Origin of the sequence: Streptomyces sp. NPDC053541 (assembly GCF_044544705.1) — a bacterium.
Taxonomy (GTDB): domain Bacteria; phylum Actinomycetota; class Actinomycetes; order Streptomycetales; family Streptomycetaceae; genus Streptomyces.
Window position 1 is genome coordinate 719,989 of record NZ_JBITXM010000001.1, and the last position, 108,602, is coordinate 828,590.

The window sequence follows — 108,602 nt, forward strand, 5'->3', positions numbered from 1 at the left end:
ACCGACGCCACCGCCAGCGGGGTCAGCAGCGCGGGGCGCACCGTGGTGACGGCCGCCGGCAGGGTCGCCTTCGTCGCCAGCGTGGTGGCGTCGAGCCGGTGCGCGAAAACCGGCACGTCCTGCGCGTGCGGAACGTCCACGCAGTAGGCGTCCGCGCCGAGGACCTTGAGCTCCTCGCAGGTCCGGGCGTCGTCGTCGACCTGGCCGTACGTCTCTCCGGTCTTGGCGTCGTAGGCCACGATGCCGCCGTCGCTGAGGGCGTAGACCAGGCCCTTGGCGTAGGCGACCGGCTCGAAGTCCCGGAAGTCCGAGCGGGGGATCTCGGCGTTCGTCAGCCCCTTCGACCACAGCTTCCGGCCGTCCGCGAGCGCGTACGCCGTCATCCAGGTCTGGCTGGTGGCGTCGTCGCCCGGTGCCTGGGCGGCGACGAAGACGATGCCGTCGCCGACGATCGGGCGGCTGCCCTCGCCCTGCTGGGCCCAGGCCTCCTTCTCCCAGCGCACGGCGCCGCTGCGGGCGTCCCGCACCTGGACCCGCGGGCCGGTGGCGAGCACCGCCAGGCCGTCGTGGACGATCGGGCGGGCCGTGTCGCCGGCGATGAAGATGCCGCCGGTGGGGCCGACGAAGCTGAGGTGGTGGCGCGGGTCCTCGACCAGGTCCGCCTTCCACAGCCGCCTGCCGTTCGCCGGGTCCAGCGCCTCGTAGCGGCCGTCCGTCGTCCGGCACACCAGCGCCTTCTCGTTGCCGGAGCAGCCGAAGGCCGGCGCCGACAGCTTCGTCCGCCACGGCTTCCAGCCGGCCGGGCGCTGCGCCGCGTTCTGCGGGACCACGCCGGAGCCGTCCGCCAGGCCCCGGTCGTCCACGCCCGGGACCCGTGGCCCGGACGCGGCGGTCGGACCGGCCTTCGCCGGCCCCTCCGAGCCGGGGGCGTCCGGCCACAGCAGGAAGGCACCGATCCCGCCGCCCAGTAACGCGAGGGCGGCCACCGCGGCGACGAGGCCGCGCTGACGCCGCTTCGGCGCGGGAACCGCCGCCGGGGGCGCGAGCGTCGGCGCCTCGTGCGTCCCGGGCACGGCGGCCGGGGCCGGCGCCGCGGGCTGTTCGAGCAGCGGGCCGCCCGCGGCGACGAGCTGGGCCAGCTCCCGCCCGTACTCGCCGATGTGCTCCCGCACGGCCTCCGGCCAGGCCGGCGCGCGCCCCTGGATGCCGCCGAGCAGTTCCACCAGCGCCTCGGGCGCCGGCCGCGCGGCCGGGTCCCGGGACAGACAGGCGGCCACCACCCCGCGCAGCTCGTCCGGCACCCGCTCCAGGTCCGCCTCCGCCTGCGCGACGCGGTAGAGGACGGCGGCGACCGGACCGTCGCCGAACGGGTCCTCGCCGGTCGCCGCGTAGCAGAGCAGCGAGCCCAGGCAGAAGACGTCCGAGGCGCCGGTCACGTGCCGGGCGCCCGCCACGTGCTCGGGCGACATGAAGGAGGGCGTGCCGATCATCAGACCGGTTCCGGTCATGGTGGTCGCCCCGCTCGCCCGCGCGATGCCGAAGTCGATCAGGCGCGGGCCGTCGACGGCGAGCATCACGTTGCCCGGCTTGAGGTCCCGGTGCAGCACCCCGGCGGCGTGCAGATCGGCCAGCGCGCGGGCGACCCGCGCGCCGAGCGCCCGCACCGCCGGGACCGGCAGCGGGCCGCCGCGCCGCACGGCCTGCGCGAGGCTCGGGCCGGGCACGTAGGCGGTGGCGAGCCACGGGGTGGCGGCGTCGGCGTCCCCGCCGACCGGCGCGGCGGCGTAGGCGCTGCGCACCAGGCCGGCCACCCGGATCTCGCGGCGGAAGCGCTCGCGGAAGGCGGGCTCGCCGGCGACGTCGCCGCGCACGGTCTTCAGGGCGACGTAGCCGCCCTCGGGAGCGTCGGGGCGGGTGTCCCGCGCCAGGAAGACCTCGCCCATGCCGCCGGCGCCCAGTCGCGCGAGCAGCTCGTACGGTCCGATCCGCCGTGGCGTCCCCGCACGCAACGGTCCCAGCATCCGCCCCTCCCCCTCCTGCGGCCGACGCCCCGATCATCGCACGGGGCACGACGGAGGGCCGGACCCCTGCGCGGGATCCGGCCCTCCGTACGGGAAGAGCCCGGCTCAGCCGGTGTACGGCTTGGCGCTGAGGATCTTCACCATGGCCATCTTGCCGTTCGGCAGCTCGTACTCGGCGTCGTCGCCGGCCTTCTTGCCGTTGACGCCGAGGCCCAGCGGCGACTGCGGGGAGTAGGTCTCGATGTCACCGCTCGCGTACTCGCGGGAGGCGAGCAGGAAGGTCATCGTGTCGTCCTCGTCGCCGTCGAAGGCGATGGTCACGACCATGCCCGGCTCGACGACGCCGTCGTCCGCCGGGGCCTCGCCGACCTTGGCGTTCTGCAGGAGCTGCGTGAGCTGGCGGACCCGGAGCTCCTGCTTGCCCTGCTCCTCCTTGGCCGCGTGGTACCCGCCGTTCTCCCGCAGGTCGCCCTCCTCGCGCGCCGCGGCGATCTTCGCGGCGATCTCGGTACGCGCGGGACCAGACAGGTACGCAAGCTCCTCCTTGAGCTTGTTGTACGCCTCCTGGGTGAGCCAGGTGACGTTCTCGCTGGTCTGGGTCACAGGTGCTCCTCGTAGGTACTGGGAATACAAAAGCTCGCCCTGCGCGGAAAGCTCTGTTTACAGCGTGCGCCTTCCGAGCGGGCGAAACCACGAGCCTAACAATGAGTGGCGAAAAGCGGGAGGACATATTCACGGGCTTTACGTCACCCCAGGTCACCGGGGTGACCTGCGGAGGGCTCTACCCCCGCTCCCTACCCACCGCTACCGCGCCGTACACCCGATGAGCTCGGCGCTGGTGGCGCGGGCCGTGGTGCGGATCGAGTAGACCTTGTCGAGCCGGCCGGTGTTCTCCTCGACGCGGACGTCCTTGCGGCCGACCTCGGCGCCGTCCTCGGAGCGGGAGCGCAGCGTGCACACGCCCTTGGCGTCGGCGTCCTTGCGGATCTCCAGGTGCACCTGGACCTCGCTGTCGCCGGTCACCTCGAACTTGATGATCTCGGCGCTGATCCTGCTCTCGACCACGTAGTGCCAGCCGAACCAGCCCATCAGGGCGAGGAAGAGGGTGCCGAGCACCGCTCCGGCGATCATCAGCTTGCGGTCGGCCCGCGCGTCCGCCGAGCGCCCGTAGCGCCCCTCCGGCAGCCGCTCTCGCACCGCGCCCATGATCGTTCCTCTCGCCGCCGGGGTCCGGAATTTTCCCTCCCCCGATTCCGTCACTATAGAGACCTCCCTAGGCGACGAATGACTGAGGACCGAGTCTTGACTGAGCAGCTGCGACTGATGGCCGTTCACGCCCACCCCGACGACGAGTCGAGCAAGGGCGCGGCGACGATGGCCAAGTATGTGTCCGAGGGGGTGGAGGTCCTGGTGGTGACCTGCACGGGCGGCGAGCGCGGCTCCATCCTCAACCCGAAGCTCCAGGGCGACCCCTACATCGAGGCGAACATCCACGAGGTGCGCCGCAAGGAGATGGACGAGGCCCGCGAGATCCTCGGCGTCCGCCAGGAGTGGCTCGGCTTCGTCGACTCGGGCCTGCCCGAGGGCGACCCGCTGCCCCCGCTCCCCGAGGGCTGCTTCGCCCTGGAGGACGTGGACGCGGCCGCGGGCGAGCTGGTCCGCAAGATCCGCGCGTTCCGCCCGCAGGTCATCACGACCTACGACGAGAACGGCGGATACCCGCACCCGGACCACATCATGACCCACAAGATCTCGATGGTGGCCTTCGACGGCGCGGCCGACACCGAGAAGTACCCGGAGGCCGAGTTCGGCCCGGCCTTCCAGCCGCAGAAGCTCTACTACAACCAGGGCTTCAACCGCCCGCGCACCGAGGCCCTGCACCAGGCGCTGCTCGACCGGGGCCTGGAGTCTCCGTACGGGGACTGGCTGAAGCGCTGGGACGAGTTCTCCCGCAAGGAGCGCACCCTCACCACCTTCGTGCCCTGCGCGGACTTCTTCGAGATCCGCGACAAGGCGCTGATCGCCCACCGCACCCAGATCGACCCCGACGGCGGCTGGTTCCGGGTCCCGATGGAGATCCAGAAGGAGGTCTGGCCGACCGAGGAGTACGAGCTCAGCAAGTCCCTGGTGGACACCTCCCTCCCCGAGAGCGACCTCTTCGCGGGCATCCGGGACAATAGCTAGCTATGAGCGCACACCTGGCCCTGACCGAGCTCGTCCCCTTCGCCGCGAAGGAGCTGGACGAGAACAAGGTGACCCCCGGCGTCCTCGGCTTCGTCGTCTTCGCCGTCCTGGCGCTGGCCGTCTGGGGTCTGATGAAGTCGATGAACCGCCACATGCACAAGATCGACTTCACCGAGGCCCCCGACCCGGCCGCCGCGGGCGCCGCCCCGGCCGGCGAGAGCCCGGCGAAGAAGTAGCGAGCGGCACGACCCAGGGCCCCGGCACCGCCGGGGCCCTGCGGGCGTTGCCGGGGCGCCCCGCGCCCCGCCTTCCCGCCCGCCGGCGTCCGCCCCGGCGGCGCGGTCTCCTCTCGAACAGTCCGGTCCCCGGAGCCCCCGGCCGCCGCCGCCGGCGCGGGGGCGGGGCGCCGCCGCCCGGTGTTCCCAAGGGTCCCCGGCCGGGGCGCCGGACGCCCGAACGGCTGCCCGTCGAGTGCCCGTCCGATGGCGTTCATGTGCCGAATACCGCATCCGGGTGACGCGCCGGAACCAATCCTTCGCGGGCCAGTTGATCAGGGCGCTTCGGTCAACGGAGCAGTTCCGGGCCATCGAGCTCCGGGCCATCGAGCTCAAGAAGGAAGACTCGTGATCAAGAAGGTTCTTGCTACCGCTGCTGTCGCGGCCACCGTCGCCGGCATGTCCGCGACCACGGCGATGGCGGCCGGCAACGACGGCGGCAGCGCCAACATCATCGGCAACACCTCGAAGCAGTCCATCGGCAGCAACTCCACCGGTGGCTACATGAGCCCGAACTTCGGTCTCGTCAACGGTGGTGTCCTGCACTGCTTCGACGTCCAGAAGGTCGAGGCCCAGGTTCCGATCGGCGCCCTCATCGGTGTCCCGATCGCCGTCCAGGACGTTCTCGGCAACCCGATGTCGAACCAGACCTGCACCCAGAACTCCGTGCAGCAGAAGGGCGACGACGCGCTGTCGCACATCCTGGGCGAGGTCCTCTCCCAGAACGGCAACGTCGGCGGCTGATCTCCACGGCCCCGCTGAAGCGGCCCCGTTCCTCGCAGAGCCAGTGCGAGGAGCGGGGCCGCTTCTCCGTCATCCCTGCCCCGTCGGCGCCCGGTCCACCCGTGGCGTACGGGCGGTGTTGCCGCCCGGCACCGGCCGGGCGCGTTTCCCCGCCCGCCGCCGCCCCGGGTGCGCGAGGATGGGGCCATGCCGAACAGACTGGCCCAAGAGACCTCGCCCTATCTCCTCCAGCACGCCGACAACCCGGTCGACTGGTGGCCCTGGTCGGCCGAGGCCTTCGCCGAGGCCCGCCGCCGCGACGTCCCGGTGCTGCTCAGCGTCGGCTACAGCTCGTGCCACTGGTGCCACGTGATGGCCCACGAGTCCTTCGAGGACGAGGCCACCGCCGCCCTGGTCAACGAGCACTTCGTCGCCGTGAAGGTGGACCGCGAGGAGCGGCCCGACGTCGACGCCGTCTACATGGAGGCCGTGCAGGCCGCCACCGGTCAGGGCGGCTGGCCGATGACCGTCTTCCTCACCCCGGACGCCGAGCCCTTCTACTTCGGCACCTACTTCCCGCCCGAGCCCCGGCACGGCATGCCGTCCTTCTCCGAGGTCCTCGACGGCGTCACGCGCGCGTGGAGCGACCGGCGCGAGGAGGTCTCCCAGGTCGCCGCGAAGATCGTCGAGGACCTGTCCGCCCGCTCCCTCGCACACGCCGGCGACGGCGTCCCCGGCGACGAGGAGCTCGCCCAGGCCCTGCTCGGCCTCACCCGCGACTACGACGCCACGGCCGGCGGCTTCGGCGGCGCCCCCAAGTTCCCGCCCTCGATGGTCCTGGAGTTCCTGCTCCGCCACCACGCCCGCACCGGCTCCGAGGGCGCCCTCCAGATGGCCGCCGACACCTGCGAGGCGATGGCCCGCGGCGGCATCTACGACCAGCTCGGCGGCGGCTTCGCCCGCTACGCCGTGGACCGCTCCTGGGTCGTGCCGCACTTCGAGAAGATGCTGTACGACAACGCGCTGCTGTGCCGGGTGTACGCGCACCTGTGGCGGGCCACCGGCAGCGACCTGGCCCGCCGGGTCGCCCTGGAGACCGCCGACTTCATGGTCCGCGAACTGCGCACCCCCGAGGGCGGCTTCGCCTCCGCCCTCGACGCCGACTCCGACGACGGGACCGGCAAGCACGTCGAGGGCGCCTACTACGCCTGGACGCCCGCCCAGCTCGAAGCGGTCCTCGGCGCGGAGGACGCCGCCCTGGCCGCCCGCCACTTCGGCGTCACCGAGGAGGGCACCTTCGAGCACGGCAGCTCCGTGCTCCAGCTCCCGCAGGACGGCGGCGTGGCCGACGCCGACCGCATCGCCTCGATCCGGGCGCGGCTGCTCGCCGCCCGCGAGGAGCGCCCGCGCCCCGGCCGCGACGACAAGATCGTCGCCGCCTGGAACGGACTGGCCGTCGCCGCCCTCGCCGAGACCGGAGCGCTGCTCGACCGCCCCGACCTGGTCGAGCGGGCCACCGAGGCCGCCGACCTGCTCGTGCGGGTGCACCTCGACGACGGCGCCCGCCTCACCCGTACCTCCAAGGACGGGCGCGCGGGCGCCAACGCCGGGGTCCTGGAGGACTACGCCGACGTGGCCGAGGGCTTCCTCGCGCTCGCCTCCGTCACCGGTGAGGGCGTGTGGCTGGAGTTCGCCGGCTTCCTGCTCGACCTCGTCCTCGACCGCTTCACCGCCGAGGGCGGCGCGCTCTACGACACCGCCCACGACGCCGAGCAGCTGATCCGCCGCCCCCAGGACCCCACCGACAACGCCACCCCGTCCGGCTGGACCGCGGCCGCCGGAGCGCTGCTCTCCTACGCCGCCCACACCGGCTCCGAGGCCCACCGGACCGCCGCCGAGCGGGCGCTCGGCGTGGTCAGGGCGCTCGCCCCGCGCGCCCCGCGGTTCATCGGCTGGGGCCTTGCCGTCGCCGAGGCGCTGCGCGACGGGCCCCGGGAGATCGCCGTGGTGGGCGCCCCGGACGACGAGGGCTTCCGGGCCCTGCGCCGGACCGCCCTGCACGCCACGACGCCGGGCGCGGTCCTCGCCGCCGGGCGGCCCGACGGCGAGGAGTTCCCGCTCCTGAAGGACCGGCCCCTGGTCGACGGACTGGCCGCCGCCTACGTGTGCCGGCACTTCGTGTGCGACGCCCCCGCCACCGACCCCGAGCTGCTCGCCCGCAGGCTCGGCCGCTGAGGGATCGGCGTACGGGAGGGCGGCCGCCTCACCTGCAGAGCAGCGAGCCGCCCTTCACCGGCTTGTAGTCGCCGAGACCCCGCGGGACGTCGCTGGTCGGCTCCGGCCGGGCCTTGGGCAGCGCCTTGTCGGCGCGCATCGCCGCGAAGACCTCGTCGGCGTACTCCCCGTCCCAGGCCAGGGTCGACCCCACGCCCTCGATGGTCGGGTTGAAGCCCGCGACGGGCACGACCGCGAACTCGGTACGGGCCGGGGTGAGGTCCTTCAGGCGCCCGGCGAGCGAGACCAGCTCCGGGACGGAGATCCCGCGCTCCGCCGCGCCCTTGCCGCGCAGCACCGAGGCAAAGGACTTCAGCGCGGACGGGCTCCGCAGCAGCCCGTCCCGCAGGTTGCGGTGCAGGTTGGCGACGAAGAGCTGCTGCTTCTGGATGCGCCCGAAGTCCATCTTGCCGTCCGCCCGGCGCGAGCGGACGTACTGCAGGGCCTCGCCGCCGCGCACCTGCTTGGTGCCGGCCTTCAGGTCGAGCCCGGTCACCGGGTCCTTGAGCGCGCTCTTCGTGCAGATCGGGACGCCCTTGTCGAAGACGTCCACGGTGTCCATGAAGCGCCGGAAGTCGATCTCCAGATAGCGGTGCACCTCGACCCCGGTCATCGCCTCCACGGTCTCGATGGTGAAGGCCGGACCGCCCTCGGCCCAGGCGCTGTTGATCTTCGCCGGATGGGCCTCGTGCTCCTCGTGCGTACGCCGGTCGAGGTGTCCCTCCGGGAACTCGGTGAGCGAGTCGCGCGGCAGGCTGACCACGCTCACCCGGTCGTTCTTCGCCGACACGTGCACCAGCATGATCACGTCCGTGCAGGCGCACTCCCGGCTGCCGAGCCGGAACTTCTTCTTCTCGGCCGCGGTCACGGCCTTGCGCCCGTCGACGCCGACCACCAGCAGGTTCAGACCCGTCTTCGGCGAGGGCAGGTCCGAGGGGGCCGCGGCCAGTGCGCCCGTGCCGAGCGCGACCAGGGCCGTGGACAGGAGCAGCACGCGGCCGCGTCCGCGGCGGGGGCGCGGGCCGGAGCCCGGGCGCCCGGGGGAAGGGGGGAATTTCATGGCGGAACGTTAATTCGGACGCACTCGCACACAGGTGCGCGACGCGACACCGGCAGTTCGAATCACTCTCCTGCGGCGGCTGTGCCATGATGCCGGAACATCGGCGAAAGGAGCGAAAATGGCCCCCGATCCAGGGAAATGGGAGCGCATGGCCTTCATTCCGAAGAGCCGTTATGTTCCCGACCCGCCACCGGAGCGGGAACCCTTCCCGCTCTATTCCTCGCTGGCCCGTCAGTGGGAAGAGGCAGGCCGGGCCGTGCCCGGAGTGCCGGACCGGGAGTGGGAACGGCTGACGAGAACACCTATTTGGCCGCGTTGACCATTCGGGTGCGCGGCAATGGAGTGAAGGAGCCCGGTCGGACCATCCGAAGGTTTCCTTTTCGTGGCAGGGTCGTTGAGAACCGTGCAGCGGAAGGCGGAAGTCCCCGGGCTCCCGTAATCACGAAAGCCGTGAATTCTCTTCCGCCGCAGAAAGGATCCAGACGAAATGAAGTGCAAGAAGGCCGCGGTCGCCGTTGCCGGTCTGCTCATGGCCCTGGGTGCCGCCGCCCCCGCGATGGCCGACTCGCACGCCGAGGGCGTGGCCGTCGGCTCGCCGGGCGTCCTGTCCGGCAACGTGGTCCAGGTCCCGATCCACGTCCCGATCAACGTCTGCGGCAACAGCGTGAACGTGATCGGTCTGCTGAACCCGGCCATCGGCAACGTCTGCGTCAACCACTGACGCGACGGGCCCGAAGGCACCGGCCGGCCCCGGGGAGCGCTCGCGCGCACCCCGGGGCCGGTCCTGTGTCGTCCCGGCCTCAGGAGGCCGGGACGGTCACCCGCTCCTCGCCCGTACGCGGCCGGCCGATGCGCCCGGCACCGGCCCGCAGCCGCTGCCGCACCCCCTTCACCAGCCGCCCCGCCGTGTAGCCCGCGCCGAACACGAAGCGCATCGACGGCCCGTACGAGGGCGCGGTGAGCAGCCCGGCGAGGAACAGGCCCGGCCGCGAGGACTCGAAGAGCGCGCCGACCTCCGGCGCCCCGCCCGCGCCCACCCGGCGCAGCTCCCGGCGCAGCCCGGGCGCGAGCACGTCGGCCCGGTCCAGGCTCGGCACGAAGCCGGTCGCCGCGATCACGTGGTCGGTCTCCACGACCCCGGTGGCCCCGTCCGGCCCGGTCACGTCGAGCCGCAGCCGGTCGTCCGCGGTGACCGCCGCACCGCTCACGCGCTGCCCGAGCCGCACGTCCCGCACCGCGGCGAAGCGCTCGCGCAGCCACCAGGCGCCGGCCGGGCCGAGCGCCGAGTCGAAGATCCGCTCACGGGTGGCGGCGGGCAGCCGTCGGAAGATCCCCGGGGTGTCCGCGTACAGCTTGTTCTGCCAGCCGCAGCCGAGCCCGGTGTGCGGCGCCCGCAGCGAGCGCCAGGTGCCGCGGTCGAGGGCCGGCGGCACGGTGTTCCAGTTCAGGCGGTCGGCCCGGGCCAGGATCCGTACCTCCGCGCCCTGCTCGGTGAGGATGGCCGCGGTCTCCAGGGCGGCCTGTCCGGCGCCGATCACGGTGACGTCCCGGCCCGCGAAGCCGTCCAGCTCGCCGTGGTGGCTGGAGTGGGTGACATGGCGCCGGGGCAGCCCGCGCAGCGGCCCGGGCACCTCCATGAAGGGCAGCACGCCGACCGCGAGCGCGACCGTCCGGGCCCGGACCGTCTCGCCGTCCTCGGCGGTCACCGCGTAGCCGCCGTCCCCGTCCGGGGACACGGAGGTGACCAGGCGCTCGTCGAGCGCGGGCACCGCCTGCCGGGCGAACCAGTCGCCGTACGCAGCGAAGAAGCCGACGGGCAGCGGCACCCCGTGCTCGGCGCGCACGCCCCGGGTGGCGGCGTAGGCGTCGAGCCCGTAGGCGCCCCCGGGGTCGGAGAGGTGGGAGGCCCAGGGCTCGGACTTCAGGTACATCGCGGACGGCATGGCGTGCCAGGACTCCATGGTGCGGCCGAAGATCCGCAGGTTCAGGCCGTGCGCCGCCGCGTGCGCGGCCACGGAAAGGCCGTACGGGCCCGCTCCCACAATCACCAGGTCGTACATGCGCGTTCCGCCTTCGAAGTCGTGTGTCGGGTGGTGCCGGTGGTGCCGGTGGTGCCGGTGGTGGTGCCGGTCGGGTTCATCGCTGGGGCATCCGGTCGGTGGGCTCCGCAGCGGAGCGGGGGGAGGGGGACGGTGTGGCCGCGGCGGGGGCACCGGGCTGGGCCGGGACGGCGGCCGTCGCCCGGCGGGCCCGGGCGGCGCCGATCAGCAGCCGACGCAGCGTCAGCAGCCCCTTGCGCACGGCGTGCGCGCACCAGGCCCGCAGCATCGCGAGGGCCGGCCACGGGTCGTCGGCGGCGAACCAGGCCGCCTCGCTCCGGCCGGGCGCCCCGACCGGGACGGCCGGCTCGGGCGCGCCGCGACGGCGCGGGGAGGAGAGGTACGACAGGGCCGCGTAGTTCTCCACGACGAAGCGGCGCCCGTACCCGGGCCGGTGCGCGGGCACCGGCCGGCCGGTGAGGTCCAGGTGCATGGCCCGCACCACGTCGAGCCCGTCCCGGTCGGCGAACAGCCGGAACTGGGCGCCGGGCCGCGGGTTGAAGTCGAGCAGGTGGTAGGCGCCGGTCTCCCGGTCGAGCCGGAAGTCGAGGTCGCACACGCCCCGGTAGCCCAGCGCGGCGAGCAGCTCCCGGGCCGCGGTGTCCACCGCCGGGTTCGCCGTCCACCGGCCGACCGCGGTGAGCCCGGCGCCGTCGGGCCAGGAGCGTTCCTTGCGCCCGGTGGCGCCGGTCGCGCAGCCGCCGGCGGAGTCCACGTACCCGTGGAAGAACCAGTCGAGGTCCCGCCCGGCCGGCAGCAGCTCCTGGAGCAGCAGCCGGCTGCCGGCCTGCGGGGTGCGGGCGTAGAGCTCGCGGACCTCGGCGAGCGAGCCGACGACCGAGGTGCTGCGCAGCCCGGCGCCGGGCGGCAGCAGCCAGGGACGGCTCCACTTGGCGACCACGGGCAGCCCGAGCGACCAGGCCATGGCGGCGGCCTCGTCGGCGCCGGTGGGCAGTTCGGTACGGGGGTGGGGCAGGCCCAGGCTCCGGCAGGTCTCGGCGAGCTGGGCCTTGTCGGCGACCCGGGTGAGCTGCTCGGGCGACTGGTCGGGCAGCAGGAAGCGCCCGGCCAGCTCGGGCCGGCACTCGGCGAGCAGCAGCGCGGTGATGTCGTCGAGCGGCACGAGCAGCGCGCCAGGTGACGCTCCGTCGGCCGACCGCGTACCGCCGCCGGCTGACGGTCCGTCGGCGGCGAGCAGGTCCGCGATGCGGTGCAGGAGGCGGGTGAGCTCGGCGGGGGAGGGCTCGGCGGGGCGGCGGTGCGCGCCGCGGAGGTAGCGGGAGCGGGCGACCGGGCTGGCCGGCGACTCGACCACCGCGTGCACCGCGATGCCCGCCCGCCCCAGGGAACGCACGGCGCCGAGCGTGCCGTGGTGAAAGGGGTTCGGGTCGAGCCGCACAAGGACCGCGGGGACGCGGGTGTCAAAACTCGGCACGGCATTCCTTCGTCTCGGGTGCCCCAATTGGGCGATGAGGAATCCTCGAAAGGACTATTGAGCGGATGGAAGCGGAGTTCTCGGTCGGCGCATTAGGAATACTTTCGGAAGATCTGACTGACGGTCCATCACGCGGCGCGAGAGTAAGGAGAAGCTGCCATGGTCAACCGAAACCGCAGAACTTCGAGGGTGTGGCTGGGGGTGTTCACCGCCGGTCTCCTTGCGTCAGGTTCTGTCGTGCTGTCATCCCCCGCTCACGCTCACTCCGCCGCATCCGTAACGACCCGGGACCCCCAACCGACTCTCTCCAGCGCCATGGGGGCCTTCCTGGAGTCGGGCCCGGTCGGCGTCGCCCGCATCGCCCAGTTGGAACGCTGGCTCGGCGGGCACGAACTCCGTGTCGGGCACACCTACCTCCCCGGTGACCTCTGGTCGAACATCGAGGGTCCGCCCGGCTTCCTCGACTCCTGGGCGGCCTGGCGCAACGAGCGGGCCGACCGGATGTTCGTCCTCAACGTGCCGATGCTGGAACGCAACGAGGCCGGGGTCTCCGACTACGAGGTCCGCCGCCAGCTCCAGCTCGGCGCCGCCGGCTACTACGACGAGCACTTCCGCACCCTCGCCCAGCGCCTGGTCGACCTGCGCGCCACGGACACGGTGATCGTGCTCGGCTGGGAGATGAACGGCACGACGTACACCAGCCGGTGCGCACCGGACCCGACGGCGTGGAAGAAGTACTGGAACCGGATCGTCGGCGCGATGCGCTCGGTGCCGGGCCAGAAGTTCCGCTTCGACTTCAACCCGAGCCGGGGCCGCGACGCCATTCCGTGGACCGAGTGCTATCCCGGTGACGACGTCGTCGACATCATCGGCATGGATTCCTACGACCAGCCGCCGGGCTCGACCTTCGACGACCACGTCAAGGAGCCGTACGGACTCCAGGCGCAGGTCGATTTCGCGGCCGAGCACGGAAAGCAGATCTCCTATCCGGAATGGGGCCTGTTCCGGAACGGAGACAACCCCGCGTACATGCGGCGCATGCTCGAATGGATGAAGCTGCACCAGCCGCTGTACCACACGATCACCGACTACTGCCCGCACGGCGTCTGGCAGTGCGAGGACAATCCGCAGTCCTCGCTGGTGTTCCGGCAGATGCTGTACGGCGTGGAGCAGCCGCAGGTCCCGACGGAGCCGACGGAGCCGACGGAGCCGACGGAGCCGACGGAGCCGACCGACCCGACCGACCCGACCGACCCGACCGACCCGACAGTGCCGATCCCGAAGCCGGAGCCGAAGCCCGAGCCCGAGCCCAAGCCGGAGCCGAAGCCCGAGCCCAAGCCGGAGCCGAAGCCGGAGCCGAAGCCTGAGCCCGAGCCGAAGCCGGAACCGAAGCCTGAGCCCAAGCCCGAGCCGAAGCCGGAACCGAAGCCTGAGCCCAAGCCGGAACCGAAGCCTGAGCCCAAGCCCGACTGCTGGAAGCTGAACCTCGGTTCGTGGGTCGAGAGCTGGATCGGCGGGCCGATCTGCGTCCCGAAGGACACCTCCTGGAAGGAGTCCTGGAAGGACTCCGTGAAGGAGCCCGCCAAGCCGGCGATGCCCGCCCTGCCGGCGATGCCCGCCCTGCCGGCGATGCCCGCCCTGCCGGCGATGCCCGCCAAGCCCGCGCAGCCCGCCCTGCCGGCCCAGCCGGAGAAGCCGGCCGTCGGCTGGCAGAACGGGCTGAAGATCGACTGGAAGGGCGCCCTGAACGGCGTCTGGCCGTTCTGACGCCCGGTGTCACCGGGCGCCCGCGCCCGGCCGCGGCGGCGGAGGAGCTCATCCTCCGCCGCCGTCCGGCGTTCCGGCCGTGCCGCGCAGCCGCCCGACCGCGCGGCCCAGCCACTCCCGCTCGCGCGCCTGCCCGGCCGCCCAGCGGCGCCCGTTCGCGGCGCCCGCGCGCAGCCACAGCAGCGGCGCCGAGCCGGGAGCGGCCATCATCAGGCGCTGGTTGGGCACCGTCTCGGGCCGCCAGTGGTGCTTGTACGGCTCGGTGCCGCGCAGCATGCTCAGCGTGGCCCGGCCGCTCGCGCTGGTCTCGCGGGCCCCGTGGCGCAGCAGCATCGCCGCCACGTCCACCTTGCGGGCCCGCAGCTCGGGGTCGGCCCCGTACAGGTAACCGCCCGCGAGCCGCGGGGACATCAGGGTCAGGTCGGCGCACACCACGTCGCCGCCCAGCCGGAACTCGGTGACCATCGCGTCCCCGCGCTCGACCATCGGCCGCACCGCCCGCGCCAGGTGCTGGGCGAACCGCTCGCTGGTGTGCTCGGCGGTCACCCCGCGGCCCTGCCACTGGAGCCGGTGCAGCCGGAGCAGGCGCTCCAGGGCGCCCGGGACCTCGGCCGCCGGGACGATCCGCTGGTCGATGCCGAGCGCGTCCATCTTCCGCAGCTTGGCCCGCACCCGCTGGGCCTTCCCGGAGGGGATGCGTTCGAGCAGCGCCTCCATGGGGACGGCCGGCAGCTCCAGGCACAGCGAGTCGGGCAGCCGCCGCCGGGGCCCGCGCCAAGCCGCGTACACCCGCTCGGCCGCCGCCCCCGGCCGTACCTCCCGCAGGTCGATCACGGCGCCGCGGGCCGCCCGGGCCAGCGCGCCGGCGAGCGCGGGCGCCGCCTCGGGGCAGGAGTCGTCGAGGAGCACGTCGGTGAAGTCGGTGATGGCGCCGCCGAGCGCGGTCAGCGCGGGCAGCGGGCCGGGCGCCCGCATCAGCGCCGCCGCGCCGGCCGGCGTCCCGTCGGGCCGTCGCACCAGGACGACGCGCAGCGCGCCGGGGCGCCCGTACGACAGCCACCAGGAGTGCAGCCACGCGTACGACTGGAACGGGGTGGCCGTGGCGCACCGCCGGTACAGCGCCGTCCACTCGGGGCCGAGCCGCTCGAACTCGGCGCAGTCGTGGACGATCTCGGTCAGGAAGGAGGCGCCGCGGTTCACACCGCCTCCGGTTCCGGCTGCTGCGCGGCGCCCGCCGGGCCCGGCACCTGGGCCGCGCCTCCCGCGGCGCCCGCCTGCCGGGAGTGCCGTGCCTCGGCGCGCGCCGGGCGCTTGGGGCGGACGAGCAGCACGAGGCCGCCGAACAGTCCGCCCGCGCAGCCGCCGACCAGCGCGGACAGCGGCGCCGACGGCGACACCGGCTGCTGCGGCTTGGTGGCGCGGGAGAACTGGACGACCTTCACGCCCGTGTTCGCGGCCACGTGCCCGCTGTTGAGGACGAGCGCGCGGGCCACGCCGTCGGCCATCGACACCGCCGTCGACGGCTTCTCCGAGCGGGCCGTGATCGAGATCATCGGCGCGTCCGGGGAGGTGGCCGCCTGGACGCTCTGCCGGAGCGTGGCCGCGGAGACGCCCGCCCACACCTGGGCGTCGCCGGTCACCGCGATGTCGGTGGCGACCCGCCCGTACGCCTGCGCGAAGCCGAGCGCGGCCGAGGGGTCGGACTTCTCGCCGGGGACGACGATCACATAGCTGGTCGCCGCGTACTCGGGGGTCTTCAGGGCGCCGTAGCCGCCGCCGAGGACCGCGCCGGCCAGCACGGCGGCCGGCAGCACCATCCAGCGGGCGGGGGTGAGCAGGGAGGATCGTGGCGGGGTTGTGGTCATGACACAGCTCTCACTTCACGGGACGGGGGCCGCGGACGGCCCGCTGGTAGAGGGACAGCAACTGCTCGGCGCTGTGCGCGATGTCGTAGCGGCGGACCGCCTCGGGAGGCGGCAGCCGGTCGCCCCTGGTCCGCAGCGCCTCGTGGAGCGCGCCGACCAGCTCGGGCACCGACCCCCCGACCCGGCGCGCCCCGGGCGCGGCCCCGGCGGGAAGGTCCTCGATCGCCGGGCAGGCCACGTAGCGCACGGGCAGCCCGGCGGCCAGCGCCTCCACCACGGCGAGCCCGAAGGTCTCGTCGGGCGAGGCGGACACGAAGAGGTCCATGGCGGCGAGCAGCGAGGGCAGGTCCGGGCGCGCCCCGGCCCCCGGCGCCCCGTGCCTCGCCGGCCGCTGTGGCGGATCCGCCACCGCCCCCGTCGGCAGCACCCGCCCGGCCGCCCCGCACTCCGCCGCCAGGCGCAGCAGGTTCTCCCGCTCCTCGCCCTCGCCGACGAGCAGCAGGTGGGCCTCCGGGACCGTGGCCACGGCCCGGACCAGCCGGTCGAAGTGCTTGCCGGGGGTGAGCCGGCCGACGCCGCCGACCACGAAGGCGTCGGCGGGCAGCCCGAGGGCCGCCCGGGCGCGGACCCGGGCCGCCGGGTCGTGGGCGAAACGGGCGGTCTCGATGCCGTTCGGCACGACGTGGATGCGGGCCGCCGGGACGCCCCAGTCCGCGAGGCGGCGGGCCACGCTCGGCGAGACCGCGACGGTGGCGGTGCCGAGCCGCTCGGTCGCCAGATACAGCGCGCGGGTGCCGGCGGACAGCGGACGGCCCTCGATCTGGGCCTCGCCCAGCGAGTGCTCGGTCGCCACGACCGGCCGCACCCCGGCGAGCCGCGCCGCCGCCCGCCCGTACACGCAGGCCCGGTAGAGGTGCGTGTGCACCAGGTCGTAACCGCCCTGCCGGATCAGCCGGGTGAGCCGGGGCAGCGCCCCGACGTCCCGGTTGCCGGTCATGCCGAGGTGGGTGACCGGGGTGCCGTCCGCCTCGATGCCGTCGGCGACCGCGCCCGGGTTCGTCAGGGTCACCACCCGGCTGTGCACGGGGAGGTGACGGAGCAGCAGCCGCAGCTGCTGCTCGGCGCCGCCGATGCCGAGGCCGGTGATGACGTGCAGCACCCTCAGGTCCCGGCTCACGACAGCACCGACCGGGCCGGGCCGCTGCGCGCGGGGACCAGGTCGGCGGGACTGCGCCGGCGCAGCGGGTGCAGCACCCGCTTCGCGGTGAGCCGCCAGGAGGTGTCCTCCTCGCCGATGTGCACCCGGGGCAGCGCGTACGTGCCGGACAGCGGGCCCGGGTCGATCGCGCAGGCGTACGCGTACCCCGCCTTGCGGACTGCCCGGCTGACCCGTGCGTCGACCGTCCCGTACGGGTAGCAGAAGCCGTCCACCGGGCCGCCGGTGATGTCCTCGATCAGCTCCCGGCTGTGCCGGGTCTCGGCGGCCAGCGTCGCGTCGTCGGCCTCGGTCAGCGACACGTGGTGCAGCCCGTGCGAGCCGATCTCCATCCCGGCGGCGGCCGCCCGGCGGATGCCGTCCTCGTCGAGCAGCGGCTTGCGCGGCCCTTCCGTGTCCCACGCGTTGACGCCGCCGAGCCGGCCGGGCAGCACGTACACGGTCGCCGTGAAGCCGTGCCGGCGCAGCAGCGGCACCGCCGACTCCAGGAAGTCCGCGTAGCCGTCGTCGAAGGTGAGGCCGACCAGACCGCGCTCCCGGCCCTCCGCGGTCGCCGCGAGCAGCTCGCGCACGGACACCCCGCGCAGCCCCCGGTCGCCGAGCCAGTGCAGCTGGCGGGCGAAGCGCACGGGGGAGACGGTCACCTGGTACGGATCATCGGACGCGTCCGCGATCGAGTGGTACATCGCGACCCACAGGGGAGGCTTCGGCAGCAGACGACGCAGCGCGGCGGGGGCGGGCATGGGGGGTCCTTCGACGGGAGGAGCGGGGCAGGGGCGGGATCTCGGGCGCCTTGGCGGCGCACGCGACGAAGAGCAGGAAGACGCCGATCACCACGAGCGCGGCGACGGCGAGCGAGAGCAGCGGCGGGCCGATCGCCACCGAGCACAGCCAGCCCGCGCCGGTCGCCCACGCGCCGGCCGTGGCCAGCCGCAGCAGGCCCTCGCCGAGCCGGCGCACGTCGACCGGCACCGCCTGCCGGTGCGCGCCGAGCAGCAGCATCACGGCGGTCAGGGTGATGCCGAAGGCGTTGGCCCCGGCGATGCCCGCGGCGCCCCACAGGTGCGCGGCGGCCGTCCCGGTCACGGCGGTCGCGGCGAGCCCGGTGGCCATCGCGGCGGCCGGGTACCAGAGCGGCCGGATGCCGGAGAAGTAGCAGCGGACCAGGGCGCCGACCACCGTCTGGCCGAGCAGCCCGAGCGCGTACACCCGCATCACGGCGGCGGTCGCGGCCGTGTCGCCGCGGTCGAACGCGCCGCGCTCGAAGAGGAGCCCGACGATCTGCGGCGCGGCGGCGATCACCGTGGACGCGCCGACCAGCACGACGACGGCGGCGAGCAGCAGGTCGCGCTCGACCCGGCGGCGCGCCGCCTGCGCGTCGCCGGCGGCCAGCGCCCGGGCGACCACGGGGAAGCTGACCGTGCAGAGCATCAGGGAGAGGATCATCGGCATCTGCGCGACCTTCTGCGCGTAGTTCAGATGCGAGATCGCACCGGGCGGCAGCGGCGAGGCGAGGAAGCGCTCGATGAGGATCTGCGACTGCCGGGTCAGCGCGAAGACGACGACCGGGGCGATCATCCCCAGGACGAGCAGCCGCCCGTCGCCGCCCGCCGGGACGGCCTTCGGCTCGGCCTTGGGCACGGGCCGGGAGCGCAGTTCGCGCAGCAGCGCGGGTGCCTGGACGAGCACCATGAGCACGCCGCCGACCGCCACACCGGCCGCCGCCGACCGCACGCCGAGCGGTTCGCGCAGCACGAGCGTGGTGCCGATGATGCCGATGTTGTACGCGACGTAGATCGCCGCCGGCGGCAGGAACGAGCCGTGCGCACGCAACGCCGCCGAGCAGTAGCCGGCCAGCGCGAAAGACAGCACGCAGGTCGCCGTGAGCCGGGTGCAGTCCACCGCGAGCTGCGGGTCCGGCAGTCCGGGCGCGAGCGCGGCGACCAGCCACGGCGCGAGCAGCACCAGGAGCGCGGAGGCGGCGGCCACCCCGAGGACCAGCCGGGGCAGCGTGGCGCGCACCAGGCTGCGGACCGGGTCGCCGAAGAGGCTGCCGGCGCGGCGGGCCAGCGCCCGCGAGAAGGCCGGCACGAGGATCAGCGCCATCGCGTCCTCGATGAGCAGCGTGGAGGCGAACTCCGGCACCGTCCACGCCACCAGGAAGGCGTCGGTCTCGGCGCCCGCGCCGAAGTACCCGGCGAGGATCTGGTCCCGGACCAGGCCGAGCACCGCCCCCACCGCCGTCAGCGCCGCCGTCACGGCCGCCGCCCGCAGCAGGAACCGCCCCGAGGGCGACCACTTGGCGCGGCGCCGGGCGTGCCGGGCCCGCGCGGCCGGCGCCGGCGGCGGCTCGACCGGCCGGGCGCCGTGGCCGAGCGGCCGGCCGCCCAGCAGCGGCGGCCGGGTCGCCTCGCCCGGCACCGAGGAGCCGGTGATGACCACCGGGCCGCGCCGCACCACCCGGCCGCCGGACAGGACCGGCCCGTCCGTCGCCCCGGCCGGGCCGCCCCACGGGTCCCGCGGCGCGCGGCCGGTGTCCACGGCCGCCGGCTCCACCACCGGGCCCGCGACCGGGCCGCGCGGCTCCACGCCGCACAGCAGGTCGGGCCCGCTGCCGGCCGCCCACGGATCCGCCGGACCCGCGTCCGGGCGCCCCGGCCCGCCGCCCCGCTCGCCGTCCCCGCCCGGCACCACCGCCGGCAGGTCGCACAGCGGGTCGTCCGGCGCGAGCAGCGACCAGGGATCGGCCGGGCCGACCGGGGGAGTGCGGTCGGCCCGGCCGTACGGGAGGCGGAGCTGCAAGGTGGCGTCGGACAGCGGACCGGCCCCCGGCACCCCGTCCGCGTTCGGATCCGGACCGTGGGCGGGAGTGTCGGCCGGGGGCCGGGAGACGGACCGGGAGTCAGGCATCACGCACCTCCGCCAGCGACCACCAGGCCGCCAGGCCGAGGACGACGGACATCAGGACCGTCGACGGGCCGCCGATGTCCGCGTAGAAGAAGTCGATCAGCTGCCAGGACAGCAGCCCGACCGCCACCAGCGCGCAGTCCGCGCCGAGCCGGAGCCGGCGCAGCGCGGCGACGAGCAGCGCCACCCAGCTGCCGGCCAGCGCGAGCAGCCCGATCAGGCCCTGCTCGCTGAGCACGAGCAGGTACATGTTGTGCGGGGAGAGCAGCGGCTGGCGGGCGAAGGCGGCGCCCGCGCCCGCGGTGTCGCTGCCCGAGGACAGCGCGAGCGAGGCGTTCGAGTCGCGGTGGGCCGGGAAGCCCTTCAGGCCGACGCCGGTCAGCGGCTCGGCGCGCCACATGCGGCCGGCCGCCGCCCACATCGTGTACCGGTCGGTGACCGACTGGTCGGGCGCGGCGGTCACCTGGGTGATGCTGGTGACCCGCTCCTTCACCATGTCGGAGCCGATCCCGAAGCCGCCGACCAGGACCACCCCGAGCGCCGCCGCGGCGAGCGCGACCCGGGCGGCCCGGCGCACCCCCGACAGCAGCAGCTGCAGACCGACGGTCAGCACGGTCGCGATCCACGCGCCCCGGCTGAAGGACAGCACGAGCGGCAGGAACAGCAGACCGGCACAGACCAGGGCCGCCGTACGGACCCGGCTGCCCGTCCGGCCCCCCAGCGCGAGCCCGGCGGCGATGACCAGGCCGTACGCCACCACGGTCGCCATGCCCATGACGTCCGTGGCGCCGAAGGTGCCGACCGCCCGGACGTCCGCGCCCTGGTACGAGGCGCCGGTGCCGGTCAGGAACTGCCACACGCCCACCGCGCCCTCGACCAGCGCGAGCGCGACCAGGCCCCAGGCCACCACGGCGAAGTCCCGCCGGTCGCGGACCATCAGCAGCACCGCGCCCGGCACCAGCACGAAGATCTGCAGGTAGCGGGCCACGCCCGGCAGGCTGGCGCCCGGGTCGTGCGAGGTGATCGCGGCCAGGCACACCCCGAACACCGGCAGGCCCAGCACCACCGCCGCCGCCCGGGTCAGCGGCCGGGCACCGCCCCGCACCACCCGCAGCAGACAGATCAGCACCAGCAGCCCCGAGGCCGCGTCGGCGACCGTGCCCGAACCGCCCGTCCCGCCCTGCGCACCGCCGCCGCCCGGCACCAGCAGCAGGGCGATCACCGCGAGGACCGGGGACAGCGCCCCGGCGCGGCGTGCCCACTCCCGTACGTCGGGACGTGTCCCGGGACCTGCCCCCGGGCGCACCTCGCGGCCGGTCTCCGGCACCGGCGCAGTCGCCGTCACGGCCGTGGTCATCCTCAGCTTCCCGTCGGTCGCACGAGCCCGGCCGCCGTGCGCAGCAGGATGCAGACGTCCTGCCAGAGCGACCAGTGATCGATGTAGTGGTTGTCGAAGCGGCAGCGGTCCTCGATCGAGGTGTCCCCGCGCAGCCCGTGCACCTGGGCGAGCCCGGTCAGCCCCACCGGCATCCGGTGCCGGGCCGCGTAACCGGCGTGGACCCGGCTGAACTGGGCCACGAAGTAAGGGCGTTCGGGCCGCGGCCCGACCAGGCTCATGTCCCCGCGCAGCACGTTCCACAACTGCGGCAGCTCGTCCAGCGAGGTCTTCCGCAGGAAGTGCCCGGCCGCGCTCATCCGCCGGTCGTCGGCCACGCTCCACCGGGTCGCCGACTCCGTCTCGTCGGCCGGCTTGAGCGTACGGAACTTCAGCAGCGTGAACAGCCGGCCGTTCTGCCCCACCCGCTCCTGCCGGAACAGCACCCCCGGCCCGTCCGCGATCCGCACCGCCAGCGCGCACACGGCCAGCACCGGCAGCGCCAGCGCGAGCGCCGGACCGGCCAGCGCCACGTCCAGGACCCGCTTCGCGGTCAGCCCGCGCCGCTCGCCCACCGGCACCAGGCGCCGGCAGCCGTAGCCCCACAGGTGGTCGCCCATCGCCCCGCCGGCCGGCTCCTCGCCGACCCGCCAGGTGGTGCAGCCGTACTGCTGGAACAGCGTCACCAGACCCTCGTCCGCGTCCAGCAGCACCGCGTCCCGCACGGTGTTCTGGATGACCGCCCGGTGGATCTCCTCCGCGGTCGTCAGGACCGGCAGGCCCCGCTCGCCGTCCGCCTGCGGCGCGACGATCCCGACCGGCCGGACCCCGTACTCCGGGTGCTGGGCGAGCGCCGCGGCGAACCGCCGCGCCGGGCCCGCCGCGCCGACCACCAGCGCCGAGCGCGGATGCGTCCGGGCCGCCCGGCGGCGCCGCGCGAGCACCAGGCCGCGCAGCACGACCACCGCCGTCAGCTGCGTCCCGTAGGCGGCGCACAGCCGCAGCGGGCCGATCGCCAGGACCGGGGCGTACGCGGCGACCGCGGCCGCCGCCACGCACCAGGCGACCCCGGCGCGGGCGGCCAGCGCCGGCAGGTGGTCGAGGACCCCGACGGGCAGCGCCGCCGGCCGGTGCAGCCCGGCCCGGGCGTCCAGCAGCACGACCAGGGCGACCACCGGCAGCGCCAGCTCCCAGCGGCGGTGCGCCGCGGTCAGCACGCCGACCGCGAGCAGCACGGCCAGCACGTCTGCCGCGACCAGCGGCAGGGCCGCGAACCGGGACCGGGCCGGCCGCCGGGCCGGCAGCGCGAGCCGCCCGGCCGCCGCCCGCGGCGCCGCGAGGGAGGAGAACTGTCCCGCCGCGGGCCACGGGCCCGACGACGGGGGAAGGCTGGTGCTCTCGGTAGTCACTGTGCGATCGGCTCTCTGTGCTCCGTGCACCGCACTCCGGCCACTTCGCGGTAGAGCTCCGCGACGGCCGCGCCGGTGCGCCGCACATCGAATCTGCTGAGTACGTGCTCGCGGGCCGCCCGGCCCAGCGAGTCCCGCAGCTCGGCGCTGCCCAGCAGGCGGCCGAGCGCGGCGGCGAGCGCGGCGGGATCCCCGGACGGGACCAGGCAGTGCTCCGCGTGGCCGGGCGGCAGGCTCTCCCGCGCCCCGTCCACGTCGCCGACCACCACGGGCCGGCCGCACGCCATCGCCTCCAGGGGCGCGAGCGCCATGCCCTCCCAGCGGGACGGCAGGACGACCAGGTCGGCGGCCCGGTACCAGGGCGCGGGGTCGGCCACCGCACCGGTCAGGACCACCGAGGGGTACGGGGCTGCGGCGGCCCGCAGCGCCGCCGCGTCCGGGCCGTCGCCGACCAGGACCAGGCGGGCGTCCGGCACCGCGGCGAGCACCGCGGGCCAGGCGTCCAGCAGGACGTCCTGCCCCTTCTGCCGGCACAGCCGGCCCACGCACACCACCAGTGGCCCGGCGCCCGGGAGTTCGCGCTCCGGGCCCGGGCTCGCGAAGCCGTCCCCGTCGGGCGGCGCGAAACGGGCGGCGTCCACCCCGTTGTGGATCACCGACCAGGCGGCGCGCACCCCGGCGGCCTCGCCTGTACGCCGCTCGGCCGCGCTGACGCACACGATCCGGGCGCTCCAGCGGGCCGCCGCGCGCTCCCAGAACCGGGCGAGCGCGGCGGTCGTCCCCCCGACGGCCTCGAAGGACCAGGCGTGCGGCTGGTACACGGTCGGCACCCGCCCGCGCAGCGCCAGCCGGGCGCACAGGCCGGCCTTCGCGCTGTGCGCGTGCACGAGCGCCGGCCGCACGGTCCGCAGCAGCCGGCCCAGCTCCCGGGTCTCCCTCAGCAGCGCCGGGCCGGGCTCGCGGCCGGCCCGCCAGTCGTACGCCTCGGCGCCCTCCGCCCGTACGGCGGCGGCGAGTTCGGTGCCGGGCGGACAGGCCACCGCGACCCGCAGGCCCGCGGCGAGCTGGCCGCGCACCAGATCGGTGACGACCCGGGCGACCCCGCCGTCACCGGGCTGGACGGCGTGCAGCACGTCCGGCCCGGGGTCAGCCGGCGACGGCCGGCTCCGGGACGCGCGGTTCGAGATCCGCCTGGAGGAAGAGGGCGCCGAGCCAGACGGCGTCCTTCCGGCTTCCGAGGCGGATGTGGAAACGATCGGCCCCATGGCGCAGCGCCCCCCGCAGATCGAAGACGTCGGAGTCGTACCCCAGGGTGTTCTGATGAGCGGGCAGTCGTTCCATCCGACTTGTTCCCGAATCCGTGATGCTGGAGTTCATCACGTCGTCCGCGGAATTCGCGGAATCGGAGACCACGCTGCGCGTGACGCTCTTCGCCCGGCCGGTCTCGACCGCCAGGTAATCGCCGGAAGTCCCCCGGTCGCCGTCGTAACCGACGATTCCGACGCGCCCGTCCGCCCCGCCGGGAATGCGGTGCGCGCCGAGCGCCAGCGGCACCGTGAGCTCCTGGTTGCGCGGCCCGAGGGCCTCGAATCCGTCCCACACGGCCAGCCGGCGCAGCGGCTCGTCGGCCTTCTCGTAGGCGGCGACCAGCGTCCAGCCGCCCCAGCCGCCCACCGCGGAGCGGCCCATGGCGACGTTCACCTGGGCGACCGTCCACAGGCCGGAACGGGCCGAGCGGACCAGCTCGGTGACGTCGGCGGAGGCCTGGAAGGCATCGGCGCCGTCGGCCGTGCGGTGGCCGATCGTGGTGTCGGCGAGCAGCGCCTTGTACTGGCCACCGGGCTCGGCGATCAGCACCCGGCCGTTGTCCGCCGGCGGCTTCTGCTCGCCCGCCAGCAGGTTCCCGCCCCAGTACAGCCGGGCCCAGCTCACCCGGGCGCCGGCGGGCACGCGCAGTTCGGCGCTGCTGGAGTTGTAGGTGTTCGGATCGGCGTCGACGTCGACGTACGCCAGCGAGGCGCCGTCGTTGGACGTCTCGGTGCCGGCGGCACCGGTGGCCGAGGAGTTGGCGGCCCGCACGACCCCACCGTGCTGCACCGCCTCGTACCTCGGCTTGAACGGGAGTCGGGCGGACTCCTCGGCCCGGGGCGCCGCCGGCACCGGGGCGGCCGAGGCGGCCGGGAGCGCGGCGGAGAGCGCCGCGCACGAGAAGGCACACACCAGACCCCGACGTACGGCGTGAACCGCTGAATTCCGCATACAGGTTCTCCGCTTTGATGAGAGAGAGAAGGGAAGACCCGTGGTGACCGGGGGAGGAGGGAGAGAAGTCGGTCGCGCGAAATGGATGAACGCGCGACGGGACCGGAAGCAACGTTCGGGAACGTTATAACCCCCGTGTCGGGCGATAGTAAGCATTAGATGCTCACAAACGCTAACTTCCGTATCCGACCGGCCCGTTCCTCGTTGAGCGTGTTGCGCCTTTCTGGGCCCAGTCACTCGAATGACGCTCCTATGGCCCAAAGATCGGTTGAACGTCACCCGTTCGGGAGAGCAACCGATGAAATCCAGCGGCGTTGTTGATGCAGCCGGGCAATACCGTCCGCGCCGTCCGAGTTGAAAATCGATCGAGGAGACGTTCTCCATGTCCCGTATCGCGAAGGCCGTTGCTCTGTCCGTCGGCGCCGCCGCCACCGTCGCCGGTGCCGCCGGCGTCGCCGCCGCCGACGCCGGTGCCGAGGCCGCCGCCGTGCACTCCCCCGGTGTGCTCTCCGGCAACGTCGTCCAGGCCCCGATCCACATCCCGGTCAACGTCTGCGGCAACACCGTGAACGTCATCGGCGCGCTGAACCCGGCCTTCGGCAACACCTGCGTCAACGCCTGATCCTCCACGCCGGATCACGGTCCTTCCGAGGCCGGCGCACCGCCCCGACCGGGCCGGTGCGCCGGCCTTCCGCCGTTCCCCCACCGCACTGCCTCCTTGTGCCGCCTCGTGCGGTCCTCGTTCGGACGCACCCCCGTGCGCCGTCCGGTGCAACGGCGTACGCCCCGTGGAGGAGCAGGTCAGACGGGTGGATTCACTCGAACGGATTCGTGGCGCTCAGTAGTTCAGCGGTTGCGGAGCGCTATAGCCGCAGGCACGGTGGCAGGGCAGTTGTCCGACGCATAAGGAAAAGGAACACATATGCGTCCCCATGCTTCACCCCGCCTCACCGCCCTGGCGATATCCGCCGCCCTCGCCCTCGGTACGGCGGGACCCGCCGTCGCCGACGAACACCGCCCCTCCCGCCCGGCCACCCACGCCGGCGTCCGGGCACCCCTCCCCGACTCCGCCACCCTCCTCGCCCAGGCCGAGGCCCTCGGTGAGCTCGGTTCCGTGAGCACCCCCGTGACCGAGCTGATCACCGCCGCCCTCAAGGCCGACGACGGGCAACTGCCCGCCGCCGACGCGGCGGCCTTCAAGGCGAAGATCCAGACCGCCGTCGACGAGGCGAAGGGGGCCGCACCGGCCCCGCTCCCCGAGACGCCCGCCGCCGAGACACCGGTCACGCCGCCCGCGGCCTCGGCCGCGACCTCTCCGGTGACCTCGGCGCTGCCGGCCGGCGCCCGCGCCGCGGCCCCCGCCGACCTCGTCGGCGACGCGCTCGCCACGGTCCAGAAGGCGGTCGCCGAGCTGCTCGCCGCGGTCACCTCCGGCAATGCCACCGGGGTCGTCCCGCAGGTCACCGCGACGCTGACCTCGCTGGTCAACCTGGCCGTCTCGACCGTCCTCGGCAGCGGCCTGCCGGCCCCGGACCTGCCGGGCCTGCCCACGCTGCCGGCCCTCCCGGCCGACCTGCCGGTCAAGCCGCCGGTCTCCACCGGTGACCTCCCCGTGAAGCCCCCGGTCTCCACGGACACCCTCCCGGTCAAGCCGCCGGTCTCCGCGGACACCCTCCCGGTGAAGCCGCCGGTCTCGACCGACACCCTGCCGGCCGCGCCGGCGCTGCCGGTCCGCTAGCCGGAGCCGCGCTCGGGAACGGGCCCGCCCAGAACTCCTGGGCGGGCCCGGCCTTTTCGCGCCGGGCGTGCGCCCCCGGTCGTTCCATCACACCGGTTCCCTTCCTTCGGGTGCAGTGTCGAGAAATCCCCGGCCGTGGAGTTTCCGGGCGGCGGGCGTCTCGTTACAGAAAGCGGAACGACGTACGGGAATCCTCAAAGTCCCTGTACGGCAAGCGACTTGCTCACCGATGGAAGGATCCTCTTCATGAAGCCCACCAAGGTTGCCGCGGCCGTCGCCGGTTCTGTGCTGGCCCTGGGTGTCGCCGCGCCCGCGATGGCCGCGGACGGCATCGTGCCCACGAGCCTCGACGGCGGTCTGGGCAGCGCGCTCACCAGCGGCGGGCTGACCACGGACGCGCTCAGCAACACCACGGAGGGTTCGCCGGTCAAGAAGGTCACCGACACCGCGGAGCAGCTGAACCAGGTCGTCAAGCCCGGCACCCAGCTGCTCGGCGGCGTGCCGCTGGGCGCCTCCCCGCTCGGCGTCGGCCAGATCGGCGGCTGACGGCGGCGTACGGCGACCCTGTCGCCGGTGCGGTGAAACGGCCCTGGCCTCCGGCCAGGGCCGCGCCCTTTGCCTCCGTTCGAGGTCCGATTGAATGATTTTCTGACGGTATGTCGTGTTGTGAATCGTTCCGTCGGTTCCGCTCCCTACGCTCGCGTTCGTCCCACGCAGTCGGAGGCGTGGCTTGTGGAGGAAGAGCGGAATGCGCCCCAACATCAGCAGGAAGATCCTCATGACCGCCGCGGCGACCGGCATCCTGTCGCTCGGCGGTGGTATCGGTCTCGCCGTGAACTCCGTGGCCGCGGCGGGAGACCCGTCCACCACGGTCGCGGGCCGGCAAGGGCAGCCGCCGCTGCCGGGCAACGTCTGCGGTGACCGCGCCGGTCTCGGCGACCTGTCCGCCGCCGTCGCCGACATCTGCCGGCAGGCGGTCGCGTCCGCCATGAAGGGCGGCGGTGACGACGACCCCGACGGCTACGGCGAGGGCGGCGAACACCCCACGAAGCCGCCCACCGGGCACCCGACCGGGCACCCGACCGGGCACCCGACCGGGCACCCGACCGGGCACCCCACCACGCCGCCCACCGGCCACCCGGGCTGCGAGGAGGGCGGGTACGGCCACGGCTGCGAGACGACCCCGCCGCCCACCACGACCCCGCCGACGACAACCCCGCCCACCACCACGCCGCCGACGACCACGCCGCCGACGACGACTCCGCCCACGACCACGCCGCCCACCACCACCCCGCCGACCACGACGCCGCCGACGACGACGCCGCCGTGCGAGGAGGGCGAGCACGGCCCGGGCTGTGAGACCACGCCCCCCACCACCACCCCGCCCACCACGACGCCGCCGACGACCACGCCGCCGACGACGACTCCGCCCACGACCACGCCGCCCACCACCACCCCGCCGACCACGACGCCGCCGACCACCACCCCGCCCACCACCACGCCTCCGTGCGAGGAGGGCGAGGAGGGTCCGGGCTGCGAGACCACCCCGCCGCCCACCACCACGCCGCCGACCACCACGCCCCCCTGTGAGGAGGGCGAGCACGGGTACGGCTGCGAGACCGAGCACCCGCACCTGCCCGACACCGGCAGCGACTCGGGCGCCCTCATGGGCGCCGCGGCCATCAGCGCCGCGCTCGTCATCGGCGGCGCCGTGATGTACCTGCGCGGCGGCCGGCTGGTGCGCCGCCGGCACTGACCCGCGCGACCGCGTCAACCGAGGCCCCCGCCCTCACCGGTGGGGGCCTCGTGTTGCTGCACTCAGGCGAATCCCGTCACGTATCGGCCCCGCAACTCGTTTGCAGGACATGAATCTGCGATCTCACGCCGGCCTGGGCCTGCTCGCCGCGGCCCTCGCCTCGGCGGCCCTGGCCCCCACCGCCTCCGCCGACGCCCCCGTGGTCGTTCCGCTGCAGGGCCTGGAGCCGGTGCTCCCGATGGACGCCCCCACGATCGCCACCGGCGTCCCCACGCCCATCCCGGGCGCGCCCACCGGCTTCCACGAGGGCAACGGCGCACTGCCGGACCTCACCCTGCCCCGCCTCCCCGTCGCCGGCACGCTGTCCGAGACCGACATCGCCGCGCCGCTCCCCGAGGTGCTGCGCGGCAGCGAGCCCGGCACCGCCGAGCTCACCAGCCCGCGCTCCGAGATGAACGCGGTCACCCCCGGCGCCACCGTGGGCAACGCGCTGCGCGCCCAGCAGGGCGGTCCGCTCGGGCTGCCCGGGCTCGGGGTCCCCGAGGTCGGCGTGCTCACGCCCGCGCTGAACGGCGCGCTCGACCCCCAGCTCGGCCTCGCCCCCTGACGGGCGCCCGGCGGTTTTGCGCAGGTCTTGTGGAGGGCCCGGCCCCGGCGGGTGAAGACACGATTCTTCCCGCCACCGGAGCGGGGCGCGCTCGTTGCAACAGAAGGCTTGTCGCATGGCCGCGGCCCGCGGAACACCGGTCCGGCCCGTCGTATCCGACGGCGGGCGGACGGCTGTTCCGCGGGCCATCTCTTCCGATTCTGATTTTTCTTCGCTCCCATTCGGCGCAATGCCCGTGACTCGTGCGCGCTTTCGCCGTTGAAGGACGCGTGTGGCCGTGATTCTCGCGGTCGCTTTCCCCGTTCAAGGAGTTCTTGATGTCTCGCATCGCGAAGGCTGCCGCTGTTATCGCCGGCACCGGTGCCGTTGCCCTCAGCGGGGCCGGTCTGGCCGTCGCCGACGCCGGCGCCGAGGCCGTCGCCGCCCACTCGCCCGGTGTCGGCTCCGGCAACGTCGTGCAGGTCCCGGTCCACGTGCCGATCAACCTCTGCGGCAACACCGTCAGCGTCATCGGCCTGATCAACCCGGCCTTCGGCAACCAGTGCGCGAACGTCGACGGTGGTCACGACGGCGGCTACGGCGGCTGATCCCGGCCCCCCGGCAGCACGGAGCGTCCCCCCGGCCCGCACGGGCCGGGGGGACGCTGTCATGCGTAGCGGTAGATCGCGCCGTGGTCGAGCAGCTCCGCGGGCGAGACGCCCCACGGCTCCATCCGCTCGCGCAGCGAGGCGACCTTCTTGTACTGCGGGTCGCCGAGCGGGGGCGGGTCCTTCGGCAGGTAGCCCGCGCCCGGGTTGCGGGCCTGCCAGCGCGACCAGAGCAGGTCCACGTAGGCGTGGTGCAGCCAGAACACCGGGTCGTTGACCGATCCGCCGCCGAGCATCAGGCCGCCGACCCAGCGGTGCACCCGGTTGTGCAGCTGGAAGCGCGCGTTCCCGGTGCCCGAGGCCCAGCCCTCCAGGCGGTTGCGGAAGCCGGTGCGGCTGGTGGAGTTCCAGGGCGCCGCGTCGTACGCGGGCTCGCGCAGCGCCGCCTCCACGTCCGCCGCGGTGGGCAGGGTGATCGGGTCGCCCGGGCGGCCGAAGTCGCGGCTCAGGTACTTCTGTTCGGTCATCCCGTAGCGGACCGTCCAGCGCCCGGTGCCGTACGCGAAGGGGCCGGTGGTCACCTGGTGGTCGCCGGGACGTCCGTTGCCGCCGAGGAAGTCCTCGCCCCATAGCGTGGACGCCGGGGTGTTGTCCCGGGTCCAGTCCCAGTAGGGCACGGTCACCGAGGAGTCGATCCGGCGCAGCGCCCGCTCGAACTCCAGCAGGAACTTGCGGTGCCAGGGCAGGAAGCTGGGACACATGTGGGCGACCCGCAGCTTGCCCTCGCCGTCGGCGACGTAGTGGTCGATGTGGGTGCGGACGAACTCGTCGTACTTTCCGCTCCGCTTGAGCTCCAGGACGGCCGAGACGAAGCGCCGGCGCTCGGCGCTGGTCAGGTCCCGCTGGTTCTTACGCGTGTACGCCACGCGGACTCCCTCCCCGGTGGGCGGTCCCGGCCCCGTGGCCGCCGTGGGCGGCGGCGAAGCGGCTCAGCGGCTCCGGCCCGAGGACGGCCACGGCCGCCCGGGTGGCCGCGAGCGGCGTGGGGCAGGACTCGTAGTGGTCGACCGGGGTGACCCAGCCGCCGTCGGCACAGCGCATCAGGTGCAGCGGCCGGCCGTCGACGAGCACCACGGGCTCGCCGGTCGGGCCGGCGAAGCCCTGGATGCGCCGCCCCGCGTACATCTCGTCGAAGGCGAGCGGGTCCGCCGCGGTGTCCGGGGTCGGTATGGCGGCGATACGGGTGAGCGCGCCGCCGGTGAAGGCGGTGACGGCCAGTGCGAACAAAGAACGCACGGCCACCCGGCGCGGGACGATCATGAGCGATCTCCTGGGGTCGAAAAGGGTGCCCTATGGGCACAACGATGAAAACCCCGGTTCGTTGCGGCGGAAATGCAAGGAGACGCATTGTCGGCCGAATGAGTGAATTCGGCTCCGGCTGACGGGTGGTCGTCCCCTAGCATCCGGATTCATGACCACTTCCAATGTCGAGTCCCGGGCGCACAGCGCTCATTCGATGGGGACGCTGACCGCCGTCTCGTGGACCCTCGGGCCCACCGACGACATGCCTGCCACCCCCTTCCTCATGGTGTATTCGCTCGGCGACGGGCAGCACGGCCCGGAGGCCGTCGAGGCGGAGCTGCGCTCGACCCTGGAGGACATGGGCGTGCCGATCGGCGGCGTCGTCGTCGACGCCGGCCAGGACCGCGGGATCGGCGCCCACCTGCTCGTCGAGGCCGAGCGCGCGGTGCTCACCCTGCCGTTCATGAACGCGCAGTGCATGGTGTCGGCGGAGTGGCAGGCGGCGGCGTACGAGACCGGACACGTCATCGTGAAGATCCCGGTCGTCCCGTGGCCGGTCGCGCAGCCGGGGGTGCCCGTCGCGGAGGACCGCCTCAAGGCCTTCCTGACGGACGACCACGTGGTGCGGAACTCGGGTCTCGTCGCGGTGCCGGTCAGCCGGATCCAGGGCTGAGCGGACAGGGGGCGCGCTGATGGCGACGGTGAACGTACGCGGCGGCACCGGGGTCCCGGGGCAGCGGCTGCGGGAGGAGACCGGGCGGACGGGCGGAGCGGGGAGCGGCGCGAGCCGCGCCTTCGCCTGGATGCTCGTGGTGACCGGGGCGGCCGGTGTGCTGGCCGGCTGGGTCATCACCATCGACAAGATCAAGCTGGCCGAGGACCCGGGCTTCCAGCCGGGGTGCAGCCTGAATCCGGTGGTCTCCTGCGGCAACATCATGAAGAGCGCGCAGGCGGCGGTGTTCGGCTTCCCGAACCCGATGCTGGGCCTCGTCACGTACGCCGTCGTCATGGCCGTGGGCGCCGGGATCCTGGCCGGCGCCCGCTACCGGGGCTGGTTCTGGCTCGGGCTGAACGCCGGGATGCTGTTCGGCGTCGGCTTCTGCACCTGGCTGATGCAGCAGTCGCTGTACGAGATCAACTCGCTGTGCCTGTGGTGCTGTCTGGCCTGGTGCGCCACGATCGTCATGTTCTGGTACACCACCGCGCACAATCTGCGCGAGGGCTTCCTGCCCGCGCCGGCCGCGGTGAAGGGCTTCCTGACGGAGTTCACCTTCGCCCTGCCGGTGGTGCACATCGGGATCATCGGGATGCTGGTCCTGACCCGCTGGTGGGAGTTCTGGACGAGCTGACGTGCGCTCCCTGACGCTCTGGCCGCGAGTGGCGCTGACGGCGCTGCTCGCGGTCGTCCTCGTGTTCCTGCTGCCGTACGAGCGGCTCGCGCCGGGCGGCCGGCGCGAGCCGGACCGGGACCGGCCGGCGGAGCCGCCGCGCCCGGTGACCGTGCCGTCCGGCTTCTTCACCGGCTCGGACGAGGTCGGGGTGCGGCGGATCGCCGGCGTGGAGGAGTGGCTGGGCGGGACGCCGCTGACGGTGGGGCACACCTATCTGCCGGGGGACCGCTGGTCGAACATCGAGGGGCATCCGGCGCTGTTCGAGCCGTGGGCGCGGTGGAAGGCGGAGCGGCCGGGGCGTCTCTTCGTGCTCAACGTGCCGCTGCTCGACCGCAACGAGGAGGGCCTGTCGGACGCCGAGGTGCGGGCGGGGCTGCGGCGCGGGGCGGCCGGCGACTTCGACGCGCACTTCCGGACGCTGGGCGAGCGGCTGGTGTCGCACGGGCTCGCGGACGCGGTCCTGGTGCTCGGCTGGGAGATGAACGGCACCACGTACGCACACCGTTGCGGGCCGGACCCGGCGCGCTGGAAGGCGTACTGGCGGCGGGTGGTGGCGGAGCTGCGGGCGGTGCCGGGGCAGCGCTTCCGCTTCGACTTCACGCCGAGCCGGGGCCTGGACGCGATCGCCTGGCCGCGCTGCTACCCGGGCGACGACGTGGTGGACGTGATCGGGCTCGACGCCTACGACCAGCCGGCCGGGCTGTCCTTCGAGGAGCAGGTGGCGGAGCCGTACGGGCTCGACTTCCACGTGCGCTTCGCGGCGGCGCACGGCAAGCCGGTGTCCTTCCCGGAGTGGGGGCTGTTCCGCAACGGGGACAACCCGGCGTACGTGCGCGGGATGCTGGACTGGTTCGCGCGGCACCGGCCGCTGTACCAGACCTTCACCGACTACTGCCCGCACGGGGTGTGGGGGTGTGCGGACAATCCGGCCTCGGGCGAGGTGGTCAGGGGCGCGTTCGGAGCGGCAGCCCGGCCTTGAGGGTGTCGACGGTCCGGTCGAGCAGGGACACCAGGTCGTCGCCCCGGCCGTGCTCGGCCCAGTGCACGGTGGCCTCGCGCAGGGCGCCGAGGACGGCGGCGGTGAAGACCCGTACCTCCAGGTCGCCGGGGGAGCGGCCGGTGCGCTCGGCGAGGGCGCCGGAGAGCAGCCGGCCGGTGCGGGCGGTGGTCTCGGTGAGCCGGGCCCGCACGGCCGGGATCTCCACCATGAGCCGGGCGCGCAGCCGGGTGGCCTCGGGCTCGGCGGCGAGGGCGGCGGTGACGGCGTCGAGGACGACGGCGCGCAGCGAGTCGAGCGGGTCCTCGCCGGCCGGGCGGGCGCGCAGCCGGGCGATGAGCAGTTCGTCGTGGTCGTCGGTGAGGAGGATGTCCTCGCGGACCGGGAAGTAGCGCGCGACGGTGGAGGGGGAGACCTCGGCGGCCGCGGCGATCGCCTCGGTGGTGGCGGCCTCCCAGCCCTGCTCGGCCGCGATCCGGTAGGTGGCCCGGCGGATCGCGGCGCGGGTCTTCTGTTTCTTGCGCTCGCGCAGCGAGGGGCGCCCGGGGGTTTCCGCCATGCCCGTCATTGTGCCTGGTGACAGGCGTTACGCGTGGCTGTAGGCGACCAGCGAGATGCCGACGTAGTGGACGATGAAGGCCGCGAGGGTGAAGGAGTGGAAGACCTCGTGGAAGCCGAACCAGCGCGGCGAGGGGTTGGGGCGCTTGATGCCGTAGATGACCCCGCCCGCGCTGTAGAGCAGGCCGCCGACGATCACCAGGACGAGGACGGCGATGCCGCCGGCGCGCATGAAGTCGGGCAGGAAGAAGACGGCGGCCCAGCCCATCGCGATGTAGCAGGGGGTGTAGAGCCAGCGCGGGGCGCCGACCCAGAAGACCCGGAAGGCGATGCCGGCGGCGGCCGCCGCCCAGACCGCCCACATCAGCGGCCGGCCGGTGGAGTCCGGGAGCAGCAGCAGGGTCAGCGGGGTGTAGGTGCCGGCGATGATCAGGAAGATGTTGGCGTGGTCGAGGCGGCGCAGCACCGCCTCGCCGCGCGGTCCCCAGTTGCCGCGGTGGTAGAGCGCGCTGATGCCGAAGAGCAGGCAGGCGGTGAGCACGTAGATCCCGCAGGCGATGCGGGCGCGCGGCGAGTCGGAGAGGGCGACCAGGACGAGTCCCGCGACGATCACCGCGGGGAACATTCCGGCGTGCAGCCAGCCTCGGAGTCTCGGCTTGAGCGGGAGCGGCAGCGCCGGGCGCTGCTCCGTTGCGGTGAGGTCCGGCGATGCTGCAGTCATGGCTCCGCATCGTACCTACGCGATCGTAAGTAACGGATATGAGTGGCGATGCTCACGTGTGCGGCCCTCTGGACATATGGGCGGAAGCATCGGATGATCAAATGAGTGCGGTCGGCACCGGATGAGCGCCTACGACGCATCCGGGTCGCAGCCCCCAAGGGGCATACATCTAAAAACCCCTCTTCAAGGAGCAATCGTGGCGCGCGACAACGCGGCTCCCTCCACCGTTCCCACCCAGCACCAGGAGCTCGTCTCCTGGGTCGACTCGATCGCCGAGATCACGCAGCCCGACCGCGTCGTCTGGTGCGACGGGTCCGAGGCCGAGTACGAGCGCCTGTGCGAGGAGCTCGTCGCCAAGGGGACCTTCACGAAGCTCGACCCGGTCAAGCGCCCGAACTCCTACTACGCCGCCTCCGACCCGACGGACGTCGCGCGCGTCGAGGACCGCACCTTCATCTGCTCCGAGAAGGAGGAGGACGCGGGCCCGACCAACCACTGGAAGGCCCCGGCGGAGATGAAGGAGATCTTCGCGGGCGAGAAGGGCATCTTCCGCGGCTCCATGAAGGGCCGCACCATGTACGTCGTGCCCTTCTGCATGGGCCCGGTCGGCTCCCCGCTCTCCGCCATCGGCGTCGAGATCACCGACTCCGCGTACGTCGCCGTCTCCATGCGCACCATGACCCGCATGGGCCAGGCCGTCCTCGACGAGCTCGGCACCGACGGCTTCTTCGTCAAGGCCGTCCACACCCTCGGCGCCCCGCTCGCGGAGGGCGAGGAGGACGTGCCGTGGCCGTGCAACTCCACCAAGTACATCTCGCACTTCCCCGAGACCCGCGAGATCTGGTCCTACGGCTCCGGCTACGGCGGCAACGCCCTGCTCGGCAAGAAGTGCTACGCGCTGCGCATCGCCTCCGTCATGGCCCGTGACGAGGGCTGGCTCGCCGAGCACATGCTCATCCTCAAGCTCACCCCGCCGCAGGGCGAGGCCAAGTACGTCGCCGCCGCCTTCCCGTCGGCCTGCGGCAAGACCAACCTCGCCATGCTGGAGCCGACCGTCCCCGGCTGGACCGTGGAGACCATCGGCGACGACATCGCCTGGATGCGCTTCGGCGAGGACGGCCGCCTCTACGCGATCAACCCCGAGGCCGGCTTCTTCGGCGTCGCGCCCGGCACCGGCGAGCACACCAACGCCAACGCCATGAAGACCCTGTGGGGCAACTCCGTCTTCACCAACGTCGCCCTCACCGACGACGGCGACGTGTGGTGGGAGGGCATGACCGAGGAGGCGCCCGCGCACCTCACGGACTGGAAGGGCAACGACTGGACGCCCCAGTCCGAGACCCCGGCCGCCCACCCCAACGCGCGCTTCACCGTCCCGGCCGGCCAGTGCCCGACGATCGCCCCCGAGTGGGAGGACCCGAAGGGCGTGCCGATCTCGGCGATCCTCTTCGGCGGCCGCCGCGCCTCCGCCGTCCCGCTGGTCACCGAGTCCTTCGACTGGAACCACGGCGTCTTCCTCGGCGCCAACGTGGCCTCCGAGAAGACCGCCGCCGCCGAGGGCAAGGTCGGCGAGCTGCGCCGCGACCCCTTCGCCATGCTGCCCTTCTGCGGCTACAACATGGGCGACTACATGGCCCACTGGGTCAAGGTGGGCGGGACCGCTGCGGCAAAGGGGGACGCCGCGAAGCTCCCGAAGATCTACTACGTCAACTGGTTCCGCAAGAACGACGCCGGCAAGTTCGTCTGGCCCGGCTTCGGCGAGAACAGCCGCGTCCTGAAGTGGATCGTCGAGCGCCTCGACGGCAAGGCCGAGGGCGTCGAGACCCCCATCGGCATCCTGCCGACCAAGGAGGCCCTGGACACCGACGGCCTGGACCTGGCCGAGGAGGACCTGGACTTCCTGCTCACCGTCGACAAGGACGTCTGGCGCGAGGAGGCCGCCCTGGTCCCCGCCCACCTGGAGACCTTCGGCGAGCACACCCCGAAGGAGCTGTGGGACCAGTACAACGCCCTGGTCGAGCGCCTGGGCTGATCCCGTAGAGACTCGTGGCGGGTTGCCCCGATTTCCGCCCTGACCAGCTGGGGTCACGACGGCCCGCCACGACGCATCCGGCCCCCGGAGCCCCCTCACGGCTCCGGGGGCCGGCGCACTTCCCCCGTCCCGTACGGGTCAGCGCCCCCGGTCCTCCAGATAGCGGGTGTGCGTCTCCTGGCGGCGCGCCTCCGCCTCCCGCAGCGCGTCGGCGATCGCCGCCGCCTCCTCGTACAGAGCGCCCAACTGGCGCTCCAGATGCCGCTCCGGCGGCTCCGCGCCCGGCACCACGCGGTTCCACCAGCGGGTGCGGACGAAGGCGTCGACCGCCTCCGGCACGTCCTGCCGCACCGCCCGGGCGAGCACCCGCACGTGCTCCGGGTCGCTCACCCAGCCCGGCTCCAGGAGCGCCCCGACCAGGGTGTCCAGCTCGGTCAGCCGGCCGTGCGCGGCCGGCGGCAGGTCCACCTCGGCGAGGTAGCCGCGCAGCGTCGCCAGGTCCGTCCGCAGCGCGTCCAGCTGCTCGGCCGGCTCCGGGAAGGCCGGGGCGGCCGGGCGGTCCGGCGGCGCGAGCAGCGCCCCCGCCCCGTACAGACCGGCGACCACCACCGGCCACAGCGCGCCCGCCGCGCCGGTCAGGGTCAGCCCGAGCCCGACCAGGCCGCCGGCACAGCCCGCCAGGTTCTTGCGGGACTCCAGATAGCGCAGCGCGCGGTCACTGATAGCCACGGATCTCCTCGAAGGCCCCGTCCAGCGAGCCCCGCTGGGCGTCGAACAGCCGCCCCCCGGTGAGCTGCGCGATGTGGTCGAGCGCGGACCTGTCCGAGTCGCCGAAGAGGATCGGGAAGACCGGGATGCGCTGCTGGGCGGGTCCGAGGCCGCGGTAGAAGCCGTCGAAGGCCCCGGCCGGGTCGCCGTCGGTGTTGGCGCCGTCCGTCATCAGCACGATCGAGGTGAAGGTGTCCTCCGGCGCGGTCCCCAGCTTTCCGTAGGCCGCCTTCAGGCTGGAGTAGATCGCCGTGCCGCCGGAGGCCGACAGGCGGTTCGCGTCCGCCCGGATCGCGTCCAGGGCGGCCTTCGGCGCCGCCGGGTCCACCGTGTGCGTGGTGACCTCGGACTCCTTCACCGAGGAGCCGAACGGCAGCAGCGTCACCTCCTCCCGGTCCCGGAAGTCGCCGGTCAGCTCCACCAGCGCCTTCTTCAGCCGGTCCAGGCGCTCGCCGTCCATCGAGCCCGAGGTGTCGAGCACGTACACCGTCCGCGAGGGGCGGCGCAGCGTGTTGTCGTACGCGTCGAGCAGCCCGTCCGCCACCGGGCGGCTGCCCGGGAACGGCAGCTCCCGGCGCGCCCCGGCCGCGAGCCGCGGGTCCGGCGCCACGCCGGGCACCACCGGGCGGCGCAGGGTCCGCTCGGTGATCAGCCGCTGGGCGCCCGGGGTGCGCAGATGGGCGGCGAGCCGGCGGGCCGCGTCCTTCGCCTCGGGCCGGGCGGCGGTCAGCGAGGTCAGCGGATAGTCGGCGGTCACCACCCCGTCGGCCGGGCGGATCACCGTCAGCTTCTGCGGCATCGACAGCAGCACCGACTCGTAGTTCACCAGCGCGTCCACGTCGGTGCGGCGGGCGTAGGCGGTGGCCAGCCAGCCCGAGGAGCCGGAGGTCAGCTTCTGCCCGGCGAAGAACTCCTTCAGCTTCGGGCTCGCCGCCCTCACGTCGGCGTCGGTGAGCGCCGCCTGCGCGCCGGAGAGGCCGGAGGCGACCGAGACCAGCGCGGAGAAGCCGGAGTTGGAGCGCAGCGGGTCGGTCATGCCGTAGGTCAGCTTCTTCTCGGCGACCGCCCGGTGGATCTGCGCCCAGGTGACCCTCTCCGGGTCCCAGCCGAGCCGGGCCACCGCCTCGGGCCGTATCCCGAGGGCCACCGGGGAGGTCATGACCGGCGTCTCGCCGGTGATCCGGCGGGCCACCTCGGGCCGCAGCCGCAGATAGTCGTTGGAGGACAGCCAGACGGCGTCGTAGCTCCGGTCCGCCTCGCCCGAGGCGATCCGCTCCACCGCGTCCAGGGTGCCGGCGTAGGTGGGCCGCACGGTGACCCCGGTCGCCTTGCGGGCCTCCTCCAGGACCGGGGCCAGGTCGGCGAGTTCGGAGGAGGCGAGGACCCGCAGGGTGCCCGGGCGGTACTCCTGGCCGTCGGGCCCGGAGCCCCGGTCGCCACCGCCGCCCGTGCCGTCGTCGGAGGTGCAGCCGGTGACCGCGAGGGCCAGGGCGAGGGCGAGGGCCGCGAGCCGGCCCGGACGGAATCCTCGGGTACGGGATCTCATCCGCGGCCTCCTTCGAGGACGCCGGACGGGGCGTGGCCGCCCTCGGTGCCCCGGCTGCGCTCCAGGTGGGCGCTCGCGGCCCGCAGTTCGCCGCTCAGCGCGTCCACGGTCTGCGCCATCGACTCGGTCGCGCGCACCTTGTACGTGTCGATCGCGTCGAGCGTGCGGTAGATCTGCTGGAACGCGGTGCGCACGGTCTCCAGGCCCACCGCGGGCTCCGCCGCGAGCCGCTGGATCTCGCCGGACTGGCCGGCGAGCGCCGCCGCGTTGCCCTGGATCAGGGTCTCCGTCGTGCCGCGCAGCGCGTTCACCTGCTCGACCACCTTCTTCTGGTGGTCGAGCGCGGTGGCCAGCATGACCGCGATCCGCAGCGCCGTCACCGTGGTGGTGGCGGCCCGGTCGACGCCCTTGATCAGCTCGTCGTTGTTGCGGCGCACCACGTCCATCGCCAGATAGCCCTGCGCGCACACCGCGAGCTGGGTGAGCAGGTCCTGGTGCTTCTGCCGCACCGGGAACAGCAGGTCGGCGCGGATCGCGTCGGCCTGCGCGGGGTCGGCGGTGGCGGCGATCCGCTGCTCCACGGCCGCGTCGAGGGCCTCGGTGAGCACCGCGTACTCCTGGAGCCGGCCCATGGTCTCCCACAGCCGGGCGCGTTCGGTCTGGAGGGCGGCGTTGTCGCGGCGCAGTTCGTCCTGGCCGCCGCGCAGCGCGTCCAGGATGCGGGTGAGGGTGTCCTGCGAGGAGGCGTAGCGGGCGATGTGGTCGCGCAGCCGGTTGCCGCCGGGGAGCTTGGCGAGCAGGCCGCGCACCCCCTTGCCGGGGGTGTCGCGCGGGTCGAGGTCCTCGACCGTGCGGCGCAGCGCGACGAGGGAGTCGCCGACCCGGGTGGTGGCGTCGCCGCCGGCCGTGCCGAGGGAACGCACGGTGCGGTCCAGCATCCGGTTGGACTGCTGGGCGGCGGTGCGGATCTCGCCGGAGCCGAGCGCGGTGATCTCGCCGATGCGGCCGGTGAACTCGGGGGAGCGGGCGTCGAGTCCGGTGAGCGAGCCGACGTACTCGGCGGCCCGGCGGCCCATCTCGGCGCGCACGGAGTCGTCGAGCGGCACGAGGGTGGCGGCCTGCTCGGCGCGGATCGGCGCGACCGGCTCGGGCGGGGTGAGGACGAGCGGCGGCTCGTCGGGCGGCTGCAGCGGAGTGGTCGGTGTGGTCATGCGGTGCCCCCCTGGTCGCGGGCCCGCAGCGCCATTTCGTGCAGCACCGGCGAGGTGGGCACGGGCGCCTGGCGGACTCCGCTCAGCGTCTGGTTGAGGTAGCCGGTGTGGCCGGCGGTGGCGGCGGTGAACTCGGCGGCGGCGCCCTGCGGGCGGAAGCCGTGCCGGACCGCGAGCTTGCGCAACTCCGGGTCGGTGGAGAGGAGTTCGCCCAGCGTGCGGCCGGCATCGGTGAGCGGGACGAGGGTGTGGTCGCTGTTGACGGTGGTGTCCGGGTAGAGCACCACCAGGTCGCCCAGGTCCTGCCGGGCGATCAGCTGCGAGGCCACCTGCGACTCGTAGACGAGCACCAGCGGGTTGCCGACGCCGCTGACGAAGTCCCGGAAGGGCGCGTCCGAGCTGGACTGCTGGGCGCCCTGGACCTGGGTGAGCTTGCGCAGCAGCGGTGCGGTGCGGTCCACGGCGGCCTTGTCCCCGGCGACCCGGCCGCCGTCGGCGACATAGCTGGCGGCGGCGAGGTAGAGCGCGCCGGAGTTGGAGGCGACGGGGTCGGTCGAGGTGATGAAGAGGGTGCCGCTCAGCTCGGCGTGCCCGGCCGAGCCCTTGAGCTGCTGCCAGGTGCGGTCGGCGCGGGCGGCGGCGAGGTACGGCTCCATCCGCAGGGTGCCGGTGCGGCCGCCGGGGCCGAGCGCGGCGAGCCCGTTGTCCGCGAGCACCTTCGCGGCGGCGCTGTGCGCGACGACCACGAGCGGCGAGTAGAAGGGCCGCAGCGGGGCCGCGGTCACCTTCGCCTTCGCCCGGATGCCGTCGGCCGGCGCCTTGGCGGACGGGAAGGCGAAGTCGTAGCCCTTGAGGGGCAGTTGCTCCATGTCCCAGGACCCGGAGGTCTCGGTCCGCACGGTGAGGCCCTTGGCCGCCAGGGCCTTCACGACCTCGGGGTCGGCGAAGAACTCCGCCTTCTCCGAGCCGATGACTCCTCGCACGGTCTTCGTTGCCGTGCCGCTGTCGTCCTTGTCGCCGCCCGTCAGGAGGGCGGCGGCCACGCCGCCGAGGAGCAGGACGGCGAGGACGATTCCCAGAATGCGTCTCACGCGTGCAGATTGCTCGCGGAAACCCACGTTCCAGGGGGAGTTGGGTGTACGGCGGGTGAAGCGCCGATCCCGGTAGGGAACCGGAGCGCGGGCTACCGGCCGAAGCCCGGTGGCGCCCGCGGGGCGTGGGTGGCGCCCGGGCCGCGCGGGATCGTGGCCGCGCGGCCCGGGGCCGTCAGGGGGTGGCGACCAGCGGGTCGCCGGCCGGCCCGAGGGCCGCGGTGTGGGCGTCCATGCGCTCGGCGGCGAGGATCGCCGCCGCGGTGTCGGCCCGGGAGGCGGCGACGACCAGGGCGCGCCCGGCCAGGGCGTGCGCCTTGCGGTGCAGGGCCTCGGCGGGGGCGCCGCTGAGAGCGGCGTGCCGGGCCGGCGGCGCGCCGCGCAGCCTGGCCACCTGGCGGGCGATGAGCTCGCCCGCCTCCGTCTCGCCCAGCTCGTCGGTGACGGCGAGCAGGGCGGCGAGGTGTCCGGCGAGCTGGATGTCCAGCTCCTCCTCGCGGGAACGGTGCGGGAAGCCGTCGCGGTCGTCGTCGGCCATCCGGTGGACCGACTTGGTGCGGATCGGTTCGTACATGGGGACGGCCTCCTGCGGTAGCTCTGGAGGCATCCTAGCTTGGATTCAATCTAAAGTTGAGCCGAGTCTCGGTAAAGAAGAGGTCAGGACGCGGGTCGGGGCCCTGACCGGCGGCGCGTCAGTACTGGCTGTAACCGTCCAGGAAGTTCCCGATCCGGGTCACCGCGTCCGCGAGGTCCGTGGCGTTCGGCAGGGTCACGATCCGGAAGTGGTCCGGCTCGTGCCAGTTGAAGCCGGTGCCGTGCACCACCATGATCTTCTCGGCCCGCAGCAGGTCCAGGACCATCTGCCGGTCGTCCTTGATCTTGTAGACCGCCGGGTCGAGCCGCGGGAACAGATACAGCGCGCCCTTCGGCTTCACGCACGTCACGCCCGGGATCCGGGTCAGCAGCTCGTACGCCGTGTTCCGCTGTTCGAGCAGCCGCCCGCCCGGCAGGACCAGGTCCTCGATCGACTGCCGGCCCTGGAGCGCCGCCGCCACCGCGTGCTGCGCCGGCATGTTGGCGCACAGGCGCATGTTGGCCAGGATCGTCAGGCCCTCGATGTACGAGGAGGCGTGCGCCTTCGGGCCGCAGACCGCCAGCCAGCCGGAGCGGTAGCCCGCCACCCGGTAGTTCTTGCTCATCCCGTTGAAGGTGAGCACCAGCAGGTCGGGCGCGATGGCCGCGGTCGGCGTGTGGGTGGCGCCGTCGTAGAGGATCTTGTCGTAGATCTCGTCCGAACAGACCACCAGGTTGTGCCGGCGGGCGATCTCCGTCAGGGACCGCAGCATCTCGTCGTCGTAGACCGCGCCCGTCGGATTGTTCGGGTTGATGATCACGATCGCCTTGGTGCGGTCGGTGATCTTCCGCTCGATGTCGGCCAGGTCCGGCATCCAGTCCGCCTGCTCGTCACAGCGGTAGTGCACGGCCGTGCCGCCCGCCAGCGACACCGAGGCCGTCCACAGCGGATAGTCGGGAGCCGGGACCAGCACCTCGTCGCCGTCGTCGAGCAGCGCCTGCATCGCCATCTGGATGAGCTCGGAGACGCCGTTGCCGAGATAGATGTCCTCGACGGAGAGCGGGATGCCCTTGGTCTCGTAGTGGCTCATCACCGCGCGGCGGGCGGACAGCAGGCCCTTCGCGTCGCCGTAGCCGTGCGCCTCGGAGAGGTTGCGCAGCATGTCCTCGAGGATGGCCGGCGGGCACTCGAAGCCGAAGGCGGCCGGGTTTCCGGTGTTGAGCTTGAGGATGCGGTGACCCGCCGCCTCCAGCCGCATCGCCTCTTCGAGCACCGGGCCGCGGATTTCGTAACAGACGTTGGCGAGCTTCGTGGACTGGATCACCTGCATGACGAGAGCTTACGGCGGGCGCCCGGCTCGCGCTTCGTGTTTTGGGACACGTCGGGCGTTCGGTGCGCCTCGGGAGGGGGCCCGCGGCGCGGGCGGCGGCCGGCGCGCACGGACGGGACGGAGCGGGCCCGGCGCGAGCGGACGGGTGGACCGGGCCGGGCGCGAGCGGCCGGGACGGACCGGGCCCGGGCGGTGTGACCCAGGTCGCGTCCGGGGCCCCGGAGATCCCTACAATCACGCCTCGTGACTCCGACTTCTCACGACGCGGTGGGCGCGGAGCCCCCGAGACGGGCCCGCCACGCCTCCAGGCGCCGCCGGCCCGGCCTGCTGTGGATCATCGGCAGCGGCGCCTTCGTCGCGGCAGGGGTCCTGTCGGCGATGGCCGCGCTCGATTCCGGCCCGGGCGGCGAGGCACCGGGCGGACCCGGCCTGGACGACGGGCGTCCCGCGATGCCCGCGCTGATCCAGCCCGACCGGTCCGGCGACGAGGACGACACCCAGGACGGGGACGGCGACGCGGACGGGCGGACCGGGAGCTCCGGCGCGACGCCCGGCGGCTCGGCCTCGCCGTCCGCCTCCACGGCGTCGCCGACCGGCCCGCCGAGCTCCTCGGCGGGCGAGACCGGCACGCCCACCCCGACGGCCTCGGTGGACTCCGGGTACGCGCCCGGGAAGTCGGGCACGGCGCCCGGCAACAAGAAGAAGCAGCGATAGCGCGCGGGGACACGGCGGGCGGCCGTCCCCGGGCCGCACGGTAGGTTTGCCCCCCATGTGGGTTTTCAGCACCGCCGGCTGCCGGTGGCTCGGCGCGGCCGGAGCGCTCGCCGTCACCCTCGGCGGCTGGGCCGCCGGAGCGCTCCCGGTGCGCGGCGGCGCGGGCCTCTGGGAGCGCCACGGCGGCGCCGTCACCACCGCCGGAACCCTGCTCGGCTACCTCGGCCTGACCCTCCTCGTGCTGGCCTGGTGGCAGTACGGGCGGGGGCTGCGCGCCGGGGCGCGCGACCGGGTCGGGGTCACCCTGGCCTGCTGGGCGGCGCCGCTGCTGGTCGCCCCGCCGCTCCACAGCGCCGACGTCTACAGCTATCTCGCCCAGGGCGCGATGGTCCTCGAAGGGCACGACGTGTACGGAGCCGGGCCGTCCGTGCTCCGGCCCGGCGAGCTCGGCTTCGACGCGGCCGCGAGCGTCGGCGGGCACTGGACCGACACCCCCGCCCCGTACGGCCCCTTCTTCCTCGTCCTCGCCCAGGCGGTCGTGAAGCTCACCGGCGGCGCGGTGCTCCCCGGCGTCCTCGGCATGCGGCTGATCGCGCTGCTCGCCCTGCTCCTGATCGTGCGCGCGGTGCGCGGACTCGCGTCCGAGCGGCACCGGGAAGGCGCCGTGTGGCTCGCCGCGCTCAACCCTCTGCTGCTCCTGCACGTCCTCGGCGGACTGCACAACGACGGCCTGATGGCCGGGCTGCTCCTCGCGGGCCTGCTCTGCGCCGTGCGAGCGCGGCGGTGGGCGGTCGGCGGGGTGCTCGCCGGGGCGCTCATCGGACTCGCGGCGACGATCAAGTCACCGGCGGCGCTCGGGCTCCTCTTCGCCGGGATCGTCCTCGCCCGGCGCCGCGGCCCGGCGGCCGGGCTGCTGCCCGGCGCGGTGGCGGTGGGCGTCGCCGCCGGCGCGAGCGTCCTGGCCGGCACCGGCTTCGGCTGGCTGCGCACCCAGAGCGTGGCCGGCACCATCCACACCGCCCTCTCCCTCACCAGCGACCTGGGCCTCGGCCTCGGGCTCCTGGTCTCCGGCGAGCCGGAGCCGGTGAAGGGCGCGGTCCAGAAGCTGGGCCTGCTGGCGGCCGGCGCCGTCGTCGCGGCGGTGGCGTGGCGCGCCTGGAAGGGGCGCCTCGACCCGGTCCTCGGCCTCGGCGTCTCGCTGCTCGCCCTGGTCGCGCTCTCCCCGATGGTCCAGCCCTGGTACGTCCTGTGGGGCACCTGCGCGGTCGCGGCCGTCGCCTGGAACGGGCGCCTCGGGCAGCTCCTCGCCGTGGTCTGCGCGGGGCTCGCCTACGAGACGGCGCCCTCGGGGCACACCCCCTGGTACGGCTTCCTGGCCGGCGGCGCGGTCGTCGCCGCCGGCCTGTGGTGGTCCCGCCGCGAACCGTGGCGCGCGGACGCGCCGGAGCACGGGACCGGCGACCCCGTGGTACTGCCCGCGCAGACGGCGGGGGACCGGGACCGGGACCGGTCCGCCCGCCTCGCGGGCCGCGGGCCGGGGGCCGACTAGGTCGTTCCTTTCGGATCAAGCGGCTGGATCTGGGGCACCTCCCGTGCCCGAGGGGCTACGGGGGAGAGCGGCGTCCGGTGCATGGGGCCCCGCCAGGCCCGTCAGGGCCCGGGGAAAGGATCGCAAGGCGGAGGTGGGCACCTCCCCGGCCGCCGGGCCGAGGGGGCGGAAGCGATGCGGTGGGGGTACGCCCCCTGGGCTTCGCCCGGGGGCACCTCCCGGGCGAACCCAGGGGCCCATCGGCGACCGAGGGCAACGCGGCGAGGCGCGGTGCCGGGGGTCGAGAGCCCGGCAAGATCCGGAAGAGACGGCCTCGCGCGGGCGGGCCGCCGGTCCCGCCCCGGGCGCTGGCCCGCCGCGTCGGGCCAGGTCACGGCGCCGGTGTGGTGGCCGCCCGGCCACGGCGTCCGGCCACGCGCGTCCGGCGTGTGGTTCCGCGCCGGGCCCCGGCGGCGGGCTTCCGGCCTGCGCCGCGTCTGGTTCCGCGCCCGGCCCCGGCGGCCGGCCATCCGGCCCGTGCCGGGTTTCGGCGCCGGGCCCCGGCCTCGGCCTCGGCCCCCTGCCCCGGCGCCGGCCTCCGGGCCGCGTCGGGTTCCCGCCCACCCGCCTCACGACCCCCGGCTGCCGCTCCTCCTGATCGCCCGGCCCGCCAGCTCGTCCGTACGCATGCCGTCCTCGATCACGAAGCGCCCGTTCACCAGCACGTGCGGGATGCCGGTCGGCAGGGTGCGGGGGGTGGTGTAGGTCGAGCCGGCGGCGACCGTCGTCGGGTCGAAGAGGACGAGGTCGGCCACGTAACCCTCGCGGATGCGGCCGCGGTCGGGGAGGCGGAGGCGGGCGGCGGGGCGGGAGGTGAGGTGGGCGACGCACTCCTCCAGGGACAGCACGCCCTCCTCGCGCACGTAGCGCCCGAGGTACTCGGGGAAGGTGCCGTACGCGCGCGGGTGCGGCTTGGCGCCCTGGAGGATGCCGTCGGAGCCGCCGGTGTGGACCCGGTGGCTCATGATCGCGCGGACGTTCTCCTCGTGGCCCACGTGCTGGAGGATCGTCGTGCCCAGCCGGTCCTCCAGGAGCAGCCGGCGGGCGGTCGGCCAGTCCGGGACCGTGCGGCCGACCCACTGCGCCAGGGCCGGGTCCGTCACGCCGGAGACCTCGACGGTGTGCCACTCCACCGGCACCCCGTGGCAGCCGTCCGAACCCAGCTCCTCCAGGTGGTGCCGGATCCGCTCCGCCGTCGCGTCGTCCGCGAGCCGCGCCAGGAGCGCCTCGGGGCCGCCCTCGTGCGCCCAGCTCGGCAGCACGGCGGCCAGCGTCGTGGAGCCCGGGGTGTACGGATAGGTGTCGAGCGAGATGTCCGCGCCGCCGTCGAGCGCCTCGTCCAGGAGCGCGAGCAGCTCGGGTGCGCGCCCCTTGTTCACGCCGAAGTTCATGGTGGCGTGCGCCAGGTGCAGGGCGCAGCCCGCGTCCCGGGCGAGCGCGACCGTCTCCGCGTACGCCTCCAGCGCGCCCGCTCCGTAGGAGCGGTGGTGCGGGCAGTAGTAGCCGCCGTACGAGGCGACCACCCGGCACAGCTCGGTGAGCTCGGCGTCCGGCGCGTACATCCCGGGGGTGTAGGTGAGGCCGGAGGACATGCCGACGGCGCCCTGCTCCAGGCCCTCGGCGACCAGCCGCCGCATCCGGTCCAGCTCCGCGCCGGTGGCCGGGCGGTCCTCCCAGCCCAGGGCGTGCATCCGCACCGTGCCCTGGGGCACCAGGTAGGCGGCGTTCACCGCGATGCCCCGTCCGCCGTGCGCGGTGTCCAGCCGGTCCAGGTACTCGCCGACCGTGCGCCAGTCGAAGTCCACGGACTCGTCGCCGGGACCGCCGCCGTTCCAGCCCGCGATGGTGCGGCGCACCTCGGCCAGCGTGCGGTCGTCGACCGGCGCGTACGACAGGCCGTCCTGGCCCAGCACCTCCAGGGTCACCCCCTGCGCCGCCTTCGCGGAGTGGTCCGGGTCCCGGAGCAGCGCGAGGTCGCTGTGGGCGTGCATGTCGATGAAGCCGGGGGCCAGGACGAGGCCCTCGGCGTCGACGCTCCGGCGGGCGGTCGGGCGCTGGCAGCCGGCCTGCGCGGCCTCCTTGACGATCGAGACGATCCGGCCGCCCCCGATCGCCACGTCGGCGCGGTAGGAGGGCTCGCCGGTGCCGTCGACGACCTCCGCGTCACGGAAGACGAGGTCCATCGGGGCTCCCCTAGAAGAAGGTGCGGATGTAGTCGACGACCGTGCCGTCCGCCTCGACCAGCGGGATGAGCTGCCACTTGTCGAAGGACGTGCACGGGTGGGACAGGCCCATGCCGACCCAGTCGCCGACCTCCAGGTCGGCGCCCTCCTCCGTGCGCAGCCAGGCGTGCTGGTCGGACAGGCCGGTGACGGTGACGCCCTCGGCCGGGCGCACCTCGCCGGTGCGCGCGTCGCGCACCACCTGGGCCTCGGGCAGGTGCAGGTCGTGGGCGGCGTCGCGCTTGCCCGCGTTGGCGAAGGCCTGCTCGGACGTGGGCCGGGACACCACCTGCGCCCACAGCCGGAACGCGGGCTCCAGGGCGCCCTCCTCGGGGACCCGGTTGAAGGGGGTGAGCGTGCGGTAGTGCCCGTCGTCGTGGGAGACGTACGCGCCGGAGCGCAGCAGCTTCAGGACCGGCAGCGACAGGTCGGGGATCTCCGCGAAGACCTCGGCGACCGCGTCGAACCAGGCGCTGCCGCCCGCGCTCACCACGATCTCGCCGGCCTCGGGCGCGAAGCGGCCCGCCTTGTCGAAGTCGGCGGCGAGCGCGACCAGCCGCCGCAGCCAGGCCCGCACCCGCTCGCCGTCCGCCCGCGGCACCTCGCCCTCGTACCCGGCGACGCCGACCAGGCGCAGGGTGCGGGTGGCGGCGACCGCGTCGGCGACCGCCGTGCAGTCCGCCTCGGTACGGGCGCCGGTGCGGGCCCCGTCGCCCGCACCGAGCTCGACCACCACGGCCACGGGGCGGCGCGCCCCGGCGGCGGTCAGGGCCTCGTCCATCAGCTCGACGCCGCGCACGGAGTCGACGTAGCAGACGAACCGGAATCCGGGGTCGGCGTCCAGCTCGGCGGCGAGCCAGCGCAGGGCGACGGGGTCGACCAGCTCGTTGGCGAGGAAGATCCGGCCCACGCCGTGCGCGCGGTAGACCCGGGCCTGGTGGGGGACGGCGGCGGTGATGCCCCAGGCGCCGTGGGCGAGCTGGCGGTCGAACAGCTGCGGGGCCATCGACGTCTTGCCGTGCGGCGCGAAGGCGAGGCCGTGGCGCTCCGCATAGCGCTCCAGGAGGCGCAGGTTGTGCTCGACGGACTCGGCGGAGAGGGCGAGGACGGGCGTGGTGAAGCCGCCGGTGAAGAGGTTGCGGCGCTGGGCGGCCAGCTCGCCGACCGTCAGTCCCTCGGCGTCCGGGGGCAGCGCCTTGAAGCGGTGGTCGACGACCTCGTGGGCCAGGTCCGGCATGGGGTCCTCCTCGTCGAGGGTGTGTGGCGTCGGGCTGCGGCGCCGGGTGACTGCGGCACCGGTGGGGGTGTGCTGCGGTCCACGGGCGCCACGGCGATTCTCGCCACCCGCCAGCGTGTTGCATGATGTGCAACGGTCATTGCGCATATCGCTCGTCGCTGTCTAACATCCGGGCCAGCGCCGGGTCAATGGACCCGTACCCGCCGCAGACCGCCCCGAAGGAGCCCCGCCGTGACCGGAAGCCCGCCGTACGACGGTGCGCCGGACGTCGTCTGCCTCGGCGAGTCCATGGTCACCTTCCTGCCCACCCGGCCCGGACGGCTCGCCGACGTGCCCTCCTTCGAGCGCGCCATCGGCGGCGCCGAGTCCAACGTCGCCTGCGCCCTCGCCGCCGCCGGACACCGCGCCAAGTGGGTCGGCCGGGTCGGCCGGGACGGCTTCGGCACCCATCTGACCGAGGCGATCGGCGGCTGGGGGGTCGACGTCTCCGCCGTCGTCCGCGATCCCGAGCGCCCCACCGGTGTCTACTTCCGCACCGCCACCGACCGCGCCGCCGAGGCGCACGAGGTCGTCTACTACAGGGCCGGCTCCGCCGCCTCCGCGATGGGGCCCGCGACCGTGCCGTACGAGCTCGTCGCGGGCGGCCGGATCCTCCACCTCACCGGCATCACCGCCGCCCTCTCCGCCTCCTGCCTCGCCCTCCTCCACGAGCTCACCGCCCCCCGGGCCGGGCGCCCCCTGGTCTCCTTCGACGTCAACTTCCGGCCCGGCCTGTGGGCCGACCCCGCGGCCGGCGGACGCGTCCTGATGGACCTGGCCCGCCGCGCCGACCTGGTCTTCGTCGGCGCCGACGAGGCGGCCGCCGCCTGGGGCCTCGACGACCCCGGCGCGATCCGCGCCGCCCTCCCGGAACCGGCGGTGCTGGTGGTGAAGCGGGGCGCGGAGGGTGCCACGCTGTACGAGCGGGGGCCGACGGACCGGCCCGCGGCGCCCGCGACGGCGGGCGCGACGGCGAGTGGCGGTGCGGGCGCGGCCGACGGTTCCGGCCCGGCCCAGGGGCCCCGCGCGGCCGACGGTCCTGGCGTGGCCGACGGCTCCGGCCCCGGTACCGGTGCGGCCGAGGGTCCCGGCGTGGCCGACGGCGCCGGCTCCCGTACCCGCCCGGCCGACGGTCCCCGCGTGGCCGACGGCTCCGGCCCCGGTACCGGTGCGGCCGAGGGTCCCGGCGTGGCCGACGGCGGCGGCTCCCGTACCCGCGCGGCCGATGGTCCCGGCGTGGCCGACGGCTCCGGCGCCGGCCTTCGTACCCGCGCGGCCGACGGCCCCGGCTCCCGCCCCCGTACCGGCGCGCCCGACACCGTCACCCACGTTCCCGCGCCCCGCGTCGACGTCGTCGCCCCCGTCGGCGCCGGTGACGCCTTCGCCGCCGGGTTCCTCTCCGGCACCCTCCGCGGGCTCGACGCCACCGGCCGGCTGCGGCACGGGCACCTCATGGCCGCCGCCGCGCTCACCGTCCCCGGCGACCTCGCCGCCCCCGCCCGGCGCGCCCACGCCGACCGGCTGGCCGCCGCCGACGACAGCGCCTGGGAGACACTTCACCTCGGCCCCGGCTGGACGGGGGAGGACCAGGAGGTACGCACGCCATGAGCCAGACCGTCGACCGGGCACTCAGCATCCTGCCGCTGCTCGCCCAGGGGCCCGCCGACCTCGGCCAGGTCGCCGACCGGCTCGGCGTCCACAAGTCCACCGCCCTGCGCCTGTTGCGCACCCTCCACGAGCACGGCCTCGTCTACCGGCAGCAGGACCAGCGCTACCGCCTCGGCGCCCGCCTCTTCGCGCTCGCCCAGGAGGCCGTCGAGAACCTCGACATCCGCGAGATCGCCCACCCCCACCTCGCCGCCCTCAACGAGCGCACCGGACACACCGTCCACCTCGCCGTCCACGAGGAGGGCGAGGTCCTCTACATCGACAAGGTCGAGAGCCGCTACCCCGTCCGCATGTACTCGCGGATCGGCAAGCCGGTCGCCATCACCGTCGCCGCCGTCGCCAAGCTGCTCCTCGCCGACCTCCCCGAGCCCGAGCGCCGCGCCCTCGCCGCCAAGCTCGACTACCCCCTCTACACGCCCCGTTCGACCCCCGACGCGGCCGCCTTCCTCAAGGAGCTGGCGACCGTGCGCGAACAGGGCTGGGCCACCGACCTCGGCGGCCACGAGGAGTCCATCAACTGCGTCGCCGCGCCCATCAGGGGCGCCGACGGCCGGGTCGTGGCCGCCATGTCGGTGTCCGCGCCCAACGTGGTCGTCACCGCCGAGGAACTCCTCACCCTGCTCCCGCTGGTGCGCCGCACCGCCGACGACATCAGCCGCGAGTACTCCGGCACCACACCTCCGAAGGAAGCCAGCGCATGACCGAGAAGACCGCGATCACCCCCGCCACCCACACCGCCCCGCCGGCGAAGTTCTCGCACGGCGTGCGGAAGGGCAACATCCTCCAGGTCGCCGGCCAGGTCGGCTTCCTGCCGGCCGTCGAGGGACAGCCGCCGACGCCGGCAGGACCGACGCTGCGCGAGCAGACCCTCCAGACCTTCGCCAACGTCAAGGCGATCCTGGAGGAGGGCGGCGCGAGCTGGGACGACGTGATGATGATGCGCGTCTACCTCACCGACGTGGACCACTTCGCCGAGATGAACGAGATCTACGACGCCTACTTCGAGGAGCAGGGCCTGAAGGCCCCCGCCGCCGCCCGCACCACCGTCTACGTGGGCCTGCCCGAGGGCCTCCTCATCGAGATCGACGCCCTCGCCGTCCTCGACTGAGTTCGCGAGGCGGCTCGAACGTCCACAGGAACATCGGCCATACTTCCGCCGTGGAGCAGCGCACAGGACCCAGCAGCATTCAGGCGGTGCAAGGCGCCGCGGCGGACCCGGCGTTCGTCCCGGGCATCACGGGCGTCACGGGCATCACCGGCCCCGCGCCGGCGGAGCCGGCCCCGGCGGCCGGGCCGGACGACGAGCCCAGGGACGCGGTGCCTCAGGACGCGGTGCCCGAGGACGCGGTGCCCGAGGACGCCGGGCCCCGGGACGCGGCGACCGGGCCGGACGGGGCCCCGGAGGAGCCGGCCGCCGAGGCCGCCGAAGTCCCGGTCGACGGCCCCGTCTTCGAGGCGGCCGACCGGCGGGCCCGTATCGTCGCCGACGCCGCGGGGATCCGGCTGAGCCTCGACGAGGAGAGCTGCGAGTTCCGCTGGGACGAGATCGGCGCGGTGGAGACCGCGACCGAGGGCTTCGGCAAGCGGTTCGTCGTCACGGTGCACACGCCGGACCGGCGCTGGTGGCCGATCGAGATCGACGCGCCGTCCCGGAGCCGCGTCAAGGAGTGGGAACCCCTCCTCGACGCGGTCCTGGACGCCTACTTCGAGGACGGCGCGTAACCCGTAACCGGGCCCGTCCTCAGGAGCAGTACTGTGCGGCCTTGCCGATCGAGCGGTACATGCAGTCCGCGTTCTCCAGGAGCTGGAGGACGGCGTCCCTGTTGCGGCTGGTCTCCCGCTCGATCACCTCGTCGGGCGGGTAGAAGCCGCCGTTCCAGGACGAGGTCGGGTACATCTCGAAGGTGTACGCGAAGATCTTCTGCGCGCCCCACAGGTAGTCGTCGATCGACCCGTCCGTGATGTACAGGTCGCTGGACTGCTCGGGCGTGTAGCCGTTGCTGGCCGCCATGCTCTGGCCGACCTTGGCGAAGGCGTCGCGGTCGTCCTGCGTCATGCCGGTCGTGGTGTCGGCGTTGGTCCAGCCGAAGGGCCAGAGCACCAGCTCGCTGTAGGTGTGGAAGTCGATGCCGGCCTTGATCTGCTGCTTGCCGCCCACCACGCGGGAGCGCACGAAGTCGGCCACGACCTTCACCTCGGGCGCCGACTCGGGCGCGGTGCCCCGGTAGGTCTCGGAGCTCTTGGAGCCGGAGGAGCCGCCGCAGCAGCCCCACTTGTAGTCCCAGTTGCGGTTGAGGTCCGTACCGACGTACGTGGAACCGGAGTTGGGCTGGCGGTTCTTGCGCCAGCTGCGGTACGAGCCGCCGGCGATGTCGTACTCGCCGCCGTCCGGGTTGAGGTCGGGCACGATCCAGATCTCGCGGTTGTTCACCATGTTGGTGATCCGGCTGTCCGTGCCGTATCCGGCGCCGAGTTCGCGCAGCAGGTAGAGCGCCATCTCGACGGTGAGGTGCTCGCGGGCGTGCTGGTGGTGGGTGAAGAGGACCTCGGGCTCGTTCTCGTCGGTGGCGACGTTGTCGCTGATCTTGATGGCGATGATGTCGCGGCCCTGGTAGCTCTTGCCGATCACCCGCTTGCTCATGAGGGACGGGTGGGCGGCGAGGCGCTGGTCGATCTCGGCGTTCATCTCCGCGTAGTTGTGGTACTTCGCGTCGGCGGAGGGGAAGTCGAGCGGGCCGAGCGCCGAGCCGGCGCTCGTGCCCCGGTCGGGCGGCGCGGGCAGGGCGACCGGCCGGTAGCCGAGGCTCTTGAGGTGGGCCACCTGGCGGGCGTCGGCGCTGACGACGACCGAGCGGGCGTCGACCTCGTCGACGGAGACTCCGGTGGCGGTGAGGGCGGAGCGCTCGGCGGCGGTGGCGGGTCCGGCGATCTCGTACTGCCGGATCACCTCCTCGCCGCCGCGGGCGCCGGGGGTGGCGGCGGTCGGCACCGGGTCGGCCCCGGCGGGAGTCGCGAGGGCGGCGAGGGGCGCCGCGAGCGCGAGCGCGAGGAGGGCCGCGATGCCCGCGGACCTCCGGGTACGAAGTCGCATGCTGTCTCCTGGGTGGGGAGTGTGGGGGAGTGCGACGAGTGGTGACATGGTGGGCGTCTGGCATGAACCGGTCAAGTAGTGGAGTTCGGCCACCTTCTCGTGCCCCCGGGCCCCGGAAACGGCGCGACGCCGCCGTGGGCACGGCGGCGTCGCGGGCGTGTTCCCCCGTACGGGGCGGTGTTACGGCAGGCCGTGGACGTGCGGGCCGACCGCGTTGGACCAGGCGTTGCCGGCCGTGGCGTCCCAGTTGGTCGACCAGGTCATGGCGCCGCGGATGTTCGGGTAGGTCTGAGCGGGCTTGAAGCTGCCGCAGCCGGTGCCCTTGGCGAGGCAGTCGAGCGCGTTCTTCACGATCTGCGGGTCGACGTAGCCGCTGCCCGCGCCCCGCGTCGAGGCGGGCACGCCCAGACCGACCTGGGAGGCGTCGAGGCCGCCCTGGAGCTGGATGCAGGCGAGCGCGGTGAGGAAGTCCACCGAGCCCTGGCTGTAGACCTTGCCGTCGCAGCCGAGCATCGAACCGCTGTTGTAGTACTGCATGTTGACCACCGTGAGGATGTCCTTCACGGCGAGCGCGGTCTTGAAGTACTCGGTGCCGGTGGACTGCATGTCGATGGTCTGCGGCGCCATCGTCAGGACCAGCGACGACCCGGCCTTGGCGGAGAGCTGGCGCAGCGCCTTCGTCAGGTAGGTGGAGTTGATGCCGTGCTCCAGGTCGATGTCGACCCCGTTGAAGCCGTACTCCCGCATGAGGTTGTAGGCGCTGTCCGCGAAGGCGGTCGCGGAGGCGTCGCTGTTGATGGTGACGTTGCCCTTCTCGCCGCCGACGGAGAGGATCACCGACTTGCCGGCGGCCTTCTTGGCCGCGATGTCGGCCTTGAAGTCGGCGGTGGAGGCGTAGCCGACGGCCGGGTCGAGGTTGAAGGTGATCTGGCCGGGCGTGGCCGTCGCGTCGGCGAAGGAGACCGCGATGATGTCGTACTGCGCCTGCACGTCGCGCAGCTTCTGCACGGTCGCGCCGTTGTTGAAGTTCTGCCAGTAGCCGGTCAGCGCGTGCTTGGGCACGGCCGGGCCGGGGCCCGGGTCGGTGACCTTGGCGGTCCGCGCGGTGACGGCGGCCGACTTGGCGGACTCGCCGGCGGCGTTGGTCGCGGAGACCTGGAACTGGTACGCGGTGTCGGCGGCCAGGCCCGTGACGGTGGCCGCGCTGTTGCTCACGGTCGTCGCGAGGGCGCCGTCCTTGTAGACCTTGTACCCGGTCGCGCCGGAGACCGCGCCCCAGCTGAGGGAGACGGAGCTGCTGGTCGTGCCGCCGGCGGTGAGGCCGGCCGGGGCGGCCGGCACGGTGGGCTCGGGGTCGGTGCCGCCGCCCCCGTCGGGACCGAAGACGCTGACGTCGTCGACGGAGTACGCGGCCGTGCCGTACCAGCCGTGCGTGTAGATCTGCACGGAGGTGGTGGTGGCGCCGGTGGTGAAGGTGGTGGTCAGCTGCTTCCAGGAGCCGCTGTCCGGCGTCCAGGTCGACACGTCGGTGGTGCCGGTGCCGCTCGCGCCGAGGTAGGCGTAGCCGCCCTGGACCCAGGCGCTCAGGGTGTACGTGGAGCTCGGCTTCACGGTCACGGTCTGGGTGCACTTGGCGTTGTCCAGGCCGGCCGGGGTGGCGCGCAGGGCGCCCGCCCCGGTGCGTACCGGCGAGGAGACGACGGTGCCGCTGCCGGCCGAACAGGACCAGTTGGTCAGGCCGTTCTCGAATCCGGCGTTCTTGGCGACGTTGACGTCCGCGGCCTGTGCGGTGCCGGCCCCGCCGATGACGACGAGCCCGGCGCTCAGCGCCAGCGCGAGCCCGGCGCGGGTCGCCGCGGCTCTCGTGGTGGTGCGGTCCACGTGGTGCCTCCGGGAGGGGAAGTGGGGGAGGGGAGGTGCGCGGAACAAGTTGGTCCAGACCAATTGGGTTGTCAAGACCTCTGACGCGAACCGCAGTTCAGGGCCGACGCCTTCCGTCGAGAAAGTGACGGAGCTTGCAGGATTGTGTGTTCACCACTCCGGTGGCCTGGATAAAGTGCAGTGGCGGTAACGCTGCGAGCGCAGCTAGTGATCATTGAGGGATCGGGGGAGCCCGACGTGCCGACAGCGATTGCGGTCACCGGCGCCGACCTGGTGCTGCCGCCGACCGATCCGCAGACGCCCCCCGCCGCCGTCCTGCCCGGCCCCGAGACCCGGCCGCTCGACGCCGCCGTGGCCGATCTGCGCGCTCTGACCGAGCGCGACGGTCATGCGATCGTCGTGTGCCCCGAGTGGGCGCCACCCGCGACCGCCCAACGCCTGCACGCCGTACGCTCCCTGCTCGAATCCGACCGGATCGCGATCGTCCGCACCGCGCTCCCGCCGCTCGGCACCGCCGTCCTCGTCCGCCAGCTCCGCCAGCTCTCCGTCTGCGACTTCAGCCCCGGAGTCCTCGCCTCCGCCGCCCGGCTGCTCGCCCACTACGTGTACGCCGGCGCCGTGCTCGGCTCCGTCGCCCGGCTCGACCACGTGCCCGTCGGCCTCGGCTCCCACCTCAAGGGCTGGCTGCCCGGCGCCCACTTCGCCGTCCTCGCCGGACCGGAACCCCGGCTCGTACGCCTCGGCTCCGGAGGCTCCGGCGGATCCGGGGCGGGCCCGGCCGAGACCCTTCCCGGGCCCGCGTTCACCACCGACCTCGTGCTCGCCCGGGGCCAGCTCACCACCGACTGGCCCACCACGGACCTCGCCCCGGCGTGGCGGGTCCGCGCCGTCCAGGAGGCCTCCCTGCCCGAGTCCTCGCCCCGCTGGTGGGGCACGGGCAAGCTCGTCGAGTTCGCCGCCCACCTGCCCGACCTGCCGGTCCTGCACCAACTCGTCTCCTCCGTACGGCGGGAGACCTGCCACTGGTGCCGCATGGAGCTCATCGGCGACCGCTGCGGCTTCTGCGCCGCCCCCCTGCCCACGGCCGACCCCGCCCCCGCCACCCGGTGAACCCTCCCGCTCCCGCCCCGCTCCCGTCCACGATCGAGGTAGTACGGCCATGAACTCCCGCCAGCGCCGCGGCGTGATCCTGCTGCTGCTGTCCGTCCTGTGCGCCCTCGGCGTGTTCGCCGGCGTCCTCACGGTGATCAGCGACGTGAACTCCAAGGTCGGGCCCGAGGCGACCGCCTACCGCGTCAAGGACGACATCGAGCCGTACGCCCCCCTCGGCCCCGGGAACTTCGAGAAGATCACCATGCCCGAGCGCTGGCTCCCGCCCACCGCCGTCACCGATCTCCGCGCGACCCGGGGCAAGATCGCCGTCACCACCCTCAAGGCCGGCTCCCTGCTCCAGGACGACATGATCGTCGACCGGCCCGCCCTCGCCCCCGGCCAGCAGGAACTCGCCATCATGGTCGACGCCGCCACCGGCGTCGCCGGCAAGATCACCCCCGGCGCCTCCGTCAACATCTACGCCACCTTCGCCGGACAGCGCGGCGGCCCGCCGGACCAGTCCCGGCTGATCGTGGCCGGCGCCAAGGTCCTCGCCATCGGCAAGCTCACCCCCATCGAGAACCGCGACGACAAGGCCGGCCGGGCCACCGAGGCCGTGCCGATCACCTTCGCCCTCTCCACCGCCGACACCCAGCGCGTCGCCTACGCCGAGTCCTTCGCCGAACACGTCCGCCTCGCCCTCGTCGCCCCCGGCGGCGGCACCGGCGCGCCCGACCCGCGCGACCGCACGTACACGCTCGACAAGGACAAGTGAGGCCCGCATGACCACGAGGATCCTGCCGGCGGTCGGCGACCCGGACGCGGCCCGCGCCGTCACCACCCTCATCGGCCAGCTGCCCGACGCCGAACCCGCCGGGCCCGTCACCGACTCCACCCAGCTCCTCGACACCCTCGCCCGGCTCGCCGCCGAGTCCCTCGACGAACTGCCCGAGGTCGTCCTCGTCCACGAGCGCATCGGACCCGTCCCCGCCCTCGACCTCATCCGCGAGGTCGCCCTCCGCTTCCCCGCCGTCGGCGTCGTCCTCATCACCGCCGACGCCAGCCCCGTGCTCTTCTCCGCCGCCATGGACTCCGGCGCCCGCGGCCTCGTCACCCTCCCCCTCGGCTACGAGGAGCTCGCCAGCCGCGTCCAGGCCGCCGCCCAGTGGTCCACCGGCGTCCGCCGCCACCTCGGCGCCCCCGGCCCGGACGCCCCCACCGGACCCGGCGGCCGGGTCGTCACCGTCAGCGGCGCCAAGGGCGGCGTCGGCACCACCGTCACCGCCGTCCAGCTCGCCCTCGCCGCCCGCGCCTCCGGTCACACCGTCGCCCTGGTCGACCTCGACCTCCAGGGCGGCGACATCGCCTCCTACCTCGACGTGCAGTTCCGGCGCTCGGTCGCCGACCTCGCCGCCATCAACGACATCTCGCCCCGTGTCCTCCAGGACGCGGTGTACGTCCACGAGACGGGCCTCTCGCTGCTCCTCGCCCCGGGGGAGGGCGAGCGCGGCGAGGACGTCACCGAACGCGCCGCCCGCCAGATCGTCCACGCCCTGCGCGGCCGCCACGAGGTCGTCGTCCTCGACTGCGGCACCCACCTGGACGCGGCCGGCGCGGCGGCCGTGGAGACGGCGGACGTGGCGCTGCTCGTCACCACCCCGGACGTGGTCGCCGTACGGGCCGCCAAGCGGGTCGTACGGATGTGGGACCGGCTCCAGGTCCGCAAGCCCGAGGAGAGCACCGTCCTGGTGAACCGGCACCAGCGCGCGACCGAGATCCAGCCCGCGCTGGTGCAGAAGATCACCGGCACACGCCTCGCGGGCGTCGCCGTGCCGGCCGCGTACAAGGAGCTCGCGGCCGTCGTCGACGCGGGCCGCCTGCACGACCTGGACGCCCGGTCGAGCGTCAAGCAGGCCCTGTGGGCGCTGGCGGGCGAGCTGGGCCTGGTGAAGACGGCGGACTCCGGCACCGGCGGCGGCCTGGTGCCGGCCGGGACGAAGGACCGCGGCGCGCTCGGCCTGCGCCGACGCGGCGGCGGAGGGCGATAGCCGTGCGCGGGCCGTGGCGGGACGGGCGGGGAGGGGGCGACAGCGACCGGGCGGGCGAGGTCCGGCGGACGGGTGAGCTCCGTCGGGCGAGCGAGGTCGCTCGGGCGGGCGAGGCCCGTGGGGAGGGCGACAGCGGCCAGGTGGCGGTCGAGTTCGTCGGCATGCTGCCGCTGATCCTGCTCACGCTCGTGCTGCTGTGGCAGTGCGTCCTGATCGGTTACACGTACACGCTGGCGGGGAACGCGGCGGACGAGGCGGCGCGGGCGGCGGCCGTCGACGGCGACTGCGAGGGGGCCGCGCGCCGGCACCTGGAGGGCGCGTGGGCGGCGCGGGCCGGCGTGCGCTGCGGCGGGCCGTCGGGCGGGATGGTCGCGGTGACCGTCACCCTGCGCGTCCCCGTCCTGTTCCCGGGGGCGATCAGCTTCCCGTGGAACGTGGACGGCGAGGCCGCGGCCGTGTGGGAGGGCGAGGACCGATGAGACGCCGGTGGCGACGCGACCGGGGCCAGGTGGCCGTCGAGTTCCTGGGCTTCCTGCCGATCCTGCTCCTCGTGGGCCTGGTCGGCATCCAGCTCGGCCTCGTCGGGTACGCGGCCCAGCAGGCGGGCACGGGGGCGCGCGCGGCGGCGCGGGCGGCGAGCGTGGACGAGCCCGAGTCCGTACCGGGTCCGGAGGCGGCGGGCAGGGCGGCGATGAGCGACTGGATCGCGGGCCGGAGCCGGGTCTCCGAGAGCGGCGGAGTCGCCACCGTCCGGGTCAGTGTCCCCGGCCTCATCCCCTTCCTGGGCCCGTACGAGGTGACCCGGACCGCCACCATGCCCGTCCCCGATTCCGGCCCGGACTTCGACTCCGCACCCGAGGAGCGCCCATGAGCCTGCGGTCCCGCATCCACACCCCCGAGGAGCACCGGGCCGGCGGCGCCGGACGGGAGGACGGGCACCTGGTCGCCGCGTTCCGGGCCAAGCTCCTGGAGGAGATCGACCTCACCGAGATGTCCGCGCTCGCCGCCGCCGAGCGCCGGACCCGGCTCGAACGCGTCCTCGGCCACATCATCAGTCGCGAGGGCCCGGTCCTCTCCACCGCCGAACGCGCCCAGCTGATCCGCCGGGTCGTCGACGAGGCCCTCGGCCTCGGCGTCCTGGAGCCCCTCCTCGAAGACGCCTCCATCACCGAGATCATGGTCAACGGCCCCGACCAGATCTACGTGGAACGGGCCGGCCGGGTCGAGCTGCTGCCGCTGCGCTTCGCCTCCCACGAGCAGCTGATGCAGACCATCGAGCGGATCGTGTCCACGGTCAACCGGCGGGTGGACGAGTCGAATCCGATGGTCGACGCGCGGCTGCCGTCCGGCGAGCGCGTCAACGTGATCATCCCGCCGCTGTCGCTCACCGGAGCCACCCTCACCATCCGGCGCTTCCCCCGCGCCTACACCCTGCACGAGATGATCGGCCTCGGCTCGCTCGACGAGCAGATGCTGCTCCTGCTGTCCGGACTCGTCCAGGCCAAGTTCAACATCATCGTGTCCGGCGCCACCGGCACCGGCAAGACGACCCTGCTCAACGCCCTGTCCGGGCTCATCCCCGAGGGCGAACGGGTCATCACCATCGAGGACTCCGCCGAACTCCAGCTCCAGCAGTCCCACGTGATCCGCCTGGAGGCCCGCCCGCCCAACATCGAGGGCCGCGGCCAGGTCACCATCCGCGACCTCGTCCGCAACTCCCTGCGCATGCGCCCCGACCGCATCGTCGTCGGCGAGGTCCGCGGCGGCGAGACCCTCGACATGCTCCAGGCCATGTCCACCGGCCACGACGGCTCGCTCGCCACCGTCCACGCCAACTCCGCCGAGGACGCCCTGATGCGCCTCCAGACCCTCGCCTCCATGTCCGAGGTCAAGGTCCCCTTCGAGGCCCTGCGCGACCAGATCAACAGCGCCGTCGACATCCTCGTCCAGCTCACCCGCCACCCCGACGGCACCCGCCGGGTCACCGAGATCGCCGTCCTCGCCTCACACGGCCGCGAGGGCTACCTCCTCGCCACCGTCTGCCGCTTCGACGCCCAGCCGATCGGCGCCGACGGACGGGTGCACGGGCGCTTCTCGTACCACCCGCTGCCGCGCCGGGTCGCCGACCGGCTCTACATGGCGGGCCAGCCCATCCCCCAGGCCTTCGGCGTGGCCGCGACCGACGCGCAGCTCGCCACCCGAGCGGCCACCTAGGCACGCAGGGAAGGAAGAAGAGGACCCCCATGACCCCGACCCCGACCCTGCTGACCATCGGCGCCGCACTGCTGTGCGGCGTCCTGGCCGTGGCCGGCATCCAGCTCTACGCCAGCGGCGCCGCCCAGCGCTCCGCGCTCATCGCCCGCCTCCGGCAGACCGCGGGCGAGGCGGCCGACGGGCCCGGCCGACGCAGGCGCCCCTTCCGGGGCATCGACCGGCGGGTCCGCCGCACCGCGCTCGGCCGCAGGCTGGAACTGCGCATCTCCGCCACCGGACTCGACGTCACCCCGGGCGAGTTCGTGGTCGCCATGACGGTTGCGGTCGCCGTCCTGTGGGCCGTCGGGCAGACCCTGTTGTCGCCCTTCTTCGGGCCGATCTGCGGCTTCCTCGGCGTGTGGGTCGCCCTGGGCTTCCTCAACTGGCAGCGGCAGAAGCGCATCGAGAAGTTCATCAACCAGCTCCCCGAGCTCTCCCGCATCCTCGCCAACGCCACCCAGGCCGGCCTCGCCCTGCGCATGGCGCTGTCCCTGGCCGCCGACGAGATGGAGGCCCCGGCGGGCGACGAGCTGGAGAAGGTCGCCCAGCAGCTCGCCGTCGGCTCCTCCCTCGACGACGCCCTCGGCGAGCTCGCCGCCCGCCTCCCCTCCCGCGAACTCGTCGTCCTCGTCACCACCCTGGTCCTCGCCAACCGGGCCGGCGGCACCGTCGTCTCCTCGCTGCGCAACCTCACCGAGACCCTGGAGGAGCGCAAGGAGACCCGGCGCGAGGTCCGCACCCAGCTGTCGCAGGTGAGCATGACGGCCTACGCGGTCCCGGTCATCGGCGTCGGTTCCCTGCTGCTCATCGACAACATGCAGCCCGGGGCGCTGGACCGGATGACCGGCTCGGGACTGGGGCAGATGGCGGTGGTCCTGGCCTTCGGCCTGTACGTGGTCGGCTTCCTCGTCATCCGCCGGCTCGCGAAGATCGACGTGTAGGGAACAAGGACACAGGGACGCAAGGACACCAGGACGCAAGGACGACACCGTGGACCTCCTCCTCGCCCTCCTCGCCGGGCTCTCCGTCGCCGGCGCGGCCTACGGCATCCGCCTCTACCGGGCCGACGCCAAGCTCCCCGGCGACCTCCAGCTCGCCCTGGAGGTCGGCGCCACCCGCACCGGGGCCGTCGACTCCGTCGTCGACCGCCTCGGCATGCGCTGGTCCCCGGCCGTGCTGCGGCTCATGGGCCCCAAGCGGGTCAACGCCGTGCGCCGCCGGATCGACCTCGCCGGAAACCCCGGCGGCCTCACCATCGACCGGTACGGGGCCCGGCGCGCCGTCTACGGCTTCCTGGGCGTCCTGGGCGGCCTGCTCATGCTGAGCAGGGGCTCGGTCCTGGTCGCGCTGCTGCTGTTCGCCTTCGGCGCCTTCTGGACGGAGGTCGGCATCTGGTCCGCCGTCCGCATCCGCAAGGACCAGATCGAACGCACCCTGCCGGACTTCCTCGACGTCCTCGCCGTCGTCGTCTCGGCGGGCCTCGGCTTCCGCCAGGCGCTGGAGCGGGTCGCCGACCGGTACGAGGGCCCGTGGGCCGACGAACTCCGCATCACCCTGCGTCAGATGGACATGGGCGTGAGCCGGCGCGACGCCTTCGGCGAGCTGCGCCGCCGCAACGACTCGGAGCAGGTCGCCCAGTTCGTCACCGCCCTCCAGCAGGGCGAGGAGCTGGGCGCCCCCATCGTCGACACCCTCATCCAGATCGCCAACGACATGCGCAGGACCGACGCCCAGAACGCCCGCCGCAAGGCGGCGAAGGCGGTGCCCAAGGCGACGATGGTCATCACGACCCTGATGGTCCCGGCCACCATGATCCTGCTCGGCGCGGGCCTCTTCCTGGGCACCGGCACCGACTTCGGCTCGATCACGGGCGAGTGAGACGCGCATGCTGAAGGTCCTGGTGGTGGCCGCCAACCCGGTCGTACGGGCGGGCCTGACCGTCCTCCTGGGCGCGAGCCCGGACATCGAGGTCGTCCCGGAGGGCGCGGGAGTCGACCTCGTCGTGGTCGACGAGGACCGCGACGCCGTGCGGCGTCTGTCGGCCCTCGCACCGGTGCTGCTCCTGACGCACACGCACGCGGCGGCTCCCGTCGCGCGGCTGGTCCACGGGGAGTACGACGCGGCCGAGCTCCTCCGCATGGTGCGTGCGACTGCACATACTGGCGCACGCTCAACTGTCGCGAATATACTGCACTTCAGAAATCCAGCTTCGCGAGTGCAACGCTTCGGTCTGAGTGCGAGGGAGGTGGAGGTCATGGACCTGATCGCGACCGGCCTGACCAACCAGCAGATCGCCGCCGCCTGCTCCATCTCCGAGAAGACCGTCAAGAACCACATCAACCGCATCTTCGCCAAGCTCCACAGCACCACCCGCGGCGAGGCCATCGCCTCCTGGCTCGGCACGAGGACCGCCTCATGAGCCCGACTACCCACGGTGATTGGGCCTACGGACCCTGTGATCCCCCCACCCGAACGGCGTACCCTGCCCGAGTCGCCGGACTCGGAGGGGAACACGATGAACGAGGCGCTCCTGAAGGCCCTGACCCAGGCCAGGATCCACGGCTCGACCTGGCTCGAATCCCGCACACTCGCTCGCCGCGACCGGGGCCAGACGGCGGTCGAGTACCTGGGCATCATCGTGGTGGTGGTGGCGATCGTGGTGGCGATCTCGGGCACGAGCATCGGGCAGAGCATCCGGGATGCCATCTCCCGGAAGATCGCGAGTCTTACAGGGGGCGGCGGCAGCTGACAGGGCTCCGCGGGGACGACTCGGGGCAGGCTTTCCCCGTCTACGTCTCGGTGATCGCCGCACTGCTGTTCCTCGCGTTCGTCTACTTCGCCGTGGCACAGGCGTCGGTCCTCCGTGGCGGGGGTCAGACGGCGGCCGACGCCGCCGCCCTGGCGGCAGCGCAGGACGCCCGGAGGCAACTCCGCGACGGCTGGCGAGAGGTCGTTCTCGACCCGGACGCCTGGGGCGACTTCCTCCGGGGCAGGGGATACGACTCGGGAACGGCCTGCGAACGGGCGGCTCAGTACGCCCGGGACAACGGCGCCACCATGGCACCGTCCGACTGTGCCGACCGAACTGCAGGCGGGGGAGTGGAGTTCCGGGTACGGATCACCACCAGCGGCACCGTGGGCAAGTCCCTGGTGCCGGGCACCGAGGGGCGGCACGCGGAGGCGGAGGCAACGGCGGTCCTGGAGCCGCGCTGCTCCTTCGACCCGCCACCGCCGCCGCCCACCCCTAGTACACCCGCACCGACCGGCTCGGCCACGCCCGAGCCCACGCCCAGCCCCGAACCCGAACCGATCACCGGCCTCGTCTGCGACGGCGCCGAGTGGACGATCGACCCGGAAGACCCGCAGCTGCCCGGTGCGGCTGACCTTTTCACCGTTCGACTTGTCGACTGATGCGCGAAGGACCCGGATTCATGAACGTTCAGCACGCGAGGAAGGCCCGCAGGGGGGCGGCCGTGGCCCTTGCGGCTGGACTGGCTCTCGTCATCACCGGATGCGGGAGCGATGAATCGCCGGCGAAGCAGCAACCTTCGGCGAGCACTGTGTCGCCGAAGGGCAGTGGGCAAGGTGCGAAGCCCGCACCCTCGGCCGAGTCCACCGAAGTTCTCGCGGCTCTGAAGGGACCGGAAGGGCTGGAGCTTGCCATCAACTCCGTCGAGCGCGACGCCGGCGGTTTTCTCACGGTCAGCGGCCGCCTGAACAACACCACGAACGACGTCGTGTCGATCTCCTCCCGACTCAGCGGGGACGAGACGGAGATCATCAAGCACAGCAACTCGCTTGGAGGCGCCACACTCCTCGATGCCGCGGGGAAGAAGCGCTACTACGTCCTGCGCGACACCGATGGCCGACCGCTCACCACCACCGATCTCGACAGTCTGGCCCCCCACAAGGGGATCCCCGTCTTCATGCAATTCCCCGCCCCGCCCGCCACCACCTCCGAGGTCTCCCTTCAGCTCCCCACCTTCACCCCCGCCACCATCAAACTCTCCTGAGGCGCAGTCATGACGACGACGACCACCCCGCGCCGCCTCGCCACCCTGACCGCGACCCTCGTCCTCCTGGCCGGGACGGCCGGTGCCGCTCGGGCCGACGATCCGCCGAACTCCACCAGCAACGGCGGTCCGCCGCCCGTCATCGACGCGAGCTCGCCCGCCCTGATGCTGCCGGACGGGGCCACCCTCGCGCCCGCCAAGGTCCTCGACATCAAGCAGATCGTCGAGGAGGAGGGCGGCGAGCAGCGGCGCGAGGACACCAATGTCGACGTCACCTTCGCCCTTCAGGCGGAGGTGCTCTTCCCCAAGGACAGCGCCAAGCTCAGCCCTTCCGCGACGGCCCGGATCGCCGCCATCGCCGCGGAGGTCAACAAGCAGGGCTCGCGGCGGGTCCGGGTCTTCGGGTTCACCGACGACCTCGGGAGCTACGAGCACGGGCTGAAGCTCTCCAAGGAGCGGGCCGACGCCGTGCAGCTCGAACTGGCGAAGAACCTGGACCCCGGGACCACCTTCGACATCCGCGGCTACAGCGAGGACTACCCGATCGCCGACAACTCCACCGAGGAGGGGCGGAAGAAGAACCGACGGGTCGAGGTCTCCTTCCCGCGCACCTCCGGCTAGCCGGGACCGGGCCGTCCGGTCGCCGTCAGGGACGCGAGCGCGGCCCGGATCGTGGCGGTCATGCGGTCCGGGTGGCCGAAGACCTCGCCCGCCGTGAAGCGCAGGACGCGGCGGACGTCCGGGCAGCTCTGGAGCTCGTTGAAGCGGCGCACGTCCCGCTCGTGCGCGGCGCGGGTGCCGTGGAAGGCGAAGCCCTCGATCTCGACGACCAATCCGGCGGCGCGGAACAGGAAGTCGGGGTGCAGGGGCCGGCCCGCGGCCGTGTGCAGGGTCGGCTGGGTCTCCGGGTGCAGGCCCGCGTCGCGCATCCGCAGCCGGGCGACCGTCTCGGCCGGTGAGCCGGATCCCGCGACGGCGAGCGGGAGCCAGCGGCGGGCCGAGGGGCCGCCGGGGCGGCGGGGCGCGGCGAGTTCGGCGGCCAGTCCCGCCGCGTCGACCAGCGGCGGGCGGTGCAGGCCGGCGACGAGGCGCGGGGACAGCGCCGAGTCCGCGACGACCACGGCCGCCTCGCGGGAGGCGGCGGCCCGTATGAGGTCGCCGACCGTGCGCACCGCGCCCGTCACCCGCAGGCCGCGCCGGGTCGCGCAGTCCGCGTCGGCCAGCCGGGCCGTGGTGTGCACCCGTATCAGCTCGTGGGCCCTCGACCCGCGTCCTCGCCGTGCCGTGAACTCCAGCGGCTCCGGCGCCCCTTCTGCCCCCGCCCGGCCCCCGAGCAGCTCGATGCGGTGCACCGCGGCGGCCGTGCGGTGGCTGCACACCAGCTCCGGCCGCAGCAGCTGGGCCGCCCCGGCCCGCACCCGCCAGTCCACCTCCTTGCCCGGGGCCGCCCACGCGCCCCGCCAGATCCGCTGCCAGCCGTCCCGGCGCAGCCGCCCGTCGAGCCGGCCGCGTGGCCAGCCCGCCGTGAGCGCCCACACCGTGAGCAGCACCCCGCCCCTGGCGAGTCTCATCAACTCGTACATACGAGCAACGATCCACGGAAGAGCGACACTTCGCACCCCCTGTGGAAAACTCCGCGAAAGGCACCGTCAGGAAACCGCAAAGGAGCCGTCCACCGGTCGGACCGGGCACGCCGCACCGGGCATCCTGAGCCGTGAGCGAGCTCGCACGAACTCCGCTCCCGCTCCCCAGCGCTTCCGAAACGGGCAGCCATGACAACCCCCGCCCCGAGCACTCCCGCCCCGAGCACCCCCGCCCCCACCCTGGGCGCGCCCTCCCCGAGCTCCCCGACCCCCGGCGTCCAGTTGGTCCGCGATCTCGTCGACCGCGTCCCCGGCTTCCGCGGCGCCTATGACGCGCACGTCTTCTCCCAGGGCCACGTCCGGCCGCACGTCTTCTTCTGGGACGTCGTCCAGGACACCGTCCGCTCCTACCTCGGCCAGGAGGGCTGCGCCGTCGACTGGCGGCGGACCCTCGACTTCCTGGAAGAGGAGAGCCGGCGCGGCGCCGTCGGAGTCGACGAGGTCATCGTCACCTCCTTCCTCGGCGACCTGCCGCACCCCTGTGAGCCGGGCCACGGGATCGTGGCCGAGCTGGGGCCGGTCATGGCCGCGCGATTCCTGCGTCTGCGCCCCGGCGGCTGATAATCGGGCGCATGTCCCGCGTCCCGTCCCCGTCGACCCCGTCCACCCCCTCCCCGCCGACTCCCACCCCGGCCGTCCCCGCGCCCGCCCCGCCCGCCGAGGAGGCCCCGTCCCTCCTCGACCGGCACCCGCTGCGGTGCGCGCTCGGCGGCTACGTCGCCACCCGCGTCCTCGGGCTTGCCGCGCTCCTGATCGTCGCCGCGGCCACCGGCAAGGACGGGATGCACCGGCTGTCCGGGCGGTGGGACGCCGTCTGGTACGCGCGGATCGCCGAGCACGGCTACGGCCACCAGGTCACCCTGCCCAACGGTGACGTCCACGCCGACCTCGCCTTCTTCCCGCTGTTCCCGGCCCTGGAGCGGGCGGTGTCCGCCGTGCTCCCCGTCGACGTGGCCACCGCCGGACTGCTCGTCTCCTGGTCCGCCTCGCTCGCCGCCGCCTGGGGCATCCACGCGGTCGGCACCCGGGTCGCGGGGCCGCGCGCCGGAGTCGTCCTGGCCGTCCTGTGGGGCGTGTACCCCACCGCCTTCGTGCAGTCGATGGCGTACACGGAGACCCTCTTCACCGCCCTCGCCGCCTGGGCGCTCCTCGCCGTCCTCCGCGACCGCTGGTTCCTCGCCGGCGCGCTGTGCGTCCTCGCCGGGCTGACCCGACCGACGGCCGCCGCGCTGATCGCCGCGATCGGGATCACCGCCGTCGTGATCGTCGTACGCGAACGGCGCCTGCGGGCCCGCGTCCTCGCGGGCACGCTCCTCGCGCCGCTCGGCTGGCTCGGCTACGTCGTCTACGTGGGACTCCGGCAGGGCAGCGCCACCGCCTACTTCGAGGTGCAGGCCGCCTGGGGCAACTCGATCGACGGCGGGGTCGCCCTCGCCCGCTTCATCGCCGGGCTGCCCTGGCCCGCGGCCCTCGGGCTCTGTCTCGCCCTCGCCCTGCTCGGCGGCCTCGTGGTGCTGTGCGTGCGGCAGCGGCAGCCCCTGCCGCTGCTCGTCTACACGATCGGCGTCGTGGTCGTCTCGCTGGTCGGCGCCGCGTACTTCGGCTCCCGGCCGCGCCTGATGATGCCCGCGTTCGGGCTGCTGCTGCCGCCCGCGGCGGCGCTGGCCCGGCTCCGCGCCCGTACCGCCGTGCCCGTCCTCGGCGGGCTCGCGCTCGCCTCCGCCGTGTACGGGGCCTTCACCCTGCTCGGCTCGGGACCACCGTGACCACCGCGCCCCGCCGCAGCCCCCAGGCCGCCATCGTCCCGGCCTCGGCCTCCAGGACGTGCCGGCCGCGCGGCCGGATCATGCCGAGCCGCCCGGGCCGCATCGTGACGACGTCCAGGACCGTGCACGAGCGGTCCAGATAGGCGACGTCGAGGGCGAAGCGCATGCCGAAGGTGTGGATGCTGTTGGTGGGCGTGATGAGCAGGGCGCCGTCGATGCCGTCCCGGCCGAGGAGGCCCCGCCGTCGGGCCCCGAAGGAGGCCGCGATCTCCAGGGGCACCCGTCCGCCCCCGGGCACCTCCAGCCACCCGGCCCCGTCGCGCAAGCCCGGCCCCGCACCCGGCGCCCGGTCCCGCCCCGAGGCCCTTTCCCAAGTCCTTCCCCAAGTCCTCCCCATGCCGCCGACCCTAGCCCTAAGGTCGGCCCGTGGACGCCCTGTCGATCGCCTTCGTGCCGGCCGCCGCCCTCTGGGGTGCGGGGGCCGGGCTGCTCGTGCCGCGGGCCGCGTACCGGCTGTCCGTCGCGCCCGACGAGCCCTGGCGGACGGCCTGTCCGGCCGGGCACCCGTTCGCGGGGCCGGCGCGGGGCTGGCTGGGCGGGCCGGGGCGGGCGGACTGCGCGACCACCAGCGCCCCGCTCACCGCCCCGCTGCTCACCGCCCTGGCCTGCGCCGGGCTCGCCGCGGCCGCCGGCGGCCCCCGGCCCGAGCTCCTCGTGTGGCTGCTGGTCGCGCCGTTCGGCACCCTGCTGGCCCTGGTGGACGCGCGCGTGCACCGGCTGCCGGACCCGCTGACGCTGCCGCTCGCCGTCGCGCTGCCCCTGCTCCTCGCGGTCGCCGCGCTCCTGCCGTACGCCGCCGGGTCCTGGCCGCACGCGCTGCTCGGCGCGCTCGCCCTCGGCGGCGGCTACCTCGGTCTGTTCCTCCTGCACCCCAACGGCATGGGCTTCGGTGACGTGAAGCTCGCCGTCCCGCTGGGCGCGGCCCTCGGCTGGTACGGGTGGGGCGTGCTGTTCGCGGGGGCGTTCGCGGGGTTCGCGCTGGGGGCGCTGTACGGGTTCGGGCTCGTCGTGGTGCGGCGGGCCGGGCGCGGTGCGGCGATCCCGTTCGGGCCGTTCATGATCGCGGGCGCGTTCCTCGGGCTGCTGCTCGGCGCGTTCACCGCCCTGCCCTGAACGGCCCGCCCTAGCATCACGCCATATGCGGCCAATCCGGACCATCGATACGGAATCGACCCCATCCGCCTCCCCGGGAGCGGCGCCCCCCGGCCCCCTCCTCCGCCGGTCCCCCCGGCCCCGGCCGGGAATCCCGCGCCGGCCCGGCCCGGCCTGGCTCTGGACCGCCGGCCTCTGCCTGCTCTACGCCACCGTCGCCGTGCGCCGCCACCAACTCCTGCGCACCACCGGCTACGACCTCGGCATCTTCGAACAGGCCGTCCGCGCCTACGCCGAACTCCGCGCCCCCGTCGTCCCGCTGCGCGGCGAGGGCTTCAACCTGCTCGGCGACCACTTCCACCCGCTGCTCGCCGCCCTCGCCCCGCTCTACCGGCTCTTCCCCTCCGCGCTCACCCTGCTCGTCCTCCAGTCCGCGCTGCTCGCCCTCGCCGTCGTCCCGCTGTTCCGCTGGGCGGTGCGCGCCGTCGGCCCGCGCGGCGCGCACGCCGTCGCCGCCGGGTACGGGCTGAGCTGGGGCGTCGCCTCCGCCGCCGCCTTCGACTTCCACGAGGTCGCGCTCGCCGTACCGCTGCTGGCCTGCTCCCTCGAAGCCCTGGACCGGCGGCGCTGGACGACCGCCGTCGCCTGGGCCGCACCGCTGCTCCTGATCAAGGAGGACCTGGGGCTCACCCTCGCCGCCATCGGCGCGTACATCGCCCTGAAGAACCGCCGTCGAGGCGACCGCGGCGACCGCGGCACCCGCTGCTCCGACGGCGACCGGCGCGCGTTCCGGCTGGGGCTCGCCACCGCCGCCGCCGGACTGCTCGGCTCCGCCCTGGAGATCAAGCTGCTGCTGCCGGCCCTCGGGCCCACCGGCGGCTACGCCCACGGCGGGCAGCTCGCCGCCGCGCACGGCTCGATGCTGTCCGCGCTCGCGCACGCCCCGCTCGACCTGCTGCGCCCCGACGTCAAGCCGACCACCCTGATCCTGGTCTTCGCCCCGTCCGCGCTGCTCGCCCTGCGCTCCCCGCTCGCCCTGATCGCCGTGCCCACCCTGGCCTGGCGGATGGCCTCCGAGAACGTCTTCCACTGGGGCACGGCCTTCCACTACAGCGCGGTGCTCATGCCCGTCGTGTTCGCCGGGCTCCTCGACGTCCTCGGCCGCGAGGACAACCGCCGTACCGTCCGCGCCGCGCTCGCCACCGTCCTCGCCGTGACCGCGGTGCTGATCCCGTCCTTCCCGCTGGCCCAGCTCGCCCAGCGGGCCACCTGGCAGGACACCCCGCACCTCCGGGCCGCCCGCGAGCTGCTCGCGCGGATCCCCGACGGCGCGACCGTCGCCGCCTCCAACCGGCTCGCCCCGCAGCTCACCTCGCGCTGCACCGTGGTCCTCTTCCCGACCTTCCCGGTCGACGGGCGGCTCTACGAGTACCGGCGCGACGCCCTGCCCGCGCCCACCGCCGAATGGATCGTCCACGACCCGGAGGCCCCCGAGGCCTGGCCGTACCGCCGCGGCCACTGGCCCTACCCCCTGGAACAGCAGCGCGCCGAGCTGGCCGCCGCCGAGCGCACCCACGGCTACCGGATCGTCGCGCGTCGTGACGGCATCACCCTGCTGCACCGCGAGGCCCGCCGCTGACCTGCGGTTCGCCCGCCCCGCCGCGTCAACCGGGCGACGCGCGGACCGGGTCCCCCGTGGGAGGTACCGATTACGCCGCCACGCCCGGGCGCAAACCCGCCACACACCCCTGGAGCCCTTGTGCGGCTTGGCCTCCGGCGAATCCGGGGCCCCTCGGTCGGCGCAGCAGGCACACAGCACGACTAATGAAGGGTTATGGTGGAAACCCCCCCTCGGGCCGGTCCGTATCCCCCCCACGGACCGGCCCGTTTTTCTTTCGGCCCGCTTTCCGCCCGGCCTTCGGCTCGGCTGTCAGGCCGTCGCCCAGCAGCTCCGCCCCGCGGACTCAGCCGCGGCCGGCCCAGATGTTCGTGCCGGCGGTGTCGACCGCGAAGGAGTCGATCTCCTTCAGCTCCTCCGCCGACAGCGGAGCGCCCGCCAGGGCCGCCACGTTCTCCTCCAGCTGGGCCACGCTGGACGCGCCGATCAGCGCCGAGGTCATCCGCGGGTCCCGCAGCACCCAGGTCAGCGCCAGCTGCGCCAGCGACTGCCCGCGCCGCTCCGCGATCTCCGCGAGCCCGCGCAGCCGCCGCAGCACCTCGTCCGACAGCAGGTTCGGGTCCAGCGACTTGCCCTGGGTGGCGCGCGAGCCCTCCGGCACGCCCTTCAGGTACTTGTTGGTCAGCAGACCCTGCGCCAGCGGCACGAAGGAGATGCAGCCCATCCCGGCCGCCTCCAGCGTGTCGAGGAGACCGTCCTCCTCCGTCCACCGGTTGATCATCGAGTACGAGGGCTGGTGGATCAGGGCCGGGACGCCCATCTCCCGCAGCAGCCGCGCCGCCTCGGCGGTCTGCTCGCTGGTGTACGAGGACACGCCCACGTACAGCGCCTTGCCCTGCTGCACCGCGGACGCCAGCGCGCCCATGGTCTCCTCCAGCGGGGTGTCCGGGTCGAAGCGGTGCGAGTAGAAGATGTCGACGTAGTCGAGCCCCATCCGCTTCAGGGACGCGTCGAGCGAGGACAGCAGGTACTTGCGGGAGCCCCACTCGCCGTACGGCCCGGGGTGCATCAGATAGCCGGCCTTCGTCGAGACGATCAGCTCGTCCCGGTACGGCGCGAAGTCCTGCGCGAAGATCTTGCCGAAGTTCAGCTCGGCCGAGCCGGGCGGCGGCCCGTAGTTGTTCGCCAGGTCGAAGTGGGTCACGCCCAGGTCGAAGGCGCGGCGCAGGATCGCGCGCTGGGAGTCGAGGGTGCGGTCGTCGCCGAAGTTGTGCCACAGACCGAGCGAGATCGCGGGGAGCTTCAGCCCGCTGCGGCCCGTACGCCGGTACTCCATGGCGTCGTAACGGCCCGCTGCGGCGCGGTACAGGGGGGAATCAGTCACGTATCTCTGCTTATCACGGACTTGTGACAGTCCCGGGCTGGGAGCCGGTTACCCGTCCGCAGTAATGTGGCGGTCCTCGGGGGCCGACACTGCATGGAGGGGTAAAGAACAGTGAACCTGCGCGACCTGGTGTACGGGCTCTACGCACGCCGGGTGGAAGGCCGCCTCGACCACGCCCAGGTGCCCAAGCACATCGGCGTCATCCTCGACGGCAACCGGCGCTGGGCCAAGGCCTCCGGAGGCACCCCCGAGCAGGGACACAAGGCCGGCGCGGACAAGATCCAGGAGCTCCTCGGCTGGTGCGCCGAGACCGACGTCGAGGTCGTCACGCTCTGGATGCTCTCCACCGACAACCTGAACCGCCCCGAGGAACAGCTCCTCCCGCTGCTCGGCATCATCGAGGACGCCGTGCGCGCCCTCGCCGCCGACGGCCGCTGGCGGGTCCACCACGTCGGCACCCTCGACCTGCTGCCCTCCCGCACCCAGTCGGTGCTGAAGGAGGCCGAGCAGGCCACCCTCGACAACACCGGCATACTCGTGAACGTCGCCGTGGGCTACGGCGGCCGCCAGGAGATCGCCGACGCGGTCCGCTCCCTCCTCCTGGACCACGCCGAGCGCGGCACCAGCTTCGAGGAGCTCGCCGAGGTCGTCGACATCGACCTGATCTCCGAGCACCTCTACACCCGCGGCCAGCCCGACCCGGACCTGGTCATCCGCACCAGCGGCGAGCAGCGCCTGTCCGGTTTCATGCTGTGGCAGAGCGCGCACTCGGAGTACTACTTCTGCGAGGTGCACTGGCCGGCCTTCCGCAAGGTCGACTTCCTGCGCGCGCTGCGCGACTACGCGGCCCGGCACCGCCGTTTCGGCAACTGACACCCCCGTCCCGCCCGTCACGGACGGCGCGGACGGCCCCTTCCGCCCCCCGCGGCCCCGCGTGTCACCCCCTGTTCATGAACACGCCGTCATATGCCATGGCATGACGGCACATGTTCGAGGGCATATCCCCAAGTGAAGTGAGCGGCACGGAGACCGCCACCCGGGAGGCCCTTTGCACCAGGACGACCGTGCGGGACACGCACGGACGAAGCGGAGGGCCGGCGCTCGGCCCGCGCATCGTGGCCCGAGCCCGGTCCCATTCCGCCGCGACACCGGCTTCCCCACCCGCGGAGCCGTCGCACCAGGGCCCTACGGGGGTCCTCGAAGGGGGTCTGTCCTTCCGTGGTGACCAGCACTAAGCGCCGCTTGTCCGACAGGCGCACCTATGTCCTCGACACCAGCGTCCTGCTGGCCGACCCCAACGCGATGTCCCGGTTCGAGGAGCACGAAGTGGTGCTCCCGATCGTCGTCGTGACCGAGCTGGAGGCCAAGCGCCACCACCCCGAGCTCGGCTACTTCGCCCGGCAGGCGCTGCGCCTGCTCGACGACTTCCGGGTGCGTTACGGCCGGCTCGACGCCCCCCTCCCCATCGGGGAGCTGGGCGGCACGCTGCGGGTCGAGCTCAACCACTCGGACCCCGGTGTCCTGCCCGCCGGTTACCGGCTGGGCGACAACGACTCGCGGATCCTCGCGGTCGCGCGCAACCTCCAGGCCGAGGGGTACGACGTCACCGTCGTCTCCAAGGACCTGCCGCTGCGGATCAAGGCGTCCTCCGTCGGTCTCCTCGCCGAGGAGTACCGCGCGGAACTCGCCATCACGGACTCCGGCTGGACCGGAATGTCCGAAGTCGCCCTGTCCGCGGACCAGATCGACCTGCTCTACGACCAGGAGACGCTGTACGTGCCGGAGGCCGCCGAGCTTCCCGTGCACACCGGGCTCGTGCTGCAGTCCGAGCGCGGCCGGGCGCTGGGCCGGATCGGCGCCGACGGGTCGGTGCGCCTGGTGCGCGGCGACCGGGAGGCCTTCGGCATCCGCGGTCGCAGCGCCGAGCAGCGGATCGCCCTCGACCTGCTGCTCGACCCCGAGGTCGGCATCGTGTCGATGGGCGGCCGGGCCGGCACCGGCAAGTCGGCCCTCGCCCTGTGCGCGGGCCTGGAGGCGGTCCTGGAGCGCCGTCAGCACCAGAAGGTGATGGTCTTCCGTCCGCTGTACGCGGTGGGCGGGCAGGAGCTCGGCTATCTGCCGGGCACCGAGGCCGAGAAGATGAGCCCGTGGGCGCAGGCCGTCTTCGACACCCTCTCGTCCGTGGCCGGCCGCGAGGTGATCGAGGAGGTGCTGAGCCGCGGCATGCTGGAGGTGCTGCCGCTCACCCACATCCGCGGGCGCTCGCTGCACGACGCGTTCGTCATCGTCGACGAGGCCCAGTCCCTGGAGCGGAACGTCCTGTTGACCGTTCTGTCCCGGATCGGGGCCAATTCCCGGGTGGTGCTGACCCATGACGTCGCCCAGCGCGACAACCTGAGGGTCGGTCGGTACGACGGAGTCGTCGCCGTCGTCGAGAAATTGAAGGGCCATCCGCTCTTCGCCCACGTCACGCTCACCCGCTCCGAGCGCTCGCAGATCGCCGCGCTCGTGACCGAAATGCTGGAGGACGTGCAGATCTGACCCACTTCGTCCCGTGCCCCGCACGGGAGTTGGCGCCGCCCGGCAAAGCGCGAGAGCTTAGCCGGGCGGCGCTCTGCTGTCCGCCGTATCGGCCAAATCCCGTGCGTCCACCCAGGTGTGAGCTTTCACACGCAGCACGGAATTGCCTTGCGGTGTTGCCGTCCGGCAGAGTCTTGCTTCCGTCAGGCCCCGCATACGGCACACGTGCACCCCCAGCGGTGCGGCACCACACAACTCAACACCCGTCCGCCGTATGCCGCCCACAGCACCACGGGCCCGTGTCTTCTGTGACCCAGCAGTACGGAGACCAGCGTCAGGGGCACGATTTCGCCCGCTTGGTCACCTCTGTGGGCGATTGTGGAAGGAAACCGTGTGAGCCGGATCTCGGTCCGGGGATTCGCAGTGGCCTCGGCCACCGCGGTCACCACTGTCGGCGCCGTCGTCGGCGTTGCCTCGGGCAACGCGGCGCAGGCCTCGGACGACAACTTCGAGGCCACCGCGGCCGACACCACGCTGCTCGCGGACATCCCCGCGGGCGAGCAGGCCCAGGTACAGGTCACCTCGCTCTCCGAGCAGGCCGACGTCCAGGCCGCCGCCGCCGACTCCCTCGCGCGCAAGTCCGCCGAGGAAGCCGCCCGCATCCAGGCCGCCAAGGACGCCGAGGCCAAGAAGAAGGCCGCCGACAAGGCCGAGCAGGAGCGCAAGGAGAAGGAAGAGGCCGAGCGCGCCAGCCGCTCCGCCGTCCGCGACGCCACCTCCTTCGCCGCGCAGAGCTCGTACAGCATCGCCGAGGTCAAGGCGATCGCCCGCCAGATGATCCCGGCCGACCAGTTCCAGTGCTTCAGCAACATCGTGGACCACGAGTCCGGCTGGAACTACCGCGCCACCAACCCGTCCTCGGGCGCGTACGGCCTCGTCCAGGCCCTGCCCGGCTCGAAGATGGCCTCCGCCGGCGCCGACTGGCAGACCAACCCCGCCACCCAGATCAAGTGGGGCCTCAGCTACATGAACGGCCGCTACGACAGCCCCTGCGGCGCGTGGTCGTTCTGGCAGGCCAACCGCTGGTACTAGGCCGTCCTCTTCGGGAGCGCCGCGCCGGATCTCCACCGGCCCCCGCTCAACCCCGCGCAGCCCCTCGCCGTCCTTCGGTGAGGGGCTCGCGCGTTGTGTGGGTGTAGGTTCGGGGACCCGGAGGGGGAGAGGGAAGAGCATGTCGAGACTGCCAGGATGGCTGAACCGCATCGGTGCGGGCCTCAGCCGCATGGGCGAACGCCTGGACGAACGCCGCGCACAGGCCGAGCGGGACGACCCCCTGGGCCCGCCCGGCCCCGAATACACCCCCGAACCCGGCCCCGAGCACGCCGCCGCCCCGGCCGCCGCGACCCCGGCCCCCGAGCCGGTCGCCGCACCGGCCACACCGGCCGCCGCCACCGCACCCGCGGCCGGCTCCGTGCCCGCGCCCCCCTCGTACGCCCCCGCCGTCGCCGCCCGCCCCGACCCCGTCGCCGCCATCCCCTGGGGCATGCGCGTCGCCGCAGAGGCGAGCTGGCGCCTCCTCGTCCTGGCCGGCACCGTCTGGGTCCTGATGAAGGTGATCAGCTCCGTACAGCTGGTCGTCCTCGCCTTCGTCGCCGCCCTCCTCATCACCGCCCTGCTCCAGCCCACCGTCGCCCTGCTGCGCCGCAAGGGCCTGCCCCGCGGCCTCGCCACCGCCGTCACCGCCGTCTCCGGCTTCGTCCTCATGGGACTCGTCGGCTGGTTCGTCGTCTGGCAGGTGATGGACAACGTCGACAACCTCTCCGACCGCGTCAAGGACGGCATCGAGGAACTCAAGCGCTGGCTCCTCGACAGCCCCTTCCACGTCACCGAGCAGCAGATCAACGAGATCGCCAAGAACCTCAGCGACACCATCGGCGCCAACGCCGAACAGATCACCTCCGCCGGACTCCAGGGCGTCACCGTCGTCGTCGAGGCCATGACCGGCATCCTGCTCGCCATGTTCTCCACCCTCTTCCTGCTCTACGACGGGAAGAAGGTCTGGGAATGGACCCTCAAGATGGTGCCCGCCCAGGCCCGGCCCGGAGTCGCCGGCGCCGGACCCCGCGCCTGGCGCACCCTCACCGCCTACGTCCGCGGCACCGTCCTCGTCGCCCTCATCGACGCCGTCTTCATCGGCCTCGGCCTGTGGTTCCTGGAAGTGCCGATGGCCGTGCCGCTCGCCGTCTTCATCTTCCTCTTCGCCTTCATCCCGCTCGTCGGCGCCGTGGTCTCCGGCGCCCTCGCCTGCGTCGTCGCCCTCGTCACCAACGGCGTCTTCACCGCCCTCATGGTGCTCGTCGTCGTCCTCGCCGTGCAGCAGATCGAGGGCCACGTGCTCCAGCCCTTCATCCTCGGCCGCGCCGTCCGCGTCCACCCCCTCGCCGTCGTCCTCGCCGTCGCCGCCGGCGGACTCACCGCCGGCATCGGCGGCGCCGTCGTCGCCGTCCCCCTCGTCGCCGTCCTCAACACCGTCGTCGGCTACCTCCGCGCCTACTCCGCCGAACAGACCCTGCGCGCCGCCCCCGAACCGCACGGCGCCACCGCCTACGAGCTCGCGCCCGTCGCCGCCCCCGGAACCGGGACACCGAGGGGAGAGGGATGATCTCCGAACCCGAACTCGTCGGCGGCCCCGCCTTCCCCGAACCGGCCGGCCCCACGGGCCCCGCCATCGCGCCGCCGCCCCCGCCCGGACCCGACGGACCCCCGGCCGCCGCCCGTCGCCGCCGCCCCTGGCTCTGGGCGCTCGGCGGCGCCGTGGCCGCCTCGGCCGTCTGGGGCGCCGGCCTCACCGCGTACCAGCGCACCACCGCGAGCGACGGCCCCGACCTGCGCGGCTACCGCGCCACCGACCCCTGCGCCGCGGGCGCCTTCCACGGCCTCTCCTCCGCCCTCGGCCGCCGCGCCGGGAACACCAACACCGCGGAACTCGACGAACCCGGCCTCTACCGGGCCAACTGCGTCGTGAGCCTCCAGGGCACACCCGTGTCCTACGACGTCGAGGTCACCTACAACCTCCACCGGGCCACCGACCCGCGCCCCGAGTTCGAGGCCCTCATGCACGACCCGCTGATCGGCGGCGGCGACCGCATCGACGGGATCGGCGACCTCGCCTTCCTCAACGACACCGACAGCTCCGCCATGGTCCTCGACGTCGTGGACGGCCAGGCGGAGCTACGGCTCCGGGTCGGCGCGGTCGTCGAGTGGAACGGCGAGGGCGAACAGCCTCCCGAGCCGCCGAAGCTCGACCCGGCGGCCCTGCGCACCTACCTCGTCGAGGACGCCAAGGAGCTGATGACGGCGCTCAGGAAGAAGTGAGCCCGGGAACGGACGGAACGGAGAACGCGAAGGGGCCCGGGGTTCGTACGAACCCCGGGCCCCTCTTCGTCGCGTACGGCGTGCCGTACGGCCCCGGCCCTACTCGGCCAGGACCGCCTCGGCGTCCAGCGTCACGCCGACCGCCTGGACGACCGCGGCGATCTTCACGGCCTCCTGGATGGTCTCCCGGTCGACACCGGCCTTGCGCAGCACCTGCTCGTGCGAGTCCAGGCACTGGCCGCAGCCGTTGATCGCGGACACGGCCAGCGACCACAGCTCGAAGTCGACCTTCTCGACGCCCGGGTTGCCGATGACGTTCATCCGCAGACCGGCGCGCATCGTCCCGTACTCCGGGTCCGACAGCAGGTGCCGGGTCCGGTAGAAGACGTTGTTCATCGCCATGATCGCGGCGGCCGACTTGGCGGCCTGGTACGCCTCGGGCTTCAGGTTGGCCTTGGCCTCCGGCTCCAGCTCGGCGAGCACCTTCGGCGAACGCGAGGCGATGGCGCAGGCGAGCACCGTGCCCCACAGCTGCTGCTGCGGCAGGTCGCTGTTGCCGATCACCGAACCGAGGTTCAGCTTCAGGTCCTTGGCGAAGTCCGGTATGGCGGCCTTCAGCTCATCGAGCGCCATGCTCACTCACCGGCCAGCAGCGCGACCGGGTCGAGGGTGTCCTCGCCCTTGTTCCAGTTGCACGGGCACAGCTCGTCGGTCTGCAGGGCGTCCAGGACCCGCAGGACCTCCTTCGGGTTCCGGCCCACGGAACCGGCGGTCACCATGACGAACTGGATCTCGTTGTTCGGGTCGACCACGAACACGGCGCGCTGCGCGAAGCCGTCGGCGCCCTCGACGCCGCAGTCGCGCATGAGCTCGTGCTTCGAGTCGGCGAGCATCGGGAAGGGCAGGTCACGCAGGTCGGCGTGGTCCTTGCGCCAGGCGTGGTGCACGAACTCGGAGTCACCGGAGACACCGAGGATCTGAGCGTCACGGTCGGCGAACTCGTCGTTCAGCTTGCCGAACGCGGCGATCTCGGTCGGGCAGACGAAGGTGAAGTCCTTCGGCCAGAAGAACACCACGCGCCACTTGCCTTCGTAGGTCTTGTGGTCGATCTGAGCGAACTCCTTGCCGCTCTCCAGCGACACACAGGCGGTCAGGTCGTAGGCGGGGAACTTGTCACCGACAGTGAGCACACGCTCTCCTTACAGGCCGGAAGGATCCCTTTTGAGGCCTTCCGTGAGGGGTTGGACGTATCACAGCATGGCACGGGGTGCATTGATCAGTGAAATAGCTAGAGTGGGTCGTGTTGATCGAAGGCGGTTATCAGTGATTCCAGTCCGGCGGGTGAAGCAGCCCAGCCTTTCCCAGCTCAGGGCGTTCGTGGCGGTGGCCGAGCAGTTGCACTTCCGGGATGCGGCGGCGGCGATCGGGATGAGTCAGCCGGCGCTTTCGGGCGCGGTTTCGGCTCTCGAAGAGGCACTCGGTGTCCAGCTGCTCGAACGGACGACACGGAGAGTGCTGCTCTCGCCGGCCGGGGAGCGGCTGGCGGTGCGGGCACGGGCCGTGCTCGACGCGGTGGGGGAGCTGGTGGAGGAGGCGGAGGCGGCGCAGGCGCCGTTCACCGGGGTGCTGCGGCTCGGGGTGATCCCGACGGTGGCGCCGTATCTGCTGCCGACGGTGCTGCGGCTCGTGCACACCCGCTATCCGGAGCTGGACCTGCAGGTGCACGAGGAGCAGACGGCCTCGCTGCTCGACGGGCTCGCGGCCGGGCGGCTGGACCTGTTGCTCCTTGCGGTGCCGCTGGGGGTGCCGGGGGTGACGGAACTGCCGTTGTTCGACGAGGACTTCGTGCTGGTGACGCCGGAGGGGCATCCGCTGGCCGGGCGGGCGGACATTCCGCGCGAGGCGCTGCGGGAGCTGAAGCTGCTGCTCCTGGACGAGGGGCACTGTCTGCGGGACCAGGCGCTCGACATCTGCCGGGAGGCGGGGCGGGCCGAGGGGGCGCCGGTGACGACGACCGCGGCGGGGCTGTCGACGCTGGTGCAGCTCGTGGCCGGTGGGCTCGGGGTGACGCTGCTGCCGCGGACGGCGGTGAAGGTGGAGACGGCGCGGGACGCGGCGCTGTTCACGGGGGATTTCGCCGATCCGGCGCCCTCGCGGCGGATCGCGCTCGCAATGCGGACGGGCACGGCCCGCCAGTCCGAGTTCACGGAGCTGGCGGACTCGCTGCGGGAGGCGATGCGGGACCTTCCGGTCCGGGTCGTCACCGGGGACGAGACGGGCGCGGCCTAGCCGGTGTGGACCTGGAGGGCGGTGCGGACGGCGGATTCCAGGGCGCCCTCGATCCAGGCGGGGTCCAGTCCGTCTTCGGGCGCCGCTGCGAGGTCTTCTTCACCGGCCACGGCAAGACCCAGTCCTGGACGCGCGATCACTACGCCTACGGAGAGGCGTCCCTCCTCCTGCCCGGCCGGCGCACCGAGCTCTTCCCGGACGTCCCCACCCCCGAGGGCCCGCCGGCGGCGTCACACGGAAGGGCGGTCGAACCGCACGTACGGTGATCACCGGGCCGTACGGTGCTGACGCGCCCCTGTCCTGCGGCCGCCGGCGCCGGCCCGCGGCCGGCCCGCGGGTCACTCCGTGCGCAGTCCGTCGGAGCGCATCAGCCGCCACAGCAGCGGCAGGCTGAGCAGCGTCACCAGCAGGATCAGCGCGCCGCCCACACCCACGACCGGCAGGAACACGCCCCAGTCCTCGACCTGTTTGCCGATCATCCGCAGCAGCACCGTGCCGAGGGCGAGGCCGCCGGCCACCGCGAGGGCGAGGCCGAGGACGATCGGCACGGCGGTCTGCCAGAGCACCGAGAGGCCGAGGGTGGAGCGGCGGGTGCCGAAGGCGACCAGGGAGGACAGCAGCCGCTTGCGTTCGCGCAGTTGTTCCAGGGTGGTGACCAGGAGGGACGCGGAGACGAGCAGCATGGTGAGGGTGGCGCCGACCAGGATGCCGGTGCGGACGCTGGTGTACTGGGCGTCGCGCTCCATGTTCCGCAGGGTCTGCACCCGGGTGAGCGGGTCGAGGGCGGCGACCGTGTTCCGTACGTGTTCCTCGGCGTCCGGCACCGCCGGGTCGAGGCGGATCATCACGTCGGCCACGGGCGCGTCGAGCCGGCCGGCGTCGAGGGCCTTCGGGGTGGCGAGCACGCCGAACTGGTACAGCCCCATCGGGTCGCGGCGGGAGTCGACGGTGCGCGCGGTGTCCGGGATGCGCCAGGTCGGGGTGCGGGCGTCCGCGCCGGGTCGGGGTTCGCGCAGGGCGACGGTGGCGCCGGCCTTGGCGGTCCGGGTGACCCAGGAGTCCTCGGGGCCCTCGGTGCCGTGGGCGAGGGCGATGAAGACGTCGCCGTCGGTGCAGGACGGGAGGGCGGCGAGTTCCCGCAGGGAGGGGCAGTCGCCGACGTGGACGGAGGTGATGGCGCCGGAGTCCTCGCCCTTGGCGGGCGGTGCGGCCCGCCACACGCTGGACTCGATGGTGCCCATGACGCCGGTGACGCCGGTGGTGCGGGACAGGGCGGCGACGGCCCGCCGCGCGTCCTCGCCGGTCCGCGCGTCGACCCGGGTCTGCAGCTGGGCGCGGGCGGTGTCCATGTTGGTGGGCCGCATGAAGTCGCTCTGCATGGCCTGGAACAGCATCTGGAGGGCGATCGCGCCGGCCGCGGCGACGACGATGCCGCTGACGGTGCGGGCGGCGGTGCCGCTGCTCAGCTGGAGCCGGCGGGTGGCGAGCTGCCAGGCCACCGGGCCGCCGCGGAGCCGCTTGACCAGGGCCTCCACCAGCCAGGGCAGCAGGGTGGTGAGGCCGACGAGGGCGAGCGTGGCGCCGATCGCGATGCCCGGGGCGTCGATGCCGGTGCCGGTGATCTCCACGCCGTCGACGCTCGGTACGAGGACGGCGGCGCCGGCGAGGAGCAGGAGCAGCCGCCACAGGAGCCGGCGCGGCCGGGGGGTGGCGGTGCGGACCACGCCGAGGGGTTCGATGGTGACCCCGCGCAGCGCGACCAGGCTGACGACGACGGCGGCGACCGGCACGGCGGCGACGACCACGGCGGCGAGCCAGGGCACCGGGGACACGTCGGCCGGGAAGGCGTTGACGTCCCAGATCCGCACGGTGCCGGCGAACTGCCGGGCCAGGGCGAAGAATCCGGCGCCGGCGGCGAGACCGAGGAGCGCCCCGGCGAGCGACTCGCCGGCCGCGATCCGCCGGACCATGGCGGTGTCGGCGCCGACCAGGCGCAGCGCGGCGAGCCGCCGGTCGCGCTGTTCGCCGCCGAAGCGGACGGCGGTCGCGATGAAGACGAGGACCGGCAGGAGCAGGACGACACAGGCGATGACGACGAGGAGCAGGAGGAACGCGTTCATGGGTTCCTCGGGCACCGACCAGCCGTAGGCGAGGCCGCGGCTGCCGGGGCCGTCGGCCGTGAGGTCGTCGGAGCCGGCCAGGTAGCGCAGTTCGGCGGGGCCGATCAGTCCGGCGTCGCCGACGGTGCCGACGGGCTTGTAGGGCAGCCGCTTCTTGAGGAGCGCGCCCTCGGGGGAGTCGAGGAGTGCGCGCAGCGCGGGGGAGACCAGCATCTCGCCGGGCGCGGGGATGCGGTCGGCGCCGGGCGGAAGGGCCGCCTTCGGGCCCTCGGGCCGCAGCAGCAGGCCGGTGACGCCGTCGCCGCGGTAGAGGGTCTCGGCGTCGGCGTAGAGAAAGGTGTCGGGGCCGGGCCGGGTGATCTCCTGGCTGGCGTCCGGCTGCCGCTGGGACTCCCGGACCTCGCGCTGGAAGAGCATGTTCGGCAGGGAGGCGGCGACCAGGAGCAGGGCCACGCCCAGGCCGATGCCGGTCGCGGTGAGCAGGGTGCGGAGCCGGCCGCCGCGGCCTCCGGTGACGGCGAAGCGGGCGCCGAGCGCCAGGTCGCGCAGCCACGCGGTGAGGCCGGCGCCGCCGCGGCCCGAAGCGCCCGGGGCCGTGCTGCCGGGGCCCGTCGCCCTCGGTGCCGCACCGCCCGTACCCGTGCCGCCCGTACCCGTGCCGCCCGTACCCGTACTCGCAGGCGTGGCCGCACCCGCAGCCGTGTCCGTACCCGTACCGCCCATGTCCGTGCCGCTGGTGTCCGTACGCCCGCTCATGCCGCCCACTCCGTGGTGCGCACGGCGCCGTCGCGGACCACGACCTCGCGGTCGGAGTAGGCGGCGACGCGGGCCTCGTGGGTGACCAGGACGACGGCGGCGCCGGTGTCCCGGGAGGCGTCGGTGAGCAGGGACATCACGCGCTCGCCGTTGAGCGAGTCGAGCGCGCCGGTCGGCTCGTCGGCGAAGATCACCCGCGGGGCGGTGACGAGCGCGCGGGCCACGGCGACCCGCTGGCCCTGGCCGCCGGATATCTCGCCGGGGCGCTTTCCGGCCACGTCGTCGACCTCCAGGCGGGTCAGCCAGTCGCGGGCCCGGCCCTCGGCGGCCCGGCGCCGCTCGCCGTTCAGGCGCAGCGGCAGGGCGACGTTCTCGACGCAGGTCAGCTCGGGCACCAGCTGGCCGAACTGGAAGACGAAGCCGAAGTCGGCCCGGCGCAGGGCGCTGCGCCGGGCGTCGCCCAGCGCGGTGAGCTCGCGCCCGTCGTAGTGGATGGTGCCGGTGTCGGGGCGGACGATGCCGGCCAGGCAGTGCAGCAGGGTCGACTTGCCGGAGCCGGAGGGGCCCATGACGGCGACGACCTCGCCGGCGCGCAGCGAGAAGTCGACGCCGGCGAGCGCCGGGGTGGGGCCGTAGGCCTTGGTGAGCCCGGTCGCCCGGAGCAGGGCGTTCGGCGTGGGGTCCGCCGGGGCCTCGGGGGCGGGGTGCGTCGCGGGGGTCATCGGCGGATCTCCTCGGCGAGCCCGTCCAGGCGGGCGGCGGTCAGTTCCAGCCAGCGCAGGTCGGCCTCCAGGTGGAACAGGGCGTGGTCGCAGATGAGCTGGTCGGCGAGGTCGCCGTCCTTCTTGCGCCGGGTCAGCTCGCGCATCAGCCGCAGGTGCTCGGCGCGCTGGGTGTCGAGGATCGCGTCGGCGCCGCGCCCGGTGAGGAGGGCGAGGACGACCTTGGTGTAGAGCGTGGACTGGAGGTAGGGCTCGGGCCGCTCGGGGGTGGCGAGCCACTGCTCGACGTCGGTGATGCCGGCCTCGGTGATCGCGTACCGCTTGCGCTCGGGGCCGCCGCCGGCCTCGATGCCGTCGACCTCGACGAGGCCGTTCTTCAGGAGGCGGGACATGGTCGAGTAGACCTGCCCGTAGTGCAGGGGCCGGTCGTGGCCGAAGCGCTCGTCGAAGGCCCGCTTGAGGTCGTAGCCGTGGCGCGGGCCGGACTCCAGGAGTCCGAGGAGGGTGTGACCGATGGACATGTCCGTCACTGTACATGGGGTGTATACGCACGATGTATAGCCCCCTGGGCGGACGTCGGCGGACGTCGGCGGACCGTCCCGGATCGCCGGTTCACCCCCCGAACGTCCCGCCGGACGAAGGGCGTTCGCGCGGCTTGTGACCGGTGGCACACAACCATCTCCGCTCCTGGAGCGTCGGTTCCGTCGGGGGTGGGTGCTGATTCTCACGCCCGGAAAAGCCGGATCGATCGCCCTTTGTCGTATTGGGCGGTGTTAGCTTTCTGAGCTGATCCGACGACGGACGACCAGCGGGACGAGCGGAGCGAAGAAGGACATGGGCCGAACAGGCAAGGGCCGGGCGGGGGAGCGCGGGCGCATACGCCGCCTCTTCACCTGGAAGAAGATCCTGGGCACGTTCTTCGTGGGCTGCCTGCTCGCCATGGGCGCCTTCTACGCGGTCTACCTGATGGTCCCGGTCCCCACGGCCAACGCGGACGCGACCCTCCAGAGCAACGTCTACAAGTACTCCAACGGCAAGGTGCTCGCCCGCACCGGCAAGATCAACCGCGAGATCGTGGGACTGGAGAAGGTCCCGCTGGACGTCCAGCGCGCCTTCGTCGCCGCCGAGAACAAGACCTTCTACAAGGACAACGGCGTCGACATCAAGGGCACCGTCCGCGCCGCCTGGAACACCGTCACGGGCAAGGGCAAGCAGGGCGGCTCGACGATCACCCAGCAGTACGTGAAGAACTACTACCTGAGCCAGGACCAGACGGCCACCCGCAAGCTCAAGGAAATGGTCATCGCGCTCAAGGTCGACCAGAACATGGACAAGAGCGAGATCCTGGCCGGCTACATCAACACCAGCTACTACGGCCGCAACGCCTACGGCATCCAGGCCGCCGCCCAGGCCTTCTACGGCGTCGACGCGAGCCGGCTGACCGTCGCCCAGGGCGCCTACCTCGCCTCCGTGCTCCAGGCCCCCAGCCAGTACGACTGGACCTTCGCCGGTCCCGAGGGCCGCAAGCTCGTCCAGTCCCGCTGGAACTACGTCCTCGACAACATGGTCGAGGAGGGCTGGCTCGACGCCGGCAAGCGCGCCGGACTGAAGTTCCCCGTCCCGCAGAAGCCCAAGGCCCCCAAGGGCATGAGCGGCCAGAGCGGCTACATCGTCGAGGCGGCCAACCAGGAGCTGATGCGCCAGGGCGTCAAGGAGGAGGACCTGAAGGCCGGCGGCTGGACGATCACCCTCAACATCGACGAGAAGAAGCAGAAGGCCCTCGTCAAGGCGGTCGACCGGCAGCTGGAGGACAAGCTCGACCGCAAGGGCGACAAGAAGGACGCCACCGTCCAGGCCGGCGCCACCTCCGTCGACCCGCGGACCGGCGCGGTCGTCGCCATGTACGGCGGCGTCGGCGCCACCGAGCACTGGACCAACAACGCCACCCGGCGCGACTACCAGCCGGCCTCCACGTACAAGCCGATCGTGCTCGCCTCCGCCATCGACAACCGCGCGCTGACCCAGGACGGGCGGCGGATCGGCCTCGGCACGATCTACGACGGCACCAGCAAGCGCCCGGTCGTCGGCAGCCCCATCCCCTTCGCCCCGGAGAACGAGGACGACCGGAGCTACGGCCCGGTCACCGTCCAGAAGGCCACCAACAGCTCGATCAACTCGGTCTACGCCCAGATGATCGTGGACGTCGGCTTCGCCAAGGCCAAGCAGACCGGCCTCGCCCTCGGCCTGAAGGACGGCGCCGACTTCGGCGAGGGGCCGTCGATGTCCCTCGGCGTCATGACCGCCTCCACCATGGACATGGCCGGCGCCTACGCCACCCTCGACAACCACGGCGTCAAGGTCACCCCGACCCTGGTGAAGTCCGCCGAGCACAAGGACCGCAAGGCCGAGCCGGTGAAGTCCATCGGCGAGCGGGTCATCAGCCGTGAGGCCGCCGACACCACCACCAAGGCCATGCAGGGCGTCGTCCGGTCCGGCTCCGGCGTCCGCGCCGCCGGTGACTACGAGGCGGCCGGCAAGACCGGCACCTCCGAGAACAACCGCTCGGCCTGGTTCGTCGGCTACACCCCCGAACTCGTCACCGCCGTCGGCCTGTTCGGCGAGGACACCAAGGGCAACCAGGTCACCCTGACCAACACCATCAACGAGGGGCGCGCCAACGGCGGCCGCACCCCGGCCCAGATCTGGGGCGCCTACACCACCACCGCCCTCGGCGGCGGCTCCAGCGCCACCTTCGACCTGGAGACCGACGGCACCTCGGGCGGCGACACCGGCGCCCCCACGCCGACCGCTACCACCGACTCGCCCTCGCCGACCCCCACGGCGAGCGAGGACACCAGCACCCCGACCCAGCCGCCGACCCCGACCGGCACCACGCCGCCGATCCCGCCCACGTCCACCGCGACGACCCCGTCGGAGCCGACGCCGACCCGGACGAAGACCATCGAGCCGACGATCCAGCCGCCGCCGGACACCGACACGGGCATCGTCGACACCCGGCCCGGAGGCCAGTGACACGAGGAGGCCGGACCCCCGCGGGGGTCCGGCCTCCTTCGTTCTCGCGCGTGGCTTCGTTCTCGCGCGTGCCTTCGTCGTCGTACGTACGGGCGTTCTCGCGCGTACGGTACGGCTCCGGGCTCAGCGCGTGGCCAGCTCGAACCACACCACCTTGCCGCCCGACAGCCGGGTCGCGCCCCAGCGCCGGGCCAGCCGGTTCACCAGGAACAGCCCGCGGCCGCCCTCGTCGGTGTCCCGCGCCCGGCGCTGCCGGGGCAGCTGCGGCGAGTCGTCGCCGACCTCGCAGCGCAGCACGTCGGTGCGCAGCAGCCGCAGCGTCACCGGACGCTCCGCGTACCGCACGGCGTTGGTGACCACCTCGCTGATCAGCAGCTCGACGGAGTCGGTCAGCTCCTCCAGGTCCCAGCGGGCGAGCGCGCGCCGGGCCAGCCGGCGGGCCCGGCCGGGGGCCGCGTCCTCCGGTTCCAGGAACCAGTACGCCACGTCGCTCGGCGCGATCCCGTCGAAGCGGGCCGCGAGCAGCGCGATGTCGTCGTCCCGGTCGCCCGGGCCGAGCATGTCGAGCACGTCGTCGCACAGCGCCTCCAGCGGAGGCGAGTGGTCCGGGCCGGTGAGCTGGGCCGTCGCCGCGAGCCGCTCGCGCAGCTGCTCGATGCCGGTCCACACGTCCCGCAGCCGGGACTCCACCAGGCCGTCCGTGTAGAGCAGCAGCGTGGCGCCCGCGGGCGCGTCCAGCTCGACCGCCTCGAAGTCCACCCCGCCCACGCCGATCGGCGCGCCGGGCGGCACCCGGAGCACCTCGGCCCGGCCGCCCAGGTGCAGCAGTATCGGCGGCGGGTGGCCCGCGTTGGCGATGGTGATCCGGTGCGAGACCGGGTCGTACACCGCGTACATGCAGGTGGCCATGCGGTTCTCGCCGAGCCGCTGGGCCTGCTCGTCCAGGTGGTGGAGCACCTCCTGCGGCGGCAGGTCGAGGCCGGCCAGGGTCTGCGCGGTGGTGCGCAGCTGGCCCATGATCGCCGCCGAGGTCATGGAGTGGCCCATGACGTCGCCGACGACGAGCGCGACCCGGCTGCCGGGCAGCGGGATCGCGTCGTACCAGTCGCCGCCCACCCGCGCCGTCTCGGCCGCGGGCAGATAGCGGGAGGCCAGCCGCACGCCGGTGGGCTGGGGCAGCGAGTCGGGCAGCATGGTGCGCTGCAGCTCGTCCGCGATGTAGGCCTCGCGTCCGTAGAGCACGGCCTTGTCGATGCCGAGGGCGGTGTGGGTGGCCAGCTGGGCGGCCACGAGCAGGTCGTTCGGCTCGAAGCCGGCCCGCTCGGGGCGCCGCAGGAACACCGCCGCGCCGATCACCCGGCGCCGCCCCCGCAGCGGCGCGAGTATGGCCCGGTGCCCCGGCGGCAGCGGGTGCTCGGGGCCGAGCAGCTCCGGCAGCGCCGCGCGGGCGGCGGGGGAGTCGCCGGGCACCGGCCGGACCCCGCGCAGCACCTCGGCCAGCGCGCTGCCCGAGCGCACCTCGCACAGCTCGGCGGCGGGCGTCGGGTCGGGGTCGGGCACGAGGACCAGCTCCTCGCCCTCCAGGTCCGTTAACCGCAGCCGGTCGGTGCGGCGCAGCCGCAGCACGAAGGGCTCGGCCGGGCGCTCGTCGCCCACCGGCAGCGGGTCGCGCAGATAGACCAGGATCGCGTCGGAGAAGGTCGGGACGGTCGCCCGGCACAGGCCGAGGACGATCTCGTCGAGGTCGATGCCGCGCGCGATCCGCCGGGTCGCGGCGCCCACGAAGCGCAGCCGCTCGCCCTCGCGGCGCCCGGCGGCGCCGTCGGGGCCGGCCGGACCGCTGCCGGGGGCGGGTGCGGGCACGGCGACGGCGGCCGCGGCCGCCGTCGCGTTCGTCGCCGCCGTCTCCTGGCGGGGGCGAGTGCGTTCCTGCGGCCGGTCGGCCATCGCCTTGCGGCCTTCGTGGGAGGTGGGATGCTCCGTCACGCCTGGGATTCCGTCCGTCCGGGCCGGTGGTGCGTTGCACGCGCTCTCATCGCCGATGCCGCGCCGTCGACGGGGCTAAACCACCGGCAGGAGCTCGATCTGGAGACGGGGGACAGCGCGTCCGCGCGCGGGTCCGGCACTGCTCTCCCCCTCATGGTGGCAATCTGGATGACGTGTGGTCAGGTCCTGCGTCGTGCCGGTTCGGTGACGTGCGGTCCGATCCCCCCGCGGGGCGATCGGGTGTGGTCGAGTACGTGCGGAGGACGATCCTACGTTTGCACCCTGGGGGCGCATCAAGGGTCTCATGGCGCCGTGTGCGCCGGGGTGCGATCCCAGTCGGCCGGCAGTTCGGGTACGGGCCAGGCCGGGTCCGGCCGCCAGTCCTCCCAGCCGGCCGAGAACGGCGGCCCCCAGGCGCTGATCAGTTCGACCGCGGCCCGGCCCGCCGCCCTGACCCGGGCGGCCTGGGCGGCGTCCATCAGGCCGGCCCGCTGGGCCTGGGCGAACTCGTCCTCGTCCCGCCACAGCCAGCTGCGGTCGGGGTAGACGGAGATGTCGAGGAAGTGGTCCTCGGAGTCGACGCCGCCGGACCAGCGGGTCCGCGGCTCCTCGAGGTTGACGTACCAGCTGCGGAAGCGCCAGCCGCGCTCCCAGAACAGCCACACCGACCACGGGTCGGCGGGCCGGGCCAGCTTCAGCACCCCGGCGCCGTGCCAGTGCGCCCGGGCGGTGGTGCGCGGGGCGGTGTAGCGGGTGGCCAGCGGCTCCTCGTGGACCGGGGTGGTGCCGTCGGCGAGCACCGGCTTCACGCACTCGGTGCCGGGGGCCATCCAGACCGCGAGCAGCTCCGGGGTGTCCTGGACGACGGTCACCGGGCGGCAGATGTGCACGTCGCCGGTGCCGTTGTCGCGGTAGCGCCAGAGGATCTGATCCCCCGGCGCCCAGTGCTCGGAGCGGCCGGATCCTGTCATGCGCAGATCTTAGGGGTGGCTCCCCGGTGTCGCTGCGGTGAAGGTCACGGATGAGTCATGCGCAGGACGTCGAGCGCCTCGTCGAGCTGTTCGGCGGTGAGGTCGCCGCGCTCCACGTACCCCGACTCGAGGACGACCTCCCGGATCGTCTTGCGCTCGGCCAGTGACTTCTTGGCCACCTTCGCCGCCTCCTCGTAGCCGATGTACTTGTTCAGCGGGGTGACGACGGAGGGGGAGGACTCGGCGTACTCGCGGGCCCGTTCGGCGTTGGCGGTGATGCCGTCGACCGTGCGGTCGGCGAGCAGCCGGGCCGCGTTGGCCAGGAGGCGCACGGATTCCAGCAGGTTCTTGGCCATGACCGGCAGCATCACGTTGAGCTCGAAGTTCCCGGCGGCGCCGGCCACCGCGACCGTGGTGTCGTTGCCGGTGACCTGGGCGGCGACCATGAGGACCGCCTCCGGGACCACCGGGTTGACCTTGCCCGGCATGATCGAGGAGCCCGGCTGGAGGTCGGGCAGATTGATCTCGGCCAGACCGGTGCGCGGGCCGCTGGACATCCAGCGCAGATCGTTGGCGATCTTGGTGAGGGAGACCGCGATGGTCCGCAGCTGCCCGGAGGTCTCCACCAGGCCGTCCCGGGCGCCCTGCGCCTCGAAGTGGTCGCGGGCCTCGGTGAGCGGCAGGCCGGTGGCGCGGGCCACCTCGGCGATCACGGCGGCGGAGAAGCCGGGCGGGGTGTTGATGCCGGTGCCGACCGCGGTGCCGCCGAGGGGCAGTTCGGCGAGCCGCGGCAGGGCGGCGCGCAGCCGCTCCGCCCCGTACCTGACCTGCGCCGCGTAGCCGCCGAACTCCTGGCCGAGGGTCACCGGGGTGGCGTCCATGAGGTGCGTGCGGCCGGACTTGACGACGCTCGCGAATTCGGCTGATTTCCGCTCCAGGGATCCGGCCAGGTGATCGAGCGCCGGAATCAGGTCCCGGGTGACGGCGGCGGTCGCCGCGATGTGGATGGAGGACGGGAAGACGTCGTTGGACGACTGCGAGGCGTTCACGTGGTCGTTGGGGTGCACGTCCCGGCCGAGCCGCTCGGCGGCCAGCGTGGCGAGCACCTCGTTGGTGTTCATGTTGGAGGAGGTGCCGGAGCCGGTCTGGAAGACGTCCACCGGGAACTGGTCGTCCCAGCGCCCCTCGGCGACCTCCGCCGCCGCGTCCTGGATCGCCCGCGCCACCTCCGGGTCCAGCACGCCGAGTTCGGCGTTGACCTTGGCCGCGGCCGCCTTGATCCGGGCCAGCGCCTCGATGTGGGCGCGCTCCAGGCGCTGCCCGGAGACCGGGAAGTTCTCCACCGCCCGCTGGGTCTGGGCGCGCCACTTGGCGTGGGCGGGCACGCGGACCTCGCCCATGGAGTCGTGCTCGATCCGGTAGCCCTTGTCGTCGGCCATGTCGTCAACCTCCTGCGCGGTGCTCACCGGGGGCCGGTCGCCCGAACCCCCCGAAAAACATGAGCACTTGTCTTGTTCGATGTATTCCCAAGTCGCTTACCGGCCAGTAAAAACCGTGGGTAACCCCACTTCCAGGAGGCGCAATGACGCGCACCAGGTACAGACTCCGCTGGCCGGTCGCGGCCCTCGCCGCCGCCGCGGCCGCCCTCGGCAGCATGACGGCCGCCGCCCCCGCCGGCGCGGCCGACACGAGCGGCACCACCGGAATCACCTCCACGCCGCTGAGCCCCGAGCTGGAGGCGATCCGCGCCGCCGAGGCCACCGCGCTCTACGGCAGCCCGGAGGAGCGCCCGCTCGCCCAGCGCAAGACCGGCCTCATCTCGCTCGGCGACAGCGAGATCTCCGGCGAGGGCGTCGGCACCTACGAGTCCCCGACCAACGGCCCCGACAACTGGTGCCACCGCTCGCCCGACGCCGCCATCCACCGCACCGGCATCCCCGCGGACCTCACGTTCAACGTGGCCTGCTCCGGCGCGTACACCGGAAACATCCGGATCGGCGGCAGCAAGCAGTACGCCGACGAGCTGGTCCAGAGCGACAGCCTCGCCATCAAGGCCCGCAACACCCGCATCAAGATGGTGCTCCTGGTCGCCGGCGCCAACGACGACCTGCAGTTCGGCCCCGTCATGACCGACTGCGTCCAGCGCTATCTGCTCTCCCAGGGCCCCTGCGAGCCGAAGTACGCCCCCGGCTGGCAGGCCCGCGTCGACGGCCTCGTCCCCAAGGTCGAGCAGACCGTCCGCGACCTGCGCACCGTGATGCGCGACGCCGGATACGCCGACGGCGACTACAAGCTCGTCCTCATGGGCTACCCGAGCCCCATCGGGCCCGACTTCCGCGACAACCCGAACTTCCCCGGCAAGCTGGCCTGCGGCGGCCTCGGCTACGACTCCGACACGAAGTGGGGCCGCAACGCGGCCGTCCCGGCCTTCGAGCGCGGGATGCGCAAGGCCGCCGCCGACACCGGAGCGGTCTACCTCGACAACTCGCGGCTCTTCCACGGCCACGAGGTCTGCATGGAGGACACCTGGGCCCGGGGCCTCTACATCGACCTCTCCAAGCCCGGCACCCCGGACGAGAACTCCGTCCGCCAGTCCTTCCACCCGAACAAGAGCGGCCACGCCGCCTTCGCGTCCTGCCTGACCCAGCTCTACGGCTCGGGCCTGCGCGAGGCGAGCTGCGCCGACGTCAACTCCTCGGGCACGCCCACGCTCTTCCCGCTCGCCTGGGACGACGCCTACCGGCCGCTGCGGAACGCCGCCACCGGCAACTGCCTGGACGTCAACGCCTCGGAGTCCGCGAACGGCACCGCCGTCCTCGGCTGGGACTGCCACGGCGGCCGCAACCAGGGCTGGTGGTACGACACCAACCGCCGCACCCTGCACACCGAGCTCACCCAGGACCGCTGTCTGGACGTCCCCGGCGCCGCCTACGAGTCCGGCAAGGCGCTCATCGTCTGGAACTGCAGCGGCGCCGCCAACCAGAAGTTCGTCCGCGACGGCGCCACCCTCCGGCCGGCCGCGGCCACCGGCCTGTGCCTGACCCAGGGCGCGGCCCACGACGCGATCCGGCTCCGGGCCTGCGACGGCTCCGCGAACCAGCGCTTCGCGTAACGGGGCTCCGTGCCCCGCCACGGGGCATCCGCCCCCACAGGACGCCGTGGCCCCCGTTCGGTGCGGGACGGGGGCCACGGCCCTTTCAGGAGGCCCGGAGGGTCGACCGCGCCAGCTCGTACGCCGGGCGCATCGCCTCGTGCTCCTCGGCGTCGAGGCCGCCGAGGTGGACGATGACGACCCCGCCGTCCGCCGTCCCGACGGCGAAGGCGCGCTCGGTCTTCGTCCCGCCCATCAGCTCCTCGTGCACCTGATACACCGTCTGGACGCCGGTCAGCGGGCCCGCTTCGGCTGCCGAGTAGACGGCCCCGCGCGCACCCTTCTCCGCCGTCACGAAGGCCTCCAGGGCGGCCCGCGCCCGTCCCTCGGGCACGGTCCACACCCGCAGGAAGCCGATGTGCCCGGCGGGCTTGGCCTCCACCTCGCAGCGCAGCGTGGCCGGACCCTGCCGGGTCAGCGCCGCGAGGTCCGGGTCGGCGGCCGGCTCCACCGCCTCCGGCTCCCAGTCCGCGGCGAGCGAGAAGGAGACCGGCAGCGCGCAGGGCGTGCCGGGCCCGCCCACGGTGCCGGCCGGAGCGGCGGTGCCCGGCCCTGCGGGCGCGGCGGGCGCGGTGGACCGCTGCGCGGGCGCGGCGGCGGCCCCCTGCCCCGTACCCGTATCCGCACCGCAGCCGGTGAGCAGCAGGCCCGCGGCCAGCAGGGCGGCCGGAACCGCGGCGCGCACCCGTCGTATCGCTGAACTTTCTGGCATGCGCCCATCATGTCCGACCGGGGTGCGGGCCCCCGGCGGCGGCCGGACAATGGCGAGTGGGCCCCGGGGGAGATCACTCACCCGCAGGAGACAGGACATGCGCAGCTTCCGGAGGATCGGTGCCCTCGGCGCGGTCGCGGTCGCGGCCGTCACCCTCGCCACCGCCGCCCCCCTGCCGGCCTCGGCCACGACACCGGGCTCGGTGCCGGCCGACAACGGCGACGGCTTCGAGTTCACGCTGTACGCCAAGGAGGTTCCAGGCCCCGCGGCCGACGAGAGCGGACCGCCGCCCGAGGTCGGCGACACCTTCACCTTCGCCGACGACCTGTTCAAGACCAAGGGCGGCGACAAGGTGGGCCGCGACGGCGTCATCTGCGCCGTGGTGCGCTCCGCCGGCGAGCAGTCGGACGCCAACTGCGTCGGCACCTTCGTCCTGAACGGCGGCCCGGGCGGCCAGCTCACCGCCCAGGCGCTCACCACCTTCGACGTCTCCGACCAGGAGCCGGCCGCCTTCGACCTCGCGGTCACCGGCGGCACCGGCGACTTCAAGAACGCGCACGGCTACATCCGGGTCAGCCCGGACGGGGACCACGAGCGGATGGAGTTCCACATCACCGTGCGCTGACCGACGGCGAGCGCCGACCGACGGCCCGGTGGTCGTCGGTCGGGCGGTCCCGGAAGTCTCCGGCCGGTCGGGGCGGTCGCTCCGGGCCGGGCAGGACTACGACAGCTTGCCGCCGTAGTCCGGCAGCTTGAAGGTGCGCTCGGCGTGACCGCCCACCAGGTCGCTGGTGTTGTTGCCGATGTTCGCGATGATCGTGTAGCCCTTCGCCTCGATCTCCGCGCGCTTGGCCGTCTTGTACGCGCTGACCTCGGCGAACAGATCGGGCAGCGAGCGCACGTACAGCCCGTCGACCGGGTAGCCGACCTGCCGCAGGTTCCAGTCCGTCAGGGAGTGGATGATGCCGGGCCGGGCGGTGACGAAGAAGACGGCCACCCCGCGCGCGTGCGCGTCCGCCACCAGGTCCTGGACCTCCGGGATGGCCGGGGTCGGCAGCTCCCAGAAGGGGTGGAAGTCCGTCTCCAGGGAGCTGTTGTCGATGTCGAGGACGATGGCCTGCCGCTCGCCGTCGGCGTCCTCGGTGCGCTCCTCGAGGTACGGCCGCGCCTGCGCGACCACGGCGGCCACGTCCTTGCGCCAGGTCGTGTAGTCGACGTCCTGGATCGCGGCCGAGGAGGTGTGGTGGGTGTCGGGGTCGGCGGCGGAGGCGCTGGGCGCGGCGCCGAGGACCAGGGCGCTGCTCAGGGCGAGGGTGGCGGCGGCGGTGGCCTTCGCCTTGGCGGAGGGCATGGGGGGCTCCCGAGGGGTCGACCGACTCAGTGGTTGACATGCTCGCGACCCATACTGACCAGTAAGTGTCCGGCTGACTACCGGTCGGTAGCGACTTTCCCAGCGGGACGTGACGACGCCCCCGGTCCGCGGAGGACCGGGGGCGCCGTCACGTGGTGCCGGAGGTTACGAGAGCTGGGAGCCCTGACGCACCGGGATGTGCGTGAACGTCGGCTCCGGGGCCGGGTTCTGGAAGAAGTCGTTGCCCTTGTCGTCCACCACGATGAACGCCGGGAAGTCCTCGACCTCGATCTTCCACACCGCCTCCATGCCGAGCTCCTCGTACTCGACGACCTCGACCTTCTTGATGCAGTCCTGCGCGAGACGCGCCGCCGGGCCGCCGATCGATCCCAAGTAGAAGCCGCCGTGCGTGCCGCACGCCTCCGTGACCTGCTTGCTGCGGTTGCCCTTGGCCAGCATGACCTTCGAGCCGCCCGCCGCCTGGAACTGCTCCACGTAGCTGTCCATCCGGCCGGCCGTCGTCGGGCCGAAGGAACCGGAGGCGTAACCCTCGGGGGTCTTCGCCGGGCCCGCGTAGTAGACCGGGTGGTCCTTCAGGTACTGCGGCATCTCCTCGCCCGCGTCGAGCCGATCCTTGATCTTGGCGTGCGCGATGTCGCGCGCCACGACCAGCGGACCGGTCAGCGAGAGCCGGGTCTTCACCGGGTACTTGGTCAGCTCGGCCAGGATCTCGTCCATCGGCTGGTTGAGGTCGATCTTCACGACCTCGCCCGCGTCCAGGTGGGAGTCCTCGGTCTCCGGCAGGAAGCGCGCCGGGTCCGTCTCCAGCTGCTCCAGGAAGACGCCCTCGGCGGTGATCTTCGCGACCGCCTGGCGGTCGGCCGAGCAGGACACGGCGATCGCGACCGGCAGCGAGGCGCCGTGGCGCGGCAGTCGCACCACGCGCACGTCGTGGCAGAAGTACTTGCCGCCGAACTGCGCGCCGATGCCGATCTTCTGCGTCAGCTCGAAGACCTTCTCCTCCAGCTCCTTGTCACGGAAGCCGTGACCGGTCGCCGGGTCGCCCTCGGTGGGCAGCTCGTCCAGGTAGTGCGCCGAGGCGTACTTCGCGGTCTTCAGCGCGAACTCGGCGCTGGTGCCGCCGACCACGATCGCCAGGTGGTACGGCGGGCAGGCCGCCGTGCCGAGCGAACGGATCTTCTCCTCCAGGAACTTCATCATGGAGGCCTCGTTGAGGACCGCCTTGGTCTCCTGGTAGAGGAAGGACTTGTTGGCGGAGCCGCCGCCCTTCGCCATGAAGAGGAACTTGTACGCGCCGCCGTCGGTCGCGTACAGCTCGATCTGCGCGGGCAGGTTCGAGCCGGTGTTCTTCTCCTCCCACATGGTCACCGGGGCCATCTGCGAGTAGCGCAGGTTGAGCTTGGTGTACGCGTCGTAGACGCCCCTGCTCAGGGCCTCCTCGTCACGGCCCTCGGTGAGCACGTTCTGGCCGCGCTTGCCCATCACGATCGCCGTGCCGGTGTCCTGGCACATCGGCAGCACGCCGGCCGCCGCGATGTTCGCGTTCTTCAGCAGGTCGAGCGCGACGAACTTGTCGTTGCTCGACGCCTCCGGGTCGTCGATGATCTTCCGTAGCTGCGCCAGGTGGGCCGGGCGCAGGTAGTGCTGGATGTCGTGGATCGCCTCGGCGGCCAGCGTGCGCAGCGCCTCCGGCTCGACCTTGAGGAACGTACGGCCGTCGGCCTCGAAGGTGGAGACGCCTTCGGAGGTCACCAGGCGGTAGGGCGTGGTGTCCTCTCCCAGCGGCAGCAGATCGGAGTACGCGAACTCTGGCATGACGGGGCCATTCCTCACTCGGCAGACAGCAGCGCGCCGCCTCCGTTGGCGGCCGCGCCCTCCAGCGTAAGACGCGGCCCGGTCCCCGCTCCTGTGAGGTAAGGCTCAGTGGCGCGGCTCACCACGCCACATCGGCGCGTTTCGGCCGCCCGCCGTCTCCCGGCCGCCGTCCACAGGACACGCGGGCTCCCCCTAGTCGCGATCTATCGCGTTTCGCTAGGCTGAGGTCGTGGACCTCGAAAAGCAGCCCCAGCAGCCGGCCGCGCCCGCCGAGCCCGCGCCGGCCCCCGCCCCGGCGCCCACCCCCGCGGCCCGGCCCGAGTACGCCGATCCGCAGGGGTCGCTGCGCGCCTCCGACGCCGACCGGGACCGGATCGCGGACATCCTGCGGGACGCGCTGGCCGAGGGCCGGCTCGACGCGGAGGAGCACGCCGAGCGGATCGACGCGGTCTACCGGGCGAAGACCGTCGGCGAGCTGGAGCCGATCGTGCGCGACCTCCCGGTGAGCCGGACCGCCCGGGACCACGTGCCCGCCGCGGACTACGGCTCCGAGGGCCCCGAGGGCCCGGCGGACAACCTGGTCGCGGTCTTCTCCGCCTCCACCCGCAAGGGCCGCTGGCGCGTCGGCCGCCGCACCAACGCCTTCTCGCTCTTCGGCAGCATCGAGATCGACCTCACCGAGGCGATCTTCGCCCAGCGCCTCACCACCATCAACGCCACCTCGATCTTCGGCAGCGTCGAGGTCCGCGTGCCGGAGAACGTGACGCTGCGCGGCAGCGGCACCGGCGTCTTCGGCAACTTCGAGGTGGTCACCCTGGAGGGCGCCGACCCGCAGGCCCCCGTCGTCGTGGTCAACGGCTGGGCCGTCTTCGGCAACGTCGAGGCCCGCCCCAAGCGGGGCAAGTGGGTCACCGACCTGCAGAGCCTGGTTCAGGACAAGTTGCGCAAGCATCTCGGCCACTGACGCCCACGTTCCGCTCGTACGGACGCCCGACGGGTGACCGGAATTCGCCGCCCGCTGTCCGCGCTGCGGAACGCGAGGCGGCACGCAGTGCATAGGCGTGCGCACAGCGGGTAGGGCTGGTGCATCGTCGCTCGCTCGCCCGCGGAAGCCGTCGTCAGGAGTAGACCGTGCTGCACACGCCGCATCAGCCCCTCCGGGTCGCCGCCGCCGTGCCGCCCCAGCGGAACCCCGCTCGGGAGGACGAGGCAGGTCCCTGGCACACGGAGGCGGTGTGCCGGAGGGACGAGGCCGGACTCTTCTTCGCCCCCTCCAAGGAGCCGACCGCCGCCCGGCTCTCCCGCGAGGAGGCCGCCAAGCGGGTCTGTGCCCGCTGCCCCGTGATGGTCGACTGCCGAGAGCACGCGCTGTTGCAGCCCGAGCCGTACGGCGTCTGGGGCGGCCTCACCGCCGCCGAGCGCCGCGTCGTGCTCGCCCGCCGCCGTCGCCGCGAGGTCGAGCTGCGCAAGGCCGCCGCAGCGGAGCGCGCCGAGCGCATCGCCCAGGCCGGCTGATCGCAGGCCGGCTGCCGACGGGTCCGCTTCTCCGCGTCCGTACGGGAAGGGGCGCCCCCACCGCACATGGGGGCGCCCCTCTTCGTGCGCCGGACGGCTGCCGCCGCCCTCGCGGCTACTTCGCCCGGTCGAAGTCGATCTTGCTGTAGGCGCGCAGCTTCGCGAGCCGGTGCGTCGAGTCGATCTGGCGGATCGTGCCGGACTTCGAGCGCATCACCAGCGACTGGGTCGTGGCCGTCTCGGAGCGGTAGCGCACCCCGCGCAGCAGCTCGCCGTCGGTGATGCCGGTGGCGACGAAGAAGACGTTGTCGCCGGAGACCAGGTCGTTGGTGCCGAGCACCCGGTCCAGGTCGTGGCCCGCGTCGATGGCCTTCTGCCGCTCGGCCTCGTCCTTCGGCCACAGCTTGCCCTGGATCACACCGCCCAGGCACTTTATGGCGCAGGCCGAGATGATGCCCTCGGGCGTGCCGCCGATGCCCATGAGCAGGTCCACGCCGGTGCCCTCGCGGGCGGCCATGATCGAGCCGGCCACGTCGCCGTCGGAGATGAACTTGATCCGGGCGCCGGTCTCGCGGATCTCCTTGACGATGCCCTCGTGCCGCGGGCGGTCCAGGATCACCACGGTGACGTCCTCGGCCTGCATGCCCTTGGCCTTGGCGACCCGCCGGATGTTCACCGAGACGGGCGCGTTGATGTCGACGAAGTCGGCGGCCTCGGGGCCGGTGACCAGCTTGTCCATGTAGAAGACGGCGGACGGGTCGAACATCGAACCGCGGTCGGCGGCGGCGAGCACGGCGATCGCGTTCGGCATGCCCTTGGCGTTCAGGGTGGTGCCGTCGATCGGGTCGACCGCGATGTCCACCTCGGCGCCGGTGCCGTCGCCCACGCGCTCCCCGTTGAAGAGCATCGGGGCCTCGTCCTTCTCGCCCTCGCCGATGACGACCACGCCGTTCATCGAGACGGTGGAGATCAGGGTCCGCATGGCGTTCACGGCCGCACCGTCGGCGCCGATCTTGTCGCCCCGGCCGACCCAGCGGCCCGCGGCCATGGCGGCGGCCTCGGTCACCCGGACCAGTTCCAGGGCGAGGTTGCGGTCGGGGGCCTCGGGCGAGACCTCGAGCTCGGGCGGCAACAAGTGGTGCTCGGTCATCGGAGCGCACCTTTCTGTACGGCGACGGCCGGAAATAAGGAGGGTGCTAGGACTCTATCGTCAGGTCGACAAATTGAGCAGAGGGGCCCACGTATGAGCACGAACCCTTGATGCGACCATAAGGGGCGTGGCAGGTATGCGAGGCAGGCAGACGGTACGCGGGATGTTCCAGTCCCTCGCGGTGATCATGGTCGCCGCGGGCGTGATGTATCTCTTCATCCCGCACGACGAGAAGGCGACCCCGGTCGAGGCCAAGGACTACCGGGTCGAACTCCTGACGGCCCAGCGGGCGGCGCCGTACCCGGTGCTGGCCCCGCAGGGCCTGGGCGAGGACTGGAAGGCGACGGTCGTCTCGTACAAGCGCGAGGAGCACGACGCCTGGCGGCTCGGCTTCCTCGACCCGGACACCCAGTACGTGGCCGTCCAGCAGTCCACTGAGGACCCGAAGAAGTACGTCCCCAAGGTCACCCTGGAGGCGAAGAACACCGGAAAGACCCGAACGGTCGGCGGCCGGGAGTGGCAGCTCTGGGAGGGCCCGAAGTACGACGCCCTGGTGCGCTCCGAGGGCGGCGCGACCACCGTGGTGACCGGCACGGCCTCGTTCGACCGGCTCGCGCAGATGGCGGGCGCGCTCCAGTCGCAGAAGGCCTGAGCGCGGAAGACCGCGGACACGGCGGAAGGGCCCCGGTGCACGCGCACCGGGGCCCTTCCGCGTGGCCGTCCCGATCAGACGGTGGTGACGACCTCGTCGTAGGACAGGCGCGGGGAGCGCGGGAACCAGGCGTCCTCGCCCGGCTTGCCGATGTTGACGACCATCAGCGGGGTGTGGTCGGCGTCCAGGAACTCCTTCTGGACACCGGCGAAGTCGAGACCGGTCATCGGGCCGGCGGCCAGACCGGCGGCGCGGACGCCGACGATGAAGTAGGCGGCCTGCAGGGCGGCGTTCAGCAGGGCGGACTGCTCACGCACCGGGCGCTCGGCGAAGAACATGTCCTTGGCCTGCGGGAAGTGCGGGAGCAGGGCCGGCAGCTCCTCGTGGAACTCGTTGTCCGCGGAGAGGATGGCGACCAGCGGGGCGGCCTGGGTCTTGGCCTGGTTGCCCTCGGCCATGTGCTTGACCAGGCGCTCGCGGGCCTCGGGGGAGCGGACCAGGGTGATGCGCAGCGGGGTCTGGTTGAAGGCGGTGGGGCCGTACTTGACCAGGTCGTAGATCGCCTGGACCTGCTCGTCGGTCACCGGCTCGTCGGTGAACGTGTTGGCAGTGCGGGCCTCGCGGAAGAGGAGGTCCTGGGCGGCGGGGTCAAGAGCGAGAGACATGCTGCATACCTTCCGGACTGCAAGAGGTGCGCCCGTCGGGATCCGGGCGATGTCTCGACAGTACGCCCGGAGTAGGTGAACTTTCAACTAACTTAACCGGATAGTGATCCGGTTCACAGTCCGAGTCTACGTCCCCGAGGGAACCGCCCGTCACCCGGTACCGCCGCCCCGCCGGCCCGTCACTCCTCGTCCGGGCCCGCCGCACCCGCCGTACCGCCCTCGCCGTCCTCGTCGCGGGCGCGCTCCGCAGCCAGGGAGGCGTCGAGCCGGGCCCGGGCCCCTTCGAGCCAGTGCCGGCACACCTTGGCCAGCTCCTCGCCGCGCTCCCAGAGCGCCAGCGACTCCTCGAGGGTCGTGCCGCCCGCCTCCAGGCGCCGGACGACCTCGATCAGCTCGTCGCGCGCCTGCTCGTAGCCGAGCGCGGTCGCAGTCTCTTCCGCTCCGGTCCGTGCTGCCATGGGTGCCACCTTCGTCTGTCAGGTCGTCTTGGTCGTTCGATCATTTCCGGCCGCGGCGGGCCGTGAGGGCCGCGCGATGCGGTCGTGGGGCCGTGAAGGGTCTCCCGCGCTCGGCCGTCAGCCGTCCACGCGCCGGACCGTGAAGTCGCCGGCGGCCACCCGGGCCCGCAGCTCCTCGTCCGCCGCGACCTCCGCCGGGTCCCGCACCACCGAGCCGTCGGCCCGCTGGAGCACCGCGTACCCCCGCTCCATCGTGGCCGCGGGCGACAGCGCGCGGACCCGCGCCCGGGTGTGCGACAGCTCCGAGTCGGCCCGGTCCAGCAGATGCCCGAAGGTGCGCCGGCCGCGCGCGAGCAGCGCGTCCAGCTCGTCCTCGCGGACCTCCACCATCCGCTGCGGATGCTCCATCACCGGCCGGGCCAGCGCGTGCGCGAGCCCCCGCTCCTCGCGCTCCAGGAGCCCCCGCACCGCGCGCAGCGCCCGGTCCCGCATCCCGCGCACCCGGTCCAGCTCCTCGCCCACGTCGGGCACCACCTTCTTCGCCGCGTCCGTGGGCGTCGACGCCCGCAGGTCGGCGACCAGGTCGAGCAGCGGCGCGTCCGGCTCGTGCCCGATCGCGGACACCACCGGCGTACGGCACTCGGCCACCGCCCGGATCAGCTGCTCGTCCGAGAACGGCAGCAGGTCCTCGACGCTGCCGCCGCCCCGGGCCACGACGATCACGTCCACGTCCGGGTGCGCGTCCAGCTCCCGCACCGCCTGGATCACCTGCGGCACGGCCCGCACGCCCTGCACCGCCACGTTGCGCACCTCGAAGCGCACGGCCGGCCAGCGCCGCCGCGCGTTCTCCAGGACGTCCCGCTCGGCCGCCGACGCCCGGCCGCAGACCAGCCCGACCAGCTGCGGCAGGAAGGGCAGGGACCGCTTCCGGTCCAGCGCGAACAGGCCCTCCGCGGCCAGCGTCCGCTTCAGCATCTCCAGACGCGCGAGCAGCTCCCCGATCCCGACCGGCCGGATCTCCGCAGCCCGCAGCGACAGCTGCCCCCGCGGCGCGTACCACTCCGGCTTCGCGTGCACCACCACCCGGGCGCCCTCGGACACCACGTCGGCGACGGCGTCGAAGACCTGGCGGTAGCAGGTGACGTTGATCGAGATGTCGTACGAGGGATCGCGCAGCGTCAGGAACACCACCCCGGCGCCCGGGCGCCGCGACAACTGCGTGATCTGCCCCTCGACCCAGATCGCCCCCAGCCGGTCGATCCACCCCCCGATCAGCCGGGAGACCTCGCCGACGGGGAGCGGCGCTTCCGCTGACGTGTTCAGACCCATGCGCCGAGCGTAACGGGCGGGTCGGACACCGGAAGGGCGCCGTGCGGGGCGCGCCCGCCGGGCACGTCCGGCGCTACGGCAGCGGCCGCGCCGCCCCCTGCACCGCGAGCACCACGAGCCCCACGCCCAGCCAGATCACGCCCACCACCTGCGCCGACGGCGAGGCCTCCACGATCACCGCCACCAGCACCGCCGCGCCGAGGACCGGCACCACCAGGTGCGGCAGCCAGCGCGGCGGGCCCGCCATCCGGCGCACCGCGAACCAGCTCACCACGCTCGCGTGCAGCAGCACGAAGGCCGTCAGCGCCCCGATGTCGACCACCGACACCAGGTGGTCGAGCCCGTCGTCCCGGCGGGCCGCCCAGACCGCGGCGCCCATCGTGACCGCCGCCGACACCAGCAGCGCCACCCGCGGCACCCCCGAGTCGGTGCGGGCCAGCACGTGCGGCAGCCGCCGGTCCCGGCCCATCGCGAACAGCAGCCGTCCGCCCGCCGCCTGCCCGGCGAGCGCCGCGAACGCCGCCCCGATCGCCTTCGACACCGCCACCAGGTCGTGCAGCCAGCCGCCCACGGACGTGTCCACCGCGTCGTAGAAGGCCGAGCCCTGCCGCGCCGGATCGGCGGCCAGCTCCGCCGAGGACACCGGTTCGAGCAGCGCCACCAGCCAGGTCTGCGCCACGAACAGCACGCCCGCGAGGACCAGGCAGAACAGCACCGCCCTGGCCACCTTCGACGGCCCGCCCGTCACCTCCTCGGCGAAGGCCGCGATCGCGTCGAAGCCCAGGTACGAGAGCACCGCCACCGACACCGCCCCGACCACCGCCGCCGCCGAGAAGCCGCCGTCACCCGTGAGCGGCGACCACCAGTCCCGCTGCGCCCCGTCCCGTACGAGCACGACCACCGCCGACACCACGAAGACCAGCAGCACCACGATCTCCATCGCCAGCACCGCGAAGCCCACCCGGGCGGCCGCCCGCACCCCCCACAGGTTCAGCAGCGTGGTCACCACCACCGCGATCCCGGTCCACACCCAGCGGTCCACCTCGGGGACCAGCGCCTCCATCGCGATGCCGGCGAAGAGGTACGCCACGGCCGGGATCAGCAGGTAGTCGAGCAGCGCCATCCAGCCGGCCACGAAGCCCGGGCCCTCGCCCAGCGCCGTGCGCGCGTACGTGAAGACCGAGCCGGCCCGGGGCGCGACCCGCACCATCTGCGCGTAACTGAAGGCCGTGAAGCCCATGGCGACCGTCGCCACCACGTACACGAGTGCGACCGCCCCGTGCGACTTGGCGTCCAGCGTGCCGAAGACGCCCACCGGGGCCATCGGGGCGATGAAGAGGAGCCCGTACACGACCAGGTCCCGGAACCCGAGGTTCCGCCGCAGGCTCTCGTGCTCCGCCACCCGTGCTTCATGCGCCATGCGCCCAGTCTCGGCCACGCCCCCGGCCGAACCGCCGATCAAAACGCCGACCGAACCCCGACCGGCGCGGCCTTACGATGGGACCCATGACTGCGACGCCCGCCGCCAACCGCCCGAAGCGTGTCCTTCTCGCCGCTCCCCGCGGCTACTGCGCGGGCGTGGACCGTGCCGTGATCGCCGTGGAGAAGGCCCTCGAACAGTACGGCGCCCCGATCTACGTCCGGCACGAGATCGTGCACAACAAGTACGTCGTCCAGACCCTGGAGCGGAAGGGCGCGATCTTCGTCGACCAGGCGACCGAGGTGCCGCCGGGCAACATCGTGATGTTCTCCGCCCACGGCGTCGCCCCCACCGTCCACGAGGAGGCCCGCCAGGGCCGCCTCAAGACCATCGACGCCACCTGCCCGCTGGTCACCAAGGTCCACAAGGAAGCAGTCCGCTTCGCCAAGGAGGACTTCGACATCCTCCTCATCGGCCACGAGGGCCACGAGGAGGTCATCGGCACCTCCGGCGAGGCCCCCGACCACATCCAGCTCGTCGACGGCCCCGAGGACGTCGCCAAGGTCGAGGTCCGCGACCCGTCCAAGGTCGTCTGGCTCTCCCAGACCACGCTCTCCGTCGACGAGACGATGGAGACCGTCGACGCGCTCAAGGAGAAGTTCCCGCAGCTCATCTCCCCGCCGTCGGACGACATCTGCTACGCCACGCAGAACCGCCAGACCGCCATCAAGGAGCTCGCCGGCCAGTCCGAGCTGGTCATCGTCGTCGGCTCCAAGAACTCCTCCAACTCGCAGCGCATGGTCGACGTCGCCAAGCAGGCCGGCGCCCCCGCCGCCTACCTGGTCGACTTCGCCAGCGAGATCGACGAGGCCTGGCTGGAGGGCGTCACCAGCGTCGGCCTCTCCTCGGGAGCCTCCGTGCCGGACGTCCTCGTCCAGGAGGTCCTGGAGTGGCTCGCCCAGCGCGGCTACGTCGACGTCGAGCTGGTCAAGACCGCCGACGAGTCGCTCACCTTCTCGCTTCCCAAGGAGCTCCGCGACCAGGACCTGCGCGCCAAGGCCGCGGCCCTCGTCGAAAACGAGTGACGGAGCGCTCCGGCCCGTAACGTTGGGTCCATGAACGTCTTCGGAGTGGACATCGGCGGATCGGGCATCAAGGGCGCGCCCGTGGACCTCGACCGCGGCGACCTCGCCCAGGAGCGCCACAAGGTGCTCACCCCGCAGCCCGCGACGCCCGACGACGTCGCGGGCCGCGTCGTCGAGGTGGTCGAGCACTTCGGCTGGTCCGGCCCGGTCGGCGTCACCTTCCCCGGCGTCGTCACCGGCTCCACGATCCGCACCGCCGCCAACGTCGACAAGGGCTGGATCGGCGTCGACGCCGGCGCCCTGCTCGGCGAGCGCCTCGGCGGGCTCCCCGTCACCGTCCTCAACGACGCCGACGCCGCAGGCGTCGCCGAGATGACCTTCGGCGCCGGCCGCGGCCGCAAGGGCACCGTCATCCTGCTGACCCTCGGCACCGGCATCGGCTCCGCCGTCTTCGTCGACGGCACCCTGCTGCCCAACACCGAACTGGGCCACCTGGAGCTCAAGGGCCACGACGCCGAGAAGCGCGCCTCCGCGAAGGCCCGCGAGGACGAGGGCCTCACCTGGGAGCACTGGGCGACCAAGCGCCTCCAGAAGTACCTGGCCCACGTCGAGATGCTGTTCTCGCCGGAACTCTTCATCATCGGCGGCGGCGTGAGCCGCAAGGCGGACAAGTTCCTTCCCCTGATCGACGGCATCCGCGCCGAGATCGTCCCCGCCGAGCTCCAGAACAACGCCGGCATCGTGGGCGCGGCGATGGCCGCGAGGGCCCTGACGGGCCCGCGCCCGCTGCGCCCCTGAGGTGCTGCCCGGCCATGGGCCGCGAGGGTCCGACCGGCCCGCGACCGCAGCGGTCCACGAGGGACCCGGCCACTTCCTCCGGCAGGCGTTATCCGCGCTCGGGAGCGGGCCGACGCACCGGGCGTACGGGCTTCCCGACGCCCGCCGCGGCGGCGGCCCGCTGACGGCGGCCCATGTCCCGCACCTTGCGCACGCTCGCGATGACACCGGCCACCAGAGTGCCGCCGTACAGCCAGCCGGCGTGCACGGCGAGCGCCGTGACCAGGGCCATCGCCTGCCCGCCGACCCCACCCGTACCGCCGGAGATCGGCACCACGCCCACCGCGAAGGCGATCGGCACGCTGATCGGCGCGGTGACCAGGTCCGCGGTGCGCACCCACAGCGCGGTCAGCGCGCTCACCGGCAGGAACAGCAGACCGAAGGCGAGCGGCGAACCGTCCAGGACCAGCCAGTCCAGAAAGCCGATCACCAGCATCACGGCGGACGCGAACAGCCCCGCGCCGAGCCCGGTGAGCCGGGGATTGGGCAGCCGTCGCAGCGCCACCACCACCGGCGGCGCGGGCCGCTCCAGCCGCGGCCGGCCCGGCCGGGGCGGGGCGGCCACGCGGTACACCGCGGCACCCTCGACCAGCGCGCCGGGCGGCGTCACGGGGCCCTGCGCCCGGCCCGGGACGGACCGGCGGGGCTGCGGCTTGCGTGTTCTGTGCTGCTCCACCCCACCAACGTAGGTCGGAAGGGCCCGGGAACCCCGTGCGGGACACGCCCTTTGGGTGACCTTGGCGCGAAGAGGGCCGTCCTGGCCGGGTCGGTCCCGCTCGGTCACGGCCCGGTGCGGGCGGCGGAGATCCCGGGAGAGCCCCGTAAACTGGGGGATCGCCCCACCTCCACTCCTCCTAGGGAAGTCGCCACCGTGTCGCTCACGATCGGAATCGTCGGCCTGCCGAACGTCGGCAAGTCGACCCTGTTCAACGCCCTGACCAAGAACGACGTGCTGGCGGCCAACTACCCGTTCGCCACGATCGAGCCCAACGTCGGCGTCGTCGGCGTCCCGGACGCCCGCCTGGCCAAGCTCGCCGAGATCTTCGGCTCCGAGCGGATCCTCCCGGCGACCGTGGACTTCGTCGACATCGCCGGCATCGTGCGCGGCGCGAGCGAGGGCGAGGGCCTGGGCAACAAGTTCCTCGCGAACATCCGTGAGTCGGACGCGATCTGCCAGGTCATCCGCGCCTTCAAGGACGAGAACGTCGTGCACGTCGACGGCAAGGTCTCGCCGAAGGACGACATCGAGACGATCAACACCGAGCTGATCCTCGCCGACCTCCAGACCATCGAGAAGGTCCTCCCGCGCCTGGCGAAGGAGGCCCGGATCAAGAAGGACGTGGCCCCCAAGGTCGCGGCCGTCGAGGCGGCGAAGGAGATCCTGGAGCGCGGCGACACCCTCTTCTCGCAGGGCATCGTCCAGGGCTCGGAGAAGGCGGAGCTCCTGCACGACCTCCACCTGCTCACCACCAAGCCCTTCCTCTACGTCTTCAACGTCGACGAGGACGAGCTGACGGACGACGCCTTCAAGGACGAGCAGCGCGCCCTGGTCGCCCCGGCCGAGGCGATCTTCCTGAACGCCAAGCTGGAGGCGGACCTCGCCGAGCTCGACGAGGCGGACGCCATGGAGCTCCTGGAGTCGGTCGGCGCGGAGGAGCCCGGCCTGGCCACCCTCGCCCGCGTCGGCTTCGCCACCCTCGGCCTCCAGACCTACCTGACGGCCGGCCCCAAGGAGTCCCGCGCCTGGACCATCCCCCAGGGCGCGACCGCCCCCGAGGCCGCCGGCGTGATCCACACCGACTTCCAGAAGGGCTTCATCAAGGCCGAGGTCATCTCCTTCGCCGACCTCGTCGAGACGGGCTCGGTCGCCGAGGCCCGCGCGAAGGGCAAGGCCCGCATGGAGGGCAAGGAGTACGTGATGCAGGACGGCGACGTGGTGGAGTTCCGCTTCAACGTCTAATACGTCCGGCGAAAGGCCGTCTGACCTGCGGAGGAGCGGGTGGGGCGGCCTTTGCGCTCCGATGATGATCTCGGTGAAGCGGGTCGAGGGCAGCCCCGGTCTTGACAGGGGCCTGCTCGATCCGTAATGTTCTCCGGGTTGTCCGACGTGAGCACCGACCCCGGTCGGCCCCGGACAGCCATTCCGCAAGAACCACTACGCCTGACGGTGTCGATTCGTCGT

The 108,602-nt window shown here is 73.4% G+C and carries 103 protein-coding genes and 1 pseudogene (1 of these 104 running past the window's edge); 55 read left to right on the forward strand and 49 right to left on the reverse strand.

Annotation, left to right across the window (positions count from 1 at the left end; all coding sequences use genetic code 11):
• The 3 genes from ACIGW2_RS03620 to ACIGW2_RS03630 all read right to left on the reverse strand — a co-directional run.
• Nucleotides 1-2,021: the 5' portion of a PQQ-binding-like beta-propeller repeat protein gene (locus ACIGW2_RS03620; RefSeq protein WP_399840804.1), read on the reverse strand. Its footprint begins 373 nt before the window's first position; 2,021 of the gene's 2,394 nt are visible here — the first part of the coding sequence; its start codon is at nt 2,019-2,021; its stop codon lies off the left edge, out of view.
• Nucleotides 2,022-2,126: 105 nt separating this feature from the next.
• A complete protein-coding gene (gene greA / locus ACIGW2_RS03625) occupies nt 2,127-2,624 on the reverse strand; it encodes a transcription elongation factor GreA (protein ID WP_356071513.1) in 498 nt (165 codons plus the stop codon).
• Nucleotides 2,625-2,825: 201 nt separating this feature from the next.
• Nucleotides 2,826-3,227: a DUF4307 domain-containing protein gene (locus ACIGW2_RS03630; protein WP_356071511.1), complete on the reverse strand. Its 402-nt coding sequence runs from the start codon at nt 3,225-3,227 to the stop codon at nt 2,826-2,828.
• A gap of 96 nt (nt 3,228-3,323) precedes the next feature.
• Between ACIGW2_RS03630 and mca the strand changes: the two genes are divergently transcribed.
• The 4 genes from mca (at nt 3,324) to ACIGW2_RS03650 (ending at nt 7,438) form a co-directional block, all read left to right on the forward strand.
• Entirely contained in the window at nt 3,324-4,205 is an 882-nt protein-coding gene (gene mca / locus ACIGW2_RS03635; protein WP_361586443.1) for a mycothiol conjugate amidase Mca, read from the forward strand.
• Nucleotides 4,206-4,207: 2 nt separating this feature from the next.
• A complete protein-coding gene (locus tag ACIGW2_RS03640; protein ID WP_391653032.1) occupies nt 4,208-4,441 on the forward strand; it encodes a hypothetical protein in 234 nt (77 codons plus the stop codon).
• 387 nt (nt 4,442-4,828) lie between these two features.
• The gene (locus ACIGW2_RS03645; RefSeq protein ID WP_356071503.1) at nt 4,829-5,224 is read left to right on the forward strand and encodes a rodlin; all 396 of its coding nucleotides are present in this window, start codon (nt 4,829-4,831) and stop codon (nt 5,222-5,224) included.
• A 186-nt stretch (nt 5,225-5,410) separates the two neighbouring features.
• Nucleotides 5,411-7,438 carry a thioredoxin domain-containing protein gene (locus tag ACIGW2_RS03650; RefSeq protein WP_399840807.1) on the forward strand — a complete coding sequence of 676 codons (2,028 nt, stop codon included), beginning with the start codon at nt 5,411-5,413 and terminating at the stop codon, nt 7,436-7,438.
• 28 nt (nt 7,439-7,466) lie between these two features.
• Here ACIGW2_RS03650 and ACIGW2_RS03655 read toward each other — a convergent pair whose 3' ends face one another.
• Entirely contained in the window at nt 7,467-8,537 is a 1,071-nt protein-coding gene (locus ACIGW2_RS03655; RefSeq protein WP_399840809.1) for an LCP family protein, read from the reverse strand.
• A gap of 487 nt (nt 8,538-9,024) precedes the next feature.
• Between ACIGW2_RS03655 and ACIGW2_RS03660 the strand changes: the two genes are divergently transcribed.
• On the forward strand, nt 9,025-9,258 hold the full coding sequence (locus ACIGW2_RS03660; RefSeq protein ID WP_356071494.1) for a chaplin: 234 nt from the start codon (nt 9,025-9,027) through the stop codon (nt 9,256-9,258).
• A 79-nt stretch (nt 9,259-9,337) separates the two neighbouring features.
• Here ACIGW2_RS03660 and ACIGW2_RS03665 read toward each other — a convergent pair whose 3' ends face one another.
• Both ACIGW2_RS03665 and ACIGW2_RS03670 read right to left on the reverse strand, forming a co-directional pair.
• The gene (locus ACIGW2_RS03665; RefSeq protein WP_399840811.1) at nt 9,338-10,597 is read right to left on the reverse strand and encodes an FAD-dependent oxidoreductase; all 1,260 of its coding nucleotides are present in this window, start codon (nt 10,595-10,597) and stop codon (nt 9,338-9,340) included.
• 76 nt (nt 10,598-10,673) lie between these two features.
• Entirely contained in the window at nt 10,674-11,990 is a 1,317-nt protein-coding gene (locus ACIGW2_RS03670) for an ATP-grasp domain-containing protein (RefSeq protein WP_399840813.1), read from the reverse strand.
• Between the two features lie 240 nt (nt 11,991-12,230).
• Here ACIGW2_RS03670 and ACIGW2_RS03675 point away from each other — a divergent pair.
• A pseudogene (locus tag ACIGW2_RS03675) lies at nt 12,231-13,376 on the forward strand (glycoside hydrolase family 26 protein); the annotation flags it as partial.
• Nucleotides 13,377-13,886: 510 nt separating this feature from the next.
• Here ACIGW2_RS03675 and ACIGW2_RS03680 read toward each other — a convergent pair.
• The 9 genes from ACIGW2_RS03680 to ACIGW2_RS03720 all read right to left on the reverse strand — a co-directional run bounded on the left by ACIGW2_RS03680 (nt 13,887) and on the right by ACIGW2_RS03720 (nt 24,869).
• Entirely contained in the window at nt 13,887-15,038 is a 1,152-nt protein-coding gene (locus tag ACIGW2_RS03680) for a GNAT family N-acetyltransferase (RefSeq protein ID WP_361586657.1), read from the reverse strand.
• Entirely contained in the window at nt 15,035-15,703 is a 669-nt protein-coding gene (locus ACIGW2_RS03685) for a lipopolysaccharide biosynthesis protein (protein WP_399840816.1), read from the reverse strand. The genes ACIGW2_RS03680 and ACIGW2_RS03685 overlap by 4 nt, the downstream gene beginning before the upstream one ends.
• A gap of 10 nt (nt 15,704-15,713) precedes the next feature.
• Entirely contained in the window at nt 15,714-16,868 is a 1,155-nt protein-coding gene (locus ACIGW2_RS03690; protein ID WP_391653359.1) for a glycosyltransferase, read from the reverse strand.
• Between the two features lie 8 nt (nt 16,869-16,876).
• Nucleotides 16,877-17,662: a polysaccharide deacetylase family protein gene (locus tag ACIGW2_RS03695; RefSeq protein ID WP_399840818.1), complete on the reverse strand. Its 786-nt coding sequence runs from the start codon at nt 17,660-17,662 to the stop codon at nt 16,877-16,879.
• Nucleotides 17,574-19,313, reverse strand: a complete 1,740-nt coding sequence (locus tag ACIGW2_RS03700) for a lipid II flippase MurJ (RefSeq protein ID WP_399840945.1) — start codon at nt 19,311-19,313, stop codon at nt 17,574-17,576. Before ACIGW2_RS03700 ends, ACIGW2_RS03695 begins: the two co-directional genes overlap by 89 nt.
• 508 nt (nt 19,314-19,821) lie before the next feature.
• Nucleotides 19,822-21,183 (reverse strand): O-antigen ligase family protein, encoded by a 1,362-nt coding sequence (locus ACIGW2_RS03705; RefSeq protein WP_391653023.1) that lies wholly within the window; start codon nt 21,181-21,183, stop codon nt 19,822-19,824.
• 2 nt (nt 21,184-21,185) lie between these two features.
• Complete coding sequence (locus ACIGW2_RS03710; protein ID WP_399840820.1) at nt 21,186-22,610, reverse strand: sugar transferase; 1,425 nt, start codon at nt 22,608-22,610, stop codon at nt 21,186-21,188.
• The gene (locus tag ACIGW2_RS03715) at nt 22,607-23,743 is read right to left on the reverse strand and encodes a glycosyltransferase (RefSeq protein WP_391653021.1); all 1,137 of its coding nucleotides are present in this window, start codon (nt 23,741-23,743) and stop codon (nt 22,607-22,609) included. The genes ACIGW2_RS03710 and ACIGW2_RS03715 overlap by 4 nt, the downstream gene beginning before the upstream one ends.
• Nucleotides 23,744-23,756: 13 nt before the next feature.
• A complete protein-coding gene (locus tag ACIGW2_RS03720) occupies nt 23,757-24,869 on the reverse strand; it encodes a DUF3344 domain-containing protein (protein ID WP_399840822.1) in 1,113 nt (370 codons plus the stop codon).
• Between the two features lie 382 nt (nt 24,870-25,251).
• On the opposite strand from ACIGW2_RS03720, the gene ACIGW2_RS03725 reads away from it, so the two are divergent.
• The 6 genes from ACIGW2_RS03725 (at nt 25,252) to ACIGW2_RS03750 (ending at nt 29,557) form a co-directional block, all read left to right on the forward strand.
• Complete coding sequence (locus ACIGW2_RS03725) at nt 25,252-25,491, forward strand: chaplin (RefSeq protein WP_356074598.1); 240 nt, start codon at nt 25,252-25,254, stop codon at nt 25,489-25,491.
• Between the two features lie 300 nt (nt 25,492-25,791).
• The gene (locus ACIGW2_RS03730; protein WP_399840825.1) at nt 25,792-26,607 is read left to right on the forward strand and encodes a hypothetical protein; all 816 of its coding nucleotides are present in this window, start codon (nt 25,792-25,794) and stop codon (nt 26,605-26,607) included.
• Nucleotides 26,608-26,853: 246 nt separating this feature from the next.
• Nucleotides 26,854-27,153 (forward strand): hypothetical protein, encoded by a 300-nt coding sequence (locus tag ACIGW2_RS03735; protein ID WP_356074594.1) that lies wholly within the window; start codon nt 26,854-26,856, stop codon nt 27,151-27,153.
• Nucleotides 27,154-27,355: 202 nt separating this feature from the next.
• Entirely contained in the window at nt 27,356-28,363 is a 1,008-nt protein-coding gene (locus ACIGW2_RS03740; protein WP_399840827.1) for a hypothetical protein, read from the forward strand.
• Between the two features lie 109 nt (nt 28,364-28,472).
• Nucleotides 28,473-28,970 carry a hypothetical protein gene (locus tag ACIGW2_RS03745; protein WP_361586675.1) on the forward strand — a complete coding sequence of 166 codons (498 nt, stop codon included), beginning with the start codon at nt 28,473-28,475 and terminating at the stop codon, nt 28,968-28,970.
• A 317-nt stretch (nt 28,971-29,287) separates the two neighbouring features.
• The gene (locus ACIGW2_RS03750; RefSeq protein WP_361586677.1) at nt 29,288-29,557 is read left to right on the forward strand and encodes a chaplin; all 270 of its coding nucleotides are present in this window, start codon (nt 29,288-29,290) and stop codon (nt 29,555-29,557) included.
• A gap of 59 nt (nt 29,558-29,616) precedes the next feature.
• Here the strand turns inward: ACIGW2_RS03750 and ACIGW2_RS03755 are convergent, their stop codons facing one another.
• Complete coding sequence (locus ACIGW2_RS03755) at nt 29,617-30,483, reverse strand: tyrosinase family protein (RefSeq protein ID WP_391653017.1); 867 nt, start codon at nt 30,481-30,483, stop codon at nt 29,617-29,619.
• Nucleotides 30,467-30,877 (reverse strand): tyrosinase family oxidase copper chaperone, encoded by a 411-nt coding sequence (locus ACIGW2_RS03760; RefSeq protein ID WP_356074582.1) that lies wholly within the window; start codon nt 30,875-30,877, stop codon nt 30,467-30,469. Before ACIGW2_RS03760 ends, ACIGW2_RS03755 begins: the two co-directional genes overlap by 17 nt.
• Before the next feature lie 151 nt (nt 30,878-31,028).
• On the opposite strand from ACIGW2_RS03760, the gene ACIGW2_RS03765 reads away from it, so the two are divergent.
• From ACIGW2_RS03765 to ACIGW2_RS03775, 3 genes are read left to right on the forward strand one after another with little or no spacing between them, the layout of a single operon-like run.
• On the forward strand, nt 31,029-31,532 hold the full coding sequence (locus tag ACIGW2_RS03765) for a DUF5949 family protein (protein ID WP_391653016.1): 504 nt from the start codon (nt 31,029-31,031) through the stop codon (nt 31,530-31,532).
• Between the two features lie 19 nt (nt 31,533-31,551).
• Nucleotides 31,552-32,208 carry a vitamin K epoxide reductase family protein gene (locus ACIGW2_RS03770; protein ID WP_361586686.1) on the forward strand — a complete coding sequence of 219 codons (657 nt, stop codon included), beginning with the start codon at nt 31,552-31,554 and terminating at the stop codon, nt 32,206-32,208.
• Between the two features lies 1 nt (nt 32,209).
• Nucleotides 32,210-33,229 carry a glycoside hydrolase family 26 protein gene (locus ACIGW2_RS03775; protein ID WP_399840830.1) on the forward strand — a complete coding sequence of 340 codons (1,020 nt, stop codon included), beginning with the start codon at nt 32,210-32,212 and terminating at the stop codon, nt 33,227-33,229.
• Here the strand turns inward: ACIGW2_RS03775 and ACIGW2_RS03780 are convergent.
• Together ACIGW2_RS03780 and ACIGW2_RS03785 are read right to left on the reverse strand one after the other, a co-directional pair.
• Nucleotides 33,195-33,806: a TetR family transcriptional regulator gene (locus tag ACIGW2_RS03780; RefSeq protein WP_399840832.1), complete on the reverse strand. Its 612-nt coding sequence runs from the start codon at nt 33,804-33,806 to the stop codon at nt 33,195-33,197. The genes ACIGW2_RS03775 and ACIGW2_RS03780 overlap by 35 nt on opposite strands.
• A gap of 27 nt (nt 33,807-33,833) precedes the next feature.
• Complete coding sequence (locus tag ACIGW2_RS03785) at nt 33,834-34,526, reverse strand: hemolysin III family protein (RefSeq protein WP_356074569.1); 693 nt, start codon at nt 34,524-34,526, stop codon at nt 33,834-33,836.
• A gap of 196 nt (nt 34,527-34,722) precedes the next feature.
• Here ACIGW2_RS03785 and ACIGW2_RS03790 point away from each other — a divergent pair, with 196 nt between their 5' ends.
• Nucleotides 34,723-36,558, forward strand: coding sequence for a phosphoenolpyruvate carboxykinase (GTP) (locus tag ACIGW2_RS03790; RefSeq protein ID WP_391653013.1), 1,836 nt, complete (start codon nt 34,723-34,725; stop codon nt 36,556-36,558).
• 138 nt (nt 36,559-36,696) lie between these two features.
• On the opposite strand, the gene ACIGW2_RS03795 is transcribed toward ACIGW2_RS03790, so the two are convergent.
• The 6 genes from ACIGW2_RS03795 to ACIGW2_RS03820 form a co-directional block, all read right to left on the reverse strand.
• The gene (locus ACIGW2_RS03795; RefSeq protein WP_399840834.1) at nt 36,697-37,287 is read right to left on the reverse strand and encodes a hypothetical protein; all 591 of its coding nucleotides are present in this window, start codon (nt 37,285-37,287) and stop codon (nt 36,697-36,699) included.
• Nucleotides 37,274-38,872, reverse strand: a complete 1,599-nt coding sequence (locus tag ACIGW2_RS03800) for a substrate-binding domain-containing protein (RefSeq protein ID WP_399840836.1) — start codon at nt 38,870-38,872, stop codon at nt 37,274-37,276. Before ACIGW2_RS03800 ends, ACIGW2_RS03795 begins: the two co-directional genes overlap by 14 nt.
• On the reverse strand, nt 38,869-40,083 hold the full coding sequence (locus tag ACIGW2_RS03805; protein ID WP_399840838.1) for a toxic anion resistance protein: 1,215 nt from the start codon (nt 40,081-40,083) through the stop codon (nt 38,869-38,871). The genes ACIGW2_RS03800 and ACIGW2_RS03805 overlap by 4 nt, the downstream gene beginning before the upstream one ends.
• Nucleotides 40,080-41,201 (reverse strand): hypothetical protein, encoded by a 1,122-nt coding sequence (locus ACIGW2_RS03810; RefSeq protein WP_399840840.1) that lies wholly within the window; start codon nt 41,199-41,201, stop codon nt 40,080-40,082. The genes ACIGW2_RS03805 and ACIGW2_RS03810 overlap by 4 nt, the downstream gene beginning before the upstream one ends.
• 148 nt (nt 41,202-41,349) lie before the next feature.
• Nucleotides 41,350-41,748: a hypothetical protein gene (locus ACIGW2_RS03815; protein WP_361586712.1), complete on the reverse strand. Its 399-nt coding sequence runs from the start codon at nt 41,746-41,748 to the stop codon at nt 41,350-41,352.
• A 118-nt stretch (nt 41,749-41,866) separates the two neighbouring features.
• On the reverse strand, nt 41,867-43,078 hold the full coding sequence (locus ACIGW2_RS03820; protein ID WP_356067679.1) for a pyridoxal phosphate-dependent aminotransferase: 1,212 nt from the start codon (nt 43,076-43,078) through the stop codon (nt 41,867-41,869).
• A 243-nt stretch (nt 43,079-43,321) separates the two neighbouring features.
• Between ACIGW2_RS03820 and ACIGW2_RS03825 the strand changes: the two genes are divergently transcribed.
• Both ACIGW2_RS03825 and mptB read left to right on the forward strand, forming a co-directional pair.
• Entirely contained in the window at nt 43,322-43,792 is a 471-nt protein-coding gene (locus ACIGW2_RS03825; RefSeq protein WP_399840842.1) for a hypothetical protein, read from the forward strand.
• A 55-nt stretch (nt 43,793-43,847) separates the two neighbouring features.
• Nucleotides 43,848-45,341: a polyprenol phosphomannose-dependent alpha 1,6 mannosyltransferase MptB gene (gene mptB / locus ACIGW2_RS03830; protein WP_399840843.1), complete on the forward strand. Its 1,494-nt coding sequence runs from the start codon at nt 43,848-43,850 to the stop codon at nt 45,339-45,341.
• A gap of 608 nt (nt 45,342-45,949) precedes the next feature.
• On the opposite strand, the gene ACIGW2_RS03835 is transcribed toward mptB, so the two are convergent.
• On the reverse strand, nt 45,950-47,563 hold the full coding sequence (locus ACIGW2_RS03835; protein WP_399840845.1) for an amidohydrolase family protein: 1,614 nt from the start codon (nt 47,561-47,563) through the stop codon (nt 45,950-45,952).
• A gap of 10 nt (nt 47,564-47,573) precedes the next feature.
• Nucleotides 47,574-48,839 (reverse strand): amino acid deaminase, encoded by a 1,266-nt coding sequence (locus ACIGW2_RS03840; RefSeq protein WP_399840847.1) that lies wholly within the window; start codon nt 48,837-48,839, stop codon nt 47,574-47,576.
• Between the two features lie 288 nt (nt 48,840-49,127).
• Here ACIGW2_RS03840 and ACIGW2_RS03845 point away from each other — a divergent pair, with 288 nt between their 5' ends.
• From ACIGW2_RS03845 to ACIGW2_RS03860, 4 genes are read left to right on the forward strand one after another with little or no spacing between them, the layout of a single operon-like run.
• The gene (locus ACIGW2_RS03845; RefSeq protein ID WP_399840947.1) at nt 49,128-50,486 is read left to right on the forward strand and encodes a PfkB family carbohydrate kinase; all 1,359 of its coding nucleotides are present in this window, start codon (nt 49,128-49,130) and stop codon (nt 50,484-50,486) included.
• Nucleotides 50,483-51,247 (forward strand): IclR family transcriptional regulator, encoded by a 765-nt coding sequence (locus ACIGW2_RS03850; RefSeq protein WP_361586726.1) that lies wholly within the window; start codon nt 50,483-50,485, stop codon nt 51,245-51,247. Before ACIGW2_RS03845 ends, ACIGW2_RS03850 begins: the two co-directional genes overlap by 4 nt.
• Nucleotides 51,244-51,654, forward strand: a complete 411-nt coding sequence (locus ACIGW2_RS03855) for a RidA family protein (RefSeq protein WP_399840849.1) — start codon at nt 51,244-51,246, stop codon at nt 51,652-51,654. Before ACIGW2_RS03850 ends, ACIGW2_RS03855 begins: the two co-directional genes overlap by 4 nt.
• A 50-nt stretch (nt 51,655-51,704) precedes the next feature.
• Nucleotides 51,705-52,268 carry a hypothetical protein gene (locus ACIGW2_RS03860; RefSeq protein WP_399840851.1) on the forward strand — a complete coding sequence of 188 codons (564 nt, stop codon included), beginning with the start codon at nt 51,705-51,707 and terminating at the stop codon, nt 52,266-52,268.
• 19 nt (nt 52,269-52,287) lie between these two features.
• Here the strand turns inward: ACIGW2_RS03860 and ACIGW2_RS03865 are convergent, their stop codons facing one another.
• Together ACIGW2_RS03865 and ACIGW2_RS03870 are read right to left on the reverse strand one after the other, a co-directional pair.
• Nucleotides 52,288-53,637 (reverse strand): M14 family metallopeptidase, encoded by a 1,350-nt coding sequence (locus ACIGW2_RS03865; protein ID WP_399840853.1) that lies wholly within the window; start codon nt 53,635-53,637, stop codon nt 52,288-52,290.
• Nucleotides 53,638-53,817: 180 nt separating this feature from the next.
• The gene (locus ACIGW2_RS03870) at nt 53,818-55,518 is read right to left on the reverse strand and encodes a chitinase (RefSeq protein ID WP_391653001.1); all 1,701 of its coding nucleotides are present in this window, start codon (nt 55,516-55,518) and stop codon (nt 53,818-53,820) included.
• 237 nt (nt 55,519-55,755) lie between these two features.
• On the opposite strand from ACIGW2_RS03870, the gene ACIGW2_RS03875 reads away from it, so the two are divergent.
• The 13 genes from ACIGW2_RS03875 (at nt 55,756) to ACIGW2_RS03935 (ending at nt 65,545) form a co-directional block, all read left to right on the forward strand.
• A complete protein-coding gene (locus ACIGW2_RS03875; RefSeq protein WP_399840855.1) occupies nt 55,756-56,628 on the forward strand; it encodes a hypothetical protein in 873 nt (290 codons plus the stop codon).
• Nucleotides 56,629-56,677: 49 nt separating this feature from the next.
• A complete protein-coding gene (gene cpaB, locus ACIGW2_RS03880) occupies nt 56,678-57,385 on the forward strand; it encodes a Flp pilus assembly protein CpaB (protein ID WP_391652999.1) in 708 nt (235 codons plus the stop codon).
• 7 nt (nt 57,386-57,392) lie between these two features.
• Entirely contained in the window at nt 57,393-58,658 is a 1,266-nt protein-coding gene (locus tag ACIGW2_RS03885; protein WP_399840857.1) for a CpaE family protein, read from the forward strand.
• A gap of 140 nt (nt 58,659-58,798) precedes the next feature.
• Nucleotides 58,799-59,137: a TadE/TadG family type IV pilus assembly protein gene (locus tag ACIGW2_RS03890; RefSeq protein ID WP_399840859.1), complete on the forward strand. Its 339-nt coding sequence runs from the start codon at nt 58,799-58,801 to the stop codon at nt 59,135-59,137.
• Complete coding sequence (locus tag ACIGW2_RS03895) at nt 59,134-59,529, forward strand: TadE family protein (RefSeq protein ID WP_399840861.1); 396 nt, start codon at nt 59,134-59,136, stop codon at nt 59,527-59,529. Before ACIGW2_RS03890 ends, ACIGW2_RS03895 begins: the two co-directional genes overlap by 4 nt.
• Nucleotides 59,526-60,872, forward strand: coding sequence for a CpaF family protein (locus tag ACIGW2_RS03900; RefSeq protein WP_399840862.1), 1,347 nt, complete (start codon nt 59,526-59,528; stop codon nt 60,870-60,872). The genes ACIGW2_RS03895 and ACIGW2_RS03900 overlap by 4 nt, the downstream gene beginning before the upstream one ends.
• 29 nt (nt 60,873-60,901) lie before the next feature.
• Nucleotides 60,902-61,852 (forward strand): type II secretion system F family protein, encoded by a 951-nt coding sequence (locus tag ACIGW2_RS03905; RefSeq protein ID WP_399840864.1) that lies wholly within the window; start codon nt 60,902-60,904, stop codon nt 61,850-61,852.
• Nucleotides 61,853-61,901: 49 nt separating this feature from the next.
• On the forward strand, nt 61,902-62,789 hold the full coding sequence (locus tag ACIGW2_RS03910) for a DUF5936 domain-containing protein (RefSeq protein ID WP_391652993.1): 888 nt from the start codon (nt 61,902-61,904) through the stop codon (nt 62,787-62,789).
• Between the two features lie 7 nt (nt 62,790-62,796).
• Nucleotides 62,797-63,330 carry a response regulator transcription factor gene (locus ACIGW2_RS03915; protein ID WP_391652992.1) on the forward strand — a complete coding sequence of 178 codons (534 nt, stop codon included), beginning with the start codon at nt 62,797-62,799 and terminating at the stop codon, nt 63,328-63,330.
• A 96-nt stretch (nt 63,331-63,426) separates the two neighbouring features.
• Nucleotides 63,427-63,660, forward strand: coding sequence for a Flp family type IVb pilin (locus ACIGW2_RS03920; protein ID WP_391652991.1), 234 nt, complete (start codon nt 63,427-63,429; stop codon nt 63,658-63,660).
• Nucleotides 63,661-63,710: 50 nt separating this feature from the next.
• The gene (locus tag ACIGW2_RS03925) at nt 63,711-64,322 is read left to right on the forward strand and encodes a hypothetical protein (RefSeq protein WP_391652990.1); all 612 of its coding nucleotides are present in this window, start codon (nt 63,711-63,713) and stop codon (nt 64,320-64,322) included.
• A 20-nt stretch (nt 64,323-64,342) separates the two neighbouring features.
• Nucleotides 64,343-64,924, forward strand: coding sequence for a hypothetical protein (locus ACIGW2_RS03930; protein WP_391652989.1), 582 nt, complete (start codon nt 64,343-64,345; stop codon nt 64,922-64,924).
• A 9-nt stretch (nt 64,925-64,933) separates the two neighbouring features.
• Nucleotides 64,934-65,545 (forward strand): OmpA family protein, encoded by a 612-nt coding sequence (locus ACIGW2_RS03935; RefSeq protein WP_356067713.1) that lies wholly within the window; start codon nt 64,934-64,936, stop codon nt 65,543-65,545.
• Here the strand turns inward: ACIGW2_RS03935 and ACIGW2_RS03940 are convergent.
• Nucleotides 65,542-66,495, reverse strand: coding sequence for an endonuclease domain-containing protein (locus ACIGW2_RS03940; RefSeq protein ID WP_399840867.1), 954 nt, complete (start codon nt 66,493-66,495; stop codon nt 65,542-65,544). The genes ACIGW2_RS03935 and ACIGW2_RS03940 overlap by 4 nt on opposite strands.
• A 201-nt stretch (nt 66,496-66,696) precedes the next feature.
• Between ACIGW2_RS03940 and ACIGW2_RS03945 the strand changes: the two genes are divergently transcribed.
• Both ACIGW2_RS03945 and ACIGW2_RS03950 read left to right on the forward strand, forming a co-directional pair.
• Nucleotides 66,697-67,128 carry a hypothetical protein gene (locus tag ACIGW2_RS03945; RefSeq protein WP_399840869.1) on the forward strand — a complete coding sequence of 144 codons (432 nt, stop codon included), beginning with the start codon at nt 66,697-66,699 and terminating at the stop codon, nt 67,126-67,128.
• An 11-nt stretch (nt 67,129-67,139) separates the two neighbouring features.
• A complete protein-coding gene (locus ACIGW2_RS03950; protein WP_399840871.1) occupies nt 67,140-68,333 on the forward strand; it encodes a hypothetical protein in 1,194 nt (397 codons plus the stop codon).
• On the opposite strand, the gene ACIGW2_RS03955 is transcribed toward ACIGW2_RS03950, so the two are convergent.
• The gene (locus ACIGW2_RS03955) at nt 68,305-68,730 is read right to left on the reverse strand and encodes a DUF192 domain-containing protein (RefSeq protein WP_391652984.1); all 426 of its coding nucleotides are present in this window, start codon (nt 68,728-68,730) and stop codon (nt 68,305-68,307) included. The genes ACIGW2_RS03950 and ACIGW2_RS03955 overlap by 29 nt on opposite strands.
• Nucleotides 68,731-68,768: 38 nt before the next feature.
• Here ACIGW2_RS03955 and ACIGW2_RS03960 point away from each other — a divergent pair, with 38 nt between their 5' ends.
• Complete coding sequence (locus ACIGW2_RS03960) at nt 68,769-69,506, forward strand: prepilin peptidase (RefSeq protein ID WP_399840949.1); 738 nt, start codon at nt 68,769-68,771, stop codon at nt 69,504-69,506.
• Between the two features lie 199 nt (nt 69,507-69,705).
• Complete coding sequence (locus tag ACIGW2_RS03965) at nt 69,706-71,124, forward strand: DUF2079 domain-containing protein (RefSeq protein ID WP_399840872.1); 1,419 nt, start codon at nt 69,706-69,708, stop codon at nt 71,122-71,124.
• A gap of 325 nt (nt 71,125-71,449) precedes the next feature.
• Here the strand turns inward: ACIGW2_RS03965 and mgrA are convergent, their stop codons facing one another.
• On the reverse strand, nt 71,450-72,487 hold the full coding sequence (gene mgrA, locus ACIGW2_RS03970) for an L-glyceraldehyde 3-phosphate reductase (RefSeq protein ID WP_399840874.1): 1,038 nt from the start codon (nt 72,485-72,487) through the stop codon (nt 71,450-71,452).
• Between the two features lie 111 nt (nt 72,488-72,598).
• On the opposite strand from mgrA, the gene ACIGW2_RS03975 reads away from it, so the two are divergent.
• The 5 genes from ACIGW2_RS03975 (at nt 72,599) to ACIGW2_RS03995 (ending at nt 78,382) form a co-directional block, all read left to right on the forward strand.
• Nucleotides 72,599-73,360: an isoprenyl transferase gene (locus ACIGW2_RS03975; protein ID WP_356067724.1), complete on the forward strand. Its 762-nt coding sequence runs from the start codon at nt 72,599-72,601 to the stop codon at nt 73,358-73,360.
• A gap of 345 nt (nt 73,361-73,705) precedes the next feature.
• Nucleotides 73,706-75,028 carry a PhoH family protein gene (locus tag ACIGW2_RS03980; protein ID WP_361586793.1) on the forward strand — a complete coding sequence of 441 codons (1,323 nt, stop codon included), beginning with the start codon at nt 73,706-73,708 and terminating at the stop codon, nt 75,026-75,028.
• A gap of 372 nt (nt 75,029-75,400) precedes the next feature.
• Nucleotides 75,401-76,099 carry a transglycosylase SLT domain-containing protein gene (locus tag ACIGW2_RS03985; RefSeq protein ID WP_391652979.1) on the forward strand — a complete coding sequence of 233 codons (699 nt, stop codon included), beginning with the start codon at nt 75,401-75,403 and terminating at the stop codon, nt 76,097-76,099.
• A 139-nt stretch (nt 76,100-76,238) separates the two neighbouring features.
• Entirely contained in the window at nt 76,239-77,669 is a 1,431-nt protein-coding gene (locus ACIGW2_RS03990) for an AI-2E family transporter (protein ID WP_399840876.1), read from the forward strand.
• Nucleotides 77,666-78,382 (forward strand): hypothetical protein, encoded by a 717-nt coding sequence (locus tag ACIGW2_RS03995; RefSeq protein WP_399840878.1) that lies wholly within the window; start codon nt 77,666-77,668, stop codon nt 78,380-78,382. The genes ACIGW2_RS03990 and ACIGW2_RS03995 overlap by 4 nt, the downstream gene beginning before the upstream one ends.
• 99 nt (nt 78,383-78,481) lie before the next feature.
• On the opposite strand, the gene ACIGW2_RS04000 is transcribed toward ACIGW2_RS03995, so the two are convergent.
• Together ACIGW2_RS04000 and ACIGW2_RS04005 are read right to left on the reverse strand one after the other, a co-directional pair.
• Entirely contained in the window at nt 78,482-79,015 is a 534-nt protein-coding gene (locus ACIGW2_RS04000; protein ID WP_265868796.1) for an alkyl hydroperoxide reductase, read from the reverse strand.
• Nucleotides 79,016-79,017: 2 nt separating this feature from the next.
• A complete protein-coding gene (locus ACIGW2_RS04005) occupies nt 79,018-79,572 on the reverse strand; it encodes a peroxiredoxin (RefSeq protein WP_356067734.1) in 555 nt (184 codons plus the stop codon).
• A 133-nt stretch (nt 79,573-79,705) separates the two neighbouring features.
• On the opposite strand from ACIGW2_RS04005, the gene ACIGW2_RS04010 reads away from it, so the two are divergent.
• Entirely contained in the window at nt 79,706-80,671 is a 966-nt protein-coding gene (locus tag ACIGW2_RS04010; RefSeq protein WP_399840881.1) for a hydrogen peroxide-inducible genes activator, read from the forward strand.
• Between the two features lie 5 nt (nt 80,672-80,676).
• The gene (locus ACIGW2_RS04015) at nt 80,677-80,937 is read left to right on the forward strand and encodes a hypothetical protein (RefSeq protein WP_391653375.1); all 261 of its coding nucleotides are present in this window, start codon (nt 80,677-80,679) and stop codon (nt 80,935-80,937) included.
• A 72-nt stretch (nt 80,938-81,009) separates the two neighbouring features.
• On the opposite strand, the gene ACIGW2_RS04020 is transcribed toward ACIGW2_RS04015, so the two are convergent.
• Genes ACIGW2_RS04020 through ACIGW2_RS04030 form a run of 3 tightly spaced genes read right to left on the reverse strand, consistent with a single transcriptional unit; the run spans nt 81,010 to nt 84,790 of the window.
• Nucleotides 81,010-83,547: an FtsX-like permease family protein gene (locus ACIGW2_RS04020; protein ID WP_399840883.1), complete on the reverse strand. Its 2,538-nt coding sequence runs from the start codon at nt 83,545-83,547 to the stop codon at nt 81,010-81,012.
• Entirely contained in the window at nt 83,544-84,269 is a 726-nt protein-coding gene (locus ACIGW2_RS04025) for an ABC transporter ATP-binding protein (protein WP_391652974.1), read from the reverse strand. The genes ACIGW2_RS04020 and ACIGW2_RS04025 overlap by 4 nt, the downstream gene beginning before the upstream one ends.
• Nucleotides 84,266-84,790, reverse strand: a complete 525-nt coding sequence (locus tag ACIGW2_RS04030; RefSeq protein WP_356067740.1) for a PadR family transcriptional regulator — start codon at nt 84,788-84,790, stop codon at nt 84,266-84,268. The genes ACIGW2_RS04025 and ACIGW2_RS04030 overlap by 4 nt, the downstream gene beginning before the upstream one ends.
• 313 nt (nt 84,791-85,103) lie before the next feature.
• Here ACIGW2_RS04030 and ACIGW2_RS04035 point away from each other — a divergent pair, with 313 nt between their 5' ends.
• A complete protein-coding gene (locus tag ACIGW2_RS04035) occupies nt 85,104-87,302 on the forward strand; it encodes a transglycosylase domain-containing protein (RefSeq protein WP_399840886.1) in 2,199 nt (732 codons plus the stop codon).
• 123 nt (nt 87,303-87,425) lie between these two features.
• Here the strand turns inward: ACIGW2_RS04035 and ACIGW2_RS04040 are convergent, their stop codons facing one another.
• The 3 genes from ACIGW2_RS04040 to ACIGW2_RS04050 all read right to left on the reverse strand — a co-directional run bounded on the left by ACIGW2_RS04040 (nt 87,426) and on the right by ACIGW2_RS04050 (nt 91,698).
• On the reverse strand, nt 87,426-89,288 hold the full coding sequence (locus tag ACIGW2_RS04040) for a SpoIIE family protein phosphatase (RefSeq protein ID WP_391652972.1): 1,863 nt from the start codon (nt 89,286-89,288) through the stop codon (nt 87,426-87,428).
• Between the two features lie 302 nt (nt 89,289-89,590).
• On the reverse strand, nt 89,591-90,259 hold the full coding sequence (locus tag ACIGW2_RS04045) for a DUF402 domain-containing protein (RefSeq protein ID WP_391652970.1): 669 nt from the start codon (nt 90,257-90,259) through the stop codon (nt 89,591-89,593).
• A 44-nt stretch (nt 90,260-90,303) separates the two neighbouring features.
• Nucleotides 90,304-91,698: a class II fumarate hydratase gene (locus ACIGW2_RS04050; protein WP_391652969.1), complete on the reverse strand. Its 1,395-nt coding sequence runs from the start codon at nt 91,696-91,698 to the stop codon at nt 90,304-90,306.
• Between the two features lie 143 nt (nt 91,699-91,841).
• Between ACIGW2_RS04050 and ACIGW2_RS04055 the strand changes: the two genes are divergently transcribed.
• Nucleotides 91,842-93,371, forward strand: a complete 1,530-nt coding sequence (locus ACIGW2_RS04055) for a ricin-type beta-trefoil lectin domain protein (protein WP_391652968.1) — start codon at nt 91,842-91,844, stop codon at nt 93,369-93,371.
• Between the two features lie 85 nt (nt 93,372-93,456).
• On the opposite strand, the gene ACIGW2_RS04060 is transcribed toward ACIGW2_RS04055, so the two are convergent.
• Nucleotides 93,457-94,122 (reverse strand): lipoprotein, encoded by a 666-nt coding sequence (locus ACIGW2_RS04060; protein ID WP_399840890.1) that lies wholly within the window; start codon nt 94,120-94,122, stop codon nt 93,457-93,459.
• 97 nt (nt 94,123-94,219) lie between these two features.
• On the opposite strand from ACIGW2_RS04060, the gene ACIGW2_RS04065 reads away from it, so the two are divergent.
• Nucleotides 94,220-94,747 (forward strand): dirigent protein, encoded by a 528-nt coding sequence (locus ACIGW2_RS04065; RefSeq protein ID WP_399840892.1) that lies wholly within the window; start codon nt 94,220-94,222, stop codon nt 94,745-94,747.
• 96 nt (nt 94,748-94,843) lie between these two features.
• Here ACIGW2_RS04065 and ACIGW2_RS04070 read toward each other — a convergent pair whose 3' ends face one another.
• Together ACIGW2_RS04070 and ACIGW2_RS04075 are read right to left on the reverse strand one after the other, a co-directional pair.
• Nucleotides 94,844-95,473 (reverse strand): HAD family acid phosphatase, encoded by a 630-nt coding sequence (locus tag ACIGW2_RS04070; protein WP_399840895.1) that lies wholly within the window; start codon nt 95,471-95,473, stop codon nt 94,844-94,846.
• 165 nt (nt 95,474-95,638) lie between these two features.
• Nucleotides 95,639-97,309 (reverse strand): fumarate hydratase, encoded by a 1,671-nt coding sequence (locus tag ACIGW2_RS04075; RefSeq protein WP_399840897.1) that lies wholly within the window; start codon nt 97,307-97,309, stop codon nt 95,639-95,641.
• A 229-nt stretch (nt 97,310-97,538) separates the two neighbouring features.
• On the opposite strand from ACIGW2_RS04075, the gene ACIGW2_RS04080 reads away from it, so the two are divergent.
• Complete coding sequence (locus ACIGW2_RS04080; protein WP_399840899.1) at nt 97,539-98,273, forward strand: DUF1707 domain-containing protein; 735 nt, start codon at nt 97,539-97,541, stop codon at nt 98,271-98,273.
• A 167-nt stretch (nt 98,274-98,440) separates the two neighbouring features.
• Nucleotides 98,441-98,824: a WhiB family transcriptional regulator gene (locus ACIGW2_RS04085; RefSeq protein ID WP_361586837.1), complete on the forward strand. Its 384-nt coding sequence runs from the start codon at nt 98,441-98,443 to the stop codon at nt 98,822-98,824.
• Nucleotides 98,825-98,939: 115 nt separating this feature from the next.
• Here the strand turns inward: ACIGW2_RS04085 and glpX are convergent, their stop codons facing one another.
• Nucleotides 98,940-99,974 carry a class II fructose-bisphosphatase gene (gene glpX / locus ACIGW2_RS04090; RefSeq protein ID WP_356067758.1) on the reverse strand — a complete coding sequence of 345 codons (1,035 nt, stop codon included), beginning with the start codon at nt 99,972-99,974 and terminating at the stop codon, nt 98,940-98,942.
• 127 nt (nt 99,975-100,101) lie between these two features.
• Here glpX and ACIGW2_RS04095 point away from each other — a divergent pair, with 127 nt between their 5' ends.
• Complete coding sequence (locus tag ACIGW2_RS04095; RefSeq protein WP_399840902.1) at nt 100,102-100,626, forward strand: DUF4245 domain-containing protein; 525 nt, start codon at nt 100,102-100,104, stop codon at nt 100,624-100,626.
• 74 nt (nt 100,627-100,700) lie between these two features.
• Here ACIGW2_RS04095 and ACIGW2_RS04100 read toward each other — a convergent pair whose 3' ends face one another.
• From ACIGW2_RS04100 to ACIGW2_RS04115, 4 genes are all read right to left on the reverse strand, one after another.
• The gene (locus tag ACIGW2_RS04100) at nt 100,701-101,291 is read right to left on the reverse strand and encodes a malonic semialdehyde reductase (protein ID WP_361586844.1); all 591 of its coding nucleotides are present in this window, start codon (nt 101,289-101,291) and stop codon (nt 100,701-100,703) included.
• 179 nt (nt 101,292-101,470) lie between these two features.
• Complete coding sequence (locus tag ACIGW2_RS04105) at nt 101,471-101,749, reverse strand: exodeoxyribonuclease VII small subunit (protein WP_361586847.1); 279 nt, start codon at nt 101,747-101,749, stop codon at nt 101,471-101,473.
• Nucleotides 101,750-101,866: 117 nt separating this feature from the next.
• Nucleotides 101,867-103,078 (reverse strand): exodeoxyribonuclease VII large subunit, encoded by a 1,212-nt coding sequence (gene xseA / locus ACIGW2_RS04110; protein WP_361586850.1) that lies wholly within the window; start codon nt 103,076-103,078, stop codon nt 101,867-101,869.
• 73 nt (nt 103,079-103,151) lie between these two features.
• Nucleotides 103,152-104,498, reverse strand: coding sequence for an APC family permease (locus ACIGW2_RS04115; protein ID WP_361586853.1), 1,347 nt, complete (start codon nt 104,496-104,498; stop codon nt 103,152-103,154).
• A 77-nt stretch (nt 104,499-104,575) separates the two neighbouring features.
• Here ACIGW2_RS04115 and ACIGW2_RS04120 point away from each other — a divergent pair, with 77 nt between their 5' ends.
• Both ACIGW2_RS04120 and ppgK read left to right on the forward strand, forming a co-directional pair.
• A complete protein-coding gene (locus tag ACIGW2_RS04120; protein ID WP_391652960.1) occupies nt 104,576-105,583 on the forward strand; it encodes a 4-hydroxy-3-methylbut-2-enyl diphosphate reductase in 1,008 nt (335 codons plus the stop codon).
• Between the two features lie 30 nt (nt 105,584-105,613).
• Nucleotides 105,614-106,381 (forward strand): polyphosphate--glucose phosphotransferase, encoded by a 768-nt coding sequence (ppgK, locus tag ACIGW2_RS04125; protein ID WP_399840905.1) that lies wholly within the window; start codon nt 105,614-105,616, stop codon nt 106,379-106,381.
• 88 nt (nt 106,382-106,469) lie between these two features.
• On the opposite strand, the gene ACIGW2_RS04130 is transcribed toward ppgK, so the two are convergent.
• Entirely contained in the window at nt 106,470-107,096 is a 627-nt protein-coding gene (locus ACIGW2_RS04130) for a DUF6542 domain-containing protein (protein WP_399840907.1), read from the reverse strand.
• A gap of 195 nt (nt 107,097-107,291) precedes the next feature.
• Between ACIGW2_RS04130 and ychF the strand changes: the two genes are divergently transcribed.
• Nucleotides 107,292-108,380 carry a redox-regulated ATPase YchF gene (gene ychF / locus ACIGW2_RS04135; protein ID WP_361586862.1) on the forward strand — a complete coding sequence of 363 codons (1,089 nt, stop codon included), beginning with the start codon at nt 107,292-107,294 and terminating at the stop codon, nt 108,378-108,380.
• Nucleotides 108,381-108,602 lie beyond the last annotated feature (222 nt).

Coding starts and splice junctions, on each gene's coding strand:
- ACIGW2_RS04065 (WP_399840892.1), top strand. CDS start 94,220: ATGCGCAGCTTCCGGAGGATCGGTGCCCTCGGCGCGGTCGCGGTCGCG.
- ACIGW2_RS04060 (WP_399840890.1), bottom strand. CDS start 94,122: ATGCCAGAAAGTTCAGCGATACGACGGGTGCGCGCCGCGGTTCCGGCC.
- ACIGW2_RS04120 (WP_391652960.1), top strand. CDS start 104,576: ATGGGACCCATGACTGCGACGCCCGCCGCCAACCGCCCGAAGCGTGTC.
- ACIGW2_RS03885 (WP_399840857.1), top strand. CDS start 57,393: ATGACCACGAGGATCCTGCCGGCGGTCGGCGACCCGGACGCGGCCCGC.
- ACIGW2_RS03785 (WP_356074569.1), bottom strand. CDS start 34,526: ATGACTGCAGCATCGCCGGACCTCACCGCAACGGAGCAGCGCCCGGCG.
- ACIGW2_RS04075 (WP_399840897.1), bottom strand. CDS start 97,309: ATGCCAGAGTTCGCGTACTCCGATCTGCTGCCGCTGGGAGAGGACACC.
- ACIGW2_RS03930 (WP_391652989.1), top strand. CDS start 64,343: ATGAACGTTCAGCACGCGAGGAAGGCCCGCAGGGGGGCGGCCGTGGCC.
- ACIGW2_RS03735 (WP_356074594.1), top strand. CDS start 26,854: ATGAAGCCCACCAAGGTTGCCGCGGCCGTCGCCGGTTCTGTGCTGGCC.
- ACIGW2_RS03765 (WP_391653016.1), top strand. CDS start 31,029: ATGACCACTTCCAATGTCGAGTCCCGGGCGCACAGCGCTCATTCGATG.
- ACIGW2_RS04035 (WP_399840886.1), top strand. CDS start 85,104: ATGGGCCGAACAGGCAAGGGCCGGGCGGGGGAGCGCGGGCGCATACGC.
- ACIGW2_RS03995 (WP_399840878.1), top strand. CDS start 77,666: ATGATCTCCGAACCCGAACTCGTCGGCGGCCCCGCCTTCCCCGAACCG.
- ACIGW2_RS03650 (WP_399840807.1), top strand. CDS start 5,411: ATGCCGAACAGACTGGCCCAAGAGACCTCGCCCTATCTCCTCCAGCAC.
- ACIGW2_RS03655 (WP_399840809.1), bottom strand. CDS start 8,537: ATGAAATTCCCCCCTTCCCCCGGGCGCCCGGGCTCCGGCCCGCGCCCC.
- ACIGW2_RS04070 (WP_399840895.1), bottom strand. CDS start 95,473: ATGCCCTCCGCCAAGGCGAAGGCCACCGCCGCCGCCACCCTCGCCCTG.
- ppgK (WP_399840905.1), top strand. CDS start 105,614: ATGAACGTCTTCGGAGTGGACATCGGCGGATCGGGCATCAAGGGCGCG.
- ACIGW2_RS04000 (WP_265868796.1), bottom strand. CDS start 79,015: ATGGCGCTCGATGAGCTGAAGGCCGCCATACCGGACTTCGCCAAGGAC.
- ACIGW2_RS03845 (WP_399840947.1), top strand. CDS start 49,128: ATGGTCACCTTCCTGCCCACCCGGCCCGGACGGCTCGCCGACGTGCCC.
- ACIGW2_RS03820 (WP_356067679.1), bottom strand. CDS start 43,078: ATGCAGGTGATCCAGTCCACGAAGCTCGCCAACGTCTGTTACGAAATC.
- ACIGW2_RS03900 (WP_399840862.1), top strand. CDS start 59,526: ATGAGCCTGCGGTCCCGCATCCACACCCCCGAGGAGCACCGGGCCGGC.
- ACIGW2_RS03720 (WP_399840822.1), bottom strand. CDS start 24,869: ATGCGGAATTCAGCGGTTCACGCCGTACGTCGGGGTCTGGTGTGTGCC.
- ACIGW2_RS03630 (WP_356071511.1), bottom strand. CDS start 3,227: ATGGGCGCGGTGCGAGAGCGGCTGCCGGAGGGGCGCTACGGGCGCTCG.
- ACIGW2_RS04030 (WP_356067740.1), bottom strand. CDS start 84,790: ATGTCCATCGGTCACACCCTCCTCGGACTCCTGGAGTCCGGCCCGCGC.
- ACIGW2_RS03685 (WP_399840816.1), bottom strand. CDS start 15,703: ATGACCACAACCCCGCCACGATCCTCCCTGCTCACCCCCGCCCGCTGG.
- ACIGW2_RS03800 (WP_399840836.1), bottom strand. CDS start 38,872: ATGAGATCCCGTACCCGAGGATTCCGTCCGGGCCGGCTCGCGGCCCTC.
- ACIGW2_RS04100 (WP_361586844.1), bottom strand. CDS start 101,291: ATGTCTCTCGCTCTTGACCCCGCCGCCCAGGACCTCCTCTTCCGCGAG.
- ACIGW2_RS03780 (WP_399840832.1), bottom strand. CDS start 33,806: ATGGCGGAAACCCCCGGGCGCCCCTCGCTGCGCGAGCGCAAGAAACAG.
- cpaB (WP_391652999.1), top strand. CDS start 56,678: ATGAACTCCCGCCAGCGCCGCGGCGTGATCCTGCTGCTGCTGTCCGTC.
- ACIGW2_RS03665 (WP_399840811.1), bottom strand. CDS start 10,597: ATGTACGACCTGGTGATTGTGGGAGCGGGCCCGTACGGCCTTTCCGTG.
- ACIGW2_RS04115 (WP_361586853.1), bottom strand. CDS start 104,498: ATGGCGCATGAAGCACGGGTGGCGGAGCACGAGAGCCTGCGGCGGAAC.
- ACIGW2_RS03865 (WP_399840853.1), bottom strand. CDS start 53,637: ATGCGACTTCGTACCCGGAGGTCCGCGGGCATCGCGGCCCTCCTCGCG.
- ACIGW2_RS04045 (WP_391652970.1), bottom strand. CDS start 90,259: ATGACAGGATCCGGCCGCTCCGAGCACTGGGCGCCGGGGGATCAGATC.
- ACIGW2_RS03955 (WP_391652984.1), bottom strand. CDS start 68,730: ATGGGGAGGACTTGGGGAAGGACTTGGGAAAGGGCCTCGGGGCGGGAC.
- mptB (WP_399840843.1), top strand. CDS start 43,848: ATGTGGGTTTTCAGCACCGCCGGCTGCCGGTGGCTCGGCGCGGCCGGA.
- ACIGW2_RS03750 (WP_361586677.1), top strand. CDS start 29,288: ATGTCTCGCATCGCGAAGGCTGCCGCTGTTATCGCCGGCACCGGTGCC.
- xseA (WP_361586850.1), bottom strand. CDS start 103,078: ATGGGTCTGAACACGTCAGCGGAAGCGCCGCTCCCCGTCGGCGAGGTC.
- ACIGW2_RS03725 (WP_356074598.1), top strand. CDS start 25,252: ATGTCCCGTATCGCGAAGGCCGTTGCTCTGTCCGTCGGCGCCGCCGCC.
- ACIGW2_RS03895 (WP_399840861.1), top strand. CDS start 59,134: ATGAGACGCCGGTGGCGACGCGACCGGGGCCAGGTGGCCGTCGAGTTC.
- ACIGW2_RS03855 (WP_399840849.1), top strand. CDS start 51,244: ATGACCGAGAAGACCGCGATCACCCCCGCCACCCACACCGCCCCGCCG.
- ACIGW2_RS03730 (WP_399840825.1), top strand. CDS start 25,792: ATGCGTCCCCATGCTTCACCCCGCCTCACCGCCCTGGCGATATCCGCC.
- ACIGW2_RS03740 (WP_399840827.1), top strand. CDS start 27,356: ATGCGCCCCAACATCAGCAGGAAGATCCTCATGACCGCCGCGGCGACC.
- ACIGW2_RS03745 (WP_361586675.1), top strand. CDS start 28,473: ATGAATCTGCGATCTCACGCCGGCCTGGGCCTGCTCGCCGCGGCCCTC.
- ACIGW2_RS04055 (WP_391652968.1), top strand. CDS start 91,842: ATGACGCGCACCAGGTACAGACTCCGCTGGCCGGTCGCGGCCCTCGCC.
- ACIGW2_RS03805 (WP_399840838.1), bottom strand. CDS start 40,083: ATGACCACACCGACCACTCCGCTGCAGCCGCCCGACGAGCCGCCGCTC.
- ACIGW2_RS04050 (WP_391652969.1), bottom strand. CDS start 91,698: ATGGCCGACGACAAGGGCTACCGGATCGAGCACGACTCCATGGGCGAG.
- ACIGW2_RS03705 (WP_391653023.1), bottom strand. CDS start 21,183: ATGACCACGGCCGTGACGGCGACTGCGCCGGTGCCGGAGACCGGCCGC.
- ACIGW2_RS03950 (WP_399840871.1), top strand. CDS start 67,140: ATGTCCCGCGTCCCGTCCCCGTCGACCCCGTCCACCCCCTCCCCGCCG.
- ACIGW2_RS03660 (WP_356071494.1), top strand. CDS start 9,025: ATGAAGTGCAAGAAGGCCGCGGTCGCCGTTGCCGGTCTGCTCATGGCC.
- ACIGW2_RS03640 (WP_391653032.1), top strand. CDS start 4,208: ATGAGCGCACACCTGGCCCTGACCGAGCTCGTCCCCTTCGCCGCGAAG.
- ACIGW2_RS03920 (WP_391652991.1), top strand. CDS start 63,427: ATGAACGAGGCGCTCCTGAAGGCCCTGACCCAGGCCAGGATCCACGGC.
- glpX (WP_356067758.1), bottom strand. CDS start 99,974: ATGACCGAGCACCACTTGTTGCCGCCCGAGCTCGAGGTCTCGCCCGAG.
- ACIGW2_RS03990 (WP_399840876.1), top strand. CDS start 76,239: ATGTCGAGACTGCCAGGATGGCTGAACCGCATCGGTGCGGGCCTCAGC.
- ACIGW2_RS03935 (WP_356067713.1), top strand. CDS start 64,934: ATGACGACGACGACCACCCCGCGCCGCCTCGCCACCCTGACCGCGACC.
- ACIGW2_RS03770 (WP_361586686.1), top strand. CDS start 31,552: ATGGCGACGGTGAACGTACGCGGCGGCACCGGGGTCCCGGGGCAGCGG.
- ACIGW2_RS03835 (WP_399840845.1), bottom strand. CDS start 47,563: ATGGACCTCGTCTTCCGTGACGCGGAGGTCGTCGACGGCACCGGCGAG.
- ACIGW2_RS03905 (WP_399840864.1), top strand. CDS start 60,902: ATGACCCCGACCCCGACCCTGCTGACCATCGGCGCCGCACTGCTGTGC.
- ACIGW2_RS03850 (WP_361586726.1), top strand. CDS start 50,483: ATGAGCCAGACCGTCGACCGGGCACTCAGCATCCTGCCGCTGCTCGCC.
- ACIGW2_RS03815 (WP_361586712.1), bottom strand. CDS start 41,748: ATGTACGAACCGATCCGCACCAAGTCGGTCCACCGGATGGCCGACGAC.
- ACIGW2_RS04020 (WP_399840883.1), bottom strand. CDS start 83,547: ATGAGCGGGCGTACGGACACCAGCGGCACGGACATGGGCGGTACGGGT.
- ACIGW2_RS03695 (WP_399840818.1), bottom strand. CDS start 17,662: ATGCCCGCCCCCGCCGCGCTGCGTCGTCTGCTGCCGAAGCCTCCCCTG.
- ACIGW2_RS04025 (WP_391652974.1), bottom strand. CDS start 84,269: ATGACCCCCGCGACGCACCCCGCCCCCGAGGCCCCGGCGGACCCCACG.
- ACIGW2_RS03945 (WP_399840869.1), top strand. CDS start 66,697: ATGACAACCCCCGCCCCGAGCACTCCCGCCCCGAGCACCCCCGCCCCC.
- ACIGW2_RS03915 (WP_391652992.1), top strand. CDS start 62,797: ATGCTGAAGGTCCTGGTGGTGGCCGCCAACCCGGTCGTACGGGCGGGC.
- ACIGW2_RS04105 (WP_361586847.1), bottom strand. CDS start 101,749: ATGGCAGCACGGACCGGAGCGGAAGAGACTGCGACCGCGCTCGGCTAC.
- ACIGW2_RS03840 (WP_399840847.1), bottom strand. CDS start 48,839: ATGCCGGACCTGGCCCACGAGGTCGTCGACCACCGCTTCAAGGCGCTG.
- ACIGW2_RS03940 (WP_399840867.1), bottom strand. CDS start 66,495: ATGAGACTCGCCAGGGGCGGGGTGCTGCTCACGGTGTGGGCGCTCACG.
- ACIGW2_RS03760 (WP_356074582.1), bottom strand. CDS start 30,877: ATGATCGTCCCGCGCCGGGTGGCCGTGCGTTCTTTGTTCGCACTGGCC.